This is a genomic window from Nonomuraea sp. NPDC003754 (assembly GCF_053605785.1).
Genome location: NZ_JBSGJX010000003.1, coordinates 280,627 through 361,609, shown reverse-complemented (window position 1 = coordinate 361,609; position 80,983 = coordinate 280,627). Strand labels below are relative to the sequence as shown.

The window sequence follows — 80,983 nt, the reverse complement described above, 5'->3', positions numbered from 1 at the left end:
GGAGGCTGTCCCGACCGTCCTGAGTGCGGCGGGGGTTCCGGAAGGGCGAGGTCGCGGGGTCGGAGGCTGTCCCGACCGTCCTGAGTGCGGCGGGGGTTCCGGAAGGGCGAGGTCGCGGGGTCGGAGGCTGTCCCGACCGTCCTGAGTGCGGCGGGGTTTCCTGGAGGGCGGGGTTGCTGCGTCGTGTGGGGTTGTGATCGTCCTGTGCGTGGCTGGGGTTCCGGAGGACAGGCGCCGCGGGGTCGGATGTGGTCGCGACCGTCCTGGGTGCGGCGGGGGTTCCGGAAGGGCGGGGTCGCGGGGTGGTGTGCGGTCGTGATCGTCCCCGGTGCGGTCGGAGTTTCCTGGAGGGCGGGGTTGCTGCGTCGTGTGGGGTTGTGATCGTCCTGTGCGTGGCTGGGGTTCCGGAGGACAGGCGCCGCGGGGTCGGATGTGGTCGCGACCGTCCTGGGTGCGGCGGGGGTTCCGGAAGGGCGGGGTCGCGGGGTGGTGTGCGGTCGTGATCGTCCCCGGTGCGGTCGGGGTTTCCTGGAGGACGGGGCTGCTGCGTCGTGTGGGGTTGTGATCGTCCTGCGCGTGGCTGGGGTTCCGGAGGACAGGCGCCGCGAGGTCGGATGCGGTCGCGACCGTCCCCGGCGCGGCTGGGGCTCCTGAAGGGCGGGCGTCGCGGAGGCGAGTGCGGCCGTGATCGTCCCGCGCGTGGCTGGGGTTCCTGGAGGACAGGGGGTCGCAGGGTCGGGTGCGGTCGCGGCCGTCCCCGGCACTGCCGGGGTTCCGAAGGGCGCGGGCCGCGGCGTTAAGTGCGGCCGTGATCATCCCTGGTGTGCCTGGGTTTCCTGGAGGCGGGCGTCGCGGGGTCGGGTGTGGCCTGATCGTCCCGCGCACGGCCGGGGTTTCCCGGAGGACGGGGCGCGGGGTCGTGTGCGGTCGCGGCCGTCCCCGATGTGGCTGGGGGTTTCCGAAGGGCGGGGGCTGACTATGCCGGGGTTCCGAAGGGGGGAGCCGTGGCGTTAAGGCGGCCCTGATCGTCTCCGGCGTGGCTCGGGGTGCCTGGAGGCGGGGCCGAACGTGGCGGAGCGATGTCCGTCCCTCCAGGACAGCCGCACGCAGGAGCCTCCCGCGCGGCGGACGCGACGTGTGGGACGACGCCCCCGACAACGACCGAGCCCCGGGGGTCGGTCGACTCCCGGGGCTCGGTGACGAGTACGGCTAGATGATGCCGTCGAGCTCGCGCAGCAGCATGGCCTTCGGCTTGGCGCCGATGATCTGCTTGACGACCTCTCCGCCCTTGTAGACGTTCATGGTCGGGATCTGGAGCACACCGTAGTCGCGAGGCACGTTCGGGTTCTCGTCGATGTTCAGCTTGACGATCTCCAGCTTGTCCCCGTACTCCTTCGAGATCTCCTCGAGGATCGGCGCGACCTGGCGGCACGGGCCGCACCACTCCGCCCAGAAGTCGACAAGGACGGGCTTGTCGTTCTTGAGGACGTCCGCCTCGAACGAGGCGTCGGTGACTGCCTTCACAGTGGGCTCCTTCGTTTAGTTCTCGTTGCTTGCGAGCCAGCGCTCTGAGTCGAGCGACGCCGAGCAGCCGGTGCCCGCCGCCGTGATGGCCTGCCGGTAGGTGTGGTCGACCACGTCGCCGGCGGCGAACACGCCGGGGATGTTGGTCTCGGTGGACGGCGAGGCCACCTTGACGTATCCCTCGTCGTCGAGCTCGATCTGCCCCTTGACCAGGTCGGTGCGCGGGTCGTGGCCGATCGCGATGAACAGGCCGTCGGTGGCCAGCTCGCATTCCTCGCCCGTCTTGATGTTGCGCAGCGTGACCGCGGTCACCTTGTCGTCGCCGAGCACGTCGGTGACCTCGGAGTCCCAGACGAAGCGGATCTTCTCGTTGGCGAAGGCGCGCTCCTGCATGATCTTGCTGGCGCGCAGCTCGTCGCGGCGGTGGACGACGGTCACCATGCGCGCGAAGCGGGTGAGGAAGATGGCCTCCTCCATGGCGGTGTCTCCGCCTCCGACGACCACGATGTCCTTGTTGCGGAAGAAGAACCCGTCGCAGGTGGCGCACCAGGACACGCCGTGGCCGGACAGTCGCTTCTCGTTCTGCAGGCCCAGCTCGCGGTAGCCGGAGCCCATCGACAGGATGACCGACTTGGCGTAGTAGGTGTCGGTGTGGGTCTTGACGACCTTGGGGTTGGCCTCCAGGTCGACCTCGACCACGTCGTCGGCGACCAGTTCGGCGCCGAAGCGCTCGGCCTGCTTGCGCAGGTTGTCCATCAGGTCGGGGCCCATGATGCCGTCGGGGAACCCGGGGAAGTTCTCCACGTCGGTGGTGTTCATGAGCGCGCCGCCCGCGGTCACGGAGCCTTCGAAGACCAGAGGCTTGAGTTCGGCGCGTGCGGAGTAGACGGCCGCGGTATACCCTGCGGGCCCCGAACCGATGATGATCACATTCCGGACGTCGCTCAACGCTCCACGCCTTCCTTCTCTGTTTGCCAGTGGCGTCAACAGATCCTAGGCGCCGCTGATTCCCGCCTGCCCACAAAGAGGAAGGGCCCGCCGTGGCGGGCCCTTCTGCTTGGCGCTAGTTCCAGCTGCCCAGTGTGGGTTTGACGATGTTCTTGCACGTGAACGGGTCGACGACGTCGACTCGGACGCGCTGGGCGACCTTGTCCTTCCAGGAGGCGACGATCAGGGCCTCCTGGCCGTTGAACTCGCTCTGGTCGACCATGAAGGGCTTGAGCCTGCTCCGGTTGGACACCTTGGTGACGCAGGCGGTCACCCTGGCGTCGACGCCGCCGCCCTTGGAGGCGGGCGCGGGGCCGAAGAAGTCGCGCAGCGGCTGGCGCAGGTCCTGCGAGCTCCAGTTGTAGTCGGTGTCCGTCACGACGTAGCCGACGCTCGGTTCGGACGGCTGTGGCTGAGCCATGGTGTTCTTCTCCACAGGAGAGCCACCGCCGCCCGCCAGCATGGTCGTTCCGACCACCGCCGTGCCGACCACGACCGCCGCCGCGGCCGCCGCGACAGCGGGCATGGCCCATCTGCGCCGGCGTGCGGAGCGTCGGGATCGCGCTGGGACGATGCTGCCGTCGTCGGCGACGACGCCCAGCCGTACCGGCTCGGGCGGTGCCTGTCGGGTCAGCTCATCCCAGTCGGGACTTTCCACGAGGCCGACACGCCCCCCGGAAGCCTCACGAGCAAGAGCCTGGTCGATTCGCATCGCGACGCCCATCGGCATGGCCGGGGTGGGAGTCGCCGCGAGCACCTCGCGAACCGCCGCCAGGTCGGCCAGGAGCTCCCCGCAGGGGTCGCAAACCGCGAGATGTTCGCGTACCTGTTCGGCTGTGGCAGCGTCCAGGAGACCCTCGGCCAGCTCGGCCAAGATCTCCAGATCGTAGTGCGTATCACCCGTCACGAAGTTCTGCTCCCTTCGCGGATGAGACGCGAGTGAGGTCGGTTCGGTTCCGTAGATGCGAAAGAATTGGGGCAAGTTTCGCGCGACCGCGGGCGCATCGGCTCTTCACCGTCCCGCTCGGCACGGACAGCACCTGAGCTGCGTCTTCGACGGAGTAGCCCATCATGTCGACGAGGACGAGCGCGGCCCGCTGGTCGGCGGGGAGGAGTTTGAGCGCGGCCGAAACCTCCATGGAGACCTCGCGCTCGCCGGTCTGGTCGGGCATCGGGGTGTCGCGCTCGGCCGCCTCGATCAGCTCGTCGTCGGCGACGGGCCGGACGGATTTGCGGCGCATCCTGTCGAGGCAGGCGTTGACCACGATGCGGTGCAGCCAGGTGGTGACGGCCGCCTCGCCGCGGAAGCTGTGCGCCTTCCGGTAGGCGGAGACGAACGCGTCCTGTACGGCGTCAGCCGCCTCGTCGGGGTCGCCGAGCGTGCGCAGGGCGACCGCCCACATGCGGTCTCGGTGCCTTTTGACGATCTCACTGAACGCATGCTGATCCCCGTCGAGGTGCCGGGTGAGCAGCTCGGCGTCAGAGGGTGGCTCGGGTGGGGAATTCACAAGGTTTATGCCGTTCCGGGGGAATACACCACTACGTCATAGATGGTGCCACGAAACGCCCCGTCCTCCGCGGGAAGACGCGTAAACCAGATCAAAACGTACTGACCGGTTGCGGCTTCCCCCGGCGTCAGCGTGACCTTGCCCGAGGCGTCCTTCTGCTTGGCCACCGTCTTCAGCGAGCTGAGATCGGCGGAGTTGCCGACCTTCAGCTCGACGGTGGCGCCGGGGCTGTCGGACAGCGTCGCGATCACATCAGCGATCTTCGTCGGCTTCCCCATGTCGAGCATGAGGCCCACGCCCGGCTTCAGGTTACCCAGCGTGGCGCTGACGTACTTCGTGGTGTTCCAGAAGGTGTCGGGCTTGCCGTCGATGGCGTCCTTGGCGAGTTCGGGATGCTCGGCGCGGTCGTCGCCGAGCGGGTCGAAGCCGGTGGCGGTGGACGGCTTGACGATCTGCGGCTCCGCCGTCGGCGTGGGCGGCGCCGAGCTCTCGGCGACCGGCGGCTGCTGCCCCGGGTTGCCGAGCTTGCGGCCGAGCGTCCACGCGCCGACGCCCACGGCGGCGATCACCAGCAGCACGAGGAACGTCATCAGCGCCCGGTTGAGGGTGCTCGGCTGCTTCGGCGGCGCGGGCACGTAGAGCTGCTGCCGGATCTCCATCCCCTCCGAGCGGGAGGCCACGGTGGGGGCGGGCGGCGGCGGTGGCGGGGGAGCCGGCGTGAAGGGGATCGGCAGCGGCCTGGCGACGTCGGCCAGCGCCTCGGCCATCTCCGCGGGAGTGGCCAGCGCGCTCTGCCCCCTGCGCGACTCGGGCAGCACGGCCCGGCACGTGATGGTGTCGAGGTAGCCGGGCACGCCCGCGGTCACCTGGCGCGGGGTGCAGAAGTGGCCGTCGGTCATGGGGGCGGCGGGCAGCCCGCCCTCCTCCTCGTCGCCCGGCCAGTGCCCGGTCAGGCCGGCGTAGAGCAGGCGGCCGAGCCCCTCGGCGTCGTCGCGCGCGGGATCGTCGGTGGTGAGCCCGGCGAGGGCCGCGTCGACGGCGACACCGAGCACCTTGACCGTGTTGCCGGTGGTCCAGACGAGCTTGCCGGGGTGCAGGCACAGGTGGTGGAGGTCGTGCTCGTGCGCGTGGGCCAGCGCCTCGGCCGCCTCGGCGACCAGGGCGGCGGCGCGCTCGGGCTCCATCGGGCCGCCGGCCAGCAGGTCGGACAGCGAGTCGCCGGTGACCCACTCGCTCACCACGTAGGCCAGCTCGCCGTCCTCGGCGGCGTCGAACACCTGGGTCAGCCGGGGGTCGGTGAGCCTGCTCGCGGCGCGGGCGGCGGTCACCACCTCGGTGACGCGAGGGAAGTCGGGATCGAAGGTGTGCACCGCGACAGGGCGCGCGAGGATCTCGTCGATGGCCTTCCAGAGGGTGGCCCCCTCCGACTCGCTGACACGGTCCTCCAGACGGAAGCGCTCCGCGAGGCGGGTTCCTGGCTCAACCGTTGAGGCGCCGCTCATGACTCGATCACCTGCGTGACGTCCCTCCACGCAGGCACGCGATGTCGGGTGGATCCGCCCACGCCCCTCCTGCTTCCGTTTTGCCACGTGTCGGGCACCATGGTAGTGCCGCGCCGGTTCCTCCCGCGCTCAGTAACGGCCTACCCGCCCCGCGACCATTCCAACGATCGAGTTGACCTCCGGGATACGCATCTTGTGCGCGACGACCAGATACAGGGCACCGCCGAGGCCGCCGCCGACCCCCAGAATGATCAGCGCGTTGACCGTACCCAGGATGCCGAAGGCCTGCTGGACGCCCCAGACGGCGGCGAGCGCGAGCACGGCCGTGGGCATGGCGGCGACGTACATCCTGGTCAGCGCCGAGCCGACGGTCCAGCCGCCCAGACCGCCCACGCGCCGGCTGGCCATCATCCACGCCACCGTCGCGCCGACCGTGTACGCCACGGTGTAGGCGAAGGCCAGCCCCATGACGACGTACTCCGCGGGGAGCGTGAAGGAGGCCACGAGCATGAGCACCGCGTTGACCGCGGTGGTGCCCGCGCCCACGAAAACCGGCGTCCGCGTGTCGCCGAAGCTGTAGAACACCCGCAGCAGGAGCTGGAAGATCGAGAACGGCACCAGCGCCAGGCCGAAGACCTGCAGCACGTTGCCGATGTAGACGGCGCTCTCCGAGGAGGTGTCGCCGTGGCCGAAGATCAGCACCGTCATCGCGGGGCCGAGCACCATGAGCAGCAGCGAGATCGGCACCATGACCGAGCCGACCAGCCGTACCCCGGAGGCGAACTCGGAGCGCAGCTCGTCGAGCCTGCCCTCGCCCGCCGACCTGCTCATCCTCGGCAGCATGGCGGTGATGACGGAGACGCCGATGATGCCGTAGGGCAGCTGGAAGAGCTGGAAGGCGAAGTTGTAGGCGGCGATGCCGTGGCCGGGGGCCACCTTGCTGGCCGCGGTGGCCAGGTTGGTCGTGAGGATCAGGCCGAGCTGGGTCACCACGACGTAGCCGATGGTCCAGACGCCCGCCCTGCCCATCTCGCCGAGCCTGGCGTTGCGGACGTCGAAGCGGGGGCGGAAGGAGAAACCGGCCCGCCTGAGCGAGACGATCAGCACGAGGGCCTGCGCCACGATGCCCGCGGTGGTGCCGAGCCCGAGCAGTGCCAGATCGCCCTCGGTGACCTTCGAGATGTCGCCCCTGGCCGTGCTGACGGCGATGTAGGCCAGCAGGACGCCGATGACGACCACGTTGTTCAGGACGGGCGCCCACATCGGCGCGGCGAACCTGTCCCTGGTGTTCAGGATGGCGCCGGCGATGGCCCCGACGCCGAAGAAGGCCAGCTGCGGCAGGATGTACCTGGCCAGCGAGACCGCGACCGCGAACTCCCGCGAGCCCGCCCGCCAGTCGGTGTACAGGTCGATCAGCAGCGGGGCGGCCAGGACGGCCAGCACGGCGACGACCGTGAGCGCGAGCGTCGACAGCGTGAGCAGCCGCTGCTCGTAGGCCCTGCCGCCGTCGGGGTCCTCCCGCTGGGCGCGCACGATCATCGGCACGACCACGCTGCTCAGCACGCCGAGGATGAGCAGGTCGAGGATGCTGTAGGGGATCGTGTAGGCGGCCTGGTAGGCGTCGCCCATGAGGCCGGTGCCGATCGCCGCGGCCAAGATGATCGTGCGGACGAAACCGGTGACCCTGGACACCAGCGTGCCCGCGGCCATGATGGCGCTGGCTCGCAGCATGCGGCTCATACGCGCTCGCTCTCCCTAGATTTCGCCGTCTTCGCCACGCGCCGCTCCGACCTGCGCCTGAGCACTCGCATCACCACGGCCGCCAGCATCACCGACAGCGCCCCGCCGACGATGACCAGCGCGATCTGGGTGTAGCCCGTCGTCCTGATCGTCAGCTTGGCGGGCTTCTGGTAGGCCTTGCCGTCCAGAGTGCGCAGCTGGATGGTGACGAGCGAGTCGCCGCTCACCTTGACCCGCATCTTCACCTGGATCGTGCCGCTCTGCCCCGGGCCGATGTCGAGCCGCTGGGGCTTGCCGTCGCTGACGATCTCCAGCAGGTCGGTGGAGTCGGAGGTGACCTGCACGGTCAGGGAGACCGGTTCGTCGCGCCCGTTCTTCACGCTGACGGGGATCTGGCCCTCCTGGCCGGCCAGGGAGCGCGTCCTGCCCTGCGCCGAGCCGGTGATGTAGACCTTCGCGAGGCTCTCGCCCACCTTGGCCTCGACCTGCTTGGCCTCCCTGGCGCCGATGCCGGACTTGACCCGCCAGGCCGAGGAGGTCAGCCGCAGCACCGCCGTGTCGAAGGCGGACGGCGCGTGCTCGGAGGTGATGCCGGAGGTGAGCGCGGCCTTGCCCGCGACCCGCCTCACCGACTCGAGGTACTTCCTGCTCAGCTCGGCCTTGCGGTCGGCGTCGGTGTAGGTCAGCCCCGCGCGCGGGGCGGACGCCTTGGTCTGCTTGATCGAGGTGAGCGGCACGCCGGTGAGCCACGGCAGGCCCGCGGCCGTCTTCAGCAGGTTGGTCACGTGGGTCGGGTTGGGGTTCCAGCGGCGCGGGGGCGCCACGACGAGCGACCGGGGCGCGGTGACGCCCTGCTCGCCGGCGATCATCGCGGTCTCCGCCACGAACCGCTGCTTCTGCAGGGTCGACGAGCCCGGCACGCCCTTCTGGAGCTCCAGCGTGCGGCTCAGCCCCGGGTCGGCGACCAGCGCCCTGACGGGGCCCGAGACGCTGTCGATCGTCGTCGCGGCGTCGGGCGTGACCGCGGGGGGCACGGTCAGGGCCGCGTCGGCCGTCGGGTTCGGCCGCGCGCTCGTGGTCAGGTTGTCGGCGTCCAGCAGGACCGTGGTGACGCCGCCGACGGTCAGCAGGTCGAGCGCGTCATCGTCGATCTTGCCCGCCGGCGGCCACGCGGTCGCGGTGGGCACGTCCCGCTTGAGCAGCGTCCTGGCCTTCGCGGCGCTGATCGTGATGGCCTTCGCGGTCTCCTCGTCGAGCCCCTGGTGCGCCAGCGCCGTGACGTCGGGGTCCGCGTACGGCGTGGCCACCACGTTCTGCGTGGCGAGAGCCGCCCGCAGCTCGTCGAGCCACTGGGCCGCCGCCGTGTCGCGCGGCCGCTTGATCTCGCCGCCCGCCTTGGGCCGCACCTTGTACTGCTCGCCGGCCGACATCGCATGGACGTCGTCGAGCAGGGCCGGGTCGACGAACCAGGTGACGTTCTTCGGCTGGGACTTCGCGATGCGCAGCAGGTCGGCGAGACGGCCGCTGCCGAGCAGCGAGGTGCGCAGGTTGTCGTCGATGAAGACGTCGTCGGGACCGCGGCGCGGCTGGTCGATGATCGGCAGCGCGAAGGCGATCCTGTTCTTCGGCGGCTTGGCGTTCGGCGGCGCGTACGTCAGGAACGTGCGGACGGTGGTGACGGGCAGCCCGCCGTTCAGCAGCTCGACGCCCAGCGGGTAGACGCCGAACCTGGACAGGGTCAGCGCCATGGGAGTGGTCTTCAGCTCGAACGCGGCCGTGCCGCCGGGCGCGATGGCGGGCAGGCTGATCACGGAGTGGGCCGCGCCGTAGTCGGAGACGAAGCCGCCCGCCAGGTACTCCTCCATGGCGGCTCTGCTCGAGAACGGTTGCCGGGCAGGGCGCAGCCGCATCATCGGGGCGGCCAGCGGTGTCGTGCCGGTGTTGGTCAGCTTGCCGATGACCTTGATCTCGTCGGCGGGCTTGCGCGGCACGTCCGGCGTGATCGACTCGATCGTCACCCTGACCTGCTGCGCCGTGACGGTGGCGGCGGCAGCCGTACCGGCCGGCGTCACGACGAAGGCGGAGAGCAACGCCGCGATGAGGACCGGGAGCAGCGTGGTCTTACGGATCACGCTTCTGCCCGTGGAGGAGTTCGACGCACGCCGCCATGGTACGGGCTCAGTGCCGGAGCGCGACCGCCTCACGGGTTCCCCTGGGACGGATCAGGCCGAGGTCCACGGTCTTGCCGCGGACGAGTCGCAGGAGGTCGAGGGCGTGCAACCGCAGTGCGGTGTGGCGCTCGCCCGTCGGCGTGAAGACGAGGCCGCCGTCGGCGGGGATCCGCTCGTCCACAAGGACAAACAGCTCGAGAGGGAGCAGGAGCGGACATACCAGTCCGGCCGCGTAGTCGGTGGACGCGTTGATCGCGAACGCCGGCGCTGGGCTGACGTTCGTCGAACCCAGCAGCAGACCCACCGTGTGGGCGGTGGGCAGGTCGGCGACCGTGGAGACCACGGCCACCGCCTCGCGGCCCAGCCTCGAGTGGCGCTCGAACACCGTCACGGCCACGCACCGCCCGGGTGCGGACGAGGTCGCCGAGGGCAGCTCTTCGGCGCACGTCATGGGGCGCGGAAGGCGTACGATCTCATGATGGACCTGGTGTGCGAGGAGCCAGCGGTGGATCGCGAGGGCGTCCTTCATATATACGCTCCTTGCCTCGTTCCATGGGCCCCCGACGGTCTCTGACCGACGGTAACCCGGACCCGGTGTGGCTCGGGGGATATGTTCCGCAATAGAAGGACCTACCCAGCTTGTCCGACTCAATAGAGATCTCCCGCAAAATCGCTCCCGTCGCCAACGAACTCGGCGAGCTCTTCGCCGCCCGCGGGCACGAGCTTGCCCTGGTGGGCGGCTCCGTGCGCGACATCCTGCTGGGCCGTATCGGCAACGACCTCGACCTGACGACCGACGCCCGTCCCGAACGGGTCCTGGAGATCGTCAGAGACTGGGCCGACTCGGTCTGGACGATCGGCATCGACTTCGGCACGATCGGCGTGCGCAAGGGCGGCTGGCTGCTCGAGATCACCACCTACCGCAGCGAGTCCTACGACCCCAAGTCGCGCAAGCCCGAGGTCATGTACGGCGAGACGCTCGAGGCCGACCTGGAGCGCCGCGACTTCGCCGTCAACGCGATGGCGGTGCGGCTGCCGGGCCACGAGTTCGTCGACCCCTACGGCGGGCGGGACGACCTGGCGGCCAGGACGCTGCGCACGCCCAGCACGCCCGAGCAGTCCTTCGGCGACGACCCGCTGCGCATGCTGCGCGCCGCCCGCTTCGCCGCCCAGCTCGGCTTCACGGTCGCGCCGGAGACCGTCGCCGCGATGGCCGCGATGAGCGACCGCATCGAGATCGTCTCGGCCGAGCGGATCCGCGACGAGCTCGACAAGCTGGTCTGCGGCGCGATGCCCCGGGAGGGCCTGCGCCTGCTCGTCGAGACCGGGCTGGCCGCGCACGTGCTGCCCGAGCTGCCCAGGCTCCGCCTGGAGATCGACGAGCACCACCGCCACAAGGACGTCTACGAGCACACGCTGATCGTGCTCGAACAGGCCATCGCCCAGGAGGAGGACGGCAAGCCCGACCGCATCCTGCGCTGGTCGGCGCTCATGCACGACGTGGGCAAGCCCAAGACGCGCCGTCACGAGCCCGGCGGCCGGGTCTCCTTCCACCACCACGAGGTGGTGGGCGCGCAGCTGACCAAGAAGCGGATGGCGGAGCTGAAGTTCCCCAAGGACGTCGTCGCCGACGTCTCCCGCCTGGTGGAGCTGCACCTGCGCTTCCACGGCTACGGCACCGGCGAGTGGACCGACAGCGCGGTACGCCGCTACGTGCGCGACGCGGGCCCGCTGCTCGAGCGCCTCCACAAGCTGACCAGGGCCGACTGCACCACGCGCAACAAGCGCAAGGCGCAGGTCCTCTCCCGCACCTACGACCAGCTCGAGGAGCGCATCGAACGGCTGGCGGAGGAAGAGGAGCTGGCGAAGATCAGGCCGGAGCTCGACGGCAACGAGATCCAGCGCGTCCTCGGTGTCGGCCCTGGCCCTGCCGTGGGCAAGGCCTACAAGTTCCTGCTGGAGCTGCGCCTCGACAAGGGCGTCATCGGCAAGGAGGCCGCCACGCAGGCGCTGCTGGAGTGGGCGGGGGAGAACGGCTTCTAGCGGGTCTACAGAGTCTGGGGAGAGCGCGTCGGCGTGACGATCCGGTAGATCACCGCGCCGAGCACGTAGCCGACCGCCATGATCGCGACGGCTACGAGGGACTTGCCGTTCGCCGGCAGGATCGCCGCCGACAGCGCCGCCGCCAGCACGTACATGCCGTTGAACAGCATGTCGTAGATCGAGAAGGCCCGGCCCAGGTAGGCGTCCTCGACGTCGCGCTGGACGCTGGTGTCGGCGCAGATCTTGACGCTCTGCCCGGTCACCCCCAGCACGAAGCCGCCGATCCACAGGCCCCACGGCTGGAACGGGATGATCAGGATCGCGCTCAGCACGCCCGCGGTGACCAGCATGGTCGGCACCCAGCGCTCGATGGGCATGCGCTCGGTGGCCCACGGCGTGACGACCACCGCGAGGAAGTAGCCGAAGCCCGAGGTCACCAGCACGATGCTGATGCCCGACAGGGCGGCGTCTGCGTCGCCGTCGGTGAAGTAGTAGCGGTAAAGGATGATGCCCATCGCCGTCGCCATGCCGTACATGAAGCGGTGGGTGGCCATCGCGCCCATCGCGGCGGCGGCCGCGCGGTGGTGGATCAGGTGCCTGGCGCCGTCGACGAGACCGCTGACCACGTTGCGCAGGGCCTCGCGCGCCTGCGGCCGGTCCGGGTCGTAGGAGGGGCCGAGCAGGGACCGGTGCATGGTGCGGGCGATGAGCGCGCTCAGCCCGAACACCACGCCCGAGGTGACCAGCAGCAGCGCGGTGCCGCCGGGGCCCGCCCCGAACACCCAGCGCAGCACGATGCCGAAGCCCGCGCCGACGAAGGTGACGACAGTGCCGGAGGTGGGCGTGACGGCGTTGGCCATCATCAGCTGCTCCCTCGGCACCACGTGCGGCAGCGAGGCGCCCAGCGCGGCCAGGAAGAACCGGTTGACGCCCAGCACGCCGAGCGCCGCAGCGTAGAAGTACTCGTCGGGCAGGCCGGCGGCGACGAACGCCGCGGCGACCAGCAGCAGCCCGCCGCGCACGATCGGCGCGACCACCAGGATCTGCCGCCGCGACCAGCGGTCGATGAAGACGCCCACGAACGGACCGAGCACGCTGTACGGCAGCAGCAGCACGGCCAGGCCGATCGCCACCTGGAGCGCGGTGGTCTGCTTCTCCGGGCTGAAGAACGCGAAACCCGCGACGCCGAACTGGAAGATCCCGTCGGAGAACTGCGAGACCAGGCGGGTGAAGAACAACCGCCTGAAGTCGCGCCCCTTCAGGACCGTTTGGAGATCGGCGGCATAAGACACGACGCAAGCCTAGCCTTCGCCCCACGTCCGGACATCGGGGTCGACCCTGAGATACGTCACGTGACAGGTGAGTAAAAGTGTTCCGGCCCAGCGTCATGATCACGTACGCTACAGACTGTGACTCCTGACGAACTCGTGGTGTTGGTCGACGGCGAAGGCAACGCGATCGGCACCGCACCCAAGGCGTCGATACACGGTCCTGACACGCCGCTGCACCTGGCCTTCTCCAGCTACGTCTTCGACGAGGACGGCCGGGTGCTGCTGTCCAGGCGGGCCTCTCACAAGGTCACCTGGCCGGACGTGTGGACCAACAGCTGCTGCGGCCACCCGCTGCCGGGCGAGCCCCTCCAGGACGCGGTGCTGCGCCGGCTCTCCTACGAGCTCGGCATGGTCGTCGACCGCGTCGATCTCATGCTGCCCCGCTTCTCCTACCGGGCGGTGATGGCCAACGGCGTCGTCGAGCACGAGCTGTGCCCCGTCTACCGGGTGCTGACGAGCGCGCCGGTACGGCCGAACCCCGACGAGGTGGGGGAGGTGGTGTGGATGCCGTGGAAGGAGTTCGCCTCGGGCGTGATGTCGGGGCTGCTGGCGATCTCGCCGTGGTGCCGCGACCAGGTGCCCCAGCTCGACGACCTCGGGGCCGACCCGCTCGCCTGGTCCCCCGCCGCGCCCGCCGAGCTGCCCCCGGCCGCCCGCCCGCTCTCCGGGCGTTCCTGAGCCCGCGGAAACGGGGGATCTCCGGTTACGGCACGCCGCCGCCGGCGCCACCCGAGGCGCGGGGCCGGCGTCCCTCCAGGGAAACGCTCACCGAGCGCCCGTGGCCGGCCGCCGTCACGGCGTACCCCGGAAACGCGGAACGTCTCGCCGTCGGGGCGGGGACCCCGTGCGCTGGAGTGGCGCACGGGGACAGCGCCCGGCCACGACGAGACGTCGGCGCTCAGGCCGGCCTGCCGTACGGGAGGACTACCGCTCCACCTCGCCGCGGATGAACTTCTCCACGTACTCGTGGGCCTCCTCGTCGGAGTACTGCTCGGGCGGCGACTTCATGAAGTAGGAGCTGGCCGACAGGATCGGCCCGGCGATCCCCCGGTCGAGGGCGATCTTCGCGGCGCGTACCGCGTCGATGATGACGCCCGCCGAGTTGGGCGAGTCCCACACCTCGAGCTTGTACTCCAGGTTCAGCGGGGTGTCGCCGAACGAGCGGCCCTCCAGGCGGACGTAGGCCCACTTGCGGTCGTCGAGCCACGGCACGTGGTCGGACGGGCCGATGTGCACGTCGGCCTTGGCCATCTCGTGCGGGATCTGCGAGGTGACGGACTGCGTCTTGGAGATCTTCTTCGACTGGAGCCGCTTGCGCTCCAGCATGTTCATGAAGTCCATGTTGCCGCCGAAGTTGAGCTGGTAGGTGCGCAGCAGCTCGACCCCGCGGTCCTCGAACAGCTTGGCCATCACGCGGTGCGTGATGGTGGCGCCGACCTGCGACTTGATGTCGTCGCCGACGATCGGCACGCCCGCCTCGGTGAACTTCTCCGCCCACTCGGGGTCGGAGGCGATGAAGACCGGCAGCGCGTTCACGAACGCCACCTTGGCGTCGAGCGCGCACTGGGCGTAGAAGCGGTCGGCCTCCTCCGAGCCCACCGGCAGGTAGGACACCAGCACGTCCACCCGGGCGTCCTTCAGCACCCGCACGACGTCCACGGGCGCCTCGTCGGACTCCTCGATGATCTCGCGGTAGAACTCGCCGAGACCGTCGAAGGTGTGGCCGCGCTGGACGATGACACCGGTCGGCGGCACGTCCGTGATCTTGATCGTGTTGTTCTCGCTGGCGACGATCGCCTCGGACAGGTCGCGGCCGACCTTCTTGGCGTCGACGTCGAAAGCGGCGACGAACTCGATGTCACCGACGTGGTAGTCGCCGAACTTGACGTGCATCAGACCCGGCACTCGTGTGTCCGGGTCGGCGTCCTTGTAGTAGTGAACGCCCTGAATCAGCGACGCCGCGCAGTTGCCGACACCGACAACGGCTACGCGTACCGAACCCATCGCACTCGCTCCCTTACTCATCTGATGACGTATCTTTCTCGGGCTCCTGTGAGGCCCTGCGTTCCGTGGCGATCAGCTCGTTCAGCCAACGCACCTCGCGTTCGACCGATTCCAGACCGTGACGCTGCAGCTCCAACGTGTAGCTGTCGAGGCGCTCCCTGGTGCGGGCCAGCGCGGTGCGGACGCTGTCGAGCCGTTCCTCGAGGCGGCTGCGGCGTCCTTCGAGGATGCGCAGCCGTACTTCGGCCTCCGTGTGCCTGAAGAAGGCGAAGTGGACGCCGAAGCTCTCGTCCTCCCACGCGGACGGGCCTGCCTGGGTGAGCAGGTCCTGCAGCCGCTCCTTGCCGTCGGCGGTGAGTTTGTAGACGATCTTCGATCGCCCTCCGACGACCGCCTCCGCCGGGCGCTCCTCCATGATGAGCCCCTGCTCCAGCAGCGACTTCAGGCACGGGTACAGCGAGCCGTAGGAGAAGGCTCTGAACATCCCCAGCAGCGCGTTGAGCCGTTTGCGCAGCTCGTAGCCATGGAGAGGGGTCTCATGCAGCGACCCGAGCACGGCGAGTTCAAGCACTCTGCCCTGTCCGCTGGCCAAGGAAACCGCCCCCTCTCGCGCCGATGTATCGAGTCGATACATCCACACAATACGTCGCGTCGCTATATCGCCGCAATCAACGGATTCCCCAAGAGGTTGGGTGGAATCGGCAAAAAGCCGTAGTCTGGCGCCCATGTGGTCTCAGCGAGGGGTGGTGGACTACGGGCTGGCGAAGCGGGCGGCAGTGCGCTCACTTCGCTCCGGGCATGCCTCCACTCGTGATGTCTGCGACGCACAGCCCTATCTCCTTCGCGCGGCACGGCACTTCGGCGAACCGACCGAACGTCCCTGCCCGGTATGCGCGAGAGAGAACGTCACCAACGTGACCTATGTCTACGGCGATGCGCTGGGCCGACATGCCGGTCGCGCAAAGGCCACATCAGAGATCCTCGAGATGGCCCATGATTACGAGGAGTTCAGGGTCTATGTGGTCGAGGTATGTCAGGGTTGTTCCTGGAACCACCTGACCGTCTCTTATGTCCTCGGCACCGGGCCGCCTGACAGCGTCGGCACCACGTGAACCGAGGACGGCGCCCGCCGTGCCAGATGACGACGATGCGAGGACGTGTTGAGTAACAGCAGCTATGGCCCCGAGCCGATCGGACGCGGAGAGCGCGCTGAAGGGACGGGTCGCCAGGGGAGGCGCCGTCGCTCGAGTCCCGTGCCCGCTTCGCAGCCGACACAAACCGGCTGGGGCATGGAACGCCGTCCCGAGGCCGCCTACGAGCAGACGGGCGCGATGGACGCGCAGCCGCCCGCACCCTCCCGGCCGTCGGGGCCGCAGCAGGTGCCGCCACAGCAGACCGCGCAGTACCCCGTGGACGGACCCCCGTCGCGCCGGCGCGGTGCCGAGGAGACGATGGTGGGCGGACCCGAGCCGCGCCGCTCCCGCGGCGGCCGGGGCCCGCGCGGCCCCGAGGGCCCGGGTCGCGGCGGCGGTGGCGGCGGTGGCGAAGGCGGCGACGCGGGGAAGGGCCGCCGCGGCTGGAAGCGGTTCATCCCGAACTGGAAGATCGTCATGGCCAGCATGGTCGTGCTGGCCGCCGGCCTGTTCGGGATGATCTGGGTCGCCTACGCGAACACACCGCTGCCCGAGGTCGCCCAGCAGAACGCGGTCGCGCAGGAAAGCATCATCTACTACCGGGACGGCAAGACCGAGATCGCCCGCTGGGGCATCCCGCGAAAGATCATCAAGTTCAGCGAGGTCAACGACGCGGTCAAGGACGCGACGATCGCCATCGAGAACAAGACCTTCTGGGAGGACTCCGGCATCTCCATCCCCGGCATCGCCCGCTCGGTGTGGATGACCGTGACCCGCCAGCAGGTCCAGGGCGCCTCCACCATCACCCAGCAGATGGCGCGCAACTACTACGAGGGCCTCAGCCAGGAGCAGTCGATCCAGCGGAAGGTCAAAGAGATCTTCGTCGCGGTGAAGCTCAACAAGGAGAAGTCCAAAGAGGACATCCTCATGGACTACCTCAACACGATCAACTACGGCCGTGCCTACGGCATCCAGGCGGCCGCCGAGGCCTACTTCGGCAAGAACACCAAGGCCGCCAAGCTCACCCCCGCGCAGGCGGCGTACCTGGCCGCCCGCATCCAGCAGCCCAACTGGGACGGTGAGGACCCCCGGCTGAAGTCGCGGTGGAGCACCGTGATCAAGTACATGGCCGACCAGTTCCCGCAGAAGTACGGCAACCTGCCGGCGACCGCCAAGTGGCCGAAGGTCAAGAAGCCCACCGACAAGAGCGAGATGTCCGGGCTCACCGGCTACATGGTCAGGGAGGTCCTCAACGAGCTCGAGCGCAACAACATCAGCAGCGACGAGATCGAGCGCAGCGGCTACCGGATCGTCTCGACGTTCGACAAGCAGCTGATGAGGGACGCCAAGGCGGCGGTCGAGGGCGTGACCGCGCGCATGAACAAGGAGTTCCACGCGGGTCTGGCCGCCGTCGACCCCCGAAACGGCAGGGTGCTCGCCTTCTACGGCGGCAGGAACTACATCACCGACCCGTGGAACGAGCCCTTCAAGTCCTACAAGCAGGCGGCCTCGGCCTTCAAGCCGTACGTGCTGGCCGCCTGGCTCGACGCCGGCTACAGCCTCAACAGCTTCGTGCCGGGCAACGAGACCGTGCCCAAGGAGATCCCGGGCCAGCAGATCGGCGGCTACCGCAACAGCCACAACGTCGGCCAGGCCGTCGATGTCGTCAAGGCCACCGCCGCCTCGGTCAACACCGCGTACGTCTCCATGGCCTACAAGCTGCCCGGCCAGCTGGAGGACGTGAAGCGGATCGTCGTGGAGGCGGGTCTCGGCAAGAAGCGGATGGACGACGACGTCGCCTCCCACGCCTACGGCTTCTCGATCGGCTCGGCGCTGGTGTCCCCCGTCGAGCAGGCGGCCGGCTACTCGATCTTCGCCAACGGCGGCAAGCACGCCGACTACCACGTGGTTCAGAAGGTCCTCAACCCGGACAAGAGCATCCGCTGGAACCCCGAGAAGAAGCTGCCGCGGCAGGTGATCTCGGCCGAGGCCGCCGCCGACGCCACCGCCGCGATGCAGTCGGTGCTCAAGGCCGGCGGCACCGCCGCGGGCAAGGGCCTGGGCAACCGCCCGGCCGCCGGCAAGACCGGCACCAACAACGACGAGAAGGAAGCCTGGTTCGTCGGCTACACGCCGCAGATCTCCACCGCGGTCGGCTTCTACCGCGAGGAGTGCAGGACCGCCTCCGGCAAGGTCGTCCCGCCGCAGCACTCCAACTGCCCCGTGACCGACGGCAAGAAGAACAGCAAGTACGACGGGATCAACAAGGTCTACACCAAGCCCTACGAGGTGTCGCTGGGCTTCGAGGGCGCCGGTCCGCCCACCGAGGTGTGGCGTGCCTTCATGCTGCGCGCCCACGAGACGCTGAAGCTGCCGGTCGAGCAGTTCCCGGCCAGGGCGAACATCGGCCAGTCCGAGAACATCGTGGAGAAGCCGGAGCCCAAGCCGACCCCGACCACCGACAACCCGTTCGGCACGCCGGACGACCCGTGGGGCGACGACAACGGCAACGACTGCGGCCTGCTCGGCTGCGACAGCGACGACGACAACGACGGCCTGCCCGAGGACGGCCAGACGGAGGCCGACAGGCTCGGTGACGTCGGCTCCGGCGACGACCCGATGGGCGGCGGCGCGATCGTGCCCGATCCCATGGCCGGATCCACCAGGCGCGACAGCGAATGACACGGCTGGGGACGACGGCGCGGACGGTCGTGCCGTACCTGCCCCTGGGGCTCATGGCGGCCCTGGGGGCGGTCCTCGCCTACGTCTGGAAGCTGCCCTGCAGGACGGGCGGCTGGAACAACTCCATCCAGACGTACGCGAACGCCTGCTACACCGACATCTACCCGCTCTTCTTCGACCGGCAGCTCCACACGCAGGACCCGTACTTCGCCGCGGTGCCGTTCGACAAGCAGGTGGAGTACCCCGTCGTGCTCGGCGAGGTCATGCAGGTCATCGCCTGGCTGGTGCGCCGGCTGGCGCCGGACGAGGCGACCCAGGCGGTGCGGTTCTACGACATCACGGTGATCCTGCTGGGGATCTCCCTCGTGATCGGCGTGCTGCTGATGGCCGCCGTGGCCGGGCCCACCCGCAGATGGGACGCCGCCTGGTACGCCCTCGCCCCCGGCGTGATCCTCGCCGCCTACATCAACTGGGACCTGATCGCGGGCGCGCTGTCGATGGGCTTCCTGCTGGCGTGGGCGCGCCGCCGCCAGGTGCTGGCCGGCGTGCTGCTCGGTCTGGCGATCGCGACCAAGTTCTACCCGCTGATGTTCCTCGGCGCGCTGTTCCTGCTGACCGTGCGCACCGGAAAATGGCGGCCCTTCCTCGTCTCGCTGGGCTCGGCGGTGGCGGCCTGGCTCGTCGTCAACGTCCCGTTCATGGTGCTGGCGTGGGAGGGCTGGCGGCGCTTCTACGTCTTCTCCCAGGAGCGCGGCGTCGACTGGGGCTCGCCCTGGCTGTTCTTCGAGCGCAAGGACTGGCCGATCCTCGGCGACATGGACCCGAGCCTGCTCGGCATGGTCTCGCTGGCGCTGCTGTGTCTCGGCATCGCCGTCCTGACCGTGCTGGCGCCGCAGCGGCCCCGCCTGGCGCAGATCTGCTTCCTGGCGCTGGCCGCGCTCATGATGACCAACAAGGTGTGGTCGCCGCAGTTCGTGCTGTGGCTGGTGCCGTTCGCCGTGCTGGCCAGGCCCAACTGGAAGCCGCTGGCGCTGTGGCAGGTCGCCGAGGTGTGGTACTTCTTCGCGATCTGGCTCTACCTGCTCTACCAGGACGAGGCGAGCAGGCACCTGGGCATCGGCGACGACGTCTACTTCACCGCCGTCTGGGGCCGCGTCATCACGATCCTCATCATGATGGCGTTCGTGGTGCGCGACATCCTCCGTCCTGACAAGGACGTGGTACGGCAGGCAGGCGTCGACGACCAGACGGGCGGCGTCTTCGACCGCGCCCCTGACAGGTTCGCGCTCACCTGATGAGGGCGCTCGGGATCTGGGTCACCTCCCGTCTCGGGCTCCTGCTCGCCACCCTGATGGGCGCGTCATGGCTGGCCGGCGCGGGCGGCTACCTCGACAGGTGGAAGCAGTGGGACGCCAGCCTCTTCGTCACGATCGCCCAGCACGGCTACGGCGGCGACCCCGGCGCCCCGCGTGACCCCGGCCTGCCCGCGTTCTTCCCTGGCATGCCCGCCATGCTCAGGCTCGTCCACCTGGTCGTCCCCGACTGGGCGCTGTGCGGGCTGCTGATCTCGCTGGTCGCGGGTGGCGTGGCGGCGATGGCGCTGGCGCGGCTCGCGGAGTTCGAGGGCGGCTCGGGCTCCACGGCGGTGCTGGCCATGGTGCTGTTCCCCACGGCGGTCTTCCTGGCCGCCGGCTACAGCGAGGCGTTGTTCCTCGCGCTCGCGATCCCCGCCTGGCTGGCGGCGCGCAGGAGGCAGTGGGCCGCCGCCGCGCTGCTGGCCGCAGGGGCGTCCGCCGTCCGGATCACGGGGATGTTCCTGGCGGTCGCGCTGATCGTGGAGTTCGTGCTCAGCAAGCCGCGCTGGCGGGAACTGCCGTGGCTGACCGTCCCCTTCGTCCCGTTGCTCGCCTACTCGTGGTATCTGCACGACCGTACCGGTGACTGGCTGGCCTGGAAGCACGCGCAGGAGGCCGGGTGGGGCCGGGAGATGGTGTGGCCGTGGGAGGCGTGGCGGACCACCTGGAACTCGGCCATGGGCACCGACGACTTCGCCGTCGCCTTCCGGATGGAGATCGTCGGCGCCGTGGTGGCCGTCGCGGTGCTGGTCTGGCTGCTCGTGCGGCGCCGGTGGAGCGAGTTCGTCTACTGCGGCCTGCAGGCGGGCGCGCTGCTGCTGTCGGCCTACTACCTGTCGGTGCCGCGCGCCCTGATCCTGTGGTTCCCGCTGTGGGTGCTGATCTCCCGGCTGTCGACCCGGTGGATCATCGGGTACGGCCTGCTCCTCGGCCCGCTGATGGTGCTGAACACCCTGAGGTTCCTCACCGGCGCGTGGGCCGGCTGACATCCGTACCCGCTTCCGGTGGAAAGTAATCCATGGAAGTTATCCACAGGCTGTGTGTTTCCCTCACAGGTTCTTGCGGAGGAAGGCGATGTCCTCGGCCTGACCTGCGAACGGCGTCTCCACGATGATCGGCGCCCCCGCCTTGCGGCACACCTCCAGAATCAGCTCGGACTCGATCTGCCCCTGACCGAGGTTGGCGTGGCGGTCGGCGCCCGAGTCGAAGGCGTCACGCGAGTCGTTGCAGTGGACCAGGTCGATGCGGCCGGTGATGGCCTTGACCCGGTCGACCACGTCGACCAGCTCCTCGCCGCCCGCGTGGGCGTGGCAGGTGTCGAGGCAGAAGCCCACGTCGAACCCGTCGAGCGCCTCCCACAGCCGGGCGATGCGGTCGAGCCTGCGCGCGATGGCGTTGCCGCCTCCCGCGGTGTTCTCGATCAGCACGGGGATGGGGCACTCCATCCGCTCGAACACCTTGCGCCAGTTGTCGAACCCGATCTGCGGGTCCTCGTCCTTGTTGAGGTGGCCGCCGTGGACGATCAGGCCCTTGGCGCCGAGGCCCGCGGCCGCCTTGAGATGCTGCTCCAGCAGCTTGCGGCTGGGAATCCTGATCCGGTTGTTGGTCGTCGCCACGTTGATCAGGTAGGGCGCGTGGATGTAGATGTCGACGCCCTCGACCGGCTTGTCGGGCAGCACGGGCGCCTTGTAGCCCTGCGGGTCGCCGAGGAAGAACTGCACGATCTCCGCGTCGCGTTCGGCCGCGTGGGCCGCGGGATCGTCCTGGTCGACATGAGCTCCGATGCGCACCATGCCTCCCAGGCTATCCGTTTCGGCGGCACGGATCAGGGCAGTCGAGGCGCAGCCCCCCGACGCTAGGAGCGCCAGATGACCCGCTATCGCTTAGGTAGTTTCCTCTTTCTGATCTACGTCCTGGTCGGCCTCTACGTGGCCTGGATCCACGACTACATCACCCCGGCTTTGCTGAAGGACGTGGCCGAGGCGCTGCTGGCCACGTTCCTGTGGTTCGTCCTCCTCCTCGGCGGCGACCTGCACCTGGGGTGAGACCGGCCCGGCGCTCCTCCGCCGCGGCCGCCCAAGGGCGGAGGAGCCCGTTCCACGGGCACGTCTTCAACGGGCACACGGAAGAACGGCACCGCCCGGGGTGCCGCCCGCATCGGGGTGTTATGGCAGGAACCCGCCGCGCGCGATGCCCAGTGCCACGCCCACGAACGACGCCACGATCCCCACGATGTTCAGCGCCCGTTCCGGCGTGGTCGCCGAGATGTACTGCGAGTAGAGCCCGAGGCCGAAGCCGAGCGCCCCCACCCACGACGAGACGACGTGGGCGTCGGGGAAGAAGGTCGACCCGAACGCGACCAGGCCGCACACCAGCGTGGCGATCGACAGCAGGTTCTCGATCGGGTGCGGGCGGCCGTCGCTGTTGAGCGTCAGCCTGGACCTCTCGTTCTCGCCGGGACGAAGCACGTGTGGCATGGCTACCACCCCCTCATCTGTAAAGGAGTTCCCATCCGTGCGCGGCTGGTAACCTGAGCAGGCTGCGTTGTGCTGTGTCAACCGCCACCGGGTCGCCGAAAGGGGCGATCCCGGGAAAAACGTCAGCGTCCTCCTGTCACGACAGATTGTCGTGACCGCAAGAGTCCAGAGGAGGTTGGAGTCCATCATGCGTCGTTACGAAGTAATGGTGATCCTGGACCCTTCGCTCGATGAGCGCACTGTGGCGCCGTCCCTCGACCAGTTCCTCGCCGTCGTCCGCAACGACGGTGGCACCGTGGAGAAGGTCGACGTGTGGGGCCGCCGTCGCCTTGCCTACGACATCGACAAGAAGTCGGAAGGCATCTACGCCGTCATCGACCTGTCCGCCGAGCCGGCCACGGTCAAGGAGCTCGACCGCCAGATGAACCTCAACGAGGGCATCATGCGGACCAAGGTTCTCCGCCCGGACGTGCACTAAGCAGCTCGTTCTCCCGATTTTCTGTCGGGGGCGGGCCGTAGTCTGAGCCGTAACCCAAGAGTTGAGGAAGGGCTCCAGCCATGGCAGCAGGCGACACCGTCATCACCATCGTCGGCAATCTTGTCAACGATCCTGAGCTGCGCTTCACCCCTACGGGGCAAGCCGTGGCCCAGTTCCGCGTCGCGTCCACTCCGCGGTTCATGGACCGCCAGACCAACGAGTGGAAGGACGGCGAAAGCCTCTTCCTGACCTGCAACGTGTGGCGGCAGGCGGCCGAGAACGTCGCCGAGTCGCTGCAGCGCGGCATGCGGGTCATCGTTCAGGGGCGGCTCAAGCAGCGGTCTTACGAGACCAAGGAAGGCGAGAAGCGCACGGTCTACGAGGTCGAGGTCGACGAGATCGGCCCGTCCCTGCGTAACGCCACCGCCAAGGTCAACCGCACCTCCCGTCAGGGTGGTGGCGGCGGCTTCGGCGGCGGCCCCGCCGACGACCCGTGGGCCTCTGCCACGCCCGCCCCGCCCCAGGGCGGCGGCTTCGGCGGCGGCGGTGGCGGCGGCTACGGCGGCGGCAACCAGGGTGGCGGCTTCGGCGGCCAGCAGGGTGGCGGCGGCTTCGGCGGCGGCGACTTCAGCGACGAGCCTCCCTTCTAACCCGAAGGGCCCGTTCGCGGGCCCTTCCCGGTCGGGCCGCCAGGCCTGACCACCTGTCAACAAGCCCGAGTCCATTCCCGCTTCACGGCGGGGCTCTGAAAGGAGCACCACGATGGCTAAGCCGGCACTGCGCAAGCCCAAGAAGAAGGTTTGCCTGTTCTGCCACGACAAGATCTCCTACGTCGACTACAAGGACACGGCGCTGCTTCGGAAGTTCATCTCCGACCGCGGCAAGATCCGTGCGCGCCGGGTGACGGGCAACTGCACCCAGCACCAGCGCGACGTGGCGACCGCGATCAAGAACGCCCGTGAGGTGGCTCTGCTGCCCTACACGAGCACCGCGCGCTAAGGGAGGACTTGCGACATGAAGCTCATCCTCACCACCGAGGTCTCCGGCCTCGGCGCCCCCGGCGACATCGTCGAGGTCAAGGACGGCTACGGCCGCAACTACCTCGTGCCCCGCGGCTACGCGATCCAGTGGACGCGTGGTGGCGAGAAGCAGATCGCTTCGATCAAGAAGGCGCGCGACGCCCGCGAGATCCGCGACCTGGGCACCGCCAAGGAGGTCGCCGGCCAGCTCCGCGCCCTCAAGGTCAAGCTGGCGACCCGCGCGGGCGAGTCCGGCCGCCTGTTCGGCTCCGTCACCACCGGTGACATCGCCGAGGCGGTCCAGAAGGCCGGTGGCCCGGCCCTCGACCGTCGCCGCATCGAGATCGTCAACGCGATCAAGAGCGTCGGCTCCCACAAGGTCAGCGTCAAGCTGCACCCCGAGGTCTCCGCTTCCCTCGACGTCGAAGTCGTCGCCGGCTAGCGGTTTCCGCACCAGCGAAAACCCCCGCGGGGATTCCCGCGGGGGTTTTCGTCATTCCACGGCCTCTCAGCCCGACCTGGACCGAGGCACGCTCCTTCCCCCGATCTCGTCCGGGGGATCGCGGGCGAGCGCGCTTCCTGCCCGCTCCGCCCGGCGCTCAGGCGGTCACTCTCGCAGTTCTGTCAGGGGACCCTGCGAGGGTGGGGCACGCTTCCCTGTTCGCGCCGCTCAGGCGGTCGCTCTCGCGGTTCTGCCCGGGGATCGTGGGTGGCCGGGGCACCGGCGCTGCCCGTGCTGCCCGCCGCTCACTCGGGAGGCTCTGCCCGTGCTGCCCGCCGTCCGCCAGCCGCTCTCGCGGTTCTGTCCGGGGATCGTGGGTGGCCGGGGCACCGGCGCTGCCCGTGCTGCCCGCCGCTCACTCGGGAGGCTCTGCCCGTGCTGCCCGCCGTCCGCCAGCCGCTCTCGCGGTTCTGTCCGGGGATCGTGGGTGGCCGGGGCACCGGCGCTGCCCGCCGTCTGCCGCTCACTCGCGAGGCTCTGCCCGCTCCGCCCGCCGTCCGCTGGTCGCTCGCGAGTCCTCGGTCACGCGCGAGGCTCTGCCCGCGCTGCCCGCTGTCCGCCGGTCACTCGCTAGGTTCTGTTCGGGGATGGTGCGGGGTCGGGGAGGCTTGCTCGCTCGGCTCGCGTGCGGGGATTCCCGTAGCGGATGGGGTGGTCGCGTCCGTCGATGCCCGCCGCCGCGGACCGAAGGACGCTCGCCACCGCGAACCGAAGGACGCTCGCCGCCGTGACCTGAGCCGGCGAGCGCCTGCCGTGCGGGCGGCTACGCGACCCGGTCGAGAAAGCCCAGCACCCGTTCGGTGAGCAGCGTGGTGGCCGGCTCGTCGTAGGCGGGCAGGCTGGGGTCGGCGAACAGGTGTCGGTCGCCGGGGTAGAGGAACAGCTCGGCGTCCGCGGTCGTCGCGACGAGCGCGCGGGCCGCGGCGAGGTCGCCCTCGTCGACGAAGAACGGGTCGGCGTCCATGCCGTGCACCTGGACCGGCACGCCGTCGGGCCAGCCGCCGCCGAACTCGGCGGTCGGGACGCAGGCGTGGACCAGCACCGCGCCCTTCGCTCCGGCTCGGGTCTGGGCCAGCAGCTGCGCCGGCATCACCCCGAGCGAGAACCCGGCGTAGACGAGCTCGCCGGGCAGCCCTTCGGCGGCGGCCCGCCCCCGCTCGACGATCGCGTCGAACCCTGTTTTCTGGGCGTAGGCGACGCCCTCCTCGAGGCCGGCGAAGACCTGCCCCTCGAACAGGTCAGGCACGTGGACGGTGTGGCCGGCCCGCCTGAGCTCCTCGGCGAACACGCGGACACCGGACGTCAACCCGTGCGCGTGATGGAACAGCAACACCTCGGCCATGTCTCTCCCTTTCCCGTGGCGCCCGGTCGGCTCCGTGGTACCGAGTATCGCCGGGGGCCCTGACAGTTTCCGGTGTCCGGCAGCCGAAGAGCACGTACATATAGGCCCGGATGGAACCGCCATTAGGCCCACGTACAATTTGCACGTTCATTCAGTAGACGTGGAGACGCCCATGGTTCGCCCTTCTATGCTGTTCGCTCTCGGTGCGCTGGCGACGGCGACTGTGGCGTGCGCCCCAGCCGACAACACCGCCAGTACGGCCGCCCCGAGCGGCGCCGCCTCCACCGCCTGCACGAAGGACCAGCTCAAGCTCGTCAACGCGGGCAAGCTGACGATCGGCACCGACAAGCCGGCCTACGAGCCGTGGTTCAAGGACGACGACCCGAGCAACGGCCAGGGCTTCGAGAGCGCGATCGCCTACGCGGTCGCCGGTGAGATGGGCTTCGACCGCGACGAGGTGCAGTGGTCGACGGTCAAGTTCGACACCGCCTTCGCCCCCGGCGCGAAGAAGTTCGACTTCGACATCAACCAGGTCTCGATCACGCCCGCGCGGGCCAAGGCGGTCGACTTCAGCGACGGCTACTACACCGCCAAGCAGGCCGTCGTCGCGGTGAAGGGGTCGAAGGTCGCGGGCGCCACGTCGCTGGCGGCGCTCAAGGACGCCGCGATCGGCGTGCAGGTCGGCACGACCGCGTTCAGCGCCGTCCAGGACATCATCAAGCCGGCCAAGCAGCCGAAGGTCTACAACGACCAGATCGACGCGGTCAACGCGCTGAAGAACGGCCAGATCGACGCGCTCGTCGTCGACCTGCCGACGGCCTTCTACGTGACCGCCGCCCAGGTGGACAACTCCGCCATCATCGGCCAGTTCAGCGCCTCGGGCGGCACGCCCGAGGAGTTCGGCCTGGTCATGGAGAAGGGCAGCGCGCTGAAGTCCTGCGTCGACAAGGCGGTCGACGCGCTCAAGACCAAGGGCGAGCTGGCCAAGATCGAGCAGCAGTGGCTCGGCGAGGCGGCGGGTGCTCCCGAGCTGAAGTGATGGCGTCCACCTGGGTCAAGAGCGAAAAGCAGCTCGAACGTGAGCGGGTGCGCGCCAGGCGCGCCCGCCGTTCGGCCTCCACCGCCACCGTCTCCACGATCGTCTTCCTGGTGCTCGTGGTCTGGGTGGTCACGAACGCGCCCGGCTGGGATCGGGTGCAGGACACCTTCTTCAACCCCGAGCAGTTCGTCGCCGCGCTGCCGGACGTGCTCGACGGGTTCCTGCTCAACGTCAAGATCTTCCTGATCGCCGAGCCGCTGATCCTCGTCGTCGGGCTGCTGGTGGCGCTGGCCCGCGGGCTGACCGCCCCGGTGTTCTTCCCGCTGCGCTGCCTGGCCGTCGCCTACACCGACATCTTCCGCGGCATCCCGACGATCCTGCTGGTCTACCTGGTGGGCTTCGGCCTGCCCGCGCTGCGGCTGCAGGGCACCCCCTCGGACGAGGCGACGCTGGGCATCATCGCGCTGACGCTCTCCTACGGCGCCTACGTGGCGGAGGTGTTCCGCTCCGGCATCGAGTCGATCCATCCCAGCCAGGTGGCCGCGGCCCGCTCGCTCGGGCTGACACAGGGCAAGACGTTGCGCTTCGTGGTGCTGCCGCAGGCCGTGCGCAGGGTGATCCCGCCCCTGCTGAACGACTTCGTGTCGCTGCAGAAGGACACGGCGCTGGTGGCGACGATCGGGGCGATCGAGGCGCTCAGGCAGGCCCAGATCCACGCGTCCAGCTCCTTCAACTACACGCCCTACCTGGTGGCCGCGCTGCTGTTCATCCTGCTCACCATCCCGATGGCGCGCTTCACCGACTACCTGGCCGCGCGGTCGCAGAGGCGGAGGGGACGATGAGCGTGCTCACCCTCGAAGGGGTGTGGAAGAGCTACCACGACCATCCCGTGCTGCGCGGGATCGACCTCGAGGTGGCGCCGCACGAGGTGGTCTGTCTCATCGGCGCCTCCGGATCGGGCAAGTCCACCCTGCTGCGTACGGTGAACCTGCTCGAGACCGTCGACGACGGGATCATCACGCTCGACGGGCGAGAGATCACCGACCCGGATGTCGACGTCGACGACGTGCGCAAGCGCATGGGCATCGTCTTCCAGGCGTTCAACCTGTTCCCGCACATGAGCGTCCTGGACAACATCACGCTGGCCCCGCGCCAGGTGCACGGGGTGTCCAGGAAACAGGCGGAGGAGCAGGCCAGGGAGCTGCTGGCCAGGTTCGGCCTGGCGGAGAAGGCGAAGGCCTACCCCGACCAGCTGTCGGGCGGGCAGCAGCAGCGGGTGGCCATCATCCGCGCCATGGCCACGCAGCCCCGGCTGATGCTGCTCGACGAGGTCACCTCGGCGCTCGACCCCGAACTGGTCACCGAGGTGCTCGGCGTCATCAGGGAGCTCAAGAGCGCGGGCATGACCATGGTCCTGACCACGCACGAGATGAGCTTCTGCCGGGACATCGCCGACACGGTCTGCTTCCTGGACGGCGGCGTGCTGCTCGAACGCGGCACGCCCGAGCAGATCTTCACCGATCCCCGGCATCCGCGCACCCGCGACTTCCTGCGCAGCGTGATCGAGTCCGGCCGCTTCTAGGAACGAGGTACATGGCCGGCGGCCCCGCACCTCGTTCCTAGCGGCGGTGGCGGCCGCGTCCGGAGGCGACGGGGGCGGCCAGCGGGCTGCGGCGCCTGCCGTACACGAGGTAGGCCAGGACGCCCACCGCCATCCACGCCGCGAACGACAGCCACGTCTGGACGCTGAGGTTCACCATCAGCCACAGCGTGGCCAGCATCGACAGCGCGGGCAGCAGCGGGGACAGCGGCACGCTGAACCCGCGAGGCGCGTCCGGCATCCGGCGGCGCAGCACGATCACCCCGGCCGACACCGCGAGGAACGCGAACAACGCCCCGACCACCACGATCTGCTCCAGCATCAGCACCGGAGCCAGCTCGGCCAGCAGGATCGCGGTCACGCCGATCACCAGCGTGACCCTGGTGGGGGAGTGGTAGCGGCGGCTGAGCGTCCCGAGCCCGCGGGGCAGCAGCCCGTCGCGGGCCATCGCGAACATGATCCGGGTCTGCCCCGCGATCAGCACCATGATCACCGTCGTCAGCCCCAGGACGGCGCCGATGTTGATGACGTGCACCATCGCGTTCTCGCCCACCGCCGCGAAGGCCGCCGCCAGCGGCGCCACCTCGGAGATGCGCGTGTACGGCACCATGCCGACCATCACCACCGCCACCGCGATGTAGAGCACGGTGGCGATCACCAGGCTGCGGATCATGCCCTTCGGTACGGCCCGCGGCGCGTCCAGCGTCTCCTCGGCGGCCGTGGCCACGACGTCGAAGCCGATGTAGGCGAAGGCGATCGCGGGAGCGGCGGCGAACACCCCGAACCATCCGAAGGATCCCGCCGGCCCCACCACCAGCCCGAGCAGGGTGTCGGGCGGGCCGGACGACGGCTGGTGCGGCGCGATGAAGTCACCCAGGTTGGCCGGGTCGAAGTGGAGCGCCCCGACGGCGATCACCGCGGCGATGGCGGCGAGCTTGGCCACGACGATCAGCCACAGCGCGCGCAGCCCGAACCTGGCGCTCATCGCGACCGTGGCGGTCAGCAGGCCGAGGACGAGCGCGGTCAGCACGCCCTGGGGCACCGGGAGGGGCACCCCGAGGTCGGCGAACGTCTGGGCGGCGTACAGCGCCCACACCCGCGCCACGACGGCGGCCGCCAGTTGCATCTCCAGGACCAGCGCCCAGCCGACGAGCCAGGCCCACACCTCGCCGAACAGCACGTAGGAGAAGGTGTAGGCGCTGCCCGAGGCGGGGATCGTGGAGGCCAGCTCGGCGTAACAGAGCGCGGCCAGCAGCGAGGCGATCCCGGCGATCATGAAGGAGAGGATCACGCCGGGGCCGGCGGTGGTGACCGCCTGGCGGCCGGCGACGCTGAAGATGCCCGCGCCGATCATCACGCCGAGCCCGAGGATCACCAGGTCGGCAGGCCGGTAGAGCCGGTGCAGGCGGTGCCGGGCACCGGTGCGCGGGCCGGTGGCCGCGGCGAGGGGGAGACGGGGCACGTGTCTGTACCAATCGCCGGGGTGAGGATTCTCACCATGCAGGCCGTGGAGCGTGCCAGGCAAGCACGGGCCGGTTGACTAGTGGTCAACCTCCGGTAACCAGCCACCGCGTGCCGTACGCCCTGGCTCCCAGCGTGAGGAGACGCGCGACCATCCACACGCCCAGGGCCAGCCACAACACGACCAGGTCGCCCGCCGCGAGCGCCAGTGGCAGGTAGGCGAGCGTCGTCCACACCCCGGCCCACGCCAGGTAGCGCTGGTCGCCCGCGCCGATCAGGACACCGTCGAGCACGAACACGATGCCCGAGACCGGCTGGAGCAGCGCCACCACCCACAGCACGCCGAGCAGCTCGGCGGTCACCTCGGGATCGGCGTCGAAGACGCCGGGGAAGAACGGCCGTCCCACGGCCACGATCAGGCCCAGCGCGACCCCCGACCACAGGCCCCACCACACCATGCGCCTGGTGGCGTCCTTGGTGCCCGCGGCGTCGCCCGCGCCGAGCGAGCGTCCCGTGATGGCCTGCCCCGCGATGGCGATGGCGTCGAGGGCGAGGGCGAGCAGCGTCCACAGCTGGGTGGTGATGGCGTGCGCGGCCAGCTCGGCGGTGCCCAGCCTGGTCGCCATGGCGGTGGCCACCAGGAGCACGATGCGCAGGCAGATCGTCCTGATGAGGAGGGCGACGCTTGCCGTACCGGCCTGTTTGATGCCCGCCGGGTCGGGTGTGAGCGGTACGCCCGCGCGCCGGGCGCCCTTGACGACGACCCACAGGTAGACGCCCGCCGCGGCGGTCTGGGCGAGAACGGTGCCCCACGCCGAGCCCGCGATGCCCCAGTGCAGGCCGAGCACGAACCACGCGTTGAGCACGGCGTTCAGCGTGAAGGAGGCGACGGCGACGACGAGCGGTGTCCTGGTGTCCTGCATGCCGCGCAGGACGCCGGTGCCGGCGAGCACGACGAGCATGCCGGGGGTGCCGAGCAGGCTGATCCGCAGGTAGGTGGCGGCGTCCGCGGACTGCGCGGGCTCGGCGCCGAACAGGTCGACGATCGCGGGTGACAGCGGCCAGCAGATCACGATGAGCGCGACGCCGATGGCGAAGGCCAGCCACAGCCCGTCCACGCCGTCGCGCATGGCGCGGGTGTGGTTGCCCGCGCCGATCTGCCTGGCGACGGAGGCGGTGGTGCCGTAGGCGAGGAACACGCAGAGATAGACCAGCGTCGACAGGACGGTCCCCGCCACGCCGAGCGCGCCGACCGCGGTGGTGCCCAGACCATGGCCCACGATCGCGTAGTCGGCGATCAGGAACAGCGGCTCGGCGACCAGTGCCCCGAAGGCGGGGAGTGCCAGGCGCAGAATCTCCCTGTCCCGGGCAGTAATGGGCATTTAGCCATTATGCCCCTTACGTAATGATCCTTTGGCGTGTCGGGCCAACTTTCTTTCCTCCACAGCCGGTGGATACTGTTTTCGCTGGTCAGGGCGGTTTTCCACAGCCAGGCTCAGAGTTATCCCCAGGCTCGTCCACAGCGCTCCCACACCTTCCACCGGTTCCTGCACAGCTTGACCACAGGGTTGTCCACAGGCTGCGTTGCCGTACCGTCTAACGACGGGCGAAACTGTCAGCCCGGTCGACTACAAGTGGGGGTGGTGCGACCGCCTGCTAGGTGTTTCGAGGGGGCGCGGTGACCATGGAAGACGACGAGCCAAGCGGCGGTCCTGGCTTCGAGCGCACCCCACCGAGCAACATCGAGGCGGAGCAGTCCGTCCTCGGCGGCATGCTGCTGTCCAAGGACGCCATCGCCGACGTCGTCGAGATCATCAGGTCCGACGACTTCTACCGGCCCGCCCACCAGATGATCTACGAGGTCGTCACCGACCTGTACGGCAGGGGCGAGCCCGCCGACGCCGTCACCGTCTTCGACGAGCTGCAGAAGCGCGGCGAGATGGCCAGGGTCGGCGGCGCCGCCTACCTCCACACGCTGACCGCCGTCGTCCCCACCGCCGCCAACGCCGGCTACTACGCCAAGATCGTCAGGGAGCAGGCCATCCTGCGCCGCCTCATCGAGGCCGGCACCCGCATCGTCTCCTTCGGCTACGGCGGGCAGAACGAAGAGGTCGACGACCTGGTCGACCGGGCACAGGCGGAGATCTACAAGGTCACCGAGCGCCGCACGTCCGAAGACTACGCGCCGCTGTCCGACATCATGCCGGGCGCCCTCGACGAGCTGGAGGCGATCGGCTCCCGCGGCGGCCAGATGGTCGGCGTCCCGACCGGCTTCCAGGACCTCGACTCGCTCACCAACGGCCTGCACCCCGGCCAGATGATCGTCGTCGCCGCCCGCCCCGCGATCGGCAAGGCGCTCGCGCTCGACACTCCTCTGCCGACCCCGACGGGTTGGACCACCATGGGTGAGGTGAGAGTCGGTGACCATCTGATCGGAGCCGACGGAAAGCCCACCCGCGTTGTCGCGGCGACGGACGTCATGCACGGCAGGCCCTGCTACGAGGTGGAGTTCGCCGACGGTACGGTGATCGTCGCCGACGGCTCCCATCAGTGGCTGACGGACACACGGGCATCCCGCAGGGCGGGCCGGCGGAGTGCTTCGGTGAAGACCACCGAGGAGATCGCCGCCACTCTCCTCTGCAACACGTCCGACGTGCGATTCAACCACTCAGTACCCGTCGCCGGTTCCATGGAGCTGCCCGAGCGCGACCTCCCGTTGCCGCCATACACCCTTGGGGTGTGGCTGGGAGACGGGAACAGCGACAGCGCCAGGTTCACATCGGCGGACCCGGAGATCGCCGCTTACATCGAACAAGAGGGGATAGGCGTCGAAAAAGGCGGCCCCTCCACCGGATTGCGCCGCCGGGACCACCACGGGACCGCTCAGGACATTCTCCGCGGTATGGGAGTGCTGGGGAACAAGCACATCCCTTCCATCTACCTGCGTGCCTCCGAACAACAGCGCCGGGACCTGCTCGCCGGCCTGCTGGACACCGACGGGTACGTCGACGACAGCGGCACGGTCGTGTTCGCCGTCACCAACCGGCCACTGGCCTACGACACGCAGGAACTGATCCTCGGTCTCGGATACAAGGCGACCATCGCCACCAAGCGTGTCAACGGCCGCTCAGAGGACGGTTCCACGTGCTACCAGGTCTGCTTCACCCCTGGCGACAAGGTGTTCAAGCTCGGCGGGAAAGCCGCCCGACACCGGCCGCAGGCCAGCCCCAAGGTCGGCTACCGGAACATCGTCGCCGTACGGCGAGTCGAGTCGGTTCCGGTTCGCTGCGTCGAGGTGGACAACCAGGAGCACCTGTACCTCGCCAGTCGGTCCTGGATCCCGACGCACAACTCGACGCTGGGACTGGACTTCGCCAGGTCGGCGGCGATCAAGCATGGGATGACCACGGTCATCTTCTCGCTGGAGATGTCGCGCAACGAGATCACCATGCGACTGCTGTCCGCCGAGGCGCGCGTGGCGCTCCACGCGATGCGCTCGGGCATGATGACCGACGACGACTGGACCAGGCTCGCCCGCAGGATGAGCGAGGTGGCCGAGGCGCCGCTGTTCATCGACGACTCGCCCAACATGTCGATGATGGAGATCAGGGCCAAGTGCCGCCGTCTCAAGCAGCGCAACGACCTGCGTTTCGTCGTCATCGACTACCTCCAGCTGATGAGCTCGCCGAAGAAGACGGAATCCCGGCAGAACGAGGTGTCGGAGATCTCGCGGTCGATCAAGCTGCTGGCCAAGGAGCTCGAGGTGCCGGTGATCGCCATCTCCCAGCTCAACCGTGGTCCCGAGCAGCGCACCGACAAGCGTCCCGCGGTCAGCGACCTTCGCGAATCTGGATCGATCGAGCAGGATGCGGACATGGTGATCCTGCTTCACCGCGAGGACGCCTACGAGCGGGAGTCGCCGCGCGCGGGTGAGGCGGACCTGATCGTGGCCAAGCACCGTAACGGCCCCACGGCGACGGTCACCGTCGCCTTCCAGGGCCACTACAGCCGCTTCGTCGACATGGCCCAGCACTAGCGGCCGGCGCCTCCGCCTCAGGTCGCTTCCGCCACCCGTGCGTGGCTCGCGTGCACGCGGTGCCGTACGACGAGTTTGATCAGCTCTTCGATCACGACGAGGGTCGCCGCGATCCCGACGCAGACGCCCCACTGGGCGAGGTTCAGGCCGGTGGTCCTGAGGATGCTCTGCAGGAAGCCGACCACGGTCACCGCGATGACCGCGAGGAGCGCGATGGCGTACCTGCGCAGCTGGTTCGGGCCGGGGATGGCGTCCCTGGAGAAGATCGTGTTCGTCTGGTCCCTGGTCAGCACTCCCGCCGCGACGTGGAAGAGCGACAGCGTGGTCAGGAGCATGGTGGAGGCCACGAGCGCCCCGTACGCCACGCCGACCTGGTAGGCGGCCAGCGAGCCGACCGTCATGACGAGCCCCTGGACGCACAGCCGGATCCAGTTCGCCCGGGACAGGACCGGTGCGCCGACCGGCCGGGGCGCGCGGTCCATCAGGCCGCGTGTCGGCTCGTCGAAGCCCAGCGCGATGGCGATCGGGATGTCCACCACCATGTTGATCCACAGGATCTGCAGCGGGTTGAGCGGGATCCCGTCGGCGATGCCGAAGAGGGCCGCGCCGATGAAGACCGCGATGTAGGCGACCAGCGTCGACATCTGGAAGCGCAGGTACTTCAGCAGGTTGTCGTACAGGGAGCGGCCGTACTCCACGGCGCCCACGATCGTCGCGAAGTTGTCGTCCGTGAGGATCATCACGGCGGCTTCCTTGGACACCTCGGTGCCGGTGATCCCCATCGCCACGCCGATGTCGGCCGCCTTCAGGGCGGGTGCGTCGTTCACCCCGTCGCCGGTCATGGCCACCACGTTGCCGGACTGCTTGAGCAGCCGGACCAGGCGCAGCTTGTCCTCGGGCGCCACCCGGGCGACGACGCCGATGTCATCCAGCTTCCTGAGCGCCTCGTCGTCGCTCAGCGCCGCGAACTCGGCCCCGGTGATCGCCTGGCCGGTGATGCCGAGCTCACCGGCGATCGCCGCCGCCGTCGTCGCGTGGTCGCCGGTGATCATCCGTACCCGGATGCTGGCCTTCTTGCACGTCGCGATCGCGCTCCTGGCCTCAGGACGCGGCGGGTCGACGATTCCCACCATCGCGAGCAGGGTGAGGTCCCGCACCTGGCCGATGAGGTCGCCGTCCGGGTTGAAGGCGCGCGGATCGAACTCCCGCTCGGCCACCACCATGACCCGCTCGCCCGCCGCCGCCATGCGGTCGTTCGCGTCCAGGGCGAGCGAGCGGTTGCCGTCCGTCACCTGGACGCGGGAGCCGTCCGGCGCGCGGTAGGCGGTCCCGCGCGCGATGAGCACGTCGGGGGCGCCCTTGACGTAGCAGCGGACGACCGGCTGCCCGTTCGCGCCGGTCATCTCGTGGAAGGTCGCCATGAACTTGTAGTCCGAGTCGAACGGGACCTCCGCGATCCGGGGGTAGGCGGCGCGGGTGTCGGCGATGTCGAGACCGCCCTTGGCGGCCAGCACGATCAGCGCGCCTTCCGTCGGATCCCCGATCAGGTTCTCTCCGTCCAGGACGGCGTCCGCGCACAGGATCATCGGCAGCAGGTACGGGTCGAGGTCGACGCTCGTCCCGCCGACGTGCTTGATCTCGCCCTCGGTACGGTAGCCCTCACCCGAGACGGTGAAGCGGTTCTGGCCAGGGATCACCATCTCCCTGGCCGTCATCTTGTTGAGCGTGAGCGTTCCGGTCTTGTCGGAGCAGATCATCGACGTCGAGCCCAGGGTCTCCACCGCGGGCAGGCGTTTCACGATGGCGTTACGGCGTGCGATGTTCTGGGTGCCGATCGACAGCAGCGCCGTCACGACCGCGGGAAGGCCCGTCGGGATGGCGGCGACGGCCAGGGCCACACCCGTGACGAACAGGGTGTCGAACGGCTTGTTCTGGAGCAGTCCGAGCACGACCACCAGGGCGAGGGCGATGCCGGCGATCGTCGCGATGATCTTGGACAGTGAGTCCAGCTGCTTCTGCAGCGGAGTCTTGTCCGCCTCCGTGCTCGCGAGGAGGTCGGCGATGTGGCCGATCTCGGTGTCCATCCCGGTCGCGGTGACGACGATCTCCCCACGTCCCCGGGTGACGGAGGTGTTCATGTAGGCGAAGCACGTCCGGTCGCCGAGCGGCACCTCCTTGCCCGGCACGGGCTCGACGCTCTTGAGGACCGGCAGGCTCTCGCCCGTGAGGGCGGCCTCCTCGATCTCCAGCGTGGCGGCGACGCAGATCCGGCCGTCCGCCGGAATCCTGTTGCCCGCCTCCACCAGCACCACGTCACCCGGGACGAGTTCCTCGGCGTCGATCTCGACGGCCTGGCCGTCCCGGCGCACCCGCGCGATGGTCTTCATCATCTGGGAGAGGGCCTTGACGCTCTCCTCGGCCTTCGCCTCCTGGCGCAGCCCGACCACGGCGTTGAAGACGGTGAGCGCGACGAGGACCACGGACGTTCCGACCTCGCGCGTGACGAGCAGGTTGATCAACGCGGCGGCGAGCAGCACGATCTGCATGAAGTCCCGGTACTGGCGCAGCCACGCCTGGAGCGCGGACTCCTTCTTCCCCGCGGCGAGCCGGTTCGGGCCGTGGGTCCTGAGGCGTTCGCGCGCGGCCTCGGCACCGAGCCCCTGGTCGAGTTGGACGCCGAACTCCCGGAGCACCGTCGCGACATCGGCCGCGTGCCATGCCGGACGGGCCCCCTGCCCCCGCTCAGGGACGGTCTCCGGCTTTCCCGGGCGGCGCGGATCCGGCGAGACGGTGCTGCTCATCCTCTGCGTCCTCCGTTGCGAAAGCGCGGCCGATCACACGGCGAGCGCGGTCGACCCCGTCGGCGGCTTCCTCCTCCATCGCTTCGCGCGCCCGTACCGGCCGAAAGCCGGTATGCGACACCGCCGGTGTCGATCACCGGCGTGTCCTCTGTTCATGCCCTCCCCGGCTTCACATTTCTCCCTAAAAGTGTGCAAATTGGGCATTGGTTTGGTTGGGATCCGCCCGGCGCGCGCACCGCGGATCAGGGGCGGCGCCCCGACGCGGGGGGCGGAAGGCACGATCGGGGCGGTGCCGGGTAGCGTGCCTGCTGGATCCGACTTCCTGCGACTTCCTGCGACTACTGCGACTTCCTGACGACGACGAGGCGGGACGGTGGCTGACCTCATCCGTGGCGTGTTGTTCGACATCGACGACACCCTCTTCGACTACTCCAGCTCCGAACGCGCCGGCCTGCTCGAACATCTGGCCGCCGAGGGCCTGCTGGACGGCTTCCCGTCGCCCGAGGAGGCGGTCGCGCGGTGGCGACGGATCATGGAGGAGGAGTACGACAGGTTCCTGGTCGGCGAGCTGACCTTCGAGGAGCAGCGGCTCGTCCGGGTCAGCAGGTTCCTCGGCAGGCCGGTGCCGGAAGAGGAGGCGACGGCCTGGTTCGCGGGCTACTCGGCGCTCGTCAACGCCGCGTGGGCGGCCTTCCCCGACGCCGCCCCCGTGCTGGCGGCGCTCGCGCCGCGTTACCGGCTGGGGGTGGTGACCAACTCCACGCTGTCGCACCAGCTGGCCAAGCTGACCGCGCTCGGCCTGCTCGGCCACTTCGGCACGACGGCGATCGTGTGTTCCAGCGAGTACGGCCAGGCGAAACCGCACCCCGGCATCTTCCTGGAGGGATGCGCGCGGCTCGGCCTGCCCCCTGCGCAGGTCGCGTTCGTGGGCGACAAGTACGACATCGACGCGCTGGGGGCACGCGACGCGGGACTGCGCGCCTTCTGGCTCGACCGGTCGGGCCGCGGCGCCGTACCAGCCCGCGAGAGCGCCGCAGGGTCACAGGTGGGGGCTGCTCCGGCCCGCGAGAGCGCCGTGGGGCCGCAGGTGGGGGCTGCTCCGGCCCGCGAGAGCGCCGCAGGGCGACCGGCGGGGGACGTATCGGCAGGCGAGGGTGCCGCGGGGTCGCGTGCGGGGGATGGCCGGGAACGCGAGGGCGCCGTGGGGTCACGGGGCGGGGACGGGCCGGCACCGGACGGCGTGACGGTCATCGGCTCGCTGGAGGAACTGCTGACGGCCTTGGACGCGGTCAGCTCGCGTAGATCAGCTGGCGGTACGGCCGGATGAGGTCCTCGAACGCGGCGATGAACTCGGCGGCGGCCGTGGCGATCTCCTCGTCCGGCGGCGGCGTGGCGGGTTCGAGCGCGTGGCGCACGACGAACGCCAGCGTCTCGGCCTTGGCCCGCCGGTCGAGCTCGCCCGCCTGCGGGTCGAGCGCGTCGATGAGGTAGAAACCGCCGTTGAGCGCGCTCAGGGCGTACCGAAGGTTGGGCACGTCGTCGCGGAGCAGGCCGTGGCCGACCATCAGGTCGAACATGCGCGTGGTGGCCAGCAGCTCCTGGCTGTGCAGCGGCCGGTCGGCCATCATGCCCTGCAGCGCCCGGCTGTCGCCGGTGATGAGCACGCGCAGGACGGGCCGGTCCTGGATGTCGACGAACGAGAACGCCAGCATCCGGTGGGGCAGCACGGTGGCCGGTTCGCGGCGCATCTCGGCGAGGAGCGTCTCCAGGTAGGCGACGGCCTCGCGCAGGAGCAGGGCCTCGAACAGCTGCTGCTTGGTGCGCCAGTGGAGGTAGACGGTGCCCTTGCCGATCCCGGCCCGCTGGGCGATGTCCTCGATCGTCACCTTGCGGTAGCCGAGCTGGACCAGGAGCTCGGCGGCGGCGTCGAGGATCCGGTCGGCCCGCTCCTTCGTCATGGGGCCTCCAGAACACACGCTGACCGTTGGTCGAATCTATCGCAGGCGGAATGTGAGGTGTGTCGCCTGCGGCGTCTCCACCACCTGGGTCGTGCGCAGCTCGGTGCGGGTGAGTCCGTCCCAGAGGAGCGTGCCGCCGCCCAGGATCACCGGCACCAGGTGCAGGCGCAGCTCGTCCACGACCCCTGCCCTCAGGTACTGCCGGGCCAGCTCGGCCCCGCCCACGACGCAGATGTCGGCGTCGCCCGCGGCCTCGCGCGCCTGGCCAAGCGCGCTCTCGATGCCGTCGGTGACGAACGTGAAGGTGGTGGGGCCCTTGACCAGCGTCGGCCGGGGCCGGTGCGTGACCACGAAGCACGGCCTGCCGAAGGCGCCGTCGTCGCCCCAGGGCTCCTCGCCGACGTCGAACATGCGGCGGCCGAGAAGGAAGGCGCCGGTGTTGGCGAAGGTCCGGCTCGCGATCTCCTTCTCCTGGGCGGTGGAGTCGCCGAGCAGCCAGTCGTGCAGCCGCAGGCCGTCCTCGCCGAGGGGGTGCTCGAGCGAGACGCCGGGCGCGGCGACATACCCGTCGAGCGATGTCGTCATTTCCAGAAAAATCATCAGATCTCCCGACGAATGTGACGTATGAGACATCGAACGCAGGAATCCCCCGTGATCACTCCAGTGCTACAGGAGACAGGACACGCGAAAGGGAGCGCAACCATGTCGTACCTCATCGCCTATGACGGCTCGGCCGACTCGCGGCACGCGATCGAGTTCGCCGCCAAGCATCTCAGCGCGGAGCCCACCGTGATCGTCACCGTGTGGGAGCCGCTCATCGTGCAGCTCGCCCGGCACGGCGCGGCAGCCGCCACCCTGATCCCCGGCGAGAACGTCGAGGAAGCGCAGACGCAGGCCGTGGCGCGCGCCAAGGAGGGGGCCGAGCTGGCGGTCGCCTCCGGCCTGTCCGACGTCACCTACCGCGCGGTGGCCGACAAGAGCTCCATCTGGCAGGCCATCGTCGACCTCGCCGACGAGATCGACGCCTCGCTCGTCGTCACCGGATCGCGCGGCCTCGGCGGCGTGCGCTCGGTGCTCCTCGGCAGCGTCAGCAACCACGTGCTCCACCACGCTCGGCGCCCGACGCTGATCGTGCCTCCGACGGAAGGCCGCTGACCACCTCGCCCCGCCCCGCTTCCCGCGGGGAGCCGTCCGCCGCCGGTCCTGCCGCTCTCGGGGGGCCGTCCGCCGCCGGTCCTGCTTCCCGGGGGGAGCCGTTCACCGAGGGCCCGGCCTCCCGCGGGGAGTCGTTGGCCGGGGTGCAGGGGAAGGGGTGCAGGTGGGTGTCGATGCGCCTGGCCCCCGGCCCCTCCTCGCCGAGCTCGTCACGCGGGTTGGCCAGCACGCACCTGTCGAGCGACAGGCACCCGCAGCCGATGCAGTCGGTGAGGTCGTCGCGCAGGCGCAGCAGCTGCTCGATGCGGTCGTCCAGCTCCGTCCGCCAGGCGGCCGACAGGCGGGCCCAGTCGCCACGGGTCGGCGTGCGCCCCTCGGGCAGCTCGGCCAGGGCGTCCTTGATCGTCTTCAGCGGGATGCCGATGCGCTGCGCCAGCCGTACGAAGGCGACCCTGCGCAGGGTGTCGCGGGAGTAGCGGCGCTGGTTGCCCGCCGTGCGGCGGCTGGAGATGAGGCCCTTGGCCTCGTAGAAGTGCAGGGCGGAGACGGCCACGCCGCTGCGCTGGGACAGCTGGCCGACCGTCAGCTCCTTCGCGTTCCACGGCGCGGTCATGGCGTCACGGCCCTGTGGATGTCGCTGACGTACGCGAGTACCTGCACCGCTCCAGCCTAAACGGACAATCTTCTACGATCCGACCGTGAACACGATTCAGGCAAAGTTCGAGGTTCTCGACGAGCGCTTCGCCGGCATCGGCGGCGACGAGCGGATGGAGATCCTCCACACCGGCACCCGCTGGGCCGAGGGACCCTGCTACTTCCCGGCAGGCCGCTACCTGGTCTGGAGCGACATCCCGAACGACAGGATGCTGCGCTGGGACGAGCAGTCCGGCCACGTCGGGCCCTTCCGCCGGCCGTCCGGCTACGTCAACGGCAACACCCGCGACGCGCAGGGCCGGCTCGTCTCCTGCGAGCAGGGCAACCGCAGGGTCACCCGCACCGAGCACGACGGTTCGATCACCGTCCTCGCCGACCGGTGGCAGGGCAGGCGCCTCAACAGCCCCAACGACGTGGTCGTCAAGTCGGACGGGTCGGTCTGGTTCACCGACCCGCCGTACGGGATCACCAGCGACTACGAGGGGCACCGGGCCGAGCAGGAGATCGACGGCTGCCACGTCTACCGCGTCGACCCGGTGAGCGGCGAGGTGACCCGGGTGGCCGACGGGTTCGAGCGGCCGAACGGCCTGGCGTTCAGCCCCGACGAGAGCCTGCTGTACGTCGTCGACACCCGCCGCAGGCACCTGCGCGTCTTCGACGTCCGCGCCGACGGCACCCTGTCGGGCGGCAAGGTGCTGGCCGAGGGCACCTCCGACGGCATCAGGCTCGACGACGCGGGCCGGATCTGGGCGGCGGGAGACGGCGGCGTGCTCTGCTTCGACCCCGACGGCACGCTCATCGGCAGGCTGGCGATCCCCGAGAAGGTCGCCAACCTGACCTTCGGCGGGCTCAAGGGCAACTGGCTGTTCATCACCGCCTCCACCTCGCTCTACGCGCTGATGACCAACGTGCGGGGGATCATTCCCAGCGGAACACCCTGACCGCGAGCGCCCCGGACACCACCAACCCCACCGCCATCACCAGCAGGTGGGGCAGGTGGGGCGCCTGTCCCACCCACGTGTCGCCCAGCGCGCGGGCGAAGGGCCCGGCCACCGAGTAGTCGCCGATCACCCGCACGACCTCGGGAAGGTACTCGCGCGGCACCCACATGCCCGACACGAACATCAGCGGGAACATCACCGCGGACCCGATGGTCGGCGCGGCCTTGCCGTTCGGCGCCAGGGAGGCGATCACCAGCCCCATCGCCATCAGCGCCGCCGTGCCGAGCACGAACACCAGCAGGAACCCGGGCAGGTTGCGCGGCAGGCCCGGCCCGAACGCCATCAGCAGTCCGGTGGCCACCACCGCGACCACCAGGTTGATCAGCAGCTGGACGGCCAGCACGCGCAGGGGCGAGACCGGCGTCGTCGACATCCTGCGCAGCACGCCCTGGTGCCGGTAGGTGGCCAGCACCGTAGGCAGCACGGTGAACGACAGCGTCAGCACCGACAGCATGACCATCAGCGCCGGGAAGGCGGGACCCGCGGCCCGGCCGAGGAAGGCCAGCAGCATCAGCGGCAGGGCGATCGTGAACAGCAGCGACGCGCCGTCGCGCAGGTGCAGCTTGGCCTCGACGAGCAGGATCTTGCTCACGTCAGGCTCCTTCCGGTGAGCGAGAGGAAGGCGTCCTCGAGCGTCGCCCGCTCGATGTGCAGGTCGGCGGGGACGATCCGGCGCTCCGCCAGCGCGAGCGTGACAGCCGGCGCCAGGTCGCCCGAGCCGGTGACCGTGACCTGCTCGCCGTTCCTGACCACCCCCGTGACCCCGGGTACGGCCAGCAGCAGCGCCTCCTCGACCGGCGCCGACGGCCGGAACCTGACCCGCTGCGCGGCCCCGGCCCCGCCGATGAGCGCGTCCGGCGTGTCCAGGGCGACGACCCGGCCCGAGGAGATGAGCGCCACCCTGTCGCAGAGCCGCTCCGCCTCCTCCATGAAGTGGGTGACCAGCACGATCGTGACCCCGTCCGCCCTGACCCGCTCGACCAGGTCCCAGGTGTCCCTGCGGGCCTGCGGATCGAGCCCGGTGGTCAGCTCGTCGAGCACGGCCACGCGCGGCCTGCCGACCAGGGCCAGCGCGACCGACAGCCGCTGCCGCTGGCCGCCCGACAGCTTGGCGAAGGGGGTGTTCCGCTTGGCGGACAGGCCCACCGTGTCGAGCAGCGCCCGCCAGTCGGCCGGGTCGGGATAGAAGGACGCGAAGAGGTCCAGCGCCTCCCATACCTTGATCTTGTCGGGCAGGGCGGCGCTCTGCAGCTGGACACCCAGAATGCGGCGGACGGCGGCGCGGTCGCCGACGGGGTCGTGCCCGCCGACCCTGATCGTGCCGCCTGAGGGGGTCCGCAGCCCCGCGACGCACTCGACGGTGGTGGTCTTGCCGGCGCCGTTCGGACCGAGCACGCCGAAGATCTCACCCTCGGCGACGGCGAACGAGACGTCGTCCACCGCCACGTGGTCCCCATAGAGTTTGCGGAGGTTCGCGACCTCGATGACCTTCATGTCCATGACGCTAGGAACCGGCGCGCCCGCCGGTAAGGCGGCTGGATGCACGACAGGGGTGGGGCTAGGTGCAGTGTGCATAGGCTGCCGATCGCCCAGACTGGGGGCATGCTCCGCAGAAGCCTGGTGTTGATCGCGCTGGTCGCCGTCGAGGTGCCGGTGGCGTTGCTGTCGATGCTCGCGCTGATCGGCGCGTTCGCCCTGGGGCTGGTTCCGTGCTTCCCGCCCACGGTCATGCTCGTCAGGCGCGTGACCGGGCTGACCAGGAGGATGGCCGGCATCGAGGCGCCGTACCACCCCGAGCCGCCCCCGCCCGTGCCGCAACCGGACGGCTGGTACCGCCACGACCGCACGCTCTACAAGTCGCCGCGGGTGCCGAGGTGGAGCAACCGCTGGAAGTGGCTGTTCGGCGACCCCGCCACGTGGCGGGACTTCGTCTGGCTGCTGCTCGACCCGGTGGTGAAGGCGGTACTGGCGCTGCCGCTGCTGGCGCTGCCGGGACCCGCGCAGCGCGTCTACGGTCGGTGGGCGGCGCTGCTGCTGGCGCCGACGGCCAAGAGCCGGCTGGCGGGCCAGGTGCGGCGGCTGGCGGAGTCGCGCACGACGACGGTCGACTCGCAGGCGGCCGAGATGCGCAGGATCGAACGCGACCTGCACGACGGCACCCAGGCGCGGCTGGTCGCGCTCGGCATGACGCTCGGCGCGGTCGAGGAACTGGTCAGGAACGATCCGGCGGCGGCCGTGGCGCTGCTGGCCAAGGCGCGGGAGGCCTCCGCGGAGGCGCTGGCCGAACTGCGCCGGGTGGTGCGCGGCATCCACCCGCCGGTCCTGGCCGAACGCGGGCTCGGTGACGCGGTGCGTGCGCTGGCCCTCGACAGCCCGCTGGCGGTGGACGTGCAGATCGACCTCCCCGTACGGCTGCAGACGCCGGTCGAGACCGCGCTCTACTTCGCGATCAGCGAGCTGCTGTCGAACGTGGCCAGGCACTCCGGCGCCGAACGCGTCACCGTCGACATCAGCCACTCCGGACGCGACGTCAACGTCCTGGTCTGGGACGACGGGCGCGGCGGGGCCGACGCCTCGCGCGGCAGCGGCCTGAACGGCATCGAACGCCGCCTCGCCGCCTTCGACGGCGTGCTCGCCGTGTCCAGCCCGGAGGGCGGCCCGACCACCGTGGCCCTGTCGGTGCCGCTGGCCCTGCCCGAGGAGTACGGCAAGCCGAAGATCCGCATGCCGTGGTGGCAGACCTCGACCGTGGTCGTGTGCTGGGGCCTGGCCTGGCTCCCGCTGTTCCCGCAGGGCCTGGTCGCGGGCGTCTTCAAGGCCCTCGACCTCGAGATCAAGTCGTGGTTCCTGGCGCTGTACCTGGACGAGCCGTGGCAGTGGCCGACGATCATCGGAATGATCGCGCTGGGCTCGCTGATGTACGGCCTGGCGCTCTACCTGCCGATGTGCCACGACAGGGAACGCTGGATGGCCGAGTCCACCCCGAGACGCCCCTGGCGCGGCGCATGGTGAACCGCGTCCTGGTCGCCGAGGACCTCTACCTGCTCAGGGAAGGCCTCGTCCACCTGCTCCAGGCCCACGGCTTCACCGTCGTCGCCGCCGTCGAGGACGGCCCTTCCCTCCACCGGTCGCTGATCGAGCTGCGGCCCGACGTCTCCATCGTCGACGTACGGCTGCCGCCCACCTTCACCGACGAGGGCCTGCAGGCCGCGCTGGACGCCCGCAAGCAGATCCCCGGCCTGCCCATCCTGGTGCTGTCGCAGCACGTCGAGCAGCTGTACGCCAGGGAGCTGCTGGCCGACGGGTCGGGCGGCGTCGGCTACCTGCTGAAGGACAGGGTGTTCAACGCCGAGCAGTTCGTCGACGCCGTACGCAGGGTCGCCGAGGGCGGCACCGCGATGGACCCCGAGGTGATCGCCAAGCTGCTGGCCAGCAAGGCCAGGCACGAGCCGCTCGGCAGGCTCACACCACGCGAGAAGGAGGTACTGGGGGCGATGGCCGAGGGCCGGTCGAACGCCGCCATCGCCCAGCGGCTCTACCTGAGCGAGAGCGCCGTGGGCAAGCACACCGCCTCCATCTTCGCCAAGCTCGACCTCGCCCCCTCCGACGACGACAACCGGCGAGTGCTGGCCGTCCTGGCCTACCTCAACGCGGCCCGCCGCTAGCCGTCTTCAGCGCGGCCCGAGGCCAGCCTTCTTCGGCCCGGCGCCAGCCGTCTTCAACGCGGCCCGACACCAGCCGTCTTCAGCGCGGCCCGAGGCCAGCCTTCTTCGGCCCGGCGCCAGCCATCTTCGACGCGGCCTGGCGCCAGCCTTCTTCGGCCCGGTCCGAGGCCAGCCTTCTTCGGCCCGGCGCCAGCCGTCTCCAACGCGGCCCGAGACCAGCCTTCTTCGGCCCGGCGCCAGCCGTCTCCAACACGGCCCGACACTAGCTGGCCTTGCGTAGCCCGGCGCCGGCCGTCGCGCCTGGCGGCGCCGTTCACGCGGCTGGGCTGGGGGTCTCTGGCGCATCGAGCGCGGCTGACCCCTGGGGCCGCCTCCGAGCTGCGGTGGGATCATCTCGCACCGGTCCGGTTTGTCAGTGCCACCGGCTAACGTTTGGTGAGAAACCGGCGACGAAGGGATGGCTCAGGTGAAGTTCCGGGTTAACCGCGATGTGCTGGCTGACGCGGTGGCGTGGGCGGCCCGAGTCCTCCCCACCCGCCCCTCCGCTCCCGTGCTGTCCGGTCTGCTGCTCGAAGCGGGCGACGAGCTGACCCTGTCCGCCTTCGACTACGACGTCTCCGCGCGAGCGCGCATCGAGGCCGACATCGACGAGCCGGGCCAGGTCCTCATCCCTGGCAGGCTGCTCGCCGAGATCAGCCGCAGCCTGCCGCAGGAGCCGGTCCAGATCGTCACCGACGGCTCCGAGGCGGTGCTGACCTGCGGCAGCGCCGAGTTCGGGCTCGTGACGATGCCGGTCGAGGACTTTCCCACCCTGCCCACGATGCCCCCCGCCATCGGCGCGGTCGGCGGTGGCGTGTTCGCCGGAGCCGTCGGCCAGGTGGCCCCCGCCGCCAGCCGCGACGACACGCTGCCCATGCTGACCGGCATCCGGGTCGACATCGCGGGCGACTCCGTGGCCATGGCCGCCACCGACCGCTACCGCATCGCGGCCCGCGAATTCGCCTGGCGTCCCGTCCGGCCCGACGTCAACATCTCGGCGATGGTGCCCGCCAGGGTGCTGGTCGAGGTGGCCAAGTCGCTGCGCGGCGGCGAGGTGTCGATCGCGATGGGCGACGGGGTGGCGGGCTTCGAGAGCGTCGGCCGCAGCACCACCGTCCGCCTGCTGGACGAGCAGTTCATCGACTACCGCACGCGCCTGACGGCCGACTGGCCGCTGCGCGCCGACGTGCGCGTCGGCCCGTTCGTGGAGGCGATCAAGCGCGTCGCGCTCGTCGCGGAGCGCAACACCCGCATGAAGCTGTCGTTCACGCAGGGCCAGGTGCTCATCCAGGCGGGCGGCGGCGACATCGGACGCGGCGCCGAGGTGGTGGAGTGCGACCTGCGCGGCGACGACATCCAGATCGCCTTCCAGTCGCAGTTCCTGATCGACGGGCTGACCGGGATCGAGACGGAGTTCGCGCGCATCAACATGGAGTCGCCGACCAGGCCCGCCATGATCACCGACGTCCCGGGCGACGCCGACCCCGCCTTCCGCTACCTCGTCATGTCCCTCCGCCTCGTCTGACCACCCCGCGTCGCCCCACGCGCGGACAGTCGCCCCACGCGCGGACACAGGTGTACCTCCACCCGCGTACCGGCCGGTCCGCGCTCCACCCACGTTCCGGCCGGTCCGTGCTCCACCCGCGTTCCGGCCGGTCCGTGCTCCACCCGCGTTCCGGCCGGTCCGTGCTCCACCCACGTTCCGGCCGCTCTGCGCTCCACCCACGTTCCGGCCGGTCCGCGGCTACGGAGGCACCAGGCGCCCGGTCGGCCTGCACGCTCGCGCTCGGGTGCGCTGGGTCTGATTCGGTACGCACGCGAGTCCGGGCCGCCGCGTCCGTGTGGCACGCGGGACTGTCACGGGTCTCGGGCCGCGCCTGTCCGGCGTGTCGGGCGTCGGGTTCGCGCTGACGTTCCCGTAGGAGGCGTCGCTGGGTTCGGGGGCATGCGGCACGTGGGGCGAGTCGGAGGTGCCCGTCTGCGTCCGTGTGGCACGTAGGGCGGCACCCAGGGCGTCAGGTCCGTACGGCACGCCGGGTCAAGCCCACCCTCCGTGCGGGGTCGGCGTCCCTCCAGGGAGACGGCCGGCGAGCGTGCGGGGCCGGGGTGGCAGACGCCGGGCTCGTTGGCGTGGCGGCTTCGGCCCAGCGCGGCGGCCCAGGCGCCCAGCCATCGTCCGCGGGGACGGCCGTACGTACGGGCGACGTTGGCCACGGGGACGGCCGTACGTACGGGCGACGTTGGCCACGGGGACGGCCGTACGTACGGGCGACGTTGGCCACGGGGACGGCTGTATGGGCGGCCTGGCTACGGGGGCGGCTGTACGGGCTGCGTTGGCCACAGGAACAGCCGTACGGGCGACGTTGGCCGCGGGGGCGGCGGTCCGTCCGAGCGAGGCTGGTCAAGGGGACGGCTGTACGGGCGACGTAGCGGCGATCAGCCGGAGTCCTGCTGGAGTATGCGTGAAAGACGGGCGGCCAGCGAGTGACCGCGGTGGCCGTGGTGTGGCTTGCCGTACGGGAGGAAGGACGACCGGCTCCACGCACCGATGCGGAAGGCGGCCATCCTCGTGGCGCGGGCGAGAGACACGCCGACAAGACCCGCGGCGCACGTGGAAAGCGGCCGGTCCCGTGACCCATACGGAAGGCAGTTGCGTGTGCGGGAGATGGGCGGCCGATCCCAGCCGCGAGTCGGTGGAGAGGGAGCTGGGGTCAGACGTCGGTCAGGGCGATGAGGATGTGTTCCATGCAGGCGTGGCCGGCGCGTTCGGCCGCGGAGGCGTCGCCTGCCGCGATGGCGCGGGCGATCGCGTCGTGGGGGATGTAGCTGGAGTTGAGCGCGTCCATCGATGTGCCCGCTGCCGTGATGCTGGCCCGCAGCGCCGCCGAGAAGTCCTCGTAGAGGTCGATCAGCACCAGGTTGTGGGTCGCGCCCACGACCGCCTTGTGGAAGGACAGGTCGGCTTCGACGAACGCCTCGGGGTTGCCGGCCTCCCACGCCCTGTCGCGGTCGGCCAGGCGCGCCTCGATGATGCGGATGTCGTCGTCGGTGCGCCTGGTGGCGGCCAGGCGCGCCGATTCGACTTCGAGCGCGCGCCTGACTTCGAGGATCTCCAGCTGTTCGGCCTGCTTGAGCCGGCGCAGCATCGCTCCTGACAGCTCGTTGGTCGCCCTGACGTAGGTGCCGTCGCCTTGCCGGCACTCGAGCAGCCCGGCGTGGGTGAGCGCGCGCACGGCCTCACGAACCGTGTTGCGCCCCACTCCGAGCTGCTCGGCGAGCACGGTCTCCGTGGGGATCTTGCCGTTGATCTGCCACGACCCTGAGGTGATCTGCTCTTTGAGCTGATCGATCACCTGGTCGACGAGCGAGGCCCGCTGCGCCGTACGCAGACTCACAGTCCGCCTCCTCCGGGGAAACCAATCATCCTATGAGTCAATGACTGGTCGACCCTAATTATTCCAGACGTGAAAACACAAATCTGGAGCTCCCGGAGTTCTTTTTCAGCGGGAAAGTGGCGCGTCCACCCGCACTCCGGCCATGGCGGAACGAACTCCTGCGGCTTCGAGGGCTCTACGATACGCCGCGGTCTGTTCGTCCTGATGACCGGCCCTGCCGTACAGGTCGCCCAGTTCGCGCCAGCATCTGGCCGCTCTCCTGTCGATCCCGTACGGCGGAGCGTGGAGCGCGTCCAGGAGCAGCCGGGCCGAGCGGAGGTGCTCGGTCGCGTCGCCGCCACTCGCGAGCGTGGCGTCGGCCAGCAGCAGGTGGGCGACCGCTGGGACCGTTCCTGGAACGTTACGGAGCAGGCTGAGCGCATTGGTGCCGAGCTCGCTCGCGCCGTCGGCGTCACCCGCCCGGAGCCGGACGCGCCCGTGCACGATCATGCTTTCGGCGTGGTCGGCGACCGTGTCGGCGAAGGCGGACAGGATCCGGCTCGCGTTCGTGGCGAACTCCTCCGCCTCCGCGGCCGTGGCGAGCCCGAGGCGCGCCCACGCCATCGAGACCTGCCCGAGGCGGACGGCCAGGCGGGCGGAGCGACCTGCGGAGATGGCGTCGTCGGCCAGCCGTACGGCCAGCGCGGAGTCTTCGCCGGCCGCGGCCACGATGCTCGCCTTCCACAGCGCGTGGATCTCAGCGGAACGGTCCACAATCTCAGGTGTCCCGGTCGAGACGAGCACCTGCCGCACGTAGGTGAGCTCAGGCGACGGGTCCGAGCGGGTCTCCACGAGCGCGGCGGCCAGCTCCACCGCCAGCTCACCCTGCGTGACGGCGAGCCTGGTGGCGTGCTCGAACGCCGCGGTGCCCAGGTCGCGTGCGCGCAGCCGGTCGCCAGCCAGGTGGTAACAGCGTGCGAGCGCGACGGCCAGCGGCAGGTCGGCAAGGCGTTCGGGATGAGCGGCAGCCTCCCTACGCAGCCGCTCATAAGCCTCGACAGCCGGTCCGAGCCTGCCCTGCGCCTCGAGCGCGCGCGCTCTGCCGAGTCTGGCGTGCGCGGCGAGCATCGCGTTCTCCTCGCCGGCGGCCTTGATGATCTCGGTGAAGCGCTCGGCGGCCACGTTCGGGTCGCCGTGCCGCAACTCCAGCTCGGCATGGCGGAGGCCGAGCTCGGTGTCGATGCGCTGTCGAGGTTCGATCCCGTGCAGGAGGAACTCGGTGGTGCATCCCAGTCGCTCGGCCAGGAGTCTGGCCACTACGGGAGTCGGTGTTCGCTTACCCGACTCGATGAGTGAGACATAACTGTCCGACAGGTCGGGCCCGGCCAGCTGGGCCTGAGACATCCGCCTGTTTAGCCGCAGTCCTCGGACGCGGTCACCGATGGTTCCCTGACTCGGCATCTCATCTCTCAGGGCGGGGAAGGGTCAATGTGTCGCAATGATTGCATGAAGCGACCGAATCGGGTATCCCCACCCGAGAAATCTCTTCACAGAGGGTTAATCGTCCCCTTCGTCCTTGCTCGGGAAAAGCATCTGACAGACCTCGAGATAAAGGGTCTCCGGATACGGGATGTACTCGACCGTGGACAGGGCCTGGTCCTGACCTGCTGACTCGAGGATGAACTCACCGTAACCGAGCATGCGACCGAGCAAGGAGCGCTGGAAGCTCATGTCGGTGACCTTCTGTAGCGGCATCATCGCGACTTTGCGCGTGATGAGGCCCGTCGTGAGCAACATCCGTTTCGAGGTCACCACGAAGTAGTCGACCGACCACTCCGCGACTTTCCATACGAAACGGATGAGCAACAGCAGCCACAGCCACCACACGACCACCAAGGCGGTGCCGCCACCCTGGTCGCCGAAGAACTTGCTGAGCAGTCCAGCGATGATCAGGCCGCCGAAGACCTCGGCGACCGGACGAAGCAGCACGGCGGGGTGTCGCCGCACCATGATGACCTGGTGTTCGTGGGGGAGTAGGTAGCGGTTGACCGACGACGGAGCAGAGTCCCCGTGGGTCACAAGTCTCATGCGAGGCTGTTGAAGAATTGGGCCAGAGAGTCGGCCGCGTTGAACACCGTGTCGAACGCGCCACGCACCGCGTCCGCCGCATCGGTTGGTCGTGCGAAGAGGTAGTACGCAACGAATGCGATACCACCATAGGTGAGGACCTTCTTGACCTGCACTGTCGCCTCCACTACCACATTCCCACTACACCCGCCGTATACATTACCCAGCCAGGTGGCTGGGTAAAGCGCTCCAGACCACGACTGTCTTACGCGTCGCGGATACAGAACTCGATCTTGACTAGCCCCGGTCGCTCGCCACGAGCGCCAGGACGTGAAGGTGCTTGCGAGCGATCCGCTCGACCAGACCCGGGTGGGCATAGCCGGTGACCTCGAGTGCGCCGTAATGCGCGGCCTCGACGCAGCGGGTGACCGTGCTCGCGGAGTGTATCCCCGCGAACTCGTCGCGAAGGGCTGATTCGACCTCCGCGTAGGGACTCGTGGCTGGCAGCTCGCTCATGGTGCTCCCCGATGCGCGCCTCGGAGCAGGAGGCGCATATGAGATACCTTCGTTACTCTTCGTACCCACGTAGCAACAGTATGTAACGAAGGGTCGGGGCCATGTAGGGGAAAGAGCCGATCAGACCACGCCGTAGAGGCGGTCGCCGGCGTCGCCGAGGCCCGGCACGATGTAGCCCTGCTCGTTCAGCCGCTCGTCGAGCGCCGCGGTCACGACCCTGATCGGCCGGCCGGAGTCGGCGAAGACCTTGTCCATGTAGGCCAGCCCCTCGGGGGCGGCCAGCAGGCACAGCGCGGTGACGTCGACGGCACCACGGTCGAAGAGGAACTGGATCGCCGCCGCCAGAGTGCCGCCCGTGGCCAGCATCGGGTCGACGACGAAGCACTGGCGGCCCGACAGGTCGTCCGGCAGGCGGGTGGCGTACGTCTCCGCCTGCAGGGTCGACTCGTTGCGGATCATGCCGAGGAAACCGACCTCCGCGGTGGGCAGCAGCCTGGTCATGCCGTCGAGCATGCCGAGCCCGGCCCGCAGGATGGGCACGACCAGCGGGTACGGCTTGGCCAGCCGAATCCCGTGGGCGGGAGACACCGGCGTCTGGACGGTCACGTCCGTGACCCGGACGTCGCGCGTGGCCTCGTAGGCCAGGAGAGTCACCAACTCGTCCGCGAGCCGCCGGAAAGTGGGCGAATCGGTACGGACATCTCGCAGCGTGGTCAGCTTGTGCGCGACGAGGGGGTGATCGACGACGAGGGTCTCCATAACGGACAACGCTATCTTGTGTGGAAGGTACCGGCACGTCGCGTACTTGGATTTGATCACAATTTGGCCGGACGGCCCTACGCTCAGTGGACGCTTCTGGAACCATTGGAGCTCGTAGAGGCCGCGTTGGCAGGCCGGGTGGGGAGCACGACGATGACAGACGAAGATGCGCTCGACTTCGCCATCGTGATCTATCGCGAGGACGAGTGCTGGGACGCGGAGTTGCTCCCTGTCGCTCTCACCTCCGATCTCCACGGGCTCATCCACGCGTTGAAGCAGCAGCCGAGCGAGAGCGGCACGATCGGCCTGGTGGCCGTGGGCGACGAGTTCTTCGTGGCGCTGCGGGTGCTCGGCGACAGAGTCGACGTCTTCCTGTCCGACATCGCCGCCTCGTGGGACTACCCGCTGGCCCAGCAGGTGCTCGAATACCTCGACGTGCCCGTCCCCGACGAGGACGAGCTCGACGACATCCTCCAGGACGAGGACACCGTGCTGCCCGCCGGCGATCTGTCGATCTTCGTGGACCTCGGGTTGGACGAGATGGAGCTGGGCATCCTCTCCGGTGACATCGACCTTCACCCCGAGGACGTGCTGTCCAGCATCGCCGCGCGGCTCGGCTTCTCCGAGCCGTTCGAGCGAGCCATCGACTCGGTCTTCGGCTGAATCTCGGGAGCAGTGGCATGCCCTCCAACGCCATCTTCTCGGCCGCGTTCGTCAGGACACCCGACGGGTGGAGCGGGGCCGAAGTCGATCTGAGCGAGGCGGAGATCGTCGACGACCTCGGCGACGCCGTCCAGGAGAGTCTGGGGTTGAGCGGCGACGAGCTGGCGCTGCTGTGCGTCGAGGTGGAGGACGAGTGGTTCGCCATCGCCCGCTACCGGGGTGAGGAGGAGCCGCGGGTCTTCCTCTCCGACGCCCAGGCCGGCCTGTCCGACGCGCTCGGCGAGCTGTTCGCCGAGTTCGCCGGCGTCGCGCCCGACAAGGACAGCGCCGACCTCGGCGTACGGCCGGCGGGCGACTTCGAGCTGCTGAGCGACTTCGGGGTGAGCAAGGAAGAGCTGCTCGAGCTGAGCATGGAGGAGGGCGTGCTGCCCGCCGACATCCTGTCGGTCATCGCCGAGCGGCTGGCCTTCGCCGACGAGCTCGACAGGCTGCGGTGACCCCATGGGACACGGCCATGCGGCTGGCGCTCGACGAGGCGTCGGCGGCCGCGGCCAGAGGTGAGGTGCCCGTCGGGGCGGTGGTCCTCGACGCGTCGGGCGCGGTGCTGGCGCGGGCCGGCAACGACCGCGAGGCGGGCGCCGACCCGACCGCGCACGCCGAGGTGCTGGCCCTGCGGGCCGCCGCCGCGTCCCTCGGCACCTGGCGGCTGGCCGGGTGCACGCTCGTGGTCACGCTGGAGCCCTGCACGATGTGCGCGGGCGCGGCGGTGCTGGCCAGGGTCGACAGGATCGTGTACGGCGCGGTCGACGCCAAGGCCGGGGCCGTCGGGTCGCTGTGGGACGTGGTGCGCGATCGCCGGCTCAACCACCGGCCCGAGGTCATCATGGGTGTGCTGGAGGACGAGTGCTCCGCGACACTCAAGGAGTTCTTCGGCACTCGCAGGATCCGGTAAGCTCATGCGCGGTGGTGTCGCCTAGTGGCCGAGGGCGCACGCCTCGAAAGCGTGTGATGGGGCAACTCATCCGTGGGTTCAAATCCCACCACCACCGCCACGACAAAGAGCCTCTGACCTGGTAACACAGTTCAGAGGCTCTTCGCATCTCAAGATCATTCGGTCACCGTTGGGGAACGGGCGACGCGCACGGCCCTGGCGACGGCGTACTTGAAGCGATCACAGCCGCCCTCAGCATCGACCAGTCCACCCTCCTGGCCGACCGGGCACAGGCCGGCTCGCGCATCCAGCAGGCGCTCCTTGGCCTGTCCGCCGCGATCGCCACCTACGACATGCCCCACGACGGGCCCGTCCGACCGCTGCCCGAACTCCGGGCCAAGGTCAGCGACGCCGTCACCTGGCGGCTGGCGGTCCAGTACGTCCGCATCGCGCGTGAGCTACCGGAACTGCTGACCGAGCTGTTCCGCGCCCGCACCGCACCCCGCACCCGCACCCCGCGCACGTCCGCTGGTACCACTCCTACACGCTGTATGCGCTATGGGAGGTCGCCCACCTGCGCCGCCTGCCGATGCCGTGGCGGGTGTACGCCACGGTGATGTCGGTCCTCGCACCGGTAGCGATGCTGTGGGCGTTCCTCGTCCGGCCAGGGGCTCGTATGGGAGGGCCTCGCCTACGGCGCACGGGGAGCTGGCTCGGCCTGTCGTACGCGGTCGGCATCCGCGACGTGCTGCGCCACCCGTCCGCGCCTGTGGGTGAACGGCTGGCGATCTGGCTGCTCGGCACGCCGCTGCTCATGCTCCTGCAACTGCTCGTGCTCCGCCCGCGATGTGGCAGGCGCCACCCCAGGCGCGCTGCGGCCACTGGGGCGCTCCATCAGAGGCGTGATCGTCGATTCGGCATGCTCGCCGCATGGTGCGCCTGCTCGGGCCGGATGTCCGTGAGGTCGAGCACATCCTGCTCGACGGGCGCCCGTGTCTCCCTTTGGGTTGGCCATACGAGATATTCGATCGCGTACTGCTGGAGCGTCCGCGCCGTAGCCCAGCACGCCCGCCCACTGCAGACATCGGCGCTACCGTCGAAGCCATCCGCGCGGCCGGTCTCGAGGGCGACGCCGAACCGCGGATCCCCGTCAGCGAGTGCAGCCAGTGCTACGCCGGCTGGGTCGACACCCGAAGACGGAGGTCTGACATGGATAGGCCCCAGTGGGAGCAACTGCCCGCGACGGTGCGCACCGAAGTCCAGGACGTCGTCGGTCTCGTGCTGAAGTCGGAGGCGGCGCATCAGGGCCTCATGCCGGGGATCGCCGCGACCCTGTACACGGAGGACGGCGGCAAGGCGTTTCTCAAGGCCGTCCCGCTCGGCAGCCCGGCCGCCCACCTGTACGAGCGGGAGCGCTGGGCCGGGACGATCCTGCCCGCCGGCGCGCCGGCCCCGCGGATGACGTGGAGCGGCGACGACAACGGCTGGATCGCGATGCTGTTCGAGCACCTCGCCGGCCGCCGCGCCGACCTGTCCCCCGGCTCGGCCGACGTGCCCGCGGTCCTCGCAGCCCTCGGCAAGCTCGCCACCCTCAAGGCACCCGAGCAGGGGGCGCCCCTCGTCGCCGACAACGTCGAGTTCCTCCTGGCCAAAGGCAGGCACCTGATGGCCAAGCCCTCTCACGAGGTGCCCGACCAGGCGATGTACACCGCCGCCATCGAGGGGTTCGACGTCGCTGCCCTGGCCGGTGGCGCGCTCCTGCACTACGACCTGCACGCCGGCAACCTCATGGTCACCGCCGAGGGCGCGCGGGTCATCGACTGGGGGTTCGCTGCCGGCGGCGCCGCTTGGGTGGACGCGGTCATGCTCGCGCCGCGCCTGGTCGAGGCCGGGCACACGCCCGCCCAGGCCGAGGAGCTCCTGGCGCCTGCGTGGGCGTCGGCGCCAGAGCGTGCGGTGACCGGGCTCGCCGCCTTGTGGACGCTGTTCCGTCTCTACAAGGCCATGTACGTCGAGGAGGGTCGCGAGTTCCGTAGCCGCGCCGTCTCCGCTGGCTGTGCCTGGGTGGAGTACCGCACCCGATAGCCAGCACATGGCAAAACCAACGCCTCGCCCCGATGGGCGGGGCGTTCTCTGTCTCAGGCGCGGGCCGCGGTCCGCTGTTGCTTCTCGGCGTCCGAGGTGGGTGGCACGGTGCCCCGTCACGGCAGCCCGCGAGGGACCTCAAACAGCCGCAGCCGCTCCGCTCGCGCCTCGATCGAGTCGGCCGTCGCCTGCTCATCCCACTCGCCCGGACACCAGCATCGCCGCGGCGTGCCCGGCGTCACGGCCAGTGTGGTCCAAGCTTCCCGCGATTCGGGGGAACGGCTCGGCCGAGACCGTTCGAGTTCGTCCGGAACCATGTGGCCTCATCCCGGGCTCCGCCGGCTACGATCCGCGTCGCCGAAGGCCAAGAAGGCGTGCGGTTCTGGTTCGAATCCCACCACCACCGCTTCTGGGAAGGGTCGCCGACGGGCGGCCCTTTTCGGTTGCCACGAGTAGTAGTAGTGCGTGGTCGATTTCCGCCGCACGAGCATGCGGAAGGCCCACCAGGGCAGCCACACGAACAGCCCCCACAGGCCGCACGTGGCCACCGTCAGCGCGAAGTTCGCCAGGTGGGTTGCCGGGCTCAGGCCGCGCCGCTTGGTGACCGACCTGACGTGCCGCGGATGGACGGGCACGACCATGCGGACGTACGGCGGTGGCGTGCCGGGCTGAGGCGGTGGGTGACCCATGGCGAACCCCCATGACCAGGGAAACCGTCACCTGGAACGTTGCCGCTCGCGGGCCATGGGAATCGTCACGGTCGTGGCGGATCGTGGAAAGGGCCGTCGATCGTCAGCGATCAACGGCCCTTCGCGTCGTCCTCGTCGTGGGTCACGAGGGCAGTTCCAGGACCCGGGCGTGGAGGATCGAGCGCTGGTGGAGCGCGGCCCGCAGGGCGCGGTGCAGGCCGTCCTCCAGGTAGAGCTCGCCCTGCCACTGCACCACGTGGGGGAACAGGTCGCCGTAGAACGTCGAGTCGGCGGCCAGCAGCGAGTGCAGGTCGAGCATCGCCTTGGTGGTGACCAGCGAGTCGAGTCGGACCTGCCGCGGCGGGATCTGCGCCCATTCGCGATTGCTCAGACCGTGTTCTGGATATGGGCGACCGTCGCCGACCAACTTAAAGATCACCCCATCGATTTTAGAAGAGATTCCACCTTTTCGCCTTCTTCGCAGGTCGGACGCCCTTTGGAACGGTCAGACGCCCCTCTGGAAGGTGTCGCACTGCTCCGGGGAGCCCGTCTCGTATCCGGTGGTGAACCACCTGACGCGCTGCTGCGCCGTGCCGTGCGTGAACGCCTCGGGGTCGACCCTGCCCTGGGTGCGCTCCTGGATCCGGTCGTCGCCGACCGCCGCCGCCGCGTCGAGCGCCTGCTGGATGTCGGAGCGGGTGAACGGCTTCTCGTAGAACCCGGTGTCCACGGCGTGCTTGGCCCAGACGCCGGCGTAGCAGTCGGCCTGCAGTTCGAGCTTCACCGATCCGCTGTCGGGGCCCTGCCGGTCCTGGCCGACGCGGTCCATCTGGCCGGTCAGGTTCTGCACGTGGTGACCGTACTCGTGGGCGATCACGTAGGCCTGCGCGAAAGGCCCGCCTTCGGCGCCGAACCTGGACTGCAGGACGTCGAAGAAGCTCAGGTCGAGGTAGACCTGCTCGTCGCGCGGGCAGTAGAACGGCCCGACGGAGGAGTCGGCCGCTCCGCAGCCGGTGTTCGTCGCCTGGGAGAACAGGACCGTCTTGGCGGGCCGGTAGCCGCCGAGTCCGCTCCAGTACTCCTGGATGCTGTTGACGACGCCGACGACGCGGCACTTGTCCGACTGGTCGGCGTCCGAGCCTTTCCTGCACTGCGCGGACAGGTTGGCGGTGGGCGGTAACCCTTCAGGTTCGCGGCCCATGATGTCCCCGGGGTTCACCCCGAAGACGAGGGCCGCGATCAGCGCGATGATGCCGGTGATGCCGCCCACGGCGAGCCCGCCGCCGGGGAAACGGCCGCCGCCGGTGCGCTCCTCGACCTGTGAGGCGTCGAGGTCGGCCTGGTCTCGGAAATCCATGCCCTCGCATCTGCCCGGGGCCGGGGTGATCAGTCCGACACCCGGGCCGACCGGCCCCGATCAGATGCCGCCGGGCTCAGATGCCACCGGGGTCAGATGCCACCGGGATCAGATGCCACCGGGGTCAGATGCCGCCGGGCTCAGATGCCGCCGGTGAAGGTGTCGCAGCGGCCGGGGTCGCCGCTCTCGTAGCCGGTGCTGAACCACTTCTCGCGCTGCGCGGAGGTGCCGTGGGTGAAGGCGTCGGGCACGACCATGCCCGTGGTCCGGCGCTGGATGCTGTCGTCGCCGACGGCCGAGGCGGCGCTGAGGGCCTCGTCGATGTCGGCCTGCGTGAACGGCTGGGTGTAGAAGCCGGTGCGCACCGCGTTGTGGGCCCACACGCCCGCGTAGCAGTCGGCCTGCAGTTCGAGGCGGACGGCGCCGCTGGTGGCGCCCCGCCGGCCGTGGCCGACCCTGTCCATGGTGCCGACCAGGTTCTGGATGTGGTGACCGTACTCGTGGGCGATCACGTACGCCTGGGCGAAGGGGCCGCCCTTCGCGCCGAAGTCGCGCTGGAGGGTGTCGAAGAACGTCAGGTCGAGGTACACCTTCTGGTCGGCGGGGCAGTAGAACGGGCCGACCGAGGCGTCGGCCGGGCCGCAGGCGGTGTTGACGGCCCGGGAGAACAGCACGGTCTTGGCCGGGGTGTAGGTGCGGTCGCGCTCGGCGAACGCCTGCCGCCAGTAGGCCTGGATGCTGTTGACGGTGCCGACGATGCGGCAGTCCTCCGACTGGTCGGCGTCCGCGCCGGTACGGCAGCGGGCGGCCAGGTTGCCGCTCGGCGACCCCTGTGGCGCGGGCAGCGACTGCTGGGGTTGGCGGGCGGGCTCGTCGATGGAGATGTTCGTCGGCACGATCTGGAACAGGAACAGCGCGGCGATGCCGACCAGTAGGAGCAGGCAGCCGGCGCCCTTGCCGCCGACCGGGACGGCGCAGCCGCCGGGCAGCATGCCGCCGCTCGGTCCCCGGCCCGGCCCTGGTCCGGGCCCGGCGGCTCTGACGTCCTCGACCTGGGAGGGGTCAAGCTCGGCATCGTCCTCGAACTGCATGTCGATGCCCTTCCCGGGTCATTGGTCAAATACGCTCCGTAATTGTGCAAAATGGGGCACATGATGGGTGGACTTATCGGGATTGCATTGGTGTCGCTCGGCATGGTCCTCACCCCGGGACCGAACATGATCTATCTGATCTCTCGCTCGATCACCCAAGGCAGGCGGGCGGGCCTCATCTCGTTGATGGGCGTGATGCTCGGCTTCACGCTCTACCTGACCGCCACGTGCCTCGGCCTCACCGCGATCTTCGCGCTGGTGCCCGCGGCGTACACGGCGCTGAAGCTGGCCGGCGCGGCCTACCTCGGATGGCTGGCGTGGAAGGCGCTCAAGCCCGGCGGCGGCTCGGTGTTCGAGCCGAGGGAACTCGAGCCCGTCTCGCCGCGCAGGCTCTTCTCCATGGGGCTGGTCACCTGCCTGCTCAACCCGAAGATCGCGATTCTCTACCTGTCGCTGCTGCCGCAGTTCGTCGACCCCCAGGCCGGGCACATCCTGCTCCAGAGCCTCGCGCTGGGCTCGGTCCAGGTCGCCATCGGCACCATCGTCAACGGCCTGATCGCGATCTCCGCCGGCACGCTGGCCGCGTTCCTGGCCAGTCGCCCGCTGTGGGTGCGCGTCCAGCGCTACTTCATGGGCACCGTCCTCGGCGGCATGGCCATCCACCTGGCCATGGACCGCTCGCGCGCGGTGGTCGCCGCCTGACGGCGGGCGCCGGTGACCTCCTGACGCCCCCGTGACGGGAGGTCACCAGCGGTGGTGCACCTGGGCGCGGATCTTCCGGTCATACAGGTCCCGTACGGCCCGCAGCGTCGCCTCGGGCAGCGCCGGCAGCGCGGCGGCCTCCGCGTTGGCCCGCGCCTGCTCGGGCGCCCGGGCGCCGGGGATGACCGCCGTCACGCCCGGCTGCTGGATGACCCAGCGCAGCGCCGCCTGCGCGGGCGAGACCCCCTCGGGAGCCAGCGCCGCGAACTCCACCGCCGCCTCCACCCCGGAGGCGAAGTCGACGCCGGAGAACGTCTCGCCCTGGTCGAAGCGCTCGCCGTGCCGGTTGTAGGACCGGTGGTCGTCCGCGGGGAAGACCGTGTCCTTGGTGTACCTGCCCGACAGCAGCCCCGAGGCCAGCGGGACCCTGGCGATGATCCCCACTCCCTTGTCCGCCGCCGCGGGCAGCACGCGCTCCAGCGGCTTCATCCTGAAGGCGTTGAAGATGATCTGCACGCTGGCGGTGCCGGGCCGCTCGATCGCGGTCAGCGCCTCGTCGCAGGTCTCCACGCTCACCCCGTAGGCGTCGATCGCGCCCTCCTCGACTAGCGTGTCGAGAGCGTCGAAGACGGCCTGCGAGGAGTAGACGGAGGTCGGCGGGCAGTGCAGCTGCACCAGGTCCAGCCGGTCGACGCCCAGGTTCGCGCGGGACCGGTCCGTCCAGGCGCGGAAGTTGTCGAGCGTGTAGAGGGCGGGGTCCAGCGCGACCCTCCGGCCCATCTTGGTCGCCACCATGACGTCCGCGTCGGGACGCTCGCGCAGGTAGGCGCCGATCAGCTGCTCGCTGCGGCCGTCGCCGTACACGTCGGCGGTGTCGAAGAAGGTCACGCCCGCCTCGACGGCCGCGTCGAGAACGGCCAGCGCGTCCTTCTCGGCCACCTCGCCCCAGTCGGCGCCGAGCTGCCACGTGCCCAGGCCGACGACCGAGACGCGCCGGCCTGTCCTGCCGAATGTCCGCTGTTCCATGCGCCCAGCATCAAGCGCATCTCGCTGACCTGTCCAATCGCCCGCCTGGGCAGCCCCCTCGCCGGCGGGCGGCGCTCCCCATCCGGTCAGGCGAGGGCCTGCCGTACCGCGGACAGGCAGCGTTCCACCACACAGCTCGGCGGCCCGCGGCCGCTCACTTTCCGATGCCGTCGGCGAGGCCTTTGACGATGTAGCGCTGGCCGAGGAAGAACAGCAGCACCACGGGAAGCGCCGCGATCACCATCCCCGCGAACACCACCGGGTAGTCGGTGCCGTGCTTGCTCATCAGGCTGGTCAGCCCGACCGGCAGGGTCTGCACGCCGCTGCCGCTGGTGAAGACCATCGCGAAGAGGTACTCGTTCCACGCGAACAGGACGTGCAGCATGACCGTCGAGGTGATGATCGGCTTGCTCATGGGGAGGATGACGCGCCAGAAGGCGGTCCAGCGGCCCGCGCCGTCCATCTCCGCGGCCTCGTCCACCTCGCGCGGGAGGTCGATCATGTAGGCGCGGATGAGGAAGGTCGTGAACGGCACGCGGAAGGCGGTGTACAGGATGAGCAGCGCCCAGAAGCTGTTGTAGAGCCCCATCGCCTGGAACATCTTCACCAGCGGCACCAGCGCCACGGTGGGAGCCAGCATGAGCCCGCCGAGGATGACCGCGGTGACCGCCTTGGGGAACGGGATGCTGACGCGGGTCAGCCCGTAGGCGGCCCACGCGCTGACGAAGACGGTGGCGATCGTCGAGGTGACGGTGACCAGCACGCTGGTGGTCAGGTAGTCGTCGACCCCCCTGTTCCACGCCTTCCGGTAGTTGGCGAAGCTCCAGTCGACGGGCAGCGCGAACGGGTCGCCGAACAGCTCGGCGTTCGACTTGAACCCGTTGAGGACCATCCACAGCAGGGGATAGACCACGACGACCGCGAGGGCGAGCAGGAAGGCCCACATGAACACCCGCGCGACCAGGCCGAGAAAGCTCAGTCGCCTCACCAGTCCACCCTTCTCTTGCGCGTGAACCACAGCTGCGCCATGGCGATGCCGAGCGTGATGACGAAGATCAGCGTGGCGATGGCGGCGGCGTAGCCGAAGTTGTTGCGCACGAAGCCGCTGCGGTAGAGCCACGTGCCCATGACCTGGGTCGAGTTGTTCGGGCCGCCGCTGGTCATGACCATGACCTCGTTGAACACCTGGAACGCCCCGGAGATGGTCACCATCGTCATGAGCCCGGTCATCTCGCGCACCAGGGGCACGGTCACGTGCGTGAAGCGGCGGACCGGTCCGGTGCCGTCGATGGCCGCGGCGCCGTACAGCTCGGCCGGGATGCGCTGGATGGCGACGGCGAACAGCAGCGTGGAGTAGCCGAAGCCCTGCCACTGGCTCATCGCGATGACCGCCGGCATCGCCGTGCTCTCCTGGCCGAGCCACGAGTGGTCGAACTGGCCCAGGCCCACCGCCTCCAGCGCGTGGTTGAGCGGGCCCAGGCTCGGCTCGTAGATGAAGTAGAACAGCAGGCCCGCGACGGTCAGCGAGATCGCCGAGGGGATGAAGTAGATCGCCCGCAGGCCGCGCCGCCACCTCTCGCTGCGGATGCTCTCGATGAGCGCGGCCAGCACGAGCGCGCCGAAGACCTGGAACACGATCGAGATCACCGCGTACAGCAGGTTGTTGCCGAACGACGACCAGAAGACGGGGTCGTCGAGCAGTCTGCGGTAGTTGTCCAGGCCGACGTACTCCTGGCCGCCGCTGTAGATGTCCCACTTGAGGGTGCTGAACCCGATGTTCTGCGCGAGCGGCAGGTAGACGAACACCCCGACCAGCACAAGGGCAGGGGCGACCCACGCGAGCCCGGCCGCCCGGCGAGTGACGGCGCGCACGGCTACCGGGCCGTCCGGGAGGCCTGGCGCACGCTCTCGAGCACCTGCTCGGGGGTCTGGCCGCCGCTGATGAGGGCCTCGCCGCCGGCCAGCCAGGCGTCGGCGACCTCGGGGACGGTGACCATGTCGAGCCAGCTGGCCAGCCGCGGCGCGGCGTTGACCAGCTCGATGCCCTCGAACACCGCCTTGCTGGACGTCTCGGGCGTGACGGCGCCGACGACGGTGCTGGGCTGGCCGTACGGGGGAGAGGAGAGGACCTTGGCGTTCTCGACCTCGGTCACGAACTTCATGAAGTCGACGGCGAGCGCGGCGCGCGGCGACCTGGCGTTGATCAGGTAGCCCTCCGGCGCGCCCTCGATGACCTTGGGGTCGCCCGCGGCGCCCGAGGGAACCGGCAGCGGGAAGATGCCGAAGTCCTCGGGGGTGAGTCCCCGGCCGGCGGTCGTGCTGTCGAACTCCAGGATCTCCTGGTAGTACATGGCGGCCTTGCCGTTGGCGAACGCCTCCTGCGCCGAGGTGTACAGGACGCCGTTGGTGCCGCTGCCGGTGTCGGTGCAGTCGGTGACGAGGGTCTTGAACTGCTTGAGCGCGGCGAGGTAGCCGGGGTGGTCGAGCTTGGCCGTGGCGGGGCGGACGTCTGCCTCGCGGGTCTCGCCTGGCACGTCGTAGGCGAACAGCTGCTGCAGGTAGTGCAGTGCGGGCCAGCCGTCCTTGTTGCCGAACGCGATCGGCTCGTAGCCCGCCTTGCGCAGCGCCCGGCAGCTGCCGACGAGCTCCTCGAACGTGGTGGGCACCTTGACGCCCGCCTTGGCGAAGGCGGCCTTGTTGTAGCCCATGAACTTGCCGTTGTTGTAGAGCGGGATGCCGTAGTACTTGCCGTCGAAGGCGAAGGCGGACAGTGAGGACTCGCCGAAGGTGCGACCCCACTCGGTGCCGGGGCCGATCACCTTCGTCAGGTCGGCCGCCCTGCCGCCGCGGACGAAGTTCTCCGCCCAGTTGCCCGTCCAGGTGAAGTAGACGTCGGGCAGCGCGTCGGAGGCGGTCAGGGTCTTGGTCTTGTCCTTGATGCTCTGGTCGGTCTCCTGGATGAGCTCGACCTTCACGCCAGGGTGCCGCTTCTGGTAGGCGGCGGCGAGCTTCTCGAAGTACGGGCTCAGCGGATCGCCCGCGAACTTGGTGAGGACGCTGAGCGTGCCGGAGAAATCCGGTTTCGCCGCGACGTCGGCGGCCGGAGCCGGCGCCGTACCGCCTGAGCAGCCGGTGAGGGCGAGCGACCCGGCCAGTACGGCCAGCGTCGTCAATGGGCGAGGACGCATGGGCTTCCTTTCTCTCGGAGTGCCTCGGCACCTCGGATCCGCGTGGTGAGGGCCGACTGTACAGCCGATCTGATACCGGTACCAGAGGGAAGTTGAAAAGATCTTCCTTCTCGGCTCGCCACCTCTGACCTGCTGAACAGTTGACGGAGAAGGTTGCGCTGTGCCAGCGTGATCCCCGCGTGATACCGGTATCAGGTTCGACGTCACTCCCGAAAGGACCCGAACATGCTCGGCTTCAACGAGCCCGAATTCCTCTCCCAGCTGGCGAGCGCGGTGGCCCTGCGCCCGCGGATCGAGGAGGTCGCCGACCGCCTCGTGGAGGAGGGGTTCGACAACCTCCTCCTGGTCGGCGCCGGCGGCACCTACGCCCAGATGTGGCCGTACGAGCACCTGGCCAGGCGTTCGTCCCGCCTCGCCGTACGGGCGGTGATCGCGGCCGAGCTGATCGCCTCGGGCGACGCGGGTCTTGGCGAGCGCACCGCGGCGATCTTCACCTCGGTGACGGGCACGACCGACGACAGCGTCCGCGCCATCGAGTACTGCAAGGCCAAGGGCGCCTACACGATCGGTTTCACCGGCTACCCCGACTCGCCCGTCGCCACCAAGGTCGACGTCGCGCTCGTCTCCGAGCCGAAGGCCTGGCCGTTCGACCCCCAGATGCTGCTGTTCATGGGACGCCTGCTGTCGCGCAGGGGCGAGTTCGACGGCTACGACAAGCTCGCCGCCGAGCTCGCGGGCATCCCCGGCGTCCTGCTCGAGGTGGCGAAGCAGGCCGAACCCGTGGCCGCGGCCTTCGCCGAGGCCCACCAGGACACCGACTACCACTTCCTCGTCGGCGGCGGAAACCTCTGGGGCTTCACCTACCTCTACTCGATGTGCATCCTCGAGGAGATGCAGTGGCTGCGCACCACACGGGTGCACAGCGCCGAGTTCTTCCACGGTTCGCTCGAACTGCTCGAGGAGGACACCAGCGTGATCGTCTTCCAGGGTGAGGACGAGACGCGCGCCCTCACCGACCGCGTCGAGTCCTTCGCCAGGCGCATCTCCAAGGACGTCACCGTCTTCGACACCCGCGACTACCCGCTCGACGGCATCAGCCCCGAGTTCCGCGGCCTGCTCGCGCCCCTCGTGCTCGACACCGTGATGGGCAGGGTGAGCAAGCACCTGGAGCGGGTCCGGGACCACTCACTCGACCTGCGCCGCTACTACCGCGTCATGGACTACTGAGCCTTCATGAGAGTCCTCGGCTTCGGCGACAACATCGTCGACCGGTTCGTCGACCGCGGCATCGACTATCCGGGCGGCAACAGCGTGAACGTCGCCGTCTACGCCGGCCGCCTCGGCGTCGAAGCCGCCTACCTGGGGGTCTTCGGCGACGACGACCTCGGCGGCTTCCTCCGCGAGTCGATCGCCGCGCAGGGCGTCGCCGTCGACCACTGCGTCGTACGGCAGGGCGAGACCGGGGTCTCCACCCTGCGCGTCGACGACGGCGACCGGGTCTTCCTCGGCTGGAACGGCGGCGGCGTCACGGTCCGGGAGCCGCTCGTGCTCGACGGCGAACTGCTCGACCACGCCTCGTCCTTCGACCTGGTGCACTCCAGCGTCTACTCCCGCAGCGAGAGCGAGCTGCCCAAGCTCGACACGCTCGTGAGCTTCGACCTGTCGAGCGAGGAGGACTACCGCGCCCCCGCCTACCTCGACCGCGTCTGCCCGCACGCCGACCTGGTGCTGCTCTCGTGCTCCCACCTCGACGAGGGCGCCACCCGCGCGCTGCTCGCCGACGCCGTACGGCGGGGCGCGGGCCTGGCGCTGGCCACCCGCGGCGTGGCGGGCGCGATCGCCCACGACGGCCGCGTGACCGTCGCGGCCCCGGCCCGCCCCGTCGCGCAGGACGCCGTCGTCGACACCATGGGCTGCGGCGACGCCTTCCTGGCCGGCTTCGCCGTCTCCCTGCTGCGCGCCGGGTGGTCGGCCGGCCGGCGACCGTCGGAGCGCATGATCGAGCGGGCCCTGCACGACGGCGCTGACAGCGCCTACCGGCAGTGCTTCGTCGAAGGCGCGTTCGGCCACGGGCGGCCCGTCGAACGGCGGGCCCTGGCTAGCATGTGGCCAGGCTCCGAACGCGAGAAATGAGGGACGTCATCCATGCCAGCTGACCGGGGCCGCGCGGCGGGACCGCCGACGATCTCCGAGGTGGCCGCCGAGGCCGGCGTCGGCCGGGCCACCGCGGCCCGGACACTCGGCGGGTACGGATACGTCAGCCCCGAACTGCGGGAACGGGTGCTCGCCGCCGCCGAGAAGCTCGGCTACCGGGCCAACGCGCTGGCGCGCAGCATGTCGACCGGCGTCAGCCACACCCTCGGCGTGATCGTCGCCGACATCGGCAACCCGTTCTTCGCCGGCGTGGTGCGCGGCATCTGCGACACCTCCCGCGCCAGAGGCTTCGACACGATCGTGCTGAGCACGTACGAGGACCTCGACGAGGAGGTCGCGGCGACGAACGTGCTCATCGACAAGCGCGTCGACGGCTTCATCGTCGCCTCGGCGGCGATCGGCAAGGGCGAGGTCGCCCACATCAAGGCGGCGGTCGAGAGGGGCATCCCCGTCGTGCTCGTGGACCGCGCGGTCGCCGCCCTCGACCTCGACGCCGTCGTCATCGACAACCGCGACGCGGCCAGGGAGGCGGTCGAGACGCTGATCGCGGCGGGTCACCGCAGGATCGGGTTCGTGTGGGGGCCGCCCGCGCCCGAAGCGCCCGCGACCAGGCGCGGGCTGCTGGCCGAGGCGTCGCGCAACCTGTGGACGGACGGCGAGCGGCTGCGCGGCTACCTCGACGCGCTCGACGACGCCCGCATCCCCTTCGACCCCGAACTGGTGATGGTCGGGCCCAAGACCGAGGAGCGGGCGACCGAGGAGGTCACCCGCATGCTCGCCCTGCCCGACCGCATCACCGCCGTCTTCTGCACCGAGACCGACGCGGTGACCGGAGCGCTGCGGGCGCTGCGGACGGCGGGGCTGGCCTGCCCGCGCGACGTGGCGCTGATCGGGTTCGACGACAGCTCGTGGGCGGCGGTGATGGAGCCGCCGCTGACGATGATCGAACAGCCGGTGCACGAGCTGGGGGCCAAGGCGGCCCAGGTGCTGCTGGACACGATCGGCGGCGCGGATCCGCGCGGCGAGATGCACACCCTGAGGTCGCGACTGGTCGTGCGCTCCTCGGTCACCCCGCCGATGGCGCCCTGAGAACGGGCCGGGCGCTCCTCGGTCGGCCCGCCGGCGGCCGGCCGTTCACGCGTCTTCCGGCAGCTCCCGGGTAACGCCAGGCGATCCGGTCACGGACGGCCACGACCGCTGCGGCAGCGGCCGTGGCCGCGTTACCTCCGCGGACGCCGTGGCGATGAACGCCTCGACGGCGGATCGCACGTCATCGCCCCGTCCGGTCAGGGTTCGCCTGTCCCGGGCCTCATGCATGTCGGCAGCGAGAGCCATGGCGTCCTCCGCCAGACGCGAGATCTCGGGGTCCTCGGCCAGCAGCCGGACGCGGTAGAGAGCATGCCAGGCGGACGCGCGGAGCCGGTAGGAGGTCGCCTTGGCCTCGTCGTAGGCCGGCGTCGGCTCGCCTTCGAAGGCGCGCAGGGCGCGGTCGTACTGCGCTGTCCTGAACTGCAGAACGGCACCGGCGAAACCGCTGTAGACGGTCATGCGTTCCTCGCGCAGTCGGGCGGAGATCGCGAACTGTTCGGCCCGCTGGGTGGCTCTCTGCTGGAAGAGGTAGGTGACGAGGGAACCCAACAGCGTTCCCCCGATGGCGATGAGCCCCGCTATGACGGCTTCCATGGGGACAGTTGATCACAGCGCCTTTGTCGGCGCCTCCCGCACGACGTCTAGGGTGGGTGAACGTGACGACGGAACGATGGGCACTCGGCGGCGACCTGAGCGTCGCGAGGATCGGCTACGGCGCGATGAAGCTGACCGGTTGGCCGAAAGGCGACCGGCCCACCCGGGAGACGGCCCTGGCCATCCTGCGCCGGGCGGTCGAACTCGGGGTGAACCACATCGACACCTCGCACTACTACGCGCGCGACGGCGTGGCGGCCAACGAGCTGATCAGGGAGGCGCTGCACCCCTACCCGGACGACCTGGTGATCGTGACCAAGGTCGGGGCACTGGTCGAGGGCTCCGACCTGGCCCTGCCCGCGGCGGAGAAGACCGGTCTCACCCCTGACAACCTGCGCCGCGGCATCGAGGCGAACCTGCGCTCGCTCGGCGTCGACCGCCTGGACGTGGTGAACCTGCGGCTGGGCGACCTCGACCGTGCCGTGACACCGCTGGCCGGCCCCCTGGAAACGCTGTGCGCGCTGCGCGACGAGGGCCTGATCCGCCACCTCGGCGTCTCCAACGTCACCGCCGCCGAGCTCGCCGAAGCCCGCACGATCACGCCGATCGCCTGCGTCCAGAACCTCTACAACCTGGCCAGGCGTGACGACGACCCGCTCGTCGACGCCTGCGCGGAAGCGGGCATCGCCTACGTCCCGTTCTTCCCGGTCGGCGGTTTCCAGCCGATCACGACCGAGCGCCTGGACGCTGTCGCCGCCCGCCACCGCGCGACCGTGCCGCAGGTGGCGCTGGCCTGGCTGCTGGCCCGGTCACCGAACATCCTCCCGATCCCCGGCACCGGCTCCCTGGAGCACCTGGAGGAGAACGTCGCCGCGGGCACCCTCGAGCTCAGCCCGGAAGACATCTCCACTCTGGAGAATCCGGCCGGGCAGTGAGACGATCTTCCGCGTGCTCCCCCTCCGCCGGGTCGCGGCCGGTTTCCTGATCGCTTTCGTCACCCTGAGCCTGTTCGGGTTCGACATCCTCGTCGACCCGGTCGGCTGGCTCCTGGTCGTCCTCGGGCTGTCGAGCATGAAGGCCGCGAACGACACGGTGTTCGGCCCGGCCCACGCGAGCGCCGTGGTGGCGATGGTGCTGTCGCTGGCGATGTTCGTCGGGCTCGGCCGGTTCCTCTTCATCGGCCTCCTGCACAGCATCGCCGTCATCCTCACGATCTGGTTCATCGCCGACGGGATCGTCAAACGCGCCCGCGCCCAGAACGACCCGCCGACGGCCTCGACGTTCGACACGCTGCGATGGGTGGTCACGGTCGTCCTGTCCGCCGAGCTTCTTTCCGGCTACGTGATCCCCGGGACGCCCTGGGTGGCGCTCGCCGCCCTCGTCGCCGCCATCTGGTTCGTGGTGCAGCTCTACCGCTACGCGGACCAGCCGTACCTCACACCCGGCCCCCGAGGGCCCGTCGCGTCCTGAGCGCGGTGCCCGTCAGGCGACGAGCCGGGGGACCCGTGCGTGTCGCGTCCTGAGCGCGTGCCGGTCAGGCGGCGAACCGGGGGACCCGTGCGTGTCGCGTCCTGAGCGCGTGCCCGTCAGGCGGCGAACCGGGGGACCCGTACGAGTCGCGTCCTGCGGCCGGGGCCGGACGGGTGGACGGCCGGCGGACTGTTCGGGCACGCCGTCGCGTCCGGCTCCTGGCCGGGATCGTGCCGTGGCGCCGCCCCGGACTTCCGCGAAGCGGCGGGCCGTACCGCGGGAGTCACCTCAGCCGGGTGACGCCCGGTTGGCGTGATGGCGGTGCCATGGGGGGATACAGGTCTCAGGAGCACCCGTGAACACCGCCACAAGCCGCACCAGCCGGACGCGGACCTGGATCGCCCGCCTCTCTCTTGTCACGGCGGCGGCCGCCGCGGTGATTCCGATGGCCTCCGCGGGGCTCCGCAGCATCACGCTCCTCGGCCTCGGAGTGGCGGGGCTGGCCCTTACCGTCGCCGCGCTGTGGTGGGCGCTCACCCATCGCGGCGTGGCACGCGCGTGCGCGGCCGTGTTGGTCATCGCCGTCCCCGTCGCCGTGCTCGTCAGGTATGCGATCGTCGGGATGCTCTGGCCGGTGGTCATGTCGGGCGTGCTGATGATGCTGGCCGTGCTCATCGGCCGGGTCGCCCTCGGCATGGGCTCCGAGCCTGCCTCTTCACGGGAGTTCCCGGCGCTCCCGCTCAGGCGTCCGTTCCTGATCATGAACCCACGCTCGGGCGGTGGAAAGGTGAGCGCGTTCGACCTGGTGGCCAAGGCGCGAGCACGTGGAGCGCAGGTCGCGGTTCTCGATCCGGCTCATCACCAGGACGTGACCGAGCTGGCGCGCAAGGCCGTGGCCGAAGGCGCGGACCTCCTGGGCGTCGCGGGTGGCGACGGAACGCAGGCCCTGGTGGCCGCTGTGGCGGCCGAGCACGGCGTCCCTTTCATGGTCATTTCCGCGGGCACCCGCAATCACTTCGCCATGGACCTCGGGCTGGATCGGAACGACCCCTCCACGTGCCTGGCAGCGCTCGACGAAGGCGTGGAGATCCGCGTCGACCTGGGACGCATCAACGATCGGGTCTTCGTCAACAACGCGTCCTTCGGCGCCTACGCGGCCATCGTGCAAAGCCCCGCCTATCGCGATGACAAGACGCACACCACCTTGGAGATGCTGCCCGAACTCCTTACTGGTCAGCGCGGCCCCCGCCTCACCGTACGGACCGACACCGTGACCGTCGAGGACCCGCAGGCCGTACTGGTGAGCAACAACCCCTACCACGTAGGAGACCCCGCCGGCCTCGGCCGTCGTGCCCGCCTGGACTCGGGGGTCCTCGGCGTCCTCAGCGTCAAGGTGGACAACGCCGTGCAGGCCGCCGGCCTGATCCGCAGGGGCCGGTCGGGCGGGCTGACCTCGCTCACCGCCCGCGAGGCCGTCATCGATGCCGACGTGCCGGAGATCCCCGTGGGGGTCGACGGGGAGGCGCTCATGGTCGCGACCCCGGTGCACTGCCGTATCCAGCCCGGCGTCCTGCGCGTGCGCGTACCAGCCAGCAGCCGACGCGGAACGGCCCGCGCCCGGCCACGCCTGGACTGGCGCCGGCTGTGGCACCTGGCCGTCTCCCCAAGACAGCACCAGTCCCCATGACACGCGCGCATCACGCCGGCGAGGACTCGCCTGAGGGTGAGGAATGTGTGGTGAAGGGTGCCGAGGGCGCTCAGGTCGAGATGTCGGTCTGGTTCCCGCCGGACGCGGGAGGCGACTACTCCGTGAGCGTGTCCACCTGGCCCCGCGGCCGTTGATGAGGTCCGCCGACGTGTTCGGCGCACAGGCAGCCGACGCCCTTCTCGATCCACTCCTGCCCGTCCCATTCCGGGTGGCGCGCGATCATCAGGGCTGTGACTTCCTCTTTGATCGTCTCCTCGCTCATGGCCGAGTCGCGGCGTACCCAGGTTTCGTCGCGCAGCAGCTGAAGATAGTCGCGGACATCGGCCAGCAGCTCCGCGCCGCCGATGTCGCCGTGGCCCGGGACCACGACCCGCGGGCTCTGCTCGGCCAGCCGCTGCATCACCGCGATCCACCGGATGCCGGACACGTCGGTGTCGTGTGGCGGGAACCACGGGAAGATCGCGAACTGCCCTGCCTCCACGAGGTCGCCGGTGAACATCACCCCGGCGTCGGGCACCGTGATCACCTGGTCGCCCTTGCTGTGCGCCCGTCCGGTGGCCCGCAGCCGTACCATCCGGCCACCCAGGTCGAGGTCGTAGGAGTCGTCATAGACGATGTCCGGCGTGGCGAGTTCGACGCCCTCCAGCTGCCGGGCGACCGGTTCGCCGAGTCCCTTGAACATGTCGAGGTAACCGGGGCCCTTCGTGGCCAGGTCTTCGGCTTGCGCGCGGTTGATCAGGAACGTCGCCTCCCCGGCGAACGTCTGGGCGCCGAAGGCGTGCTCGGGGTGGAAGTGTGTCGTGGTCAGGTACAGCTTGCGGCCGCGCGCGTACTCGGTGGCGAACTCGAGGACGGTTTCCGCGTTGCCTGGACCCATCCCGGTCTCGACGACCAGGACGGAATGAGTGCCACCGATGACCCCGATGTTGGGCACCAGCTGCACACGCCGGTTCGGGATCACCAGCAGATCGCGCGCGAGCTCCTGAACTCCGGTGATCTGCACAACGGGCTGGTATTCGGCCATGGCGGCGACTCCTCGGAAAGCCATGATCGCCAGGTGGTCGTCCGGGCGATCGGTCCGGCCCAGTCCATCGCCGGATCGCCCGAGGCGTCCAACACCGATCTCCCACACCCGATACCGTGCGGGTATCGTCGCCGGTGATGGAGCTACGCCTGCTGCGTTACTTCGTGGCCGTCGCCGAGGAACGCCACTTCGGCCGCGCCGCCACCCGTCTGCACATGACCCAGCCGCCCCTCAGCCGAGCCGTCAAACAGCTGGAGAGCGATCTCGGCACCACCCTGCTGCGCCGTTCGTCCACGGGAGTAACGCTCACCGCCGCCGGTACGGCGCTCTACGACGAGGCGCGCACGCTGCTGGACCAGGCGGAGCAGGCGCGCGCCCGGGTCGCCGCCGCAACCGACGCCATCACTCTTGGGACTCTTGGCGACAGCGCCGAACAGGCGGGCACCCACCTCGCCGCCGCCTTCCGGCAGCATCACCCCGGAGTCGACGTCCGCATCCGCGAAGCCGGCTTCACCGACCCGACCACCGGCCTGCGCCACGGTCTCGTCGACGTCGCCCTCACCAGGGCGCCCTTCGACGACACGGGGATCAAGATCCACGTGCTGCGCTCCGACCCCGTCGGCGTGGTCCTGCGCACCGACGACCCGCTTGCTCAGCGCGACGTCCTGCACGTGCGTGATCTCGCTGATCGCCGCTGGTTCCAGTTTCCCGACGGGACCGATCCGATCTGGCGCTCCTACTGGAACGCCGGCGAGCCGCGGGACGGCCCCGTGGTGCGGACCGTCCACGAGTGCCTGCAGGCCGTTCTGTGGAACGGCACGCTCGGGCTGGCACCCCTCGCCCATGCGCTGCCTGACGGCCTCACCGCCGTCCCCCTGGCCGACATGCCGCCCAGCCCCCTCGTCGTCGCCTGGAACAGCGCCAACGACAACCCGTTGATCCGCTCGCTCACCCGCATCGCCACGGCCGTCTTTCGTCAGGCGCGGGGTTGACCCTCACCCGATCGAGCCCTGGACCGATGCCGCCCCCGGGCGGGTCGCTCCCGGTGGGTGACCACAGACCTAGACAAGGAGACGCTGCGGGTACGGCGGGGCCGTCGACGTCCGAGGCCGGAACCGGCCGTGGTGACCCTACTGAAGGGCCAACGACCCGAGTGAGCTCAAGGTCTGCGAGAGGTGCCGGCTCTCTACTACGCGTGTAGACAAGGCTGACCTGATTCCGTGTCGACGTGAGCCGGAACCCTGGCGATCTTCCCTTTGGGACATTGCCATTACTGGAGACCTCGCTGATCAGGTGACGGTCAACCCACCACCCGTAGGTGAAGCTCCAGGCGTCAGGGAAGTCTGCTGACACGGCGCGTCACGTTCACCGGGCGATCCGTGCGGCGCTCAACCGCGTACGGCGCGGAAGACCCCGATGAGCCGCTGAAAGAGGCCGGCTGAGGCCCAAAGCCAAAGGGGCCATGCCACTGATCATGGCATAGCCCCTTTGAGCTGGCGGAGGAGAACCGGGCGCGGAGGGGGACGAGCCCTCCGAAGAGGCCAACTGAGACTAAAACTGAGACTGGACACGACGAAGGGGCCGACTGGGTATGGTCGGCCCCTTCGCGTTTTACTGCCTCAACCAGGCGCGGAGGATGGGGGATTTGAACCCCCGATAGGTTGCCCTATACACGCTTTCCAAGCGTGCGCCCTCGGCCACTAGGCGAATCCTCCGTCGAGAAGCTTACCGGACTCTTCACGCTGAAGAGACCACCATTCAACGTGAGCGAGCACTGCCGTACGGGGCTAGACTGTCGGAGGACCCCTCGCGCGGCGTCATCCTGTGAACCTCCCCAGGGCCGGAAGGCAGCAAGGATAAGCGGGCTCTGGCGGGTGCGCGAGGGGTCTCTTCATTGGAAGCCCCCTCCCAGGCGGGATGGTCGCATGAGTCTTGCGCTTTACCGCAAGTACCGGCCCGGAACCTTCGCCGAGGTCAAGGGTCAGGAGCACGTCACCGACCCCTTGCGGCAGGCACTGCGCACCGGCCGGATCAACCACGCCTACCTGTTCAGCGGTCCTCGGGGCTGCGGCAAGACGTCCAGCGCCCGCATCCTGGCGCGCTCGCTCAACTGTGAGAAGGGTCCGACGCCCGACCCCTGCGGCGAGTGCGAGTCCTGTGTGGCGCTCGCGCCCACGGGTCCCGGCCACCTCGACGTCATCGAGATCGACGCGGCGTCCCACGGTGGCGTCGACGACGCGCGTGACCTGCGCGAGCGGGCGTTCTTCGCCCCCGTCTCCGCGCGCTACAAGATCTACATCATCGACGAGGCGCACATGGTGACCCGCGAGGGTTTCAACGCGCTGCTCAAGCTCGTCGAGGAGCCTCCGCCGCACCTGAAGTTCATTTTCGCGACGACGGAGCCGGAAAAGGTCATCGGCACCATCAAGTCGCGTACCCACCACTACCCGTTCAGGCTGATGCCGCCGGCCACGCTCAAGGCGCTGATGGAGGAGATCCTCACCTCCGAGAGCGTGCCGTTCGAGCCGGCCGCCCTGCCGCTGGTCGTGCGCGCGGGCGCGGGGTCGGCGCGTGACTCGCTGTCCATCCTCGACCAGTTGCTCGCGGGCGCGGAGGACGACGGCATCACCTACGCCAAGGCCGTGTCCCTGCTCGGCTACACCGACGGCGACCTGCTGGACGAGGTGGTTGGCGCCTTCGCCAAGCGTGAGGGGGCGGCGGTCTTCCAGACGGTCAACAGGGTGATCGAGGGCGGCCACGATCCCCGGCGGTTCGCCGCCGACCTGCTCGAGCGCTTCCGTGACCTGGTCATCCTCGCCAACGTTCCCGAGGCGGCCTCCAGCGGGCTGCTCGACCGTCCCGCCGACGAGCTCGAACGCCTGGTGGCCCAGGCGGCCTCCATGGGCCCCGCCGAGCTGACCCGCGCGGCGGAGGTCTTCAACGCGGGACTCACCGAGATGCGCGGCGCCACCTCGCCGCGGCTGCTGCTGGAGCTGATGTGCGCGCGGGTGCTGCTGCCCGCCGCCGCCCAGGGGGAGGCGGCCCTGCTGGCCCGCCTCGAACGCCTGGAGCGCGGCGGGGTCGTCGCCCAGATGGCCGCCCGCTCGTCTTCCGGTACGGCAGGCGGCCCCGCGGCCGCGGTTCCCGGCCCTTCCTCCCGCGCTTCCGCCGGTGACTCTTACGCCGGTGGCGGCCCCGCTGGAGGCGGCGCGGCTGCCGGTGATCTCGCGACGAACGGCCCGGCTTCGAGCGGCGCCAGGCCGGGCGGCGCAATCATGGATGGTGTCGCCGCGGCCGGTGCCGCTTCCGCTGGTGCCGCTCCGGGCGGTCCTGCTTCCGGTGGTGCCGCGTCGGGCGGCCTCGCATCGGATGGTGGTGCGTCGGGTGGCGGTGCTTCCGGTGGGGTCACCGGGGGCGACGTCGACTGGCCCGAGCCCGTGCGGCCAGGAGCACCCGCGCAGCAATCCGAGCCCGTCCACCACGCTCCCACTCCTGCCTCCGCCCCTGCCGCGACGGGCAGCGGCGTCGGCCCGCTCCAGCAGCAGTGGCCCGCCGTTCTGGCCGCGCTGAAGAAGCGCAGCATCGTCGTCTGGGCGAACGTCAACACCAACGCCCAGGTCGTCGGCGTCGAGGGAAACCTGGTCACGCTCGGGTTCAGCCAGGTCGGCGCGATGAAGAACTTCACCGGCGGCGGCAAGGACGCCGTCGTGGCCGGGGCGCTCGGCGACGTGCTGGGCGGCACGTGGCGGGTCGAGGCCGTCGTGGGCGGCGCGCCCGTTCCCCAGGGCGGCCGCAACGCCCAAGCCGGCCCCCGCGTGCCGGGCGGTCCTGGCGCTCCGGGCGGCCCCGCCTCGGGCGGTGCTGTTTCGGGCGGTCCTGCGGCGGGTGGTTGGGACGCCTCGGGTGGATCCATGGGCTCCACGCAGCCGGACGGCTCGCCGGCCCAGAGCGGCCAGGGCGGCGGTCCCGGCGGCTTCGGAGGTGCCGGCGGGCCCGGCAACGCTGGTGGGCCGGGCGGCGCCGCTAGCGCGGGCGGACCCGGCAGCCCCGGTGGTCCGGGCGCAGCCGGCAATGCTGGTGTTCCCGGCGGACCTGGCGGCGTCGGTGCTTCCGGCGGGGTCGGGCCGGGCGGGGCTGGTCCCGGTGGCCTCGGGCCTGGCGGTGCCGGGGTTTCCGGCGGTGCAGGTCCCGGTGGTGGCGGTGGGTTCGGCGGTCCCGGCGCTGGTGGGACGAACGGGCCTGGTACTGGTGGGGCCGGCGGGCCTGGCACCGGTGGGGCCGGCGAAGCCGGTTCCGGTGGATTCGGTGGACCAGGCGGTGCCGGTGGGCCTGCCGGTCCTGGTGGACAGGGCAGCCCTGGCGGCCCCGGCGGTTCCGGGGGTACTGCCGGTGGCGGGCAGAGCGACGTCTCGGGCGTCCCTCGGAGCGGCGACCGGCCGGGCGGCGGCGCGGCTCAGGGCGACTGGTCAGGCGGCGCGGGCCAGGCGGCCGGGGCCGGATCCGACCAGGCGTCAGGGTCGGCGGCACAGGCCGCCGGCGACACGGGCGGGGCCGGGGAGCGGCTCACGACCGACGAGTCGTGGCCCCAGGCGCCCGACGACCACGACTACGGCACGCCGCCCATGCCCAGTCCTGCCCAGGCGACCAGCCGTACACCCAGCCCTGGACTGGCCGCGGCGAGGTCGGCGGCGCAGGCGGCCGCGCAGGCAGGCCCGCGCCAGCCCACATCGCGGCAGGGCGGCGGAAAGGCCGGCGGGCAGGCGGGTGGCTGGCCCGACGCGATCCCGGGGCGGAACCGCGGCTCGGAGGTCGACGAGGTCGACCCCCTCAACGACGCTGACGCGGACGTCGACGAGCTCAGCGGCATGGCCCTCCTGCAGCGGGAGCTCGGCGCGCAGATGATCGGCGAGATCGACCACACCTGACCGGCCCGCGGGTGACCCGGGGAGCCCGACTTGCCTGGGTCGCGCCGGGCCCTGTCGGGGAGCCGGGCGGATGTATTGGAGCTCGAGCCGCCCGCGGTGGTCGGCGGGGAGTGGAGTGACCCGGTGGTGGGGGACATCGGTATTCGGGCAGGCCGCCGGGCGAGGGAGCGTTGACGGCACGGACCTCGCCGACAGGCGCTGGAGCGGTGAGACGCACGGACGGCTGGGGCTCGATCGTGCCGTGCCGATCGGCATGTTCCGGAATACCGGTCCTGCGATCCGCGCGGAGCCGTTGATCAGAAGGGCCGGCGCCCGTCAGGCAGGGGCCGGGCGTCCGTCGGTCGAGACGCGGTGATCCGGAGAACGCGAGCGTGAAGGCGCCGTTCGCGGGCAAGGTGAGCGACCGCCGATGTCGGGGGGAACGCTTCAGGCGGGCGCGGGCAAGGTGAGCGGCTGCCGGCGTCGTGGGGGACGCTTCTGGAGGACGCGGGTCAGGGGGACGGGCGGGCGCAGGCAAGGTGAGCGACCGCCGGCGTCGTGGGGGACGCTTCAGGAGGACCGCGGTCAGGGGGACAGGCGGGCGCGGGCGGCGGCCGCGCGGTGGTCGCTGGAGGGCAGGGTGGCGGCCACCCGTTCCAGCACCTGGGAGTCGTCGCGGCCGTTGGTCGTCTGCGCGTACGCCCACAGGTCGTCGGCGGTGCCGCCGGTGAGGAGGCTGGCGCGTACCTGCACCTCGAGCTCGTCGCGCGCGCACCGGATCTCGGGCGACTCGGAGCGGGGCAGCAGCGGCCCCGTGTAGGCGCGGGCCACGGCGGCGGGGTCGTTGCCGCCGAGCAGCCGCTTCAGTTCGAGGAAGTCGGCGGCCACGGGGACGAGCAGCCGGTACGGCTTGGCCGCGACCGCCCCGCCGAGCTGGGCGCGCAGGCGGTAGATCTCGGCGCGGATGGTCGCGGGGTTGCCGTCGTCGCCGTAGAGGTGACAGGAGAGCTGCTCCGAGGTGAGGCCCTGGGGGTAGAGGGCCAGCAGGGTGAGGATCTCGGCGTGTCGCAGGGAGACGGTCATCGTGTGGTCGCCGTACCGGACCGTGGGTTGTCCCTCGCCGAGGAAGGTGAGCCGCAGCGGCAGCGCCTCCGGCAGTTCGCCAGGGAACAGCAGGTACCCGTCGAAGAACGGTTCGAGGATCCCGTCGGGGCAGACCGTGGTGCCGGGTTCGGGGAGCCGGATGCGGGGGCCGAGCAGGCCGCCCGGGTCGCCGGACAGGACCCGCCCGGTGGCGGTGACCAGGACGCCGGAGCGCCGCATGAGGGAGTCGTAGCGGCGGCGCAGGCGCTCGTCGCGTTCGTGCATCATGAGCGCCAGCTGCGCCTCGGCGAGCTTGGCCGTGGTGTCGACCAGCGCGACGGTGGCGGGGTGGAGGCTGCGGGTGGTGCCGCTCACGTCGACGCAGCCGAGGACGCCGCCGCTGTCGGGGTCGAGGATCGGCGCCGAACTGCACGACCAGCAGTGAAGCACGCGCAGCAGGTGCTCGGCCGAGTAGACGTGGACGGGTCTGCGGGTGGCGAGGGCGGTGCCGATGCCGTTGGTGCCGACGGACATCTCCGACCAGTGGTGCCCGTCGGCCAGTCCGACCAGGTCGGCGCGGCGCATGGTGCCGGAGTCGCCGTCGCGCCACAGGATGCGGCCCTCGGCGTCCGTCACGATCATGATGTGCGCGGACTCGTCGGCCATCCGCTTCAGCGTGTGCGCGAGCATGGGCAGGAGGGGCTGAAGGGGATGGGCCTGGCGGACGTCCTTGATGAGAGAGCCGTCGTAGACCAGCGGCGCCGCCTGGCTCTCGGGGTCGACGCCGGCCTCCATCGAGCGCTGCCAGGAGGCGTTGATCAGCTGGCGCGGCGCACCGACCCCTGTCTCCAGGATCCGGCGTAGCCGCCGACCGTAACTCATTGGCCACTCCAGGTAGTCATGCTGTACGGCGAAGCATCCGTGTTATCACCTCTCTCGCGCAAGCCGTTCGGGGGATTGCTCAGGGTGATTGATCGCTCGCAACGTGTGTGCAACGTTGTGGGCGCTAGCTTCCTCCCATCACGCCGGCGTGGCGCGGCCGCTCCTGTCGGCGTGATGGCCGGGTCCCGGACGCTGGAGGGGGGCTGGGACCCGGCCATGACGCCGCGATCGTCGACAAAGTCGAAACGCATGTGCCCACCAGTACATGTCGGCGCTCAGACACCGTAGGCTCGTGACAGTTATGAACGCGGAGCCGACGAGGAGCGCACGAAGGTGAACCCAGGGGATGTCAACCTGCAGCAGCTGCTGGAGCAGGCTCAGCTCATGCAGCAGCAGCTCGTGAGCGCCCAGCAGGAGCTCAACGATGCGCAGATCGAGGGCTCGGCCGGGGGCGGTCTGGTCACGGCTGTCGTCAACGGATCTGGCGAGCTGCTCGAGCTGAAGATCAATCCGAGCGTCATCGACGCCGACGACCCGCAGGACACCGCCGACACGATCGCCGACCTGGTCATCGCGGCCGTTCGCGACGCCGTACGCGCGGCGTCCGACCTGCAGCAGGAGAAGCTGGGCCCGCTGGCCCAGGGGCTCGGCGGCGGTGGTCTCGGCCAGCTTCCAGGGTTCTAGGCCATGTACGAGGGGGTCGTCCAGAACCTGATCGACGAGCTGGGGATGCTCCCGGGCGTCGGTCCCAAGAGCGCGCAGCGGATCGCCTTCCACCTGCTGGCGGCCGATCCCGTGGACGTCAAGCGGCTGGCCCACGCGTTGCTCGAGGTCAAGGAGAAGGTCCGGTTCTGCCGCGTGTGCGGCAACGTCGCCTCGGAGGAGGAGTGCCGGATCTGCCGCGACGCGCGGCGCGACCCCCATGTGATCTGCGTGGTGGAGGAGTCGAAGGACGTCGTCGCGATCGAGAAGACGCGCGAGTTCCGCGGCACCTACCACGTGCTCGGCGGGGCGATCAGCCCGATCGACGGCATCGGCCCCGACGACCTGCGCATCCGTGAGCTGATGACCCGCCTGGCCGACGGCCGGGTGACCGAGCTCATCCTCGCCACCGACCCCAACCTCGAGGGGGAGGCGACGGCGACCTATCTCGCCCGGCTGGTGAAGCCGATGGGCGTGAAAGTGACACGACTGGCCAGCGGCCTGCCTGTGGGCGGTGATCTCGAGTACGCCGACGAGGTCACCCTGGGCCGCGCGTTCGAAGGACGGAGGCTGCTGGATGTCTGATCAGTGGAGCGCTCTCGCCGACGAGATCGCAGGGCACGCGCAGAACTATCTGGACGGCCTGAGCAGGGTGGCGGGCGGCGAGGGCGGCGACGCCATCTGGTCGTTGTTGCTCGTCGAGGTGGCGCAGGTGAGTCTGGCCGGCGCCCAGCTCGGCGCCAGCCAGGACATCATCCTGTCCGGCAACTGGGAGCCGCCGCTGAGCGAGGACCCCGACGTCGACGGGGTCCGTACGGCGCTGGCCGAGCGGATGGAGGCGGTCGACGACTACGTCGAGGTGTTCGACCCCTACAAGGACACCGCCGTCACGCCGTACCGGCTGTCCGACGACCTGACGGCGGTGGCCGCCGACCTCATCCACGGCCTGCGCCACTACCACGCGGGGCGGCCGCTGGAGGCGCTGTGGTGGTGGCAGTACTCCTACTTCAACACGTGGGGCAACCACGCGGGCGCGGCCATGCGGGCACTCCAGGCGCTCGCGGCCCATACGCGCCTCGATGTGGCTGAGGAGGCCCTCTCCAGCTGAATGTCCACATAGTGGGCTTTCCACCCGGGTGCATGAGAAGCCGCCAGTAGACTGGCAGCTCACAGTCCAGACTGGGAGACTCTCGTGGCGCTCGTTGTGCAAAAGTACGGTGGTTCATCCGTCGCCGACGCGTCCTGCATCAAGCGGGTCGCGCAGCGGATCGTCGCGACGAAAAAAGCCGGCAACGAGGTCGTGGTCATCGTCTCCGCGATGGGTGACACGACGGACGAACTGCTCGATCTGGCCGAGCAGGTGTCGCCGCTGCCTCCTGGCCGCGAGCTCGACATGCTGCTGACCGCGGGCGAGCGCATCTCGATGGCCCTGCTGGCGATGGCGATCGCCAACCTGGGCCATGAAGCGCGCTCGTTCACCGGCTCCCAGGCGGGCGTGATCACCGACTCCACGCACGGCAAGGCGCGCATCATCGACGTGACGCCGAGCCGTATCCGCGAGGCGCTCGACGAAGGCCAGATCGCGATCGTGGCCGGGTTCCAGGGCGTCTCGCAGGACACCAAGGACATCACGACGCTGGGCCGTGGCGGTTCCGACACCACGGCCGTGGCGCTGGCGGCGGCCCTCGAGGCCGACGTCTGCGAGATCTACACCGACG

General features: G+C 70.0%; 75 protein-coding genes, 2 tRNA genes, 1 other RNA gene and 1 pseudogene (1 of these 79 cut by a window edge). 40 read left to right on the top strand and 39 right to left on the bottom strand.

Annotated elements, in window-relative coordinates; genetic code table 11:
- Positions 1 to 1,209 precede the first annotated feature (1,209 nt).
- The 8 genes from trxA to ACWEVS_RS06115 form a co-directional block, all read right to left on the bottom strand.
- Complete coding sequence (trxA, locus tag ACWEVS_RS06150; protein WP_312895737.1) at positions 1,210 to 1,524, bottom strand: thioredoxin; 315 nt, start codon at positions 1,522 to 1,524, stop codon at positions 1,210 to 1,212.
- A 15-nt stretch (positions 1,525 to 1,539) separates the two neighbouring features.
- A complete protein-coding gene (gene trxB / locus ACWEVS_RS06145) occupies positions 1,540 to 2,472 on the bottom strand; it encodes a thioredoxin-disulfide reductase (protein WP_354919259.1) in 933 nt (310 codons plus the stop codon).
- A 115-nt stretch (positions 2,473 to 2,587) separates the two neighbouring features.
- A complete protein-coding gene (locus tag ACWEVS_RS06140; protein ID WP_452550194.1) occupies positions 2,588 to 3,418 on the bottom strand; it encodes an anti-sigma factor family protein in 831 nt (276 codons plus the stop codon).
- Complete coding sequence (gene sigM, locus ACWEVS_RS06135) at positions 3,408 to 4,019, bottom strand: RNA polymerase sigma factor SigM (protein ID WP_354919254.1); 612 nt, start codon at positions 4,017 to 4,019, stop codon at positions 3,408 to 3,410. Before sigM ends, ACWEVS_RS06140 begins: the two co-directional genes overlap by 11 nt.
- Positions 4,020 to 4,024: 5 nt before the next feature.
- The gene (locus ACWEVS_RS06130) at positions 4,025 to 5,521 is read right to left on the bottom strand and encodes a protein kinase family protein (RefSeq protein ID WP_449916021.1); all 1,497 of its coding nucleotides are present in this window, start codon (positions 5,519 to 5,521) and stop codon (positions 4,025 to 4,027) included.
- 129 nt (positions 5,522 to 5,650) lie between these two features.
- Complete coding sequence (murJ, locus tag ACWEVS_RS06125) at positions 5,651 to 7,261, bottom strand: murein biosynthesis integral membrane protein MurJ (protein WP_449916018.1); 1,611 nt, start codon at positions 7,259 to 7,261, stop codon at positions 5,651 to 5,653.
- Complete coding sequence (locus ACWEVS_RS06120; protein WP_452550192.1) at positions 7,258 to 9,393, bottom strand: DUF6049 family protein; 2,136 nt, start codon at positions 9,391 to 9,393, stop codon at positions 7,258 to 7,260. Before ACWEVS_RS06120 ends, murJ begins: the two co-directional genes overlap by 4 nt.
- A gap of 46 nt (positions 9,394 to 9,439) precedes the next feature.
- Positions 9,440 to 9,961, bottom strand: coding sequence for a YbaK/EbsC family protein (locus tag ACWEVS_RS06115; protein WP_449916014.1), 522 nt, complete (start codon positions 9,959 to 9,961; stop codon positions 9,440 to 9,442).
- A 110-nt stretch (positions 9,962 to 10,071) separates the two neighbouring features.
- On the opposite strand from ACWEVS_RS06115, the gene ACWEVS_RS06110 reads away from it, so the two are divergent.
- A complete protein-coding gene (locus ACWEVS_RS06110; protein ID WP_449916012.1) occupies positions 10,072 to 11,475 on the top strand; it encodes a CCA tRNA nucleotidyltransferase in 1,404 nt (467 codons plus the stop codon).
- A 5-nt stretch (positions 11,476 to 11,480) separates the two neighbouring features.
- Here ACWEVS_RS06110 and ACWEVS_RS06105 read toward each other — a convergent pair whose 3' ends face one another.
- On the bottom strand, positions 11,481 to 12,767 hold the full coding sequence (locus tag ACWEVS_RS06105) for an MFS transporter (protein ID WP_452550190.1): 1,287 nt from the start codon (positions 12,765 to 12,767) through the stop codon (positions 11,481 to 11,483).
- A 117-nt stretch (positions 12,768 to 12,884) separates the two neighbouring features.
- Here ACWEVS_RS06105 and idi point away from each other — a divergent pair, with 117 nt between their 5' ends.
- Complete coding sequence (gene idi, locus ACWEVS_RS06100; RefSeq protein WP_452550188.1) at positions 12,885 to 13,484, top strand: isopentenyl-diphosphate Delta-isomerase; 600 nt, start codon at positions 12,885 to 12,887, stop codon at positions 13,482 to 13,484.
- A gap of 246 nt (positions 13,485 to 13,730) precedes the next feature.
- Here the strand turns inward: idi and ACWEVS_RS06095 are convergent, their stop codons facing one another.
- On the bottom strand, positions 13,731 to 14,810 hold the full coding sequence (locus ACWEVS_RS06095; protein WP_354919231.1) for an inositol-3-phosphate synthase: 1,080 nt from the start codon (positions 14,808 to 14,810) through the stop codon (positions 13,731 to 13,733).
- A 13-nt stretch (positions 14,811 to 14,823) separates the two neighbouring features.
- On the bottom strand, positions 14,824 to 15,402 hold the full coding sequence (locus ACWEVS_RS06090; protein WP_449916004.1) for a helix-turn-helix transcriptional regulator: 579 nt from the start codon (positions 15,400 to 15,402) through the stop codon (positions 14,824 to 14,826).
- A gap of 133 nt (positions 15,403 to 15,535) precedes the next feature.
- Between ACWEVS_RS06090 and ACWEVS_RS06085 the strand changes: the two genes are divergently transcribed.
- From ACWEVS_RS06085 to ACWEVS_RS06070, 4 genes are all read left to right on the top strand, one after another.
- Entirely contained in the window at positions 15,536 to 15,922 is a 387-nt protein-coding gene (locus ACWEVS_RS06085; protein WP_449916002.1) for a DUF5318 family protein, read from the top strand.
- Positions 15,923 to 16,099: 177 nt separating this feature from the next.
- Positions 16,100 to 18,625, top strand: coding sequence for a transglycosylase domain-containing protein (locus ACWEVS_RS06080; RefSeq protein WP_452550186.1), 2,526 nt, complete (start codon positions 16,100 to 16,102; stop codon positions 18,623 to 18,625).
- Positions 18,622 to 19,920 (top strand): glycosyltransferase family 87 protein, encoded by a 1,299-nt coding sequence (locus ACWEVS_RS06075; protein WP_452550184.1) that lies wholly within the window; start codon positions 18,622 to 18,624, stop codon positions 19,918 to 19,920. Before ACWEVS_RS06080 ends, ACWEVS_RS06075 begins: the two co-directional genes overlap by 4 nt.
- Positions 19,920 to 20,966: a mannosyltransferase family protein gene (locus ACWEVS_RS06070; RefSeq protein WP_449915996.1), complete on the top strand. Its 1,047-nt coding sequence runs from the start codon at positions 19,920 to 19,922 to the stop codon at positions 20,964 to 20,966. Before ACWEVS_RS06075 ends, ACWEVS_RS06070 begins: the two co-directional genes overlap by 1 nt.
- A 63-nt stretch (positions 20,967 to 21,029) precedes the next feature.
- Here ACWEVS_RS06070 and ACWEVS_RS06065 read toward each other — a convergent pair whose 3' ends face one another.
- Positions 21,030 to 21,773, bottom strand: a complete 744-nt coding sequence (locus ACWEVS_RS06065) for a deoxyribonuclease IV (RefSeq protein ID WP_452550182.1) — start codon at positions 21,771 to 21,773, stop codon at positions 21,030 to 21,032.
- A 75-nt stretch (positions 21,774 to 21,848) separates the two neighbouring features.
- Here ACWEVS_RS06065 and ACWEVS_RS06060 point away from each other — a divergent pair, with 75 nt between their 5' ends.
- Positions 21,849 to 22,025: a hypothetical protein gene (locus tag ACWEVS_RS06060; protein ID WP_449915991.1), complete on the top strand. Its 177-nt coding sequence runs from the start codon at positions 21,849 to 21,851 to the stop codon at positions 22,023 to 22,025.
- 120 nt (positions 22,026 to 22,145) lie between these two features.
- Here the strand turns inward: ACWEVS_RS06060 and ACWEVS_RS06055 are convergent, their stop codons facing one another.
- Positions 22,146 to 22,457, bottom strand: coding sequence for a hypothetical protein (locus tag ACWEVS_RS06055; RefSeq protein ID WP_354919207.1), 312 nt, complete (start codon positions 22,455 to 22,457; stop codon positions 22,146 to 22,148).
- Positions 22,458 to 22,644: 187 nt separating this feature from the next.
- On the opposite strand from ACWEVS_RS06055, the gene rpsF reads away from it, so the two are divergent.
- From rpsF to rplI, 4 genes are all read left to right on the top strand, one after another.
- Positions 22,645 to 22,935, top strand: coding sequence for a 30S ribosomal protein S6 (gene rpsF, locus ACWEVS_RS06050; protein ID WP_379572850.1), 291 nt, complete (start codon positions 22,645 to 22,647; stop codon positions 22,933 to 22,935).
- Positions 22,936 to 23,015: 80 nt separating this feature from the next.
- Positions 23,016 to 23,585 carry a single-stranded DNA-binding protein gene (locus ACWEVS_RS06045; RefSeq protein ID WP_449915987.1) on the top strand — a complete coding sequence of 190 codons (570 nt, stop codon included), beginning with the start codon at positions 23,016 to 23,018 and terminating at the stop codon, positions 23,583 to 23,585.
- Positions 23,586 to 23,697: 112 nt separating this feature from the next.
- Positions 23,698 to 23,934 (top strand): 30S ribosomal protein S18, encoded by a 237-nt coding sequence (rpsR, locus tag ACWEVS_RS06040; RefSeq protein ID WP_020543048.1) that lies wholly within the window; start codon positions 23,698 to 23,700, stop codon positions 23,932 to 23,934.
- A gap of 15 nt (positions 23,935 to 23,949) precedes the next feature.
- Entirely contained in the window at positions 23,950 to 24,396 is a 447-nt protein-coding gene (gene rplI / locus ACWEVS_RS06035) for a 50S ribosomal protein L9 (protein WP_354919198.1), read from the top strand.
- 823 nt (positions 24,397 to 25,219) lie between these two features.
- On the opposite strand, the gene ACWEVS_RS06030 is transcribed toward rplI, so the two are convergent.
- Entirely contained in the window at positions 25,220 to 25,798 is a 579-nt protein-coding gene (locus tag ACWEVS_RS06030) for a dienelactone hydrolase family protein (protein ID WP_452550180.1), read from the bottom strand.
- A gap of 172 nt (positions 25,799 to 25,970) precedes the next feature.
- Here ACWEVS_RS06030 and ACWEVS_RS06025 point away from each other — a divergent pair, with 172 nt between their 5' ends.
- The 3 genes from ACWEVS_RS06025 to ACWEVS_RS06015 are packed head-to-tail and all read left to right on the top strand — an operon-like array spanning position 25,971 to position 28,419.
- The gene (locus ACWEVS_RS06025; RefSeq protein ID WP_452550178.1) at positions 25,971 to 26,837 is read left to right on the top strand and encodes an ABC transporter substrate-binding protein; all 867 of its coding nucleotides are present in this window, start codon (positions 25,971 to 25,973) and stop codon (positions 26,835 to 26,837) included.
- A complete protein-coding gene (locus tag ACWEVS_RS06020; protein ID WP_354919189.1) occupies positions 26,837 to 27,679 on the top strand; it encodes an amino acid ABC transporter permease in 843 nt (280 codons plus the stop codon). Before ACWEVS_RS06025 ends, ACWEVS_RS06020 begins: the two co-directional genes overlap by 1 nt.
- Positions 27,676 to 28,419, top strand: a complete 744-nt coding sequence (locus ACWEVS_RS06015) for an amino acid ABC transporter ATP-binding protein (protein WP_354919186.1) — start codon at positions 27,676 to 27,678, stop codon at positions 28,417 to 28,419. The genes ACWEVS_RS06020 and ACWEVS_RS06015 overlap by 4 nt, the downstream gene beginning before the upstream one ends.
- Before the next feature lie 37 nt (positions 28,420 to 28,456).
- Here the strand turns inward: ACWEVS_RS06015 and ACWEVS_RS06010 are convergent, their stop codons facing one another.
- Both ACWEVS_RS06010 and ACWEVS_RS06005 read right to left on the bottom strand, forming a co-directional pair.
- Entirely contained in the window at positions 28,457 to 29,899 is a 1,443-nt protein-coding gene (locus tag ACWEVS_RS06010; RefSeq protein ID WP_449915978.1) for an amino acid permease, read from the bottom strand.
- 85 nt (positions 29,900 to 29,984) lie between these two features.
- Entirely contained in the window at positions 29,985 to 31,280 is a 1,296-nt protein-coding gene (locus ACWEVS_RS06005; RefSeq protein WP_452550176.1) for an MATE family efflux transporter, read from the bottom strand.
- A gap of 302 nt (positions 31,281 to 31,582) precedes the next feature.
- Between ACWEVS_RS06005 and dnaB the strand changes: the two genes are divergently transcribed.
- Entirely contained in the window at positions 31,583 to 33,934 is a 2,352-nt protein-coding gene (dnaB, locus tag ACWEVS_RS06000; RefSeq protein ID WP_452550217.1) for a replicative DNA helicase, read from the top strand.
- 17 nt (positions 33,935 to 33,951) lie between these two features.
- On the opposite strand, the gene ACWEVS_RS05995 is transcribed toward dnaB, so the two are convergent.
- Positions 33,952 to 36,735, bottom strand: a complete 2,784-nt coding sequence (locus tag ACWEVS_RS05995; protein WP_452550174.1) for a cation-translocating P-type ATPase — start codon at positions 36,733 to 36,735, stop codon at positions 33,952 to 33,954.
- Positions 36,736 to 37,108: 373 nt separating this feature from the next.
- On the opposite strand from ACWEVS_RS05995, the gene ACWEVS_RS05990 reads away from it, so the two are divergent.
- Positions 37,109 to 38,062: an HAD-IA family hydrolase gene (locus ACWEVS_RS05990; RefSeq protein WP_452550172.1), complete on the top strand. Its 954-nt coding sequence runs from the start codon at positions 37,109 to 37,111 to the stop codon at positions 38,060 to 38,062.
- Here ACWEVS_RS05990 and ACWEVS_RS05985 read toward each other — a convergent pair.
- Both ACWEVS_RS05985 and ACWEVS_RS05980 read right to left on the bottom strand, forming a co-directional pair.
- Positions 38,025 to 38,693 (bottom strand): TetR/AcrR family transcriptional regulator, encoded by a 669-nt coding sequence (locus ACWEVS_RS05985; RefSeq protein WP_452550171.1) that lies wholly within the window; start codon positions 38,691 to 38,693, stop codon positions 38,025 to 38,027. The two genes, ACWEVS_RS05990 and ACWEVS_RS05985, sit on opposite strands and share 38 nt — an antisense overlap.
- A 36-nt stretch (positions 38,694 to 38,729) precedes the next feature.
- A complete protein-coding gene (locus ACWEVS_RS05980) occupies positions 38,730 to 39,293 on the bottom strand; it encodes a dihydrofolate reductase family protein (protein WP_452550169.1) in 564 nt (187 codons plus the stop codon).
- A 102-nt stretch (positions 39,294 to 39,395) separates the two neighbouring features.
- On the opposite strand from ACWEVS_RS05980, the gene ACWEVS_RS05975 reads away from it, so the two are divergent.
- Positions 39,396 to 39,848 (top strand): universal stress protein, encoded by a 453-nt coding sequence (locus tag ACWEVS_RS05975; protein WP_449915963.1) that lies wholly within the window; start codon positions 39,396 to 39,398, stop codon positions 39,846 to 39,848.
- 172 nt (positions 39,849 to 40,020) lie between these two features.
- Here ACWEVS_RS05975 and soxR read toward each other — a convergent pair.
- Positions 40,021 to 40,461: pseudogene (gene soxR, locus ACWEVS_RS05970) on the bottom strand (redox-sensitive transcriptional activator SoxR); the annotation flags it as partial.
- Positions 40,462 to 40,546: 85 nt separating this feature from the next.
- Between soxR and ACWEVS_RS05965 the strand changes: the two are divergent.
- Positions 40,547 to 41,443 (top strand): SMP-30/gluconolactonase/LRE family protein, encoded by an 897-nt coding sequence (locus ACWEVS_RS05965; RefSeq protein ID WP_452550167.1) that lies wholly within the window; start codon positions 40,547 to 40,549, stop codon positions 41,441 to 41,443.
- Here the strand turns inward: ACWEVS_RS05965 and ACWEVS_RS05960 are convergent.
- Positions 41,421 to 42,095: an ABC transporter permease gene (locus ACWEVS_RS05960; protein WP_452550165.1), complete on the bottom strand. Its 675-nt coding sequence runs from the start codon at positions 42,093 to 42,095 to the stop codon at positions 41,421 to 41,423. The genes ACWEVS_RS05965 and ACWEVS_RS05960 overlap by 23 nt on opposite strands.
- Positions 42,092 to 42,997 (bottom strand): ABC transporter ATP-binding protein, encoded by a 906-nt coding sequence (locus ACWEVS_RS05955; RefSeq protein ID WP_452413149.1) that lies wholly within the window; start codon positions 42,995 to 42,997, stop codon positions 42,092 to 42,094. Before ACWEVS_RS05955 ends, ACWEVS_RS05960 begins: the two co-directional genes overlap by 4 nt.
- A gap of 108 nt (positions 42,998 to 43,105) precedes the next feature.
- On the opposite strand from ACWEVS_RS05955, the gene ACWEVS_RS05950 reads away from it, so the two are divergent.
- The 3 genes from ACWEVS_RS05950 to dnaN all read left to right on the top strand — a co-directional run bounded on the left by ACWEVS_RS05950 (position 43,106) and on the right by dnaN (position 46,732).
- Complete coding sequence (locus ACWEVS_RS05950) at positions 43,106 to 44,515, top strand: sensor histidine kinase (protein ID WP_452413148.1); 1,410 nt, start codon at positions 43,106 to 43,108, stop codon at positions 44,513 to 44,515.
- A complete protein-coding gene (locus ACWEVS_RS05945; protein ID WP_449915953.1) occupies positions 44,509 to 45,168 on the top strand; it encodes a response regulator transcription factor in 660 nt (219 codons plus the stop codon). Before ACWEVS_RS05950 ends, ACWEVS_RS05945 begins: the two co-directional genes overlap by 7 nt.
- Positions 45,169 to 45,634: 466 nt before the next feature.
- Positions 45,635 to 46,732 carry a DNA polymerase III subunit beta gene (dnaN, locus tag ACWEVS_RS05940; RefSeq protein WP_452550163.1) on the top strand — a complete coding sequence of 366 codons (1,098 nt, stop codon included), beginning with the start codon at positions 45,635 to 45,637 and terminating at the stop codon, positions 46,730 to 46,732.
- Positions 46,733 to 47,918: 1,186 nt separating this feature from the next.
- On the opposite strand, the gene ACWEVS_RS05935 is transcribed toward dnaN, so the two are convergent.
- The 6 genes from ACWEVS_RS05935 to upp all read right to left on the bottom strand — a co-directional run bounded on the left by ACWEVS_RS05935 (position 47,919) and on the right by upp (position 51,923).
- Positions 47,919 to 48,602, bottom strand: coding sequence for a FadR/GntR family transcriptional regulator (locus ACWEVS_RS05935; protein WP_354919144.1), 684 nt, complete (start codon positions 48,600 to 48,602; stop codon positions 47,919 to 47,921).
- A gap of 105 nt (positions 48,603 to 48,707) precedes the next feature.
- The gene (locus ACWEVS_RS05930; protein ID WP_449915950.1) at positions 48,708 to 50,042 is read right to left on the bottom strand and encodes a helix-turn-helix domain-containing protein; all 1,335 of its coding nucleotides are present in this window, start codon (positions 50,040 to 50,042) and stop codon (positions 48,708 to 48,710) included.
- Between the two features lie 96 nt (positions 50,043 to 50,138).
- On the bottom strand, positions 50,139 to 50,669 hold the full coding sequence (locus ACWEVS_RS05925) for a PH domain-containing protein (RefSeq protein WP_192778731.1): 531 nt from the start codon (positions 50,667 to 50,669) through the stop codon (positions 50,139 to 50,141).
- Positions 50,666 to 50,824 carry a hypothetical protein gene (locus ACWEVS_RS05920; RefSeq protein ID WP_354919137.1) on the bottom strand — a complete coding sequence of 53 codons (159 nt, stop codon included), beginning with the start codon at positions 50,822 to 50,824 and terminating at the stop codon, positions 50,666 to 50,668. Before ACWEVS_RS05920 ends, ACWEVS_RS05925 begins: the two co-directional genes overlap by 4 nt.
- A 121-nt stretch (positions 50,825 to 50,945) precedes the next feature.
- Positions 50,946 to 51,164, bottom strand: coding sequence for a hypothetical protein (locus ACWEVS_RS05915; RefSeq protein ID WP_354919134.1), 219 nt, complete (start codon positions 51,162 to 51,164; stop codon positions 50,946 to 50,948).
- A 120-nt stretch (positions 51,165 to 51,284) separates the two neighbouring features.
- Positions 51,285 to 51,923 (bottom strand): uracil phosphoribosyltransferase, encoded by a 639-nt coding sequence (gene upp, locus ACWEVS_RS05910; protein ID WP_354919131.1) that lies wholly within the window; start codon positions 51,921 to 51,923, stop codon positions 51,285 to 51,287.
- Positions 51,924 to 52,076: 153 nt separating this feature from the next.
- On the opposite strand from upp, the gene ACWEVS_RS05905 reads away from it, so the two are divergent.
- From ACWEVS_RS05905 to ACWEVS_RS05885, 5 genes are all read left to right on the top strand, one after another.
- On the top strand, positions 52,077 to 52,586 hold the full coding sequence (locus tag ACWEVS_RS05905) for a tRNA adenosine deaminase-associated protein (protein WP_354919128.1): 510 nt from the start codon (positions 52,077 to 52,079) through the stop codon (positions 52,584 to 52,586).
- 17 nt (positions 52,587 to 52,603) lie between these two features.
- Positions 52,604 to 53,083, top strand: a complete 480-nt coding sequence (locus tag ACWEVS_RS05900; protein WP_452550161.1) for a tRNA adenosine deaminase-associated protein — start codon at positions 52,604 to 52,606, stop codon at positions 53,081 to 53,083.
- Positions 53,084 to 53,100: 17 nt separating this feature from the next.
- On the top strand, positions 53,101 to 53,538 hold the full coding sequence (tadA, locus tag ACWEVS_RS05895; RefSeq protein ID WP_354919300.1) for a tRNA adenosine(34) deaminase TadA: 438 nt from the start codon (positions 53,101 to 53,103) through the stop codon (positions 53,536 to 53,538).
- Positions 53,539 to 53,548: 10 nt separating this feature from the next.
- Positions 53,549 to 53,638, top strand: a tRNA-Ser gene (locus ACWEVS_RS05890).
- 1,088 nt (positions 53,639 to 54,726) lie between these two features.
- Positions 54,727 to 55,602: a phosphotransferase family protein gene (locus ACWEVS_RS05885; RefSeq protein WP_452550160.1), complete on the top strand. Its 876-nt coding sequence runs from the start codon at positions 54,727 to 54,729 to the stop codon at positions 55,600 to 55,602.
- Positions 55,603 to 56,433: 831 nt separating this feature from the next.
- Here the strand turns inward: ACWEVS_RS05885 and ACWEVS_RS05880 are convergent.
- The 3 genes from ACWEVS_RS05880 to ypfJ (ACWEVS_RS05870) all read right to left on the bottom strand — a co-directional run bounded on the left by ACWEVS_RS05880 (position 56,434) and on the right by ypfJ (ACWEVS_RS05870) (position 58,739).
- On the bottom strand, positions 56,434 to 56,730 hold the full coding sequence (locus ACWEVS_RS05880; RefSeq protein ID WP_354919110.1) for a type II toxin-antitoxin system VapB family antitoxin: 297 nt from the start codon (positions 56,728 to 56,730) through the stop codon (positions 56,434 to 56,436).
- Positions 56,731 to 56,796: 66 nt separating this feature from the next.
- The gene (gene ypfJ / locus ACWEVS_RS05875) at positions 56,797 to 57,648 is read right to left on the bottom strand and encodes a KPN_02809 family neutral zinc metallopeptidase (protein WP_452550158.1); all 852 of its coding nucleotides are present in this window, start codon (positions 57,646 to 57,648) and stop codon (positions 56,797 to 56,799) included.
- 140 nt (positions 57,649 to 57,788) lie between these two features.
- Complete coding sequence (ypfJ, locus tag ACWEVS_RS05870) at positions 57,789 to 58,739, bottom strand: KPN_02809 family neutral zinc metallopeptidase (protein WP_449915940.1); 951 nt, start codon at positions 58,737 to 58,739, stop codon at positions 57,789 to 57,791.
- Positions 58,740 to 58,799: 60 nt separating this feature from the next.
- Between ypfJ (ACWEVS_RS05870) and ACWEVS_RS05865 the strand changes: the two genes are divergently transcribed.
- Positions 58,800 to 59,441 (top strand): LysE family translocator, encoded by a 642-nt coding sequence (locus tag ACWEVS_RS05865; RefSeq protein ID WP_449915938.1) that lies wholly within the window; start codon positions 58,800 to 58,802, stop codon positions 59,439 to 59,441.
- Between the two features lie 42 nt (positions 59,442 to 59,483).
- Here ACWEVS_RS05865 and ACWEVS_RS05860 read toward each other — a convergent pair whose 3' ends face one another.
- The 4 genes from ACWEVS_RS05860 to ACWEVS_RS05845 form a co-directional block, all read right to left on the bottom strand.
- Positions 59,484 to 60,467, bottom strand: coding sequence for an aldo/keto reductase (locus ACWEVS_RS05860; protein ID WP_452550155.1), 984 nt, complete (start codon positions 60,465 to 60,467; stop codon positions 59,484 to 59,486).
- Positions 60,468 to 60,621: 154 nt separating this feature from the next.
- Positions 60,622 to 61,455 (bottom strand): carbohydrate ABC transporter permease, encoded by an 834-nt coding sequence (locus ACWEVS_RS05855; protein WP_449915935.1) that lies wholly within the window; start codon positions 61,453 to 61,455, stop codon positions 60,622 to 60,624.
- Positions 61,452 to 62,339 (bottom strand): carbohydrate ABC transporter permease, encoded by an 888-nt coding sequence (locus tag ACWEVS_RS05850; RefSeq protein WP_449915932.1) that lies wholly within the window; start codon positions 62,337 to 62,339, stop codon positions 61,452 to 61,454. Before ACWEVS_RS05850 ends, ACWEVS_RS05855 begins: the two co-directional genes overlap by 4 nt.
- A 2-nt stretch (positions 62,340 to 62,341) precedes the next feature.
- A complete protein-coding gene (locus ACWEVS_RS05845; RefSeq protein ID WP_452550153.1) occupies positions 62,342 to 63,655 on the bottom strand; it encodes an ABC transporter substrate-binding protein in 1,314 nt (437 codons plus the stop codon).
- Between the two features lie 225 nt (positions 63,656 to 63,880).
- Between ACWEVS_RS05845 and ACWEVS_RS05840 the strand changes: the two genes are divergently transcribed.
- Genes ACWEVS_RS05840 through ACWEVS_RS05830 form a run of 3 tightly spaced genes read left to right on the top strand, consistent with a single transcriptional unit; the run spans position 63,881 to position 66,898 of the window.
- The gene (locus ACWEVS_RS05840) at positions 63,881 to 64,882 is read left to right on the top strand and encodes an SIS domain-containing protein (protein ID WP_354919087.1); all 1,002 of its coding nucleotides are present in this window, start codon (positions 63,881 to 63,883) and stop codon (positions 64,880 to 64,882) included.
- Between the two features lie 6 nt (positions 64,883 to 64,888).
- Positions 64,889 to 65,788: a PfkB family carbohydrate kinase gene (locus tag ACWEVS_RS05835; protein WP_452413141.1), complete on the top strand. Its 900-nt coding sequence runs from the start codon at positions 64,889 to 64,891 to the stop codon at positions 65,786 to 65,788.
- A 12-nt stretch (positions 65,789 to 65,800) separates the two neighbouring features.
- Entirely contained in the window at positions 65,801 to 66,898 is a 1,098-nt protein-coding gene (locus tag ACWEVS_RS05830) for a LacI family DNA-binding transcriptional regulator (protein WP_449915925.1), read from the top strand.
- A 45-nt stretch (positions 66,899 to 66,943) separates the two neighbouring features.
- Here ACWEVS_RS05830 and ACWEVS_RS05825 read toward each other — a convergent pair whose 3' ends face one another.
- Positions 66,944 to 67,492 carry a hypothetical protein gene (locus ACWEVS_RS05825; protein WP_452550151.1) on the bottom strand — a complete coding sequence of 183 codons (549 nt, stop codon included), beginning with the start codon at positions 67,490 to 67,492 and terminating at the stop codon, positions 66,944 to 66,946.
- Between the two features lie 62 nt (positions 67,493 to 67,554).
- On the opposite strand from ACWEVS_RS05825, the gene ACWEVS_RS05820 reads away from it, so the two are divergent.
- From ACWEVS_RS05820 to ACWEVS_RS05810, 3 genes are all read left to right on the top strand, one after another.
- Positions 67,555 to 68,427 carry an oxidoreductase gene (locus ACWEVS_RS05820; protein WP_452550149.1) on the top strand — a complete coding sequence of 291 codons (873 nt, stop codon included), beginning with the start codon at positions 67,555 to 67,557 and terminating at the stop codon, positions 68,425 to 68,427.
- 13 nt (positions 68,428 to 68,440) lie between these two features.
- Positions 68,441 to 68,962 (top strand): hypothetical protein, encoded by a 522-nt coding sequence (locus tag ACWEVS_RS05815; RefSeq protein WP_452550147.1) that lies wholly within the window; start codon positions 68,441 to 68,443, stop codon positions 68,960 to 68,962.
- A 355-nt stretch (positions 68,963 to 69,317) separates the two neighbouring features.
- On the top strand, positions 69,318 to 70,649 hold the full coding sequence (locus ACWEVS_RS05810) for a diacylglycerol/lipid kinase family protein (RefSeq protein ID WP_452413138.1): 1,332 nt from the start codon (positions 69,318 to 69,320) through the stop codon (positions 70,647 to 70,649).
- A 115-nt stretch (positions 70,650 to 70,764) separates the two neighbouring features.
- On the opposite strand, the gene ACWEVS_RS05805 is transcribed toward ACWEVS_RS05810, so the two are convergent.
- The gene (locus ACWEVS_RS05805) at positions 70,765 to 71,694 is read right to left on the bottom strand and encodes an MBL fold metallo-hydrolase (RefSeq protein WP_452550145.1); all 930 of its coding nucleotides are present in this window, start codon (positions 71,692 to 71,694) and stop codon (positions 70,765 to 70,767) included.
- 137 nt (positions 71,695 to 71,831) lie between these two features.
- Here ACWEVS_RS05805 and ACWEVS_RS05800 point away from each other — a divergent pair, with 137 nt between their 5' ends.
- Positions 71,832 to 72,686 (top strand): LysR family transcriptional regulator, encoded by an 855-nt coding sequence (locus ACWEVS_RS05800; protein ID WP_449915914.1) that lies wholly within the window; start codon positions 71,832 to 71,834, stop codon positions 72,684 to 72,686.
- Positions 72,687 to 73,324: 638 nt separating this feature from the next.
- Here ACWEVS_RS05800 and ACWEVS_RS05795 read toward each other — a convergent pair.
- A tRNA-Ser gene (locus ACWEVS_RS05795) sits at positions 73,325 to 73,409 on the bottom strand.
- Between the two features lie 83 nt (positions 73,410 to 73,492).
- On the opposite strand from ACWEVS_RS05795, the gene ffs reads away from it, so the two are divergent.
- Both ffs and ACWEVS_RS05785 read left to right on the top strand, forming a co-directional pair.
- Positions 73,493 to 73,588: signal recognition particle sRNA small type (ffs, locus tag ACWEVS_RS05790), an RNA gene on the top strand.
- A 31-nt stretch (positions 73,589 to 73,619) separates the two neighbouring features.
- Complete coding sequence (locus tag ACWEVS_RS05785; RefSeq protein ID WP_452550143.1) at positions 73,620 to 76,619, top strand: DNA polymerase III subunit gamma and tau; 3,000 nt, start codon at positions 73,620 to 73,622, stop codon at positions 76,617 to 76,619.
- 564 nt (positions 76,620 to 77,183) lie between these two features.
- Here ACWEVS_RS05785 and ACWEVS_RS05780 read toward each other — a convergent pair.
- Positions 77,184 to 78,563, bottom strand: a complete 1,380-nt coding sequence (locus tag ACWEVS_RS05780) for a GAF domain-containing protein (protein WP_452550141.1) — start codon at positions 78,561 to 78,563, stop codon at positions 77,184 to 77,186.
- Positions 78,564 to 78,896: 333 nt separating this feature from the next.
- Between ACWEVS_RS05780 and ACWEVS_RS05775 the strand changes: the two genes are divergently transcribed.
- From ACWEVS_RS05775 to ACWEVS_RS05760, 4 genes are all read left to right on the top strand, one after another.
- The gene (locus ACWEVS_RS05775) at positions 78,897 to 79,247 is read left to right on the top strand and encodes a YbaB/EbfC family nucleoid-associated protein (protein ID WP_354919065.1); all 351 of its coding nucleotides are present in this window, start codon (positions 78,897 to 78,899) and stop codon (positions 79,245 to 79,247) included.
- A 3-nt stretch (positions 79,248 to 79,250) separates the two neighbouring features.
- A complete protein-coding gene (gene recR, locus ACWEVS_RS05770) occupies positions 79,251 to 79,850 on the top strand; it encodes a recombination mediator RecR (protein WP_358132984.1) in 600 nt (199 codons plus the stop codon).
- Positions 79,843 to 80,373 carry a DUF5063 domain-containing protein gene (locus ACWEVS_RS05765; protein WP_449915905.1) on the top strand — a complete coding sequence of 177 codons (531 nt, stop codon included), beginning with the start codon at positions 79,843 to 79,845 and terminating at the stop codon, positions 80,371 to 80,373. The genes recR and ACWEVS_RS05765 overlap by 8 nt, the downstream gene beginning before the upstream one ends.
- An 84-nt stretch (positions 80,374 to 80,457) precedes the next feature.
- Positions 80,458 to 80,983 carry the 5' end (the start) of an aspartate kinase gene (locus ACWEVS_RS05760; protein WP_354921164.1) on the top strand. Its footprint extends 749 nt past the window's final position, so only the first 526 of its 1,275 coding nucleotides appear in the window; its start codon is at positions 80,458 to 80,460; its stop codon lies beyond the right edge, outside the window.

What these genes read in the sequence shown, in the direction of transcription:
- ACWEVS_RS06130 (WP_449916021.1), bottom strand. Translation starts at nt 5,521, where the DNA reads ATGAGCGGCGCCTCAACGGTTGAGCCAGGAACCCGCCTCGCGGAGCGC.
- murJ (WP_449916018.1), bottom strand. Translation starts at nt 7,261, where the DNA reads ATGAGCCGCATGCTGCGAGCCAGCGCCATCATGGCCGCGGGCACGCTG.
- ACWEVS_RS06115 (WP_449916014.1), bottom strand. Translation starts at nt 9,961, where the DNA reads ATGAAGGACGCCCTCGCGATCCACCGCTGGCTCCTCGCACACCAGGTC.
- ACWEVS_RS06095 (WP_354919231.1), bottom strand. Translation starts at nt 14,810, where the DNA reads ATGGGTTCGGTACGCGTAGCCGTTGTCGGTGTCGGCAACTGCGCGGCG.
- ACWEVS_RS06085 (WP_449916002.1), top strand. Translation starts at nt 15,536, where the DNA reads ATGTGGTCTCAGCGAGGGGTGGTGGACTACGGGCTGGCGAAGCGGGCG.
- ACWEVS_RS06080 (WP_452550186.1), top strand. Translation starts at nt 16,100, where the DNA reads ATGGAACGCCGTCCCGAGGCCGCCTACGAGCAGACGGGCGCGATGGAC.
- ACWEVS_RS06075 (WP_452550184.1), top strand. Translation starts at nt 18,622, where the DNA reads ATGACACGGCTGGGGACGACGGCGCGGACGGTCGTGCCGTACCTGCCC.
- ACWEVS_RS06070 (WP_449915996.1), top strand. Translation starts at nt 19,920, where the DNA reads ATGAGGGCGCTCGGGATCTGGGTCACCTCCCGTCTCGGGCTCCTGCTC.
- ACWEVS_RS06065 (WP_452550182.1), bottom strand. Translation starts at nt 21,773, where the DNA reads ATGGTGCGCATCGGAGCTCATGTCGACCAGGACGATCCCGCGGCCCAC.
- ACWEVS_RS06060 (WP_449915991.1), top strand. Translation starts at nt 21,849, where the DNA reads ATGACCCGCTATCGCTTAGGTAGTTTCCTCTTTCTGATCTACGTCCTG.
- ACWEVS_RS06055 (WP_354919207.1), bottom strand. Translation starts at nt 22,457, where the DNA reads ATGCCACACGTGCTTCGTCCCGGCGAGAACGAGAGGTCCAGGCTGACG.
- rpsF (WP_379572850.1), top strand. Translation starts at nt 22,645, where the DNA reads ATGCGTCGTTACGAAGTAATGGTGATCCTGGACCCTTCGCTCGATGAG.
- ACWEVS_RS06045 (WP_449915987.1), top strand. Translation starts at nt 23,016, where the DNA reads ATGGCAGCAGGCGACACCGTCATCACCATCGTCGGCAATCTTGTCAAC.
- rpsR (WP_020543048.1), top strand. Translation starts at nt 23,698, where the DNA reads ATGGCTAAGCCGGCACTGCGCAAGCCCAAGAAGAAGGTTTGCCTGTTC.
- rplI (WP_354919198.1), top strand. Translation starts at nt 23,950, where the DNA reads ATGAAGCTCATCCTCACCACCGAGGTCTCCGGCCTCGGCGCCCCCGGC.
- ACWEVS_RS06030 (WP_452550180.1), bottom strand. Translation starts at nt 25,798, where the DNA reads ATGGCCGAGGTGTTGCTGTTCCATCACGCGCACGGGTTGACGTCCGGT.
- ACWEVS_RS06025 (WP_452550178.1), top strand. Translation starts at nt 25,971, where the DNA reads ATGGTTCGCCCTTCTATGCTGTTCGCTCTCGGTGCGCTGGCGACGGCG.
- ACWEVS_RS06020 (WP_354919189.1), top strand. Translation starts at nt 26,837, where the DNA reads ATGGCGTCCACCTGGGTCAAGAGCGAAAAGCAGCTCGAACGTGAGCGG.
- ACWEVS_RS06015 (WP_354919186.1), top strand. Translation starts at nt 27,676, where the DNA reads ATGAGCGTGCTCACCCTCGAAGGGGTGTGGAAGAGCTACCACGACCAT.
- ACWEVS_RS06005 (WP_452550176.1), bottom strand. Translation starts at nt 31,280, where the DNA reads ATGCCCATTACTGCCCGGGACAGGGAGATTCTGCGCCTGGCACTCCCC.
- dnaB (WP_452550217.1), top strand. Translation starts at nt 31,583, where the DNA reads ATGGAAGACGACGAGCCAAGCGGCGGTCCTGGCTTCGAGCGCACCCCA.
- ACWEVS_RS05995 (WP_452550174.1), bottom strand. Translation starts at nt 36,735, where the DNA reads ATGAGCAGCACCGTCTCGCCGGATCCGCGCCGCCCGGGAAAGCCGGAG.
- ACWEVS_RS05985 (WP_452550171.1), bottom strand. Translation starts at nt 38,693, where the DNA reads ATGACGAAGGAGCGGGCCGACCGGATCCTCGACGCCGCCGCCGAGCTC.
- ACWEVS_RS05980 (WP_452550169.1), bottom strand. Translation starts at nt 39,293, where the DNA reads ATGATTTTTCTGGAAATGACGACATCGCTCGACGGGTATGTCGCCGCG.
- ACWEVS_RS05975 (WP_449915963.1), top strand. Translation starts at nt 39,396, where the DNA reads ATGTCGTACCTCATCGCCTATGACGGCTCGGCCGACTCGCGGCACGCG.
- ACWEVS_RS05955 (WP_452413149.1), bottom strand. Translation starts at nt 42,997, where the DNA reads ATGAAGGTCATCGAGGTCGCGAACCTCCGCAAACTCTATGGGGACCAC.
- ACWEVS_RS05950 (WP_452413148.1), top strand. Translation starts at nt 43,106, where the DNA reads ATGCTCCGCAGAAGCCTGGTGTTGATCGCGCTGGTCGCCGTCGAGGTG.
- ACWEVS_RS05945 (WP_449915953.1), top strand. Translation starts at nt 44,509, where the DNA reads ATGGTGAACCGCGTCCTGGTCGCCGAGGACCTCTACCTGCTCAGGGAA.
- ACWEVS_RS05930 (WP_449915950.1), bottom strand. Translation starts at nt 50,042, where the DNA reads ATGCCGAGTCAGGGAACCATCGGTGACCGCGTCCGAGGACTGCGGCTA.
- ACWEVS_RS05925 (WP_192778731.1), bottom strand. Translation starts at nt 50,669, where the DNA reads ATGAGACTTGTGACCCACGGGGACTCTGCTCCGTCGTCGGTCAACCGC.
- ACWEVS_RS05915 (WP_354919134.1), bottom strand. Translation starts at nt 51,164, where the DNA reads ATGAGCGAGCTGCCAGCCACGAGTCCCTACGCGGAGGTCGAATCAGCC.
- upp (WP_354919131.1), bottom strand. Translation starts at nt 51,923, where the DNA reads ATGGAGACCCTCGTCGTCGATCACCCCCTCGTCGCGCACAAGCTGACC.
- ACWEVS_RS05905 (WP_354919128.1), top strand. Translation starts at nt 52,077, where the DNA reads ATGACAGACGAAGATGCGCTCGACTTCGCCATCGTGATCTATCGCGAG.
- ACWEVS_RS05900 (WP_452550161.1), top strand. Translation starts at nt 52,604, where the DNA reads ATGCCCTCCAACGCCATCTTCTCGGCCGCGTTCGTCAGGACACCCGAC.
- tadA (WP_354919300.1), top strand. Translation starts at nt 53,101, where the DNA reads ATGCGGCTGGCGCTCGACGAGGCGTCGGCGGCCGCGGCCAGAGGTGAG.
- ACWEVS_RS05885 (WP_452550160.1), top strand. Translation starts at nt 54,727, where the DNA reads ATGGATAGGCCCCAGTGGGAGCAACTGCCCGCGACGGTGCGCACCGAA.
- ypfJ (WP_452550158.1), bottom strand. Translation starts at nt 57,648, where the DNA reads ATGGATTTCCGAGACCAGGCCGACCTCGACGCCTCACAGGTCGAGGAG.
- ypfJ (WP_449915940.1), bottom strand. Translation starts at nt 58,739, where the DNA reads ATGCAGTTCGAGGACGATGCCGAGCTTGACCCCTCCCAGGTCGAGGAC.
- ACWEVS_RS05865 (WP_449915938.1), top strand. Translation starts at nt 58,800, where the DNA reads ATGATGGGTGGACTTATCGGGATTGCATTGGTGTCGCTCGGCATGGTC.
- ACWEVS_RS05860 (WP_452550155.1), bottom strand. Translation starts at nt 60,467, where the DNA reads ATGGAACAGCGGACATTCGGCAGGACAGGCCGGCGCGTCTCGGTCGTC.
- ACWEVS_RS05845 (WP_452550153.1), bottom strand. Translation starts at nt 63,655, where the DNA reads ATGCGTCCTCGCCCATTGACGACGCTGGCCGTACTGGCCGGGTCGCTC.
- ACWEVS_RS05840 (WP_354919087.1), top strand. Translation starts at nt 63,881, where the DNA reads ATGCTCGGCTTCAACGAGCCCGAATTCCTCTCCCAGCTGGCGAGCGCG.
- ACWEVS_RS05835 (WP_452413141.1), top strand. Translation starts at nt 64,889, where the DNA reads ATGAGAGTCCTCGGCTTCGGCGACAACATCGTCGACCGGTTCGTCGAC.
- ACWEVS_RS05830 (WP_449915925.1), top strand. Translation starts at nt 65,801, where the DNA reads ATGCCAGCTGACCGGGGCCGCGCGGCGGGACCGCCGACGATCTCCGAG.
- ACWEVS_RS05825 (WP_452550151.1), bottom strand. Translation starts at nt 67,492, where the DNA reads ATGGAAGCCGTCATAGCGGGGCTCATCGCCATCGGGGGAACGCTGTTG.
- ACWEVS_RS05805 (WP_452550145.1), bottom strand. Translation starts at nt 71,694, where the DNA reads ATGGCCGAATACCAGCCCGTTGTGCAGATCACCGGAGTTCAGGAGCTC.
- ACWEVS_RS05800 (WP_449915914.1), top strand. Translation starts at nt 71,832, where the DNA reads ATGGAGCTACGCCTGCTGCGTTACTTCGTGGCCGTCGCCGAGGAACGC.
- ACWEVS_RS05785 (WP_452550143.1), top strand. Translation starts at nt 73,620, where the DNA reads ATGAGTCTTGCGCTTTACCGCAAGTACCGGCCCGGAACCTTCGCCGAG.
- ACWEVS_RS05780 (WP_452550141.1), bottom strand. Translation starts at nt 78,563, where the DNA reads ATGAGTTACGGTCGGCGGCTACGCCGGATCCTGGAGACAGGGGTCGGT.
- recR (WP_358132984.1), top strand. Translation starts at nt 79,251, where the DNA reads ATGTACGAGGGGGTCGTCCAGAACCTGATCGACGAGCTGGGGATGCTC.
- ACWEVS_RS05765 (WP_449915905.1), top strand. Translation starts at nt 79,843, where the DNA reads ATGTCTGATCAGTGGAGCGCTCTCGCCGACGAGATCGCAGGGCACGCG.